Annotated in this window: 111 protein-coding genes and 1 tRNA gene (2 of these 112 only partly in view); 55 read left to right on the top strand and 57 right to left on the bottom strand. The window is 39.3% G+C overall.

The genetic code is table 11. The annotated features are described in order from the left end of the window. The 13 genes from ftsY to HW120_RS08100 all read right to left on the bottom strand — a co-directional run. On the bottom strand, positions 1–719 hold the 5' portion of the coding sequence (ftsY, locus tag HW120_RS08160; RefSeq protein WP_177733045.1) for a signal recognition particle-docking protein FtsY. Its footprint begins 235 nt before the window's first position; only the first 719 of its 954 coding nucleotides appear in the window; it begins with the start codon at positions 717–719; the stop codon falls past the left edge of the window. A 145-nt stretch (positions 720–864) separates the two neighbouring features. Next, positions 865–1,017 carry a DUF4295 domain-containing protein gene (locus HW120_RS08155; protein ID WP_177733043.1) on the bottom strand — a complete coding sequence of 51 codons (153 nt, stop codon included), beginning with the start codon at positions 1,015–1,017 and terminating at the stop codon, positions 865–867. A 9-nt stretch (positions 1,018–1,026) separates the two neighbouring features. After that, the gene (gene rpmG, locus HW120_RS08150) at positions 1,027–1,209 is read right to left on the bottom strand and encodes a 50S ribosomal protein L33 (RefSeq protein ID WP_177733041.1); all 183 of its coding nucleotides are present in this window, start codon (positions 1,207–1,209) and stop codon (positions 1,027–1,029) included. A 25-nt stretch (positions 1,210–1,234) separates the two neighbouring features. After that, positions 1,235–1,471: a 50S ribosomal protein L28 gene (gene rpmB, locus HW120_RS08145; RefSeq protein WP_177733039.1), complete on the bottom strand. Its 237-nt coding sequence runs from the start codon at positions 1,469–1,471 to the stop codon at positions 1,235–1,237. Between the two features lie 79 nt (positions 1,472–1,550). Next, positions 1,551–2,798: a competence/damage-inducible protein A gene (locus HW120_RS08140; protein WP_177733037.1), complete on the bottom strand. Its 1,248-nt coding sequence runs from the start codon at positions 2,796–2,798 to the stop codon at positions 1,551–1,553. A gap of 70 nt (positions 2,799–2,868) precedes the next feature. Further along, positions 2,869–3,213, bottom strand: coding sequence for an Hpt domain-containing protein (locus HW120_RS08135; RefSeq protein WP_177733035.1), 345 nt, complete (start codon positions 3,211–3,213; stop codon positions 2,869–2,871). Next, positions 3,213–3,824 (bottom strand): fumarylacetoacetate hydrolase family protein, encoded by a 612-nt coding sequence (locus HW120_RS08130; protein ID WP_177733033.1) that lies wholly within the window; start codon positions 3,822–3,824, stop codon positions 3,213–3,215. The genes HW120_RS08135 and HW120_RS08130 overlap by 1 nt, the downstream gene beginning before the upstream one ends. Before the next feature lie 19 nt (positions 3,825–3,843). Continuing rightward, positions 3,844–4,620, bottom strand: a complete 777-nt coding sequence (locus tag HW120_RS08125; protein ID WP_177733031.1) for a 3'-5' exonuclease — start codon at positions 4,618–4,620, stop codon at positions 3,844–3,846. 105 nt (positions 4,621–4,725) lie between these two features. After that, positions 4,726–6,147 (bottom strand): RtcB family protein, encoded by a 1,422-nt coding sequence (locus HW120_RS08120; RefSeq protein ID WP_177733029.1) that lies wholly within the window; start codon positions 6,145–6,147, stop codon positions 4,726–4,728. A gap of 111 nt (positions 6,148–6,258) precedes the next feature. Beyond that, positions 6,259–11,337, bottom strand: a complete 5,079-nt coding sequence (locus tag HW120_RS08115) for a DUF4132 domain-containing protein (RefSeq protein ID WP_177733027.1) — start codon at positions 11,335–11,337, stop codon at positions 6,259–6,261. Between the two features lie 21 nt (positions 11,338–11,358). Beyond that, complete coding sequence (locus HW120_RS08110; RefSeq protein ID WP_177733025.1) at positions 11,359–11,793, bottom strand: hypothetical protein; 435 nt, start codon at positions 11,791–11,793, stop codon at positions 11,359–11,361. A gap of 161 nt (positions 11,794–11,954) precedes the next feature. Then, on the bottom strand, positions 11,955–13,025 hold the full coding sequence (locus HW120_RS08105; protein ID WP_177733023.1) for a DNA polymerase beta superfamily protein: 1,071 nt from the start codon (positions 13,023–13,025) through the stop codon (positions 11,955–11,957). Next, entirely contained in the window at positions 12,973–13,779 is an 807-nt protein-coding gene (locus tag HW120_RS08100; RefSeq protein WP_177733021.1) for a nucleotidyltransferase domain-containing protein, read from the bottom strand. Before HW120_RS08100 ends, HW120_RS08105 begins: the two co-directional genes overlap by 53 nt. Before the next feature lie 327 nt (positions 13,780–14,106). Here HW120_RS08100 and HW120_RS08095 point away from each other — a divergent pair, with 327 nt between their 5' ends. Then, a complete protein-coding gene (locus HW120_RS08095; RefSeq protein WP_177733019.1) occupies positions 14,107–15,123 on the top strand; it encodes a helix-turn-helix transcriptional regulator in 1,017 nt (338 codons plus the stop codon). Positions 15,124–15,170: 47 nt separating this feature from the next. Here the strand turns inward: HW120_RS08095 and HW120_RS08090 are convergent, their stop codons facing one another. From HW120_RS08090 to HW120_RS08080, 3 genes are all read right to left on the bottom strand, one after another. After that, positions 15,171–16,475 (bottom strand): dihydrolipoamide acetyltransferase family protein, encoded by a 1,305-nt coding sequence (locus HW120_RS08090; protein ID WP_177733017.1) that lies wholly within the window; start codon positions 16,473–16,475, stop codon positions 15,171–15,173. A gap of 84 nt (positions 16,476–16,559) precedes the next feature. Beyond that, entirely contained in the window at positions 16,560–17,720 is a 1,161-nt protein-coding gene (locus tag HW120_RS08085; protein ID WP_177733015.1) for a glycosyltransferase family 2 protein, read from the bottom strand. A gap of 100 nt (positions 17,721–17,820) precedes the next feature. Continuing rightward, positions 17,821–18,183 (bottom strand): hypothetical protein, encoded by a 363-nt coding sequence (locus tag HW120_RS08080; RefSeq protein WP_177733013.1) that lies wholly within the window; start codon positions 18,181–18,183, stop codon positions 17,821–17,823. 114 nt (positions 18,184–18,297) lie between these two features. On the opposite strand from HW120_RS08080, the gene HW120_RS08075 reads away from it, so the two are divergent. Both HW120_RS08075 and HW120_RS08070 read left to right on the top strand, forming a co-directional pair. Next, positions 18,298–20,160 carry an ABC-F family ATP-binding cassette domain-containing protein gene (locus HW120_RS08075; RefSeq protein WP_177733011.1) on the top strand — a complete coding sequence of 621 codons (1,863 nt, stop codon included), beginning with the start codon at positions 18,298–18,300 and terminating at the stop codon, positions 20,158–20,160. 60 nt (positions 20,161–20,220) lie between these two features. After that, positions 20,221–20,682, top strand: a complete 462-nt coding sequence (locus tag HW120_RS08070) for an FKBP-type peptidyl-prolyl cis-trans isomerase (RefSeq protein ID WP_177733009.1) — start codon at positions 20,221–20,223, stop codon at positions 20,680–20,682. 135 nt (positions 20,683–20,817) lie between these two features. On the opposite strand, the gene HW120_RS08065 is transcribed toward HW120_RS08070, so the two are convergent. Further along, entirely contained in the window at positions 20,818–22,368 is a 1,551-nt protein-coding gene (locus tag HW120_RS08065) for an SDR family NAD(P)-dependent oxidoreductase (protein ID WP_177733007.1), read from the bottom strand. Positions 22,369–22,561: 193 nt separating this feature from the next. Here HW120_RS08065 and HW120_RS08060 point away from each other — a divergent pair, with 193 nt between their 5' ends. The 6 genes from HW120_RS08060 to HW120_RS08035 all read left to right on the top strand — a co-directional run bounded on the left by HW120_RS08060 (position 22,562) and on the right by HW120_RS08035 (position 29,957). Beyond that, positions 22,562–23,341: an O-methyltransferase gene (locus HW120_RS08060; RefSeq protein WP_177733005.1), complete on the top strand. Its 780-nt coding sequence runs from the start codon at positions 22,562–22,564 to the stop codon at positions 23,339–23,341. Positions 23,342–23,449: 108 nt separating this feature from the next. Then, on the top strand, positions 23,450–24,142 hold the full coding sequence (locus HW120_RS08055) for an ABC transporter ATP-binding protein (protein WP_273246807.1): 693 nt from the start codon (positions 23,450–23,452) through the stop codon (positions 24,140–24,142). Between the two features lie 10 nt (positions 24,143–24,152). Beyond that, the gene (locus tag HW120_RS08050; RefSeq protein ID WP_177733003.1) at positions 24,153–24,725 is read left to right on the top strand and encodes a cob(I)yrinic acid a,c-diamide adenosyltransferase; all 573 of its coding nucleotides are present in this window, start codon (positions 24,153–24,155) and stop codon (positions 24,723–24,725) included. 173 nt (positions 24,726–24,898) lie between these two features. Then, the gene (locus tag HW120_RS08045) at positions 24,899–25,120 is read left to right on the top strand and encodes a DUF2795 domain-containing protein (RefSeq protein WP_002986941.1); all 222 of its coding nucleotides are present in this window, start codon (positions 24,899–24,901) and stop codon (positions 25,118–25,120) included. Positions 25,121–25,204: 84 nt separating this feature from the next. Then, on the top strand, positions 25,205–28,561 hold the full coding sequence (gene secA / locus HW120_RS08040; RefSeq protein WP_177733001.1) for a preprotein translocase subunit SecA: 3,357 nt from the start codon (positions 25,205–25,207) through the stop codon (positions 28,559–28,561). Positions 28,562–28,715: 154 nt separating this feature from the next. Further along, positions 28,716–29,957 carry a cation:proton antiporter gene (locus tag HW120_RS08035; RefSeq protein ID WP_177733000.1) on the top strand — a complete coding sequence of 414 codons (1,242 nt, stop codon included), beginning with the start codon at positions 28,716–28,718 and terminating at the stop codon, positions 29,955–29,957. Between the two features lie 43 nt (positions 29,958–30,000). Here the strand turns inward: HW120_RS08035 and HW120_RS08030 are convergent, their stop codons facing one another. Genes HW120_RS08030 through HW120_RS08020 form a run of 3 tightly spaced genes read right to left on the bottom strand, consistent with a single transcriptional unit; the run spans position 30,001 to position 33,887 of the window. Continuing rightward, entirely contained in the window at positions 30,001–31,398 is a 1,398-nt protein-coding gene (locus HW120_RS08030; protein ID WP_177732997.1) for an FAD-binding oxidoreductase, read from the bottom strand. Between the two features lie 27 nt (positions 31,399–31,425). Next, complete coding sequence (locus HW120_RS08025; protein ID WP_177732995.1) at positions 31,426–32,640, bottom strand: MFS transporter; 1,215 nt, start codon at positions 32,638–32,640, stop codon at positions 31,426–31,428. Positions 32,641–32,657: 17 nt separating this feature from the next. Beyond that, entirely contained in the window at positions 32,658–33,887 is a 1,230-nt protein-coding gene (locus tag HW120_RS08020; RefSeq protein ID WP_218618742.1) for a multidrug effflux MFS transporter, read from the bottom strand. Positions 33,888–34,017: 130 nt separating this feature from the next. Between HW120_RS08020 and HW120_RS08015 the strand changes: the two genes are divergently transcribed. The 3 genes from HW120_RS08015 to meaB all read left to right on the top strand — a co-directional run bounded on the left by HW120_RS08015 (position 34,018) and on the right by meaB (position 36,308). After that, the gene (locus HW120_RS08015; protein WP_177732993.1) at positions 34,018–34,425 is read left to right on the top strand and encodes an RrF2 family transcriptional regulator; all 408 of its coding nucleotides are present in this window, start codon (positions 34,018–34,020) and stop codon (positions 34,423–34,425) included. A 56-nt stretch (positions 34,426–34,481) separates the two neighbouring features. Next, positions 34,482–35,129 (top strand): NAD(P)-dependent oxidoreductase, encoded by a 648-nt coding sequence (locus HW120_RS08010; protein WP_177732991.1) that lies wholly within the window; start codon positions 34,482–34,484, stop codon positions 35,127–35,129. Positions 35,130–35,237: 108 nt separating this feature from the next. Next, positions 35,238–36,308 carry a methylmalonyl Co-A mutase-associated GTPase MeaB gene (meaB, locus tag HW120_RS08005; RefSeq protein ID WP_177736251.1) on the top strand — a complete coding sequence of 357 codons (1,071 nt, stop codon included), beginning with the start codon at positions 35,238–35,240 and terminating at the stop codon, positions 36,306–36,308. A gap of 8 nt (positions 36,309–36,316) precedes the next feature. Here meaB and HW120_RS08000 read toward each other — a convergent pair whose 3' ends face one another. Together HW120_RS08000 and HW120_RS07995 are read right to left on the bottom strand one after the other, a co-directional pair. Continuing rightward, a complete protein-coding gene (locus HW120_RS08000; protein WP_177732989.1) occupies positions 36,317–36,544 on the bottom strand; it encodes a hypothetical protein in 228 nt (75 codons plus the stop codon). Between the two features lie 23 nt (positions 36,545–36,567). Continuing rightward, positions 36,568–37,968, bottom strand: coding sequence for an MATE family efflux transporter (locus HW120_RS07995; protein ID WP_177736248.1), 1,401 nt, complete (start codon positions 37,966–37,968; stop codon positions 36,568–36,570). A gap of 228 nt (positions 37,969–38,196) precedes the next feature. Here HW120_RS07995 and HW120_RS07990 point away from each other — a divergent pair, with 228 nt between their 5' ends. From HW120_RS07990 to HW120_RS07980, 3 genes are all read left to right on the top strand, one after another. Further along, entirely contained in the window at positions 38,197–38,688 is a 492-nt protein-coding gene (locus HW120_RS07990) for a hypothetical protein (RefSeq protein ID WP_177732988.1), read from the top strand. A 110-nt stretch (positions 38,689–38,798) separates the two neighbouring features. Then, entirely contained in the window at positions 38,799–39,248 is a 450-nt protein-coding gene (locus tag HW120_RS07985; protein WP_177732986.1) for a copper resistance protein NlpE, read from the top strand. A 5-nt stretch (positions 39,249–39,253) separates the two neighbouring features. Next, positions 39,254–39,679: an META domain-containing protein gene (locus HW120_RS07980; protein ID WP_177732984.1), complete on the top strand. Its 426-nt coding sequence runs from the start codon at positions 39,254–39,256 to the stop codon at positions 39,677–39,679. Positions 39,680–39,717: 38 nt separating this feature from the next. Here the strand turns inward: HW120_RS07980 and HW120_RS07975 are convergent, their stop codons facing one another. Beyond that, a complete protein-coding gene (locus HW120_RS07975) occupies positions 39,718–40,596 on the bottom strand; it encodes a PPK2 family polyphosphate kinase (protein ID WP_177732982.1) in 879 nt (292 codons plus the stop codon). Between the two features lie 130 nt (positions 40,597–40,726). Here HW120_RS07975 and HW120_RS07970 point away from each other — a divergent pair, with 130 nt between their 5' ends. The 5 genes from HW120_RS07970 to HW120_RS07950 all read left to right on the top strand — a co-directional run bounded on the left by HW120_RS07970 (position 40,727) and on the right by HW120_RS07950 (position 45,798). Next, a complete protein-coding gene (locus HW120_RS07970; protein WP_177732979.1) occupies positions 40,727–41,560 on the top strand; it encodes a DUF6929 family protein in 834 nt (277 codons plus the stop codon). A gap of 278 nt (positions 41,561–41,838) precedes the next feature. Next, a complete protein-coding gene (locus HW120_RS07965; protein ID WP_177732977.1) occupies positions 41,839–42,285 on the top strand; it encodes a MarR family winged helix-turn-helix transcriptional regulator in 447 nt (148 codons plus the stop codon). Between the two features lies 1 nt (position 42,286). Continuing rightward, positions 42,287–43,672: a TolC family protein gene (locus tag HW120_RS07960; RefSeq protein ID WP_177732975.1), complete on the top strand. Its 1,386-nt coding sequence runs from the start codon at positions 42,287–42,289 to the stop codon at positions 43,670–43,672. Positions 43,673–43,684: 12 nt separating this feature from the next. After that, a complete protein-coding gene (locus tag HW120_RS07955; RefSeq protein WP_177732973.1) occupies positions 43,685–44,638 on the top strand; it encodes an HlyD family secretion protein in 954 nt (317 codons plus the stop codon). A gap of 2 nt (positions 44,639–44,640) precedes the next feature. After that, the gene (locus HW120_RS07950; protein WP_177732971.1) at positions 44,641–45,798 is read left to right on the top strand and encodes an ABC transporter permease; all 1,158 of its coding nucleotides are present in this window, start codon (positions 44,641–44,643) and stop codon (positions 45,796–45,798) included. Positions 45,799–45,851: 53 nt separating this feature from the next. On the opposite strand, the gene HW120_RS07945 is transcribed toward HW120_RS07950, so the two are convergent. The 9 genes from HW120_RS07945 to HW120_RS07905 form a co-directional block, all read right to left on the bottom strand. Further along, positions 45,852–47,483: an ABC-F family ATP-binding cassette domain-containing protein gene (locus HW120_RS07945; protein WP_177732969.1), complete on the bottom strand. Its 1,632-nt coding sequence runs from the start codon at positions 47,481–47,483 to the stop codon at positions 45,852–45,854. Positions 47,484–47,673: 190 nt separating this feature from the next. Continuing rightward, positions 47,674–47,895 (bottom strand): putative signal transducing protein, encoded by a 222-nt coding sequence (locus HW120_RS07940; RefSeq protein WP_177732967.1) that lies wholly within the window; start codon positions 47,893–47,895, stop codon positions 47,674–47,676. A gap of 2 nt (positions 47,896–47,897) precedes the next feature. Continuing rightward, the gene (locus tag HW120_RS07935; RefSeq protein WP_177732965.1) at positions 47,898–48,545 is read right to left on the bottom strand and encodes a DEAD/DEAH box helicase; all 648 of its coding nucleotides are present in this window, start codon (positions 48,543–48,545) and stop codon (positions 47,898–47,900) included. 59 nt (positions 48,546–48,604) lie between these two features. Next, positions 48,605–49,768 carry a sigma-54-dependent transcriptional regulator gene (locus HW120_RS07930; RefSeq protein WP_177732963.1) on the bottom strand — a complete coding sequence of 388 codons (1,164 nt, stop codon included), beginning with the start codon at positions 49,766–49,768 and terminating at the stop codon, positions 48,605–48,607. Positions 49,769–49,855: 87 nt separating this feature from the next. Next, positions 49,856–50,695 (bottom strand): mechanosensitive ion channel family protein, encoded by an 840-nt coding sequence (locus tag HW120_RS07925; RefSeq protein WP_177732961.1) that lies wholly within the window; start codon positions 50,693–50,695, stop codon positions 49,856–49,858. An 8-nt stretch (positions 50,696–50,703) separates the two neighbouring features. Further along, a complete protein-coding gene (locus tag HW120_RS07920; RefSeq protein ID WP_177732959.1) occupies positions 50,704–52,008 on the bottom strand; it encodes an ABC transporter permease in 1,305 nt (434 codons plus the stop codon). Then, the gene (locus tag HW120_RS07915; RefSeq protein WP_177732957.1) at positions 52,008–52,931 is read right to left on the bottom strand and encodes an ABC transporter ATP-binding protein; all 924 of its coding nucleotides are present in this window, start codon (positions 52,929–52,931) and stop codon (positions 52,008–52,010) included. Before HW120_RS07915 ends, HW120_RS07920 begins: the two co-directional genes overlap by 1 nt. Positions 52,932–53,093: 162 nt before the next feature. Then, a complete protein-coding gene (gene dnaJ, locus HW120_RS07910) occupies positions 53,094–54,221 on the bottom strand; it encodes a molecular chaperone DnaJ (RefSeq protein ID WP_177732956.1) in 1,128 nt (375 codons plus the stop codon). Positions 54,222–54,320: 99 nt separating this feature from the next. Then, positions 54,321–54,863: a nucleotide exchange factor GrpE gene (locus HW120_RS07905; protein WP_394353040.1), complete on the bottom strand. Its 543-nt coding sequence runs from the start codon at positions 54,861–54,863 to the stop codon at positions 54,321–54,323. Positions 54,864–55,182: 319 nt separating this feature from the next. On the opposite strand from HW120_RS07905, the gene HW120_RS07900 reads away from it, so the two are divergent. Beyond that, complete coding sequence (locus HW120_RS07900; RefSeq protein ID WP_177732952.1) at positions 55,183–55,848, top strand: YceI family protein; 666 nt, start codon at positions 55,183–55,185, stop codon at positions 55,846–55,848. 74 nt (positions 55,849–55,922) lie between these two features. Here the strand turns inward: HW120_RS07900 and HW120_RS07895 are convergent, their stop codons facing one another. Together HW120_RS07895 and HW120_RS07890 are read right to left on the bottom strand one after the other, a co-directional pair. Next, positions 55,923–56,825 (bottom strand): TIGR01777 family oxidoreductase, encoded by a 903-nt coding sequence (locus HW120_RS07895; RefSeq protein WP_177732950.1) that lies wholly within the window; start codon positions 56,823–56,825, stop codon positions 55,923–55,925. A 161-nt stretch (positions 56,826–56,986) separates the two neighbouring features. Continuing rightward, positions 56,987–57,439: a DUF4442 domain-containing protein gene (locus tag HW120_RS07890; RefSeq protein WP_177732948.1), complete on the bottom strand. Its 453-nt coding sequence runs from the start codon at positions 57,437–57,439 to the stop codon at positions 56,987–56,989. A 209-nt stretch (positions 57,440–57,648) separates the two neighbouring features. Between HW120_RS07890 and HW120_RS07885 the strand changes: the two genes are divergently transcribed. The 7 genes from HW120_RS07885 to HW120_RS07855 all read left to right on the top strand — a co-directional run bounded on the left by HW120_RS07885 (position 57,649) and on the right by HW120_RS07855 (position 66,680). After that, complete coding sequence (locus HW120_RS07885; protein ID WP_177732946.1) at positions 57,649–58,101, top strand: DUF4870 domain-containing protein; 453 nt, start codon at positions 57,649–57,651, stop codon at positions 58,099–58,101. Positions 58,102–58,170: 69 nt separating this feature from the next. Continuing rightward, positions 58,171–58,500: a PadR family transcriptional regulator gene (locus tag HW120_RS07880; protein ID WP_177732944.1), complete on the top strand. Its 330-nt coding sequence runs from the start codon at positions 58,171–58,173 to the stop codon at positions 58,498–58,500. A gap of 5 nt (positions 58,501–58,505) precedes the next feature. Beyond that, positions 58,506–60,245, top strand: coding sequence for a PspC domain-containing protein (locus HW120_RS07875; protein ID WP_177732942.1), 1,740 nt, complete (start codon positions 58,506–58,508; stop codon positions 60,243–60,245). A gap of 118 nt (positions 60,246–60,363) precedes the next feature. After that, positions 60,364–61,107 carry a head GIN domain-containing protein gene (locus tag HW120_RS07870; RefSeq protein WP_177732940.1) on the top strand — a complete coding sequence of 248 codons (744 nt, stop codon included), beginning with the start codon at positions 60,364–60,366 and terminating at the stop codon, positions 61,105–61,107. 175 nt (positions 61,108–61,282) lie between these two features. Next, positions 61,283–62,155 carry an ABC transporter ATP-binding protein gene (locus HW120_RS07865; protein WP_177732938.1) on the top strand — a complete coding sequence of 291 codons (873 nt, stop codon included), beginning with the start codon at positions 61,283–61,285 and terminating at the stop codon, positions 62,153–62,155. A gap of 29 nt (positions 62,156–62,184) precedes the next feature. Continuing rightward, positions 62,185–65,769, top strand: a complete 3,585-nt coding sequence (locus HW120_RS07860; protein WP_177732935.1) for an ABC transporter permease/M1 family aminopeptidase — start codon at positions 62,185–62,187, stop codon at positions 65,767–65,769. A 77-nt stretch (positions 65,770–65,846) separates the two neighbouring features. After that, a complete protein-coding gene (locus HW120_RS07855) occupies positions 65,847–66,680 on the top strand; it encodes a GIN domain-containing protein (protein WP_177732932.1) in 834 nt (277 codons plus the stop codon). A gap of 49 nt (positions 66,681–66,729) precedes the next feature. Here the strand turns inward: HW120_RS07855 and trxB are convergent, their stop codons facing one another. Then, positions 66,730–67,677, bottom strand: coding sequence for a thioredoxin-disulfide reductase (trxB, locus tag HW120_RS07850; RefSeq protein WP_177732930.1), 948 nt, complete (start codon positions 67,675–67,677; stop codon positions 66,730–66,732). A 168-nt stretch (positions 67,678–67,845) separates the two neighbouring features. Here trxB and HW120_RS07845 point away from each other — a divergent pair. Further along, positions 67,846–67,920 (top strand) — tRNA-Pro (locus tag HW120_RS07845). Positions 67,921–68,000: 80 nt separating this feature from the next. Continuing rightward, positions 68,001–69,226 (top strand): IS3 family transposase gene (locus HW120_RS07840; RefSeq protein ID WP_394353016.1). Its coding sequence is split into 2 segments (ribosomal slippage): positions 68,001–68,349 and positions 68,349–69,226, totalling 1,227 coding nucleotides; the frame shifts between segments, so codons are not numbered across the junction. 62 nt (positions 69,227–69,288) lie between these two features. Here the strand turns inward: HW120_RS07840 and HW120_RS07835 are convergent. Next, a complete protein-coding gene (locus HW120_RS07835; RefSeq protein WP_177732928.1) occupies positions 69,289–69,687 on the bottom strand; it encodes a winged helix-turn-helix transcriptional regulator in 399 nt (132 codons plus the stop codon). A gap of 212 nt (positions 69,688–69,899) precedes the next feature. On the opposite strand from HW120_RS07835, the gene HW120_RS07830 reads away from it, so the two are divergent. Continuing rightward, positions 69,900–70,751 (top strand): SDR family oxidoreductase, encoded by an 852-nt coding sequence (locus HW120_RS07830; protein ID WP_177732926.1) that lies wholly within the window; start codon positions 69,900–69,902, stop codon positions 70,749–70,751. A gap of 371 nt (positions 70,752–71,122) precedes the next feature. Here the strand turns inward: HW120_RS07830 and HW120_RS07825 are convergent, their stop codons facing one another. From HW120_RS07825 to HW120_RS07815, 3 genes are read right to left on the bottom strand one after another with little or no spacing between them, the layout of a single operon-like run. Then, positions 71,123–71,689 (bottom strand): T9SS type A sorting domain-containing protein, encoded by a 567-nt coding sequence (locus HW120_RS07825; protein ID WP_177732924.1) that lies wholly within the window; start codon positions 71,687–71,689, stop codon positions 71,123–71,125. Continuing rightward, the gene (locus HW120_RS07820) at positions 71,686–72,885 is read right to left on the bottom strand and encodes a hypothetical protein (protein ID WP_177732922.1); all 1,200 of its coding nucleotides are present in this window, start codon (positions 72,883–72,885) and stop codon (positions 71,686–71,688) included. Before HW120_RS07820 ends, HW120_RS07825 begins: the two co-directional genes overlap by 4 nt. Positions 72,886–72,897: 12 nt before the next feature. Then, on the bottom strand, positions 72,898–74,817 hold the full coding sequence (locus HW120_RS07815) for a right-handed parallel beta-helix repeat-containing protein (RefSeq protein ID WP_177732920.1): 1,920 nt from the start codon (positions 74,815–74,817) through the stop codon (positions 72,898–72,900). A 355-nt stretch (positions 74,818–75,172) separates the two neighbouring features. On the opposite strand from HW120_RS07815, the gene HW120_RS07810 reads away from it, so the two are divergent. Further along, a complete protein-coding gene (locus HW120_RS07810; protein ID WP_177732918.1) occupies positions 75,173–76,117 on the top strand; it encodes an AraC family transcriptional regulator in 945 nt (314 codons plus the stop codon). 12 nt (positions 76,118–76,129) lie between these two features. Continuing rightward, complete coding sequence (locus HW120_RS07805) at positions 76,130–76,603, top strand: hypothetical protein (protein WP_177732916.1); 474 nt, start codon at positions 76,130–76,132, stop codon at positions 76,601–76,603. A gap of 117 nt (positions 76,604–76,720) precedes the next feature. Here HW120_RS07805 and HW120_RS07800 read toward each other — a convergent pair whose 3' ends face one another. The 5 genes from HW120_RS07800 to HW120_RS07780 all read right to left on the bottom strand — a co-directional run bounded on the left by HW120_RS07800 (position 76,721) and on the right by HW120_RS07780 (position 79,788). Continuing rightward, positions 76,721–77,395: an energy transducer TonB gene (locus HW120_RS07800; RefSeq protein WP_177732914.1), complete on the bottom strand. Its 675-nt coding sequence runs from the start codon at positions 77,393–77,395 to the stop codon at positions 76,721–76,723. Between the two features lie 13 nt (positions 77,396–77,408). Further along, complete coding sequence (locus HW120_RS07795) at positions 77,409–77,690, bottom strand: putative quinol monooxygenase (protein WP_177732912.1); 282 nt, start codon at positions 77,688–77,690, stop codon at positions 77,409–77,411. An 84-nt stretch (positions 77,691–77,774) separates the two neighbouring features. Continuing rightward, positions 77,775–78,740, bottom strand: a complete 966-nt coding sequence (locus HW120_RS07790; protein WP_177732910.1) for a quinone oxidoreductase family protein — start codon at positions 78,738–78,740, stop codon at positions 77,775–77,777. Positions 78,741–78,805: 65 nt separating this feature from the next. After that, on the bottom strand, positions 78,806–79,378 hold the full coding sequence (locus HW120_RS07785) for a Crp/Fnr family transcriptional regulator (protein WP_177732908.1): 573 nt from the start codon (positions 79,376–79,378) through the stop codon (positions 78,806–78,808). Between the two features lie 17 nt (positions 79,379–79,395). Continuing rightward, complete coding sequence (locus tag HW120_RS07780; protein WP_177732906.1) at positions 79,396–79,788, bottom strand: hypothetical protein; 393 nt, start codon at positions 79,786–79,788, stop codon at positions 79,396–79,398. Positions 79,789–79,946: 158 nt separating this feature from the next. On the opposite strand from HW120_RS07780, the gene udk reads away from it, so the two are divergent. The 4 genes from udk to scpA are packed head-to-tail and all read left to right on the top strand — an operon-like array spanning position 79,947 to position 84,466. Continuing rightward, positions 79,947–80,555, top strand: a complete 609-nt coding sequence (udk, locus tag HW120_RS07775) for a uridine kinase (protein ID WP_177732904.1) — start codon at positions 79,947–79,949, stop codon at positions 80,553–80,555. A gap of 22 nt (positions 80,556–80,577) precedes the next feature. After that, a complete protein-coding gene (locus HW120_RS07770) occupies positions 80,578–80,925 on the top strand; it encodes an FtsB family cell division protein (protein ID WP_177732902.1) in 348 nt (115 codons plus the stop codon). Positions 80,926–80,934: 9 nt separating this feature from the next. Continuing rightward, positions 80,935–82,302, top strand: coding sequence for a methylmalonyl-CoA mutase subunit beta (locus HW120_RS07765; protein ID WP_177732900.1), 1,368 nt, complete (start codon positions 80,935–80,937; stop codon positions 82,300–82,302). Between the two features lie 40 nt (positions 82,303–82,342). Continuing rightward, positions 82,343–84,466, top strand: a complete 2,124-nt coding sequence (gene scpA / locus HW120_RS07760; protein WP_177732898.1) for a methylmalonyl-CoA mutase — start codon at positions 82,343–82,345, stop codon at positions 84,464–84,466. Between the two features lie 81 nt (positions 84,467–84,547). Here the strand turns inward: scpA and HW120_RS07755 are convergent, their stop codons facing one another. Next, entirely contained in the window at positions 84,548–85,378 is an 831-nt protein-coding gene (locus HW120_RS07755; RefSeq protein WP_177732895.1) for an energy transducer TonB, read from the bottom strand. A gap of 302 nt (positions 85,379–85,680) precedes the next feature. Between HW120_RS07755 and HW120_RS07750 the strand changes: the two genes are divergently transcribed. From HW120_RS07750 to HW120_RS07730, 5 genes are all read left to right on the top strand, one after another. Beyond that, positions 85,681–86,814: a methionine aminotransferase gene (locus tag HW120_RS07750; RefSeq protein ID WP_177732893.1), complete on the top strand. Its 1,134-nt coding sequence runs from the start codon at positions 85,681–85,683 to the stop codon at positions 86,812–86,814. 103 nt (positions 86,815–86,917) lie between these two features. Next, positions 86,918–87,307 (top strand): HYC_CC_PP family protein, encoded by a 390-nt coding sequence (locus HW120_RS07745; protein WP_177732891.1) that lies wholly within the window; start codon positions 86,918–86,920, stop codon positions 87,305–87,307. An 84-nt stretch (positions 87,308–87,391) separates the two neighbouring features. Further along, a complete protein-coding gene (locus HW120_RS07740; protein ID WP_177732889.1) occupies positions 87,392–88,240 on the top strand; it encodes a DUF3347 domain-containing protein in 849 nt (282 codons plus the stop codon). 7 nt (positions 88,241–88,247) lie between these two features. Then, positions 88,248–90,437, top strand: a complete 2,190-nt coding sequence (locus tag HW120_RS07735; RefSeq protein WP_177732887.1) for a multicopper oxidase domain-containing protein — start codon at positions 88,248–88,250, stop codon at positions 90,435–90,437. Positions 90,438–90,672: 235 nt separating this feature from the next. Continuing rightward, entirely contained in the window at positions 90,673–91,554 is an 882-nt protein-coding gene (locus tag HW120_RS07730; RefSeq protein ID WP_177732885.1) for an SDR family oxidoreductase, read from the top strand. 336 nt (positions 91,555–91,890) lie between these two features. On the opposite strand, the gene gwsS is transcribed toward HW120_RS07730, so the two are convergent. From gwsS to HW120_RS07705, 5 genes are read right to left on the bottom strand one after another with little or no spacing between them, the layout of a single operon-like run. Continuing rightward, positions 91,891–92,901: a grasp-with-spasm system SPASM domain peptide maturase gene (gene gwsS, locus HW120_RS07725; protein ID WP_177732883.1), complete on the bottom strand. Its 1,011-nt coding sequence runs from the start codon at positions 92,899–92,901 to the stop codon at positions 91,891–91,893. Further along, positions 92,888–93,061, bottom strand: coding sequence for a hypothetical protein (locus HW120_RS07720; RefSeq protein WP_177732881.1), 174 nt, complete (start codon positions 93,059–93,061; stop codon positions 92,888–92,890). Before HW120_RS07720 ends, gwsS begins: the two co-directional genes overlap by 14 nt. Next, on the bottom strand, positions 93,054–94,049 hold the full coding sequence (gene gwsG, locus HW120_RS07715) for a grasp-with-spasm system ATP-grasp peptide maturase (protein WP_177732879.1): 996 nt from the start codon (positions 94,047–94,049) through the stop codon (positions 93,054–93,056). Before gwsG ends, HW120_RS07720 begins: the two co-directional genes overlap by 8 nt. Continuing rightward, positions 94,046–94,879, bottom strand: a complete 834-nt coding sequence (locus HW120_RS07710; RefSeq protein WP_177732877.1) for a hypothetical protein — start codon at positions 94,877–94,879, stop codon at positions 94,046–94,048. The genes gwsG and HW120_RS07710 overlap by 4 nt, the downstream gene beginning before the upstream one ends. After that, entirely contained in the window at positions 94,860–95,075 is a 216-nt protein-coding gene (locus tag HW120_RS07705) for a hypothetical protein (RefSeq protein ID WP_177732875.1), read from the bottom strand. The genes HW120_RS07710 and HW120_RS07705 overlap by 20 nt, the downstream gene beginning before the upstream one ends. Positions 95,076–95,365: 290 nt before the next feature. On the opposite strand from HW120_RS07705, the gene HW120_RS07700 reads away from it, so the two are divergent. From HW120_RS07700 to HW120_RS07675, 6 genes are all read left to right on the top strand, one after another. Further along, the gene (locus HW120_RS07700) at positions 95,366–96,133 is read left to right on the top strand and encodes a ParA family protein (protein WP_177732872.1); all 768 of its coding nucleotides are present in this window, start codon (positions 95,366–95,368) and stop codon (positions 96,131–96,133) included. Between the two features lie 6 nt (positions 96,134–96,139). Then, positions 96,140–97,039, top strand: coding sequence for a ParB/RepB/Spo0J family partition protein (locus HW120_RS07695; protein ID WP_177732870.1), 900 nt, complete (start codon positions 96,140–96,142; stop codon positions 97,037–97,039). Next, positions 97,039–97,611 (top strand): DUF5683 domain-containing protein, encoded by a 573-nt coding sequence (locus tag HW120_RS07690; RefSeq protein ID WP_246297051.1) that lies wholly within the window; start codon positions 97,039–97,041, stop codon positions 97,609–97,611. The genes HW120_RS07695 and HW120_RS07690 overlap by 1 nt, the downstream gene beginning before the upstream one ends. 13 nt (positions 97,612–97,624) lie before the next feature. Continuing rightward, on the top strand, positions 97,625–98,326 hold the full coding sequence (gene dapB / locus HW120_RS07685; protein ID WP_177732867.1) for a 4-hydroxy-tetrahydrodipicolinate reductase: 702 nt from the start codon (positions 97,625–97,627) through the stop codon (positions 98,324–98,326). Positions 98,327–98,349: 23 nt separating this feature from the next. After that, positions 98,350–99,900, top strand: coding sequence for a signal peptidase I (lepB, locus tag HW120_RS07680; protein ID WP_177732865.1), 1,551 nt, complete (start codon positions 98,350–98,352; stop codon positions 99,898–99,900). A 164-nt stretch (positions 99,901–100,064) separates the two neighbouring features. Further along, on the top strand, positions 100,065–100,676 hold the full coding sequence (locus HW120_RS07675) for a WbqC family protein (protein WP_177732862.1): 612 nt from the start codon (positions 100,065–100,067) through the stop codon (positions 100,674–100,676). A gap of 2 nt (positions 100,677–100,678) precedes the next feature. Here HW120_RS07675 and HW120_RS07670 read toward each other — a convergent pair whose 3' ends face one another. The 6 genes from HW120_RS07670 to HW120_RS07645 form a co-directional block, all read right to left on the bottom strand. Then, positions 100,679–101,755, bottom strand: coding sequence for an endonuclease/exonuclease/phosphatase family protein (locus HW120_RS07670; protein ID WP_177732860.1), 1,077 nt, complete (start codon positions 101,753–101,755; stop codon positions 100,679–100,681). 52 nt (positions 101,756–101,807) lie between these two features. Next, positions 101,808–102,674: a rhomboid family protein gene (locus tag HW120_RS07665; protein ID WP_177732858.1), complete on the bottom strand. Its 867-nt coding sequence runs from the start codon at positions 102,672–102,674 to the stop codon at positions 101,808–101,810. 55 nt (positions 102,675–102,729) lie between these two features. Further along, positions 102,730–103,479: a rhomboid family intramembrane serine protease gene (locus HW120_RS07660; protein WP_177732856.1), complete on the bottom strand. Its 750-nt coding sequence runs from the start codon at positions 103,477–103,479 to the stop codon at positions 102,730–102,732. Beyond that, positions 103,476–105,398 (bottom strand): DNA mismatch repair endonuclease MutL, encoded by a 1,923-nt coding sequence (gene mutL, locus HW120_RS07655; RefSeq protein ID WP_177732854.1) that lies wholly within the window; start codon positions 105,396–105,398, stop codon positions 103,476–103,478. The genes HW120_RS07660 and mutL overlap by 4 nt, the downstream gene beginning before the upstream one ends. A 179-nt stretch (positions 105,399–105,577) precedes the next feature. Further along, positions 105,578–106,066 (bottom strand): 6,7-dimethyl-8-ribityllumazine synthase, encoded by a 489-nt coding sequence (ribH, locus tag HW120_RS07650; protein ID WP_177732852.1) that lies wholly within the window; start codon positions 106,064–106,066, stop codon positions 105,578–105,580. A 5-nt stretch (positions 106,067–106,071) separates the two neighbouring features. Continuing rightward, the gene (locus tag HW120_RS07645; protein WP_177732850.1) at positions 106,072–106,854 is read right to left on the bottom strand and encodes a tetratricopeptide repeat protein; all 783 of its coding nucleotides are present in this window, start codon (positions 106,852–106,854) and stop codon (positions 106,072–106,074) included. 135 nt (positions 106,855–106,989) lie between these two features. Here HW120_RS07645 and recF point away from each other — a divergent pair, with 135 nt between their 5' ends. The 7 genes from recF to HW120_RS07610 all read left to right on the top strand — a co-directional run bounded on the left by recF (position 106,990) and on the right by HW120_RS07610 (position 114,927). Next, positions 106,990–108,069, top strand: coding sequence for a DNA replication/repair protein RecF (recF, locus tag HW120_RS07640; protein ID WP_177732848.1), 1,080 nt, complete (start codon positions 106,990–106,992; stop codon positions 108,067–108,069). Between the two features lie 236 nt (positions 108,070–108,305). Beyond that, entirely contained in the window at positions 108,306–110,420 is a 2,115-nt protein-coding gene (locus HW120_RS07635) for an ATP-binding response regulator (protein WP_177732846.1), read from the top strand. Positions 110,421–110,551: 131 nt separating this feature from the next. Then, complete coding sequence (gene murB, locus HW120_RS07630) at positions 110,552–111,565, top strand: UDP-N-acetylmuramate dehydrogenase (protein ID WP_177732844.1); 1,014 nt, start codon at positions 110,552–110,554, stop codon at positions 111,563–111,565. Between the two features lie 10 nt (positions 111,566–111,575). Beyond that, the gene (locus HW120_RS07625) at positions 111,576–112,190 is read left to right on the top strand and encodes an FMN-binding negative transcriptional regulator (RefSeq protein WP_177732842.1); all 615 of its coding nucleotides are present in this window, start codon (positions 111,576–111,578) and stop codon (positions 112,188–112,190) included. Between the two features lie 87 nt (positions 112,191–112,277). After that, a complete protein-coding gene (locus HW120_RS07620) occupies positions 112,278–113,384 on the top strand; it encodes a glycosyltransferase (RefSeq protein ID WP_177732840.1) in 1,107 nt (368 codons plus the stop codon). Next, on the top strand, positions 113,375–113,941 hold the full coding sequence (locus HW120_RS07615) for an RNA polymerase sigma factor (RefSeq protein ID WP_177732838.1): 567 nt from the start codon (positions 113,375–113,377) through the stop codon (positions 113,939–113,941). The genes HW120_RS07620 and HW120_RS07615 overlap by 10 nt, the downstream gene beginning before the upstream one ends. Positions 113,942–114,108: 167 nt before the next feature. Then, positions 114,109–114,927: an energy transducer TonB gene (locus HW120_RS07610; protein ID WP_177732836.1), complete on the top strand. Its 819-nt coding sequence runs from the start codon at positions 114,109–114,111 to the stop codon at positions 114,925–114,927. 33 nt (positions 114,928–114,960) lie between these two features. Here HW120_RS07610 and nhaA read toward each other — a convergent pair whose 3' ends face one another. Next, positions 114,961–115,343, bottom strand: the 3' portion of a protein-coding gene (gene nhaA, locus HW120_RS07605; RefSeq protein ID WP_177732834.1) for a Na+/H+ antiporter NhaA. 772 nt of this gene lie beyond the right edge of the window; 383 of the gene's 1,155 nt are visible here — the last part of the coding sequence; its start codon lies beyond the right edge, outside the window; its stop codon occupies positions 114,961–114,963.

Below are 115,343 nucleotides of genomic sequence, written 5' to 3'. Positions count from 1 at the left end.
AGTAAAACATCATGAGGAGCATCGTCCAGTACTTTTTGCATAACGCGTTTCACTTTGGTCAGTTCGTTCATTAATCCTACTTTATTGTGCAAACGACCAGCTGTATCAATAATAACCACATCGGCATTTTGTGAAACCGCCGATTGCAGCGTATCGAAAGCTACCGATGCCGGATCACTTCCCATTTGCTGTCTTACGATGGGCACCCCCACTCTGTCTGCCCAAACCTGTAACTGGTCAATTGCTGCTGCACGGAAGGTATCGGCAGCACCTAAAACCACCTTGTGTCCGGCTTTTTTAAACTGGTAGGCCAGTTTCCCTATAGTCGTTGTTTTTCCAACACCGTTCACACCCACCACCATGATCACATAAGGTTTCTTGTTTGCCGGTATTTCAAATTCACTGGCTTCTCCCGAATTCGTTTCCGATAACAAACCGGCAATTTCTTCTCTAAGAATTCCGTTTAATTCATCTGTTCCTAAATACTTATCGCGGGAAACACGTTCTTCAATTCTTTCTATAATTTTCAGGGTCGTATTTACCCCGACATCCGAAGAAACCAGAATCTCTTCCAGATTATCCAAAACCTCATCATCTACTTTCGATTTTCCTGCTACCGCTTTGGTAAGCTTGGAAAAGAAAGATGTTTTTGTTTTTTCAAGCCCTTTATCTAAGGTCTCTTTTTTTTCTGATGAAAATATTTTTTTAAAAAAATTCATTTAACTAATGCAATTAAATTAGGTGTTCGGAAAGCAGCCTTGCGTTTTAGCAATTATCGCTTCTCATACAATTCTTACGACAAATATAAACATAAAAAAGCTACTTCCATATGAAAGTAGCTTTTCTATAAATTGTATATCGGAATTATTTCTTTTTTAAGAAATTATCCACATCCTCAGGAGACATTACTGACTCAACAAAAGTGTAAGCACCAGTTTTAGGTGATTTTACCATTTTGATAGCCTTAGTTAATCTTTTTGAAGCTGTTTGTAAAGTTGCTACGGTTTTCTTTGCCATGACTTACTATTATTTAATTTCTTTATGAACAGTTACTCTCTTCAAAATTGGATTGAACTTTTTAATCTCTAATCTGTCTGGAGTATTTTTTTTGTTTTTAGTACTAATGTATCTTGAAGTTCCAGGAACCCCAGAAGCTTTGTGTTCAGTACATTCTAAAATTACCTGAATTCTATTACCTTTCTTTGCCATCTTGATGTATATTATTTAGGTGGGATTATTTTACAAATCCGTTAGCTTTAGCTTCTTTCAAAACCGCAGCGATACCATTTTTATTAATTGTTTTTAAAGCAGCAGTAGACACTCGTAAAGTAACCCATCTGTCTTCTTCAGGAATGTAGAAACGTTTCTTAACTAAGTTAACGCTAAATTTTCTTTTGGTTTTATTCATAGCGTGAGAAACATTGTTTCCTACCATCGCTCTTTTACCTGTAAGTTCACAAACTCTTGACATTATACTTATCTTTATATTCGTTATTCAAAATCAGGGTGCAAAGTAACAAAAAAGAAACCTATTACACAAACTATTTTGATTAGTTTTTTAAAATTTCTTTATAAATTTTTTCTAAAGCTTTATTCACCGCCCTGTCTACAACCTTTTCCCGCGGTTGCCCAAAGTTAAATTCTTCAGCATAAACACCTTCAGGAGTCGCTATTCCGATAAAAACCGTACCCACACTGGCATCCGATTCTCCCTTAGCCGGACCGGCATTTCCGGTTGTTGCAATGGCATAATCCACATTCAGAATTTTCTGAGCTCTGGCTGCCATTTCCAACGCGACTGCCTCACTAACCACGGAATGCTTTTCGATAACCTCCGAAGGTATTCCCAGCAGGTTTATTTTTGCTTCTGTTGCATAACTCACGATACCACCTTTAAAATAGGCCGAAGAACCGGCAACCGATGTTAAGGTTGCGGCAACGCTTCCTCCGGTACAGCTTTCTGCCGTGCCAATGGTCAGGTTTCGTTCTGTCAGCAGTTTTCCTAAAACAACTTCCAGTGTTTCCTCATCGTCATAACCGACAATGTCATTTTTTATGATCAGTTCCAGTTTTTCAATCTGGCTCTTGATTTCCCGGTGCAGTAAAAATTCATCCAAACCGGAAGCCGACAGGCGAAGGCGTACACGTCCCGGGCTGGGCAGGTATGCCAGTTTAATAAATTCCGGCAGATTGTCTTCCCAATGCTCGATCCGTTCCGCCAGAAGGCTTTCGCCCACACCATAGGTCAATATGGTTTTATGAACGATATACGGCCTTTTAAAACGCGTTATCAACCTCGGAATCACTTCATTTTCCATCAGGTATTTCATCTCATAAGGCACTCCGGGAAGGGAAATAAAAACGGTTTCATTGCGTTCCATCCACGTACCGGGAGCCGTCCCTACTTTATTGAAAAGCACCGTGCTTTTAGACAGTACCAATGCCTGATCTTTATTGATCTGTGAAGCCGGTCTGTTAAACGCTCTTTCGATGATATCCACTACATGTGCGAGCACATTCTGGTCTACTACCAGTTCATCGCCAAAATATTCACAAAGCGTTTTTTTAGTGATATCGTCTTTTGTTGGTCCTAATCCTCCGGTGATGATTACGATATCCACGTTTTTTTCCAACTGGGAAAGGGTCTGCAGTATATGCTGCCTGTCATCGGAAACCGACTGCATTTCATGTACTTTAACACCTATTTTCTCTAATGCTTTTGCAATAAAGGACGAATTGGTATCGACAACCTGTCCGATCAGGATCTCGTCTCCTATGGTAACAATACTGGCTTTCATTTTGTATCTGTAAATGTAAAAAGGCAAAAATTTCATGTCGAAATTCCTGCCTTTTGTACCGGGCTATTGCCTATAAGTTATAATCTTTTCTAATTTCTTTTAAAGTATTATCAACATGCTCTTTAAGGCTTTTGAATACTTCTTTTATTTCTTTCTTTTTGCCTTGTGATTTTGTCCACTCCATAATCTGAAGGTTTTCGTCATAAGCCAGATCCATTCCCATCAGATCCAAAGTAGGTTTTATTTTATGAGCAGCACTGTATGTTTTCACAAAGTCCTTGTCCTCTATACCTTCTTTGATCAGTTTTACCTCGTTTGGGATTTCTTCTACGAACAGGTGAATGATTTGCTGAGCAAACTCGGCATCATTGTCTGAAATTTCGTAAACTTTAGATAAGTTATAATGTATTGCCATTATTTTACTTGTATTCTAAACATTTGTTTTCCTTCTATAAAGCCTTCCAGTACATCATCTGCCTTTACTTTTGCAACTCCCGCAGGTGTTCCTGTAAAAAGCAGGTCACCCGTTTTCAATGTAAAATATTGCGACGCATAAGCAATGAGTTCGTCAATTTTCCACAACATGTGACTGGTATTTCCTTTTTGTACTGTCTGGCCGTTACTGGTTAATTCAAATGTAATATTTTCCAGTGAATTAAATTCACTTTTTGGCAAAAAATCTCCGACAACCGCCGAACCGTCAAAAGCTTTGGCTTTTTCCCACGGCAATCCTTTTTCTTTCAGTTTTGCCTGCAGATCTCTTGCGGTAAAATCAATTCCCAGTCCGATTTCATTATAATATTTGTGCGCAAATTTGGCATCAATATATTTTCCCACCTTACTGATTTTTACGACAATTTCTACTTCATGGTGTACATCATCGCTAAATTCCGGGATAAAAAAAGGTGCCTGCTTCAACAAAATTGCCGTATCCGGTTTTAAGAAAATAACCGGTTCCGTTGGACGTTCGTTTTGTAATTCCGCTATATGTTCGGTGTAATTTCTTCCGATACAGATGATTTTCATAACGCTAAGCCGGTTTTATTTAACTTAATTTATTGTTTAGTTTTCGCAGTTTTATTCCTGTCAGCACTTTTTTGGTGTACAACGGGAATTCTGCATTCTGGATCCAGCCAAAATAGCCCGGTTCTTTTTCCAGCACGTCTTCCACCAAAGCTCCTTTGTGTTTTCCGAACGTAAAGATTTCCTGTCCTTCCGAATTCAACGCTATAAATCCGGCAAAGTCAACCGATTTTTTTCGCGTTGTAAATTCAGACAGTGTTTTGATATCGTTTTCCAGTTCCGGATAGCGCTCCAATTGTGCTTTTAAGATTTCATAGGTTGCCAGGGTATCGGCTTCTGCACTATGGGCATTTTCAAGACTTCCGCCACAGTAAAATTTATAGGCAGCACTTAGCGTACGTTCTTCCATTTTATGGAAAATTGTCTGCACATCTACCGATACGCGGTTTTTCATATCAAAATCCACCTCAGCACGCAATAATTCTTCTGCCAAAAGCGGAATATCGAAACGATCCGAATTAAAACCGGCCAGGTCGGAGTCTTTAATCATGTTATATATTTGCGCCGAAAGCTGTCTAAACGTGGGTTCATTGGCAACTTTCTCATCAGAAATACCATGTATTGCTGTTGATTGCGGCGGAATTGGCATGCCCGGATTAACCAGCCATGTTTTCCCTTCTTTATTCCCGTTAGGATATACTTTGAATATCGAGATTTCTACTATTCGGTCTTTTGCCACATCAATTCCAGTCGTTTCAAGGTCAAAAAAACAAATAGGTCTGTTTAATTTAAGTTCCATTTTTATAATTTGAATAGCTACAAATATAACTGTTTTGCCGCTACACTAAAAGCATTATCACAAAAAAAGACCTGCTTGAAATAATTCCGGCAGGTCTCTTTTTTTTTAATCTTCATGACTACCGTCATCCGCCATTCGCACCAGTTTGGGTGTAAATTTAGCCACAACATCGATCAGCTCTTTTTGCGCTTCCATGACCACTGTGATATCTTTATATGCCATTGGCGCTTCGTCTCTTCCGGCTCCCACCAGGGTAACACCGTGTTCTTTCAGAACGGCACTCATATCGGCTTTAGTAATATTTTTCACGGCCTGTGTCCGGCTCATTTGACGCCCGGCTCCATGTGAGGCAGAGTTGATGGCACTGGCCTCTCCTTTTCCTCTCACCAGGAATCCCGGTGCCGTCATCGATCCGGGAATGATTCCCATCACTCCTTTTGCTGCCGGTGTGGCTCCTTTTCGATGTACAATCACTTCTTCATTGTTCCAGATTTCTTTCCAGGCAAAATTATGATGGTTTTCCACCTTAGCCAATACCGTTGCTCCAACCGCTTTTTGCATTTTATCATGAATGACTTGATGGCAGGCCGAAGCATAATCACCAGCCAGATTCATCGCCAGCCAATATTCCTGTCCTTCCTGTGAGTTCATATCCAGATAGGCTAAATTGGACGCTTCCTGCGGCAATTTACAGATTTGCTTTGCCAGCCGGGTGTAATGTCCCGCAATTGTCGCTCCCATTCCTCTTGAACCGGAATGCGTTAGTAAGGCCACATAATTTCCTTTTTCAATATTCAGGATTTCGTCTTTTTCCGCAAATTCAATGATCCCGAATTCCACGAAGTGATTACCACCTCCGGAAGTTCCCAATTGGGACCAGGCTTTATCCTGCAAGTTTTTAATAAAAGGCGTCAGGCTGAATTCTTTTCTATCCAAAACATCATGGCTAGATTTATACCGGCCATGATAACCGTGACCGGCACCAAACTTTGTATGGGCAATCAGCTCTCTTTTGTATTTTGCCTCATTTTCATAGAAATGGCTTTCCGGGATATCATAAACAGATAGCGCCATACGGCAACCGATATCGACACCCACACCATACGGAATAATAGCATTTTTTGTAGCCAGAACACCGCCAATAGGTAATCCGTACCCCTGATGAGCATCCGGCATTAAAGCTCCGGCAACCGTAACCGGCAGTTTCATGGCGATATGCATTTGCTTCCGGGCTCCTTCTTCTATATGCTGTTCGCCAAAAATATTATATTCTTTTGCCACTTCATTTAGCGGTATAATTTCCTCTTTTGGCGCATTTGCTTCTTCAATAATCTTTGTTGCAAGATCTTCCAGAATCGGGTCATCCAGATAATTTTCCGGGTTTTCATTTACCTTTTGCAACTGTATTAACAGCGCTTCTTTTCCAATACTTTCCGAATTGGCAGCGGCTATTTTTAAGGCTATTCCTAAAACGGCATTTTGTTTATATCCTACCGAAATTAAATCGGTTCCTGTTATTTTTTCCATATTCTTTTGTTTTAACAGGGCAAAATTGCAACCCATCAACGCAATGGTATTGCGCAGTAAAACTTTTTTTTCAAAAAAAAAGCCTGATATGTGGTATCAGGCCTTAAACTATCAATTACTATACATTTCTATCTGCGATAAAACTGTCGGATCCTGTATTTCTTTATCTCTCGACAGCAGCAATACTTTTGCTATAATTTCGGAAGTTTTCGGGTCTTCATCCAGGAACGGCAGAAACAATCTTCCTCTATGCTGCGAATGCACCGGCAATATAGACAGGTATCTTCCCGGCAGTTGATGCACAATGGCACTTCCCAAATGCAGGCTGTATGTTCCGTATGTTCCGTTTATCATTACATGACTTCCTTTAACCTCAACATTCCCCAGTTTAAACAATCGTATGGATTCTTCCAGGATAACCGCTCTCATTTCAATAGTAGAATGGCTACTTTCCGGATCAACACCTCCCACATGGGCAACGCTGACCACCAAATCAATATCCCTCATCACTTCCGAAAAAATTCGGGGATCGATTTCTGAAAAAGGAATGTTTTTATAGGTCTTCAGATCATGAAATTCAACAGTTTCCAATGTCGGGCTTTCAACATCACTTGGGGTAAACCAATCTGCCATAGCATACAGTTTTACCGTATAACCTTCTTTTCTGTAAAGTTTCTGCAATCCCGTTTCATAATCCACTTTCCAGCCTCTGGATTTCAGGAGTGCTACTGTTTTTTTAGGCTGCACCTGATGTCCTTCATATCTTCCTGAAACACCGCCTACCGCCAGCTCATCTGCCGTTGGCACATAGAGTTCCCTGAAAATCTGTTTAAACGGCTGCACCAATTCTTTTTCAAAACAATAATGCTGAAATTCCCTCCATGTTCCGGAAGCATGCAAGTCGTAACAATGGGCAATGCGTATTGTTTCTTCTTTTTGTATCGGGTACAATTCTCCTGCAAAATCAACCAGATTCCCTTTGTGATAGAATCCGATATGAACAGCACTTTCTCTTTCCAGCACAAAAACGAGTTTTTGAAGATGTCCGGCTATTACAGGATGCTGTATCAATACTTCCATTTCTTCAAAATGGAATTCATCACCCCTGATCATTGCTTCTTCCAATCCTTTTCTCGAACGGCTGAATTGTTCCCTCAAAACTTTCTTATGCTCATTAAGAGCCAGAACCGATTTCTCTTTTTTGTATTTAGCAGGAATCGATTTTAGCATTTTTCCCTCTTTAGATACCTCAACATCTGCTTTACCGTCGCTATCCACAACAAGGTTCAGGACAATATCATCGATTTTAATCTCGGTAGCATCAGAAAGGATTTCCAGCACCTGTTTGGTTTCCATAGCCCAGGTTAAACGAATCGGATCCGGATATCCGGCATTTCTGGCGAGATTCTCCATCGCCACCCGTATCGCAAGTGCTTCACTGGCCTGTCGCTGAGCTCCGAAATCCCTGCTTTCTTTTTTAAACTGTTGCAAATACAGGTAACGTCCTAATACGTCTTTTTCAGAATTTGTTTTACTCAGCGGCACCAATCCATATACTCTTAAATAATCCTGATCTCTTTTATCTTTCACTTTGGCGGTAACTTCGCGAATTTTAAGGTCGCCCAAGATGGTATCGGCATACAATCTTGCCCTGCGGTGCCCGTTTCCTTCACTAATATACCTGGCGGCATTATAAACGAGTTCCCAACGTTTTTTACCCAGTTTTTTGTAAGCGCTGTCAAACCATTCTTTATCAACGGCTCCATCTTTAAAGTCATCTACATCCAATGTTGAATATTTGGCGATCTCACTTTCATCTTCAGCATTGCTTTGCTGATAAGCTGCTGTTTTGGTATGGGCATGCATCCACCATATTGCTTCATCAAGTCCGTTCCATCCCAGATAATTACTTATAAATTGCTGCCATTGCGGTGCATATACTGCTGCTTCTATTAATCTATTTTCCGAAATACCACTATCCCTCATCGCTGCATTAAAAGCGTCCTGGTTATCTGCTGGCAACGGAAAACATTTCTTTAACAAACTGGTGAATAATTGCTGTTTATTCATTTCGGAACCCGACCATGAATAGATATATCCTTTATATAAACTCGCTTTACCAAGTCCGGTCAATAATTCTTTAAAGCGATTAATTCCATAGATTTTTTTAAGGTTTTGTGCAAAAATCGTTACCGGAGTTGCTGAACTCTTCCTTTTTAATTCAATATCAAGCAGATATTCTCTTATTGTTTCAAAAAAAGGCTTTACAAACGGAAAGTCTTTCAACACATCATCTGCATCTCTGTTATTTTTTTTATCTGCCGACAGCCATTGAATCCTGTTTGGTAGCAGCATCGCAGAAATCAGTTCGTCCTTGGTGACCAGATGCTGTTCATAGGCCCTTGAGAAAACATAAAGCGGCGGCACATTTTTACCAATATTTTCAGCAAGTCCCGAATATTGTTTCCACCGGTATAAATTCCAGACTTTTTTGGCAAGCTCATCATCAGGTTTAAGTTCGATGCCATTGAGAAAAACATTAAAACAGCGCTCAGCCTGCCATCCGCTGCCATACTCGTGCTCATCATGACTCCAACTGTAATAGCTCGTTTGTTCCTGGTTTCTTTTATACTTCAATACCGTATCCGGCAATTTGGAATATACCTGAATACAGGCATCCACCAAGTATTTATTTTTCTCTTCAAACGGGTAAATCCCGCCTAAAGCTACTAAAATTTTACTGATCGGATTATTCCATTGATAACGGCTGTTATCAGGATTAGGGATAAAGTCGGCAAAATAGAACACCTCATTTTCCAGTATTTCCCGCCAGGCTTTCCGATCATTTCGTTCTGCAAATGTGAGCAGGAATAAATCTACAGGCTGTAATTTTGAATCCAGATACCATTTTTCCCATAGCTCAAACAACGGATAACATTCGTACTTCTCCCTCAAGGAAAGTCCTTCAAATGAGTACCTCGTTGGTGAGAACCGGTTTCCTAACAGTATTTTCTCTTTTTTTCCGTAATAATCTTCACTGGTATATTCATATTCCTTATTGTTCAAATAAAGCGCACTCAATTGTTCCAAATCAGATTTAATGATGTGCAATGGTTTTGAAAAACCATATTTATTTTCTTTTACCGCTTTTTTATAGTAACTATCTTCTTCTATTACCGGCAAGGCAAAAGGGCTTATTTTTTCCGGATCGTATAAACCATAGCCATTTGCTGCCGAAAGAATCGCTGTTTCGTTATGATCTGAAAGTTGCCGGATTATTTTTTGCTCTTTTTCAGATATTTTTGCTCTTTTATTGAATGCTGCAGTCCAATTTTCAATTTCCGGCAGCAGCCTCGATGCTTCTTTCAATTTTATCATTAGTTCCAAACCAGCCATTCGCTGTTCGCTGTCACCGTTTGTTAACAGATTTGCTATAAAGGCGTTGAGCTGTTCGTCATCCTGCTTTAATATCAGGTCGATCAGGTGCATTCTTAGGGTCGCTCCTTTTCTTTTAAACAGTTCAAAAAAATGGTTTAATTCCTTTTCATTTAATTTAAGAGGCTTTAATGTATTGATGGCTGTTGCCACTATGGCCTCGCCCCTGTCTTTTAATAGCTTAAAGGCAAATTCTCTTTGAAAATCAGAAGGTATATTTTTATTGTTTTTTTCACCATACGAAAACGAATACTGATAGAAGTCTTTCAGGATGTTTCGCGTTAGTGATTCCCTAAGGCTTATAGCCATCCCGGAGAAGTTCTCCATTATCCTGTCCAGTTTTCCCCTGTCCTGCCCTACTAATAAGATCATCGCTTCGTAAATATCATTCCTGTTGAATTTTGCTTTCAGCCAGGAAAATACCTTTCCGTCGAATACTTTTTCTTTCTCGCTTATCTGTCCTAAAAGCGCATCTAATTGGTCAAAAAAAGCAGGGAAATCGTCATTATTAATATAAAACTCCGATTTCGCATTAGCATTTAAAAGGGGATTCATTCCTTTAAAACAAAAGGCCAGAATCTGTAAATTTGGTTCTTTTACAGCCTGATAGTATAAGGGCATTTCTATGGCCGGATGGCATAATTCACTTGCGAATTTTAACGCCAGACATTTTTTTTCAATTGTTCCTTTGTCAAGAAGTTCCTGTAAGTATACTACGGTTTTATCAACATCCTCCACTCCCTGTGCCCAAAGCGCCATATAAACCTCAATATTGTTGGTACTTTTTATTGCCTGGGCTATTTTCTCAGGATGATTTAAAAATTCTTTAGCAAATTGTAAGGTTGTTTTAATTGTGCTTTCCTTTTCGGCCTCCCAGCCTAAACCGGTCCAGACATCAACCGCTCTGACGATTGAAGAAAAGCGGGTTAGTTTATGTTCTAAAATAACGTCTATCATGTATTTCAATGCTTCCACATTGGCTTCATCCAAAGCTTCCACGATAACCTGCCGAAGTCCTTCCTGGCGTTGTGCCGCCAGCAGTAATTTCTCTACCAGCAGCCAGCCGGCTTTGTTCTTAGCGTTAAGCAATGCTAAAATACATTCCCTGGAAACTTTTCCGGTTTCACTTTTATTCTGTATAATCTCTTCTAACAGCCTGAATATTTTTTCGTTATTCAAATCGATGGCAGCCGACCATATATAAAAGTTATCATTGCCATAAAACTCATGAGTATAGGCTATATGCTCCTCCATATTCAGATTGTAATAACTGGTCTTTCCTGTTTTATAATCGTACTTCGATAGCGGCTGTAGTATATTGATCAGAAAATTAACCTGATTGATTATTGCAAAATTTTCATCATTGGGAGCTCTGAACGATCTCCTTAAATAACTGCTCTGGTATATTTTATATGGCATTTGCTCCCAGGCATATTTCACATATACTGCTTTTTCTTCTCCAAAGAAATAAATCAGTAAGTCATAATACTCGCGGATATCCCAGATTTTTTCCGGAATCAGATTTTTGAATACCTCAGCTCTTGACGAGCCAAGAGTAATAGCCGCATTTCCATAATATCCGCTTTTATTCTTCTTTATCAATTCCAATCCTAAAGCGGCCGCTTTTTTAGACAGCTTTTTCTTTTTGAACAGTTTAAAAAATCCGGTTCCCTCAACAATTTGCTGAAGCTCTTCCTTATACTGATCAATAGGATTCTTAATTTCTCTCTGCTTTAAAAAAGTTTCAATCGACATGATTACATAATTTAAATATTACTACCAATAACTTCCCACAAGGAAAGTCAGCCTTATAAATGTTAGTTCTTTTTTTTCGCTTAAATCAATGACCTGATTACTGTCTGACATTTCATCATCTCCATAAAAAACAGCATATAATCCATCTTCATAGGACAATAATGCATTTTCCTGAGCGGCTGCAATATCTACTTTGTTCTCGTTATAGATATTTTGAAATCCTGCTTTTCCGGTTTGTGTTAATGCAGAAAGATATTCTTCCGACGGCGAATGTGTTGTATCGTATTCTTCGGTATCGATAGTTTTATTATTATATTCTTCTGCTTTAATCTGAACGATTTTTAAGATCAGCTCCTTTAAGCTTACCAAAACATCCGAATTGACCAATACAATCTTTTGCCTTTCGATTACCGGACGTTTTTTACCTATTTGTTTAACAACTATATCTAATTCCATTCTATCGTTTTTAAGCATACGAACACACAAAGAGCGTTTCTTTGTACTTTAGTTTTTTCTTTTTTCTGGGGATTGAAAAGATAAGGCGGGAGAATCAAATATAATAATTTTATTTGATTTTCCCGCCCGTTTGGAAACAACATTTTGCTATATAATTGTTACTATTCAGCATACAATTCTTTTCGCATGTTAACCAATATTTCTTTCGCCAGTTTTTCATCCGGCTGATCCTTTAAACAACTCGCTCTGTAAAAGCATTCAATCCGGTTTATATAACTTTCCGCTTTTGCCAGCAATTCTTCATACGCTTTTGCTCCTGATTTTATCGCTAATAACTCCTCTCTATTTTCTCTTTTTACATTTAACCGGCCTGTAACCAAAGCTTCTTCGGCCATTTGCAGCAGCCTTATTGTATGCATCATGTTTTTGGAATCGTACCCTCCTTTATGCTGCTGGTTGGTTTTATATCTTTCTTCATTTCTTTTTTCCACCCATTCCCAATATTCCCTATACTCTTTACAATATGAGGAGTACGCGTCAAAATTGAAAAACAGATACGCTTTTTCGTTTTCATTTTTAGGAACAGAAGAAAGACAAACCTCATTAGACTGATCATTTCTCACGATTCCGCTATATTGAAAGGATTGATCATGATCATAAAACAAGGCATACATCCCTTTTAAATGAGGAAGCTTGATTAATCCGCATTGTTCCTGATTATAGTTTTCCTGCTTTAACCAATTTTTCAGGGCAACCGTTGTATAGCCCTGAACTATAAAGCAAAAATCCATAACATCTTTCCGCGCTATCGGTAATGGGTTCAGTATTTTTTTCTTCAATCCTTTTGCCTTACGCACCTGTGTCATAGCATAACCGGCAAAAGTATCTTTTATCTGTTTAGACAGAAACATCTCTATAGAAAGATTGTTCATGATGGGATGTTTAAACAGAATGCTTTCTTTCGGCGTGGCTAATAGTTCCAATATATTAGGATTGTTTTTTATTAGTAATTCCACAAATCTGCCTAATTCATAATAGACCTCATCATTTGACTCACTATTAACCTGAGCCACATAATCCAACCCGTAAAATTGTTCTTCAGGCAAATAAAACACTCCTTTTATATCGGTATCTGATGCTGCCGTGTCGAGTCCATAGGCTCTGCTACCACTAACACATTCAAACAGTAGCAGTCCTTTCTCTTTTATCTCTTTTATCTCTTTTATTGTCATAACATTCTATTATTTCTTTAAAAAAAGTATCCAGCTGTTCTGTTTGAAAAACATCTTTTCCAAATGCTTTCACCGCTTCCGAAGCTTTTTCAAATTCCTTATTTATAAATACCTGTAACGGTTCTTCTATAACCACTTTAAAATCTTCGACGGCAGTTTCCTTTTGCTTTATCAGAAACATTATCCGTTCAAAAACACTGACTTCCGTTATGGTTTTCATCAGGTTTTCTATTGTCATTGGCGCTATTGTTCCTTTTTCAAGACACCATTTTGCCGCTAATAGCGGACGCAGTATGTAAAACAGTTTTTTGATTTTTATTTCATTGCCCGTTTCTATTGTTGCCGATGCGCTTTTTGCTATTCCCAGATAATGCAAGGTATTGCTTCTTTTGCTGAAAAAATTCTGTGACACTTTCCATAAAGCTTCCCTGAATCCTTCTTCTTCAAAATATATTTCGGGAGATTGCAACCATTCAAAGATTGTCGTATTGGATTTATTCATTAACATCAAAACTTTTTTCAAATCCCATCCATAAACATCCAGTACATCTGTTATTGGAAAACTAAGCTGATCTTTATATTCCCTTACAGACAGATAATCTTCTATATTCCGGACATATACAAACCGAACATCATAATCACTGTCCGGTGATGGAAATCCCCATGCGCGGCTTCCGGATTCGCAGGCAAACAGTATTTTTATATTGTTCGCTTTTTCTATTTCTTTTAACTTTTCTATTATTATTGTTTTCATTTTAATTTCTTTTTTATAACCGGGTAACAGTCAAAAAGAGCAGGAATCAAACCAGGTTCGAAGTAACTCTTTTTTAAAACCAGAACCGTGTTTCATTCTGACATTGCAAAGATGACCGCCTATATGCGCAGCATAAACACGTAGTTGTATAAAATTTTAATATTTTTCACAAAACACTAAAAACAAATCAGTTACAGAAATTAATTTTAATAAAAAAGGAAACATGAACAAAAACTACGCAAATACATTGCGCATGTTTTTATTTTTTAAATATATTTGAAGTGATACATTTGAAGAAATAACGCTTAAACAGCACCTATCTGAATTATGGCAACCAACAAACTGGCCTTAATCCGCTACAAAACCATCGACTATTGCTTAAAAAACCGGTTCCGAAAATGGACTCTGGAAGATTTGATCGAAAAGGTTTCCGATGCCTTATACGAATATGAAGGCATAACTTCCGGAATCAGCAAACGCACCATTCAGGGCGATATCCAGATGATGCGCAGTGACCGTCTGGGTTATAATGCCCCGATAATCGTAACCGACAAGAAGTTCTATACGTATGAAGATCCGGATTTCAGCATTACCAATTCTCCCATCAACACGGCAGACATGGAAAAGATGAAAGAGATCGTTAGTGTTTTAAAACAGTTAAACAGTTTCAGTTATTTTGATGAAATGAGTGATATGATTGCCAAACTGGAAAACAATCTCCACAAATCTTCCGATAAGACCAAGAATTATATACAGTTTGAAAACAACAGGCAGTTAAAAGGAATTGAACATATCAATCCGCTGTATCAGGCTATTTTAAATAAAACACCTTTATTAATAACATACCGTTCGTTCAGGGCAAAAGCATCCAGAAAAGACATGTATCATCCTTATTTATTAAAAGAATACCGGAACCGCTGGTTTTTAATTGCCAAGCCCAAAAAAGGGATTTGTCTTATTACGCTGGCATTAGACCGGATTGAAGAGTTCCACACTTCACCCGGGGATATTTTTATTGACTATGAAGGTGTCGATTTTGACCTTTATTTTGACGATACCTTAGGTGTGACAAAAACGTATAAAGACAGGGCTCAAAAAGTAGTTTTACAATTCGACAGGAATATGGCGCCCTATGTGGTAACCAAGCCGCTGCACCATTCCCAGCAGGTTCTCAGTGATAATGAACAGGGAATACTCATCCGGATCGATGTGGTTTTAAATTTTGAACTGGAGCGCGAAATTTTAGGATTCGGCGAATCCGTAAAAGTGCTAACCCCGAAACATTTAGTCCGGCAGATCCAACGCCGATTAGGAAAAGCCGCCAACCTTTACGAAACAGCATAAAAAAACCCTGAATTAATTCAGGGTTTTTTTTTAGTATTTATCAGATATTATACATCTCTGTTAATATCCCATGCTTCTAAATAATCTGCAACGCGTTTAACGAAACTTCCTCCTAAGGCACCGTCAACAACTCTGTGGTCATAACTGTGCGATAAGAACATTTTCTGACGGATTCCGATAAAGTCACCTTCAGGAGTTTCAATAACAGCCGGTACTTTTCTGATCGCTCCTAAAGCTAAGATACCTACCTGCGGCTGGTTGATGATTGGTGTTCCGAAAACACTGCCAAAAGTTCCCACATTCGTTACCGTATATGTTCCACCCTGAGTATCGTCCGGCTTTAATTTACCGGCTTTAGCGCGGTTTCCAAGATCGTTAACCGCCTTAGCCATTCCAACAAGGTTTAACTGATCTGCATTTTTAATTACCGGAACAATAAGGTTTCCGTTTGGTAATGCAGCAGCCATTCCTAAATTGATATTTTTCTTTTTAATGATATAGTCACCATCTACAGAAATATTCATTCCCGGGAAATCTTTTAAAGCTTTGGCAACTGCTTCCATAAAGATTGGTGTGAATGTTAATTTCTCTCCTTCTCTCTTTTCAAAAGCACTTTTAACTTTATCTCTCCATTTTACGATGTTCGTCACATCCACTTCAATAAACGACTGAACGTGTGCCGAAGTCTGAACAGACTGAACCATATAACCTGAAATCAGCTTACGCATTCTGTCCATTTCCACAATCTCGTCACCGCCGTTAACCGAAACCGGAACCGCTTTTTGAGCTGCAGCTTGTGGCTGAGGAGCCGCCTTAGGCGCTTCCACTGCTTTTGCAGGAGCCGCTACCGGTTGGTTTCCTCTATTTTTAACATACTCTAAAATATCATTTTTAGTAACGCGTCCGTCTTTTCCTGTTCCGTTGATCGCTTCTAATTCTGCTACTGAAACACCTTCTTCTTTAGCGATATTTTTCACTAATGGCGAGAAGAATTTATCAGAATCCGAAAAATCAGCCGGAGCAGCAACCGCAACGGCAGCTTCTACTGTTTTGGCAATTTCTGCAACAGCAGCCGGAGCCGCTTCCTGTTTTGGCGCTTCTACAGCACCACCTTCAGTTTCGATGATAGCAATCGTCTGACCAACCTGTACTACATCGTCAACATTGAAAAGAATTTCAACCAAAGTACCGGAAACTTCCGAAGGTACTTCACTATCTACTTTATCCGTAGCAATTTCCAAAACCGCTTCATCCGCTTCAATGGTTTCTCCTACTTTTTTCAACCAGTTGGTTATCGTTGCTTCCGCAACACTTTCCCCCATTTTGGGTAATTTCAATTCAAACTTTGCCATATCTTTAAACTAAAGTTGTGTTTTCCTATTTGGTTTGCAAAATTACTAATTATTTTAATTTATAATTCCACAAAATGCAATTTTTTACACGATTTCTATTATCTCACCTCTGTCATTACTACTGTTACTTCCTATAGCATAAGAAGTGCCTGCCGGAATGATTTTAAAAGTGAAATTCTTATTTTTATTTTCTTCCAGAAAAGCAATAATCTCTTTAAAACGGACACCGGTATTATCCAATAGTATCTCGATTTGCTTTTTATCGCTAACCGCTTGCGAAAATAACGCATTTTCATTAATATCATTATGTACGGAGAGCTTTTTTTGCAGTTGCTTTTCCAATTTCTTTTTCAGGCTTTCACTGGTAGAAATCAAGGCGTATTCTGCAATATTCCGGACTGTTTTTTTCGATTGGTTTTTTTTAAACGTTGCAAAAGCAAACGTTCCCAGCCGCATAAAAACATCAAAGAAAAGAGACGTTCTAAAGTGTTTTTTGTAAAAGAACTGCATCGCTTCCCGGAAACGCTTCATATAGGTACCATCTTTTACGGTACTTTCTCCTTTATAATGTATAACGGTAGTGTCGTGAAAGTAATAATTGGATTTTCCGGTCTTTAAAACCAGATAAGACAGGTCAATATCATCCGAATACATAAAACAGTCCTCGTCAAATCCGCCCACTTCCAGATACAGCTTCCTTTCTAAAACCATAAAAGCGCCTACCAGTATATCGACTTTCCCGGTTTCATTTTCCGCTATATGCTGGGCATAATATTTATTGAAGTATTTTGATGCCGGAAAGATTTTATACAAGCCGGCAATCTTGGTAAAAGCGACCCAGGGCGTAGGCACACCCCGTTTGCATTCCGGCAGAAAATTTCCGGTTCCATCAATGAGCTTACAGCCGATAATTCCGGAATCGGGTTGTTTTTCAGCAAAAGCCAGTACTTTTTCAAAAGTATCTTCCGCCACTACCGTATCCGGGTTTAAAATACAAACGTATTTTCCTTTGGCTATCGCAACACCAATATTATTCCCTTTCGGAAAACCCAGATTGTCTTTATTCGCGATTAAAGTAACGTCGGGAAAACGCTCCCGCATCATCTGACAGCTGTTATCCGGTGAAGCATTATCGACTACAACAATCTCACCGTCAATATGCTGCAATGCCTTTTGGACACTCAAAACACATTGTTCTAAAAAATAACGGACATTATAATTAAGGATGATAACCGATAACTGCATGCAACAAATATAATTAGTAAATTTTCAAAACGGAAAGAATATATACAACTGCTGCATTTTTTAACCTTTGCTCACAGCAATACCATGAAAAACTTCCGCCTCATACTCCTTCCGGTTTATCATCGCTCAAAATCCATCCCTGTGTTCTGGTTTTATACAGCTTTTTGATATGGATAATCGTATTGGCACAGTTACGCTTTGCCAGTGCTTTAAATTCTGCTAACAATTTCTCCTGTGGAGTATCTTTTGCACCTTCTACCTGTATCAGTCCTATTTTAATATAATCAAAATCTGTTTTTTCTCCTTCAAAATACAACGCTACAGTTTCCGGCAGCTTTTCACAAACCGGAGCAGAGTCCATTAATGGGGTAAACGTTTCTTTTGTATAGGTTCCGTAACTGCAGGAATGCAGCATTAAAGTACTGACTGCCAAAGCCAACACGGCTAAAGACTTCTTTTTCATTATAAATGCTTTTAAAAATGGTGTCAAAAGTAAAAATTTTCCTGCTTTACGATTATCAAAAATTTCCAAAAAGTAAATAACAAATAAAGCTTACTTTTGCAAAAAATATCCATCGTGAATTACCTTTCTGTAGAAAATATATCCAAATCATTTGGCGAACGTGTTTTGTTTGAGAATCTTTCGTTCGGAATCAATAAAGATCAAAAAATTGCTTTCATTGCCAAAAACGGCTCTGGAAAAACAACAATTATGAGTATTATTAATGGTTTGGAAGAACCGGATACCGGCCAGGTAGTTTTAAGAAAAGGAATCCGGATGGCGTTTCTGTCGCAAAATAATAATTTGCAGGAAGAGCTCACGATCGAAGAAAGCATTTTTGCTTCCGATAATGAAACCCTTAAAATAATTGAAGCGTATGAAAAAGCGCTGGAAAATCCGGATGACGAAGAAGCTTATCAGAAAGCTTTTGACGGAATGGATCAGCATAATGCCTGGGATTTCGAAACGCAATACAAACAAATTTTATTCAAATTAAAACTGGAGGATTTTAAACTAAAAGTAAAAAATCTTTCCGGTGGACAGAAAAAACGTCTTTCATTAGCCATCATTCTGATCAACCGCCCGGATTTACTGATTCTGGATGAGCCAACGAACCACCTGGATCTTGAAATGATCGAGTGGCTTGAAAGCTATTTTGCAAAAGAAAACATCACGTTGTTTATGGTAACGCACGACCGTTTCTTTTTAGAACGTGTTTGCAACGAAATCCTTGAATTAGACAACGGAAAACTATACCAGTACAAAGGAAACTATTCCTATTATTTAGAGAAAAAAGAAGAACGGATTGCTTCTGAAAATTCCAGTATTGATAAAGCCAAAAACTTATTCGTAAAAGAATTGGAATGGATGCGCCGTCAGCCAAAAGCGAGAACCACAAAGTCAAAATCCCGTCAGGATGATTTTTATGTTATCAAGGAAAAGGCACAAAGCCGACGTAAAGAAAACCAGGTTGAGCTGGAAATCAACATGGAGCGTATGGGAAGCAAGATCATCGAGCTTCACAAAATTTCCAAAAAATTTAAAGACCACGTTATTCTTGATAATTTCAGTTTTGATTTTCAACGGGGAGAACGTATCGGAATCATCGGTAAAAACGGAACCGGAAAATCAACTTTTTTAAACCTTCTTACAGGGACACTTCCGTTAGATAGCGGTCGTGTTGTAAAAGGGGAAACCATTAAAATTGGTTATTACACCCAAAGCGGAATCAATCCGAAACAAGGTCAGCGTGTTATTGATGTTATCAAGGAATACGGCGAATATATCCCGCTTGCAAAAGGACGTATGATTTCTGCTTCACAATTATTGGAACGTTTTCTTTTTGATCCTAAAAAGCAATATGATTATGTCGAAAAATTAAGCGGTGGTGAATTAAAACGACTGTATTTATGTACCGTTTTGATTCAGAATCCAAACTTTCTAATTCTCGATGAGCCTACAAACGATTTGGATATTGTAACGCTAAACGTTTTGGAAAGCTTCCTTTTAGATTATCCGGGCTGCCTGCTTGTTGTATCGCACGACAGGTATTTTATGGATAAAATTGTGGATCATTTATTCGTTTTCAGAGGAAATGGTGAAATTGAAAACTTCCCCGGAAACTATTCCGATTTCAGAGCTTATGAAGACAGTGCTGATGTTGCACAGAAAGAAGAAAACAAAGCCGAAAAGAAAGATTGGAAGCAAAATAATTCAACCGGAAATTTATCGTTCAACGAACAGAAAGAATATCAAAAACTTGAACGGGAAATCAAGGATTTAGAAATGGATAAAGCTAAAATCGAGCAATTATTCTCCGATGGAAAAGTTGCCGATGACAGCATCGAAAAGAAAGCGAATGAGCTGCAAAACATTATCAATAAAATAGAGGCCAAAGAAGAACGCTGGTTTGAACTTTCAGCAAAACTGGAAGGATAATTTCCGCAACCCTCAAAGGAGAAAACAAATATACTTACACCTTTAAAAAATATTTTTTACATGAAACACCTTTTATCAGCACTATTAGCTTTAACCCTTTTTGTTTCTTGTTCTAAAAACAAAAAAACAGAAATGATTGATTATGTTGCCCAAAACGAACAGGAAATCAGCGATTATATAGCTAAAAATAAATTAGATGCACACAGAAGTGATTCCGGTTTATATTATGTGATCAAAGAACCCGGAACCGGATCACAGCCAATCGCATCCTCTAATGTAACAGTAGCCTATAAAGGCTATTTTACAGACGGGAAAGTATTTGACCAAAGTAGTCCCGACGGGATTTCTTTTGGCCTGGATCAAGTTGTAAAAGGATGGACAGAAGGCATCCCTTATTTTAAAACCGGAGGCAGCGGTATCCTTTTGGTACCTGCTCATTTAGGATATGGAAACAATGACTACAGCTCTATTCCGGGAGGTTCAGTACTTATTTTTGATATTAAATTAATTTCAATAAATTAAATCCATTTTTCACCATATCATTACTTAAGCAATCATATAAAGCCTGAGTAAACCAATAAAATCCGATTTAAGCAAATAAAAACCACAACAGCTATAATACTGTTGTGGTTTTTATTTTTACTGCCTGTAAAAAAACTACCAGGGAATCGGATTATAATCTTTTAAGAATTTCCCACACCAGTGTTTTCCGGTATTGATTCCATCAAATAATGGGTCCATAACTCTTGCAGCACCATCTACAATATCTAATGGCGGCTGAAAATCTTCCAGTTCTTGTTTCTTTTTCGCTAATTCGGCAGGATCTTCATCCGTTACCCAACCGGTATCTACAGCATTCATAAAAATACCATGCTTTGCTAACGTTCCTGATGAAGTATGTGTTAACATGTTCAGAGCCGCTTTTGCCATATTTGTATGTGGATGGCGGTCTTCTTTAAAAAAGCGATGAAATTTACCTTCCATAGCCGAAACATTTATAATGTGTTTTTGCCCCGTATTTTCTTTCTTCATTACTTCCGAAAGGCGATTGCACAACACAAAAGGCGCAACCGAATTTACCAGTTGCACTTCAATCATTTCCGTTGTTTCTATTTGTCCTAATCGCAAACGCCAGCTGTTCGTTTTTCGCAAATCCACTTGTTGTAAATCCGCATCGAGTTCTCCTTCCGGGAAAACTTCATTGGCCACCAAAGCATTATCAAAAGAATAAGGAATCTGAGATAATTTCGCCGAAGCGCGCAGCCCAATTCCGGGTTCAGGTCCATGCCAGGTTACCGGCATATTTTGATTGGGAGAAGCTCCTGAAGTCAATATTTTTAATTCATCCAAACAATTTGTATGATCTTGCAATAAATCCTGCACTTGTTTCGGTAAAGTATTGATTACACGCTCTTCATTTTCCATTAAATGGGTATAAAATCCAGCAGGACGTCTCACGGTTTGTGCAGCGTTGTTGATCAAAATATCCAATCGTTCGTACTTTTGCTCAATAAAATTGCAAAAGATCTCCACACTGGGAATATGTCGCAAATCCAATCCATGGATTTTTAAACGATGCCCCCACTCCATAAAATCTTCTTCTTTAGAAAACCTCAAAGCAGAATCAACGGGAAAACGGGTTGTAGCAATTACAGTCGCTCCACCACGCAAAAGCATCAAAGTAATATGATATCCTATTTTTAAACGAGAACCTGTTATAACAGCTACCTGTCCTTTTACATCTGCCGTTTGGAAACGTTTGGCATAATTAAAATCACCACAATCGCTACACATTGTATCATAAAAGTGGTGCATCTTCGTGAATTTCGTTTTACACACATAACAATTTCTGGGTGTTTCCAACTCTAATTGTTCCTTGTGAGCAAGATCGTTATACGACAATAATTTTGGCGCAACAAATATACTGGCTTCACGGGCATGGCGAATTCCGGTTTCTTTACGTGCCGTTTTATCTTTCTTTTCCTTTTTACGTTTGGCGGCTTCTTTACCACCTTTAATCCGTCTGGAAAACTCGTCTCTATCCGGTCTGGAAAACCTGCCAGCCTCTTTAAGCAAAGCAATTCTTTGCGCTTTAGGAATCTCAAATATCTGATCTGTATCCGTATTTAATTGTGCCAATACAGCAATACAGCGATCAATTTCTTCCGGAGTTATTATAGTATTATCCTCTATTTCTTCCTTCAACATCATAAAATGTGTATTATTTCAAGGTCGCAAATATAATCTTTTAAAGTAGCGATAAAACGTCTTCATCCTTATTGCCTTTTACCCATTGCCTTTTGCCTTTTGCCTCTTGCCTTTTGTCATTTACCTTTTACTAATCGCCTTTCACTATTATCTTTCCTAATTTGTATCTTCGCACTTCTTTGTAAACATTTTTATGCTATTTCAAATACAATCCTATTTAAAATTCCTCCGGAACTCCAAAAATCAGCACGGAGTTCACTCTCCTTTTGTTTTCAGCCTGATAACCAAATGCTTTTATGACAGCAAAGCAAAAGCGGAATACGGGATTTTAAAAAAGTACAGACAAGCCCTTTTAAACAATAAAACGCATATCCGGATAACCGATTTCGGTGCCGGATCAAGAGTCTTCAAATCGGATAACAGGCAGATCGCTCAGATTGCCAAAACTGCTGGCATTACAAAGAAAAGAGCAAAACTATTATACCGGATAGTTCATTATTTCCAACCCGATACCATCCTGGAAATAGGAACATCGGTCGGATTAGCGACATCCGCATTGTCATTAGGCAATAAAAAAGCAGCCATAACCACCCTTGAAGGCTGTCCGGAAACAGCAAAGGTTGCCCGGGAAAATTTCAGCCAATTTAACTTTAATAATATCCATTCCGTTGTATCGGAATTTGACGCCTACTTTAAAGAAAACCTGACCAGCGACACAACATACGATTGTATCTATTTTGACGGCAACCATCAAAAAGAAGCAACACTGCATTATTTTGAATTACTGTTACCCACCATTACCAACGATACGGTCTGGATTTTCGACGACATTCACTGGTCGGAACAAATGGACGAAGCCTGGCAGCACATCAAAAATCATCCTAAAGTAACGGTAACCATCGATACTTTCCAATGGGGATTGGTATTCTTCCGCAGGGAACAGGAAAAAGAACATTTTACAATTCGTGTTTAACAGGATTATTTTGTAACATTTCTAAAGTTTATCCAACTTATAGGATATTACGAAATCCTTTTTAGTAATTTTAAAAACTAAAATTTAAATAACTATTCTTCTATTCCAATGGCTACACCAATTATAGAAATCAAAGGCATCACAAGAGATTTCCCTCTTGGCAATGAAACTGTTTATGTTTTAAAAGGTATTGACTTAACGATTAATAAAGGAGAGTATGTTGCTTTAATGGGCCCTTCCGGTTCCGGAAAATCAACATTAATGAACATATTGGGCTGTTTGGACACACCTACCTCCGGCGGATATATCCTGAACGGAAAAGATGTTAGTAAAATGGAAGATGATGAACTGGCAGAAATCCGGAACAAAGAAATCGGTTTCGTTTTCCAGACGTTCAACCTATTACCCAGAACAACGGCTTTGGATAACGTAGCCCTGCCAATGGTCTATGCCGGTTTTTCCAAAAGCGAAAGGGATGTAAGAGCTACAGAAGTTCTGAAACAGGTAGGTTTGGGTGACCGTATGGACCACAAGCCAAACCAGCTATCCGGAGGACAGCGTCAGCGTGTTGCCGTGGCAAGAGCATTGGTTAACAAACCATCCATTATCCTTGCCGATGAACCAACGGGAAACCTGGACAGTAAAACATCTGTTGAGATCATGAATCTTTTCAATGACATTCATGCAAACGGCAATACTGTTATCCTGGTTACCCACGAAGAAGACATCGCCGCACACGCCCACCGCATTATCCGTTTGAGAGACGGTGTAATAGAAAGTGACAACATGCATAAACAATAACGATAACATCATGAAAGTATATACTAAAACCGGCGACAAAGGAACCACTGCCTTATTTGGCGGTACACGTGTTCCGAAACACCATATCCGGATAGACAGCTACGGCACCGTAGACGAACTGAACTCCCACATCGGACTGATCCGTGACCAGGATATCAATACACTTTATAAAAATGTATTAATTGAAATCCAGGACCGTCTTTTTACCCTGGGGGCTATTTTAGCCACACCACCGGAAAAAGAAGTTTTAAAAAACGGTCAGCAGCGTTTGAACATCAACCGGATTTCTCCGGAAGACATCGAATTCTTAGAAAAAGAAATCGACAATATGGATACTGCCCTGCCTCCTATGACACATTTTGTTTTACCGGGCGGACACACAACCGTGTCATATTGTCATATTGCACGCTGCGTTTGCCGCCGTGCAGAACGATTAGCGACACATTTACATGAACTGGAACCTATTGATACGTTAGTTTTAACCTATCTGAACCGACTTTCTGACTATCTGTTCGTATTGGCACGAAAGTTGTCATTTGACCTGCAGGCCGATGAAGTAAAATGGATTCCACGGAAATCATAGGCATTCGTTTTGTTTCATTATGAAGATTTGTTTTGATCAGATTACTGATGAAAAACCTTTCAAAAATGGGAAACGAAAAAAACGTTCTTAACTTTTTTTAAAATAAACGAAATTTTACTTGACTATTTCAGTAGAAAATTTATTTTTGCATAAAACTATAAATCGATAATAAGATGTATTGGACATTAGAATTAGCATCCTATTTAAGCGATGCGCCGTGGCCAGCCACAAAGGATGAACTTATCGACTATGCTATCAGAACAGGAGCTCCGTTAGAAGTAGTGGAAAACCTGCAATCTATAGAAGACGAAGGAGAAATCTATGAATCAATGGAAGAGATTTGGCCCGACTATCCTACAGACGAAGATTATCTTTGGAATGAGGATGAATATTAAAAAATAAGAAGCAAAGAAAAAGTCTCTCAAAGAGGCTTTTTTTTTGCTTAAATTTGCACACCTTTATTAGAAAACTAAAAAATTATGAGTTTCGTAAACAGCATATTAAAAGCTTTTGTGGGAGACAAATCTCAAAAAGACGTAAAAGCGATTCAACCGATTATTAACAAAATCAAATCATTTGAAGGAGCATTAGCAGCTTTATCAAATGATGACTTAAGAAATAAGACGACCTATTTTAAGGATCAGCTTAAGAAAGCGAGAGCTGAAAAAGACGCTAAAATAGAAGCCTTAAAACAAGAGGTTGAAAAAACGGATGACATTGATGCAAGAGAAGACCTATATGCTTCTATAGACGCTATTGAAAAAGAAGCTTACGATCTTTCTGAAAAGACTTTATTAGAGATCCTGCCGGAAGCCTTTGCTGTTGTAAAAGAAACGGCACGTCGTTTCAAAGAAAATACCCATATTACCGTAACAGCTACATCCAGAGACCGCGAATTGTCGGCTTCAAAACCCTATATCGTTATTGAAGGAGACAACTCCGTTTGGGCAAATACCTGGAATGCTGCCGGAAAAGAAATCACCTGGGATATGATCCACTATGACGTTCAGTTAATTGGTGGTGTTGTATTGCATCAGGGTAAAATTGCCGAGATGCAAACCGGTGAAGGTAAAACGTTGGTTGCAACCTTACCAATCTATTTAAATGCTTTAACCGGAAACGGTGTTCACCTGGTAACCGTGAATGACTACCTTGCCAAACGTGACAGCTCGTGGAAAGCACCTTTATTTGAATTCCACGGCTTAACTGTAGACTGTATTGACAACCACCAGCCCAACTCGGAAGGTCGTAAAAAAGCCTACGAAGCAGACATTACCTACGGAACAAACAATGAATTTGGTTTTGACTACCTGAGAGACAACATGGCGCATTCGCCGGCTGAACTGGTACAAAGAAAACACAACTATGCTATTGTCGATGAGGTTGACTCCGTATTAGTCGATGATGCCCGTACACCGTTAATCATTTCCGGTCCGGTTCCGCAGGGAGATCGTCATGAATTTAACGAACTAAAACCAAAAGTAGAAAACTTATACAGCCTTCAAAGACAATTGGCAAACGGATTCTTAACCGAAGCGAAACGTCTGTTAAAAGAAGGAAATACAAAAGACGGTGGTTTCCAGTTATTAAGAGCGCACCGTGCTTTACCAAAAAATAAAGCTTTAATTAAATTCCTGAGTGAGGAAGGAATGAAACAAATCCTTCAGAAAACAGAGAATCAATACATGGCAGACAACAACCGTGAGATGCCAAAAGTTGACGAAGCTTTATACTTTGTAATCGAAGAGAAAAACAATCAGGTAGAATTAACCGATAACGGAATCAAATTCCTTTCTAAAGATACAGACGAAACGTTCTTTATCTTACCGGATATCGGAACGGAAATCGCTGCGATTGAAAAACTAAAACTTTCAAAAGAAGAAGAAGCCGAAGCAAAAGAAAAACTATTCCAGGATTTCGGTGTAAAAAGCGAGCGTATCCACACGTTAACTCAGCTTTTAAAAGCCTATACCCTATTTGAAAAAGACACGGAATACGTTATCATGGATAACAAAATTCTGATCGTTGACGAGCAAACAGGACGTATCATGGATGGCCGTCGTTATTCTGACGGATTACACCAGGCGATTGAAGCTAAAGAAAATGTAAAAATTGAGGCGGCTACACAAACATTCGCTACGATTACCCTGCAAAACTACTTCAGAATGTACAGCAAACTATCCGGTATGACCGGTACTGCTGTAACGGAAGCAGGTGAGTTCTGGGAAATCTACAAATTAGACGTAGTTGAAATTCCTACAAACAGAGGAATTGCCCGAAAAGATAAAGAAGATCTAATCTACAGAACGGTTCGTGAAAAATTCAACGCGGTAATTGAAGACGTTGTAGAACTTTCACAGGCTGGAAGACCGGTATTGATCGGTACTACTTCGGTAGAGATCTCCGAGTTATTAAGCCGAATGCTGAAAATGCGCGGGGTTAACCACAACGTATTGAATGCGAAATTACACAAACAGGAAGCACAAATTGTTGCCGAAGCCGGTAAACCGGGAGTAGTGACAATTGCTACCAACATGGCTGGTCGTGGAACGGATATTAAATTAACTGAAGAAGTGAAAGCAGCAGGTGGTTTGGCAATTATCGGTACCGAGCGTCACGATTCCCGTCGTGTAGACCGTCAGTTAAGAGGTCGTGCAGGACGTCAGGGAGATCCGGGAAGTTCTCAGTTCTATGTTTCTCTGGAAGATAACTTAATGCGTTTGTTCGGTTCCGAAAGAGTAGCAAAAGTTATGGACAGAATGGGATTAAAAGATGGTGAAGTAATTCAGCACTCCATGATGACCAAGTCTATCGAAAGAGCTCAGAAAAAAGTGGAAGAAAACAACTTCGGTGTTCGTAAACGTTTGTTAGAATATGACGACGTTATGAATGCACAACGTGAAGTAGTTTACAAACGTAGAAAACACGCGTTACACGGAGAGCGTCTGAAAGTGGATTTAGCAAACATGATGTATGACGTTTGCGAACTAATCGTAGAACAAAACAAAGCGGCCGGAGACTATAAAAACTTCGAATTTGAACTAATCCGTTATTTCGCAATCAGTTCTCCTGTTGCAGAAAGCGACTTCGCACGATTAACAGAGCGTGAAGTAATCGGAAAAGTATATAAAGCAGCTTTACAGCATTATACTGATAAATCGGAAAGAAGTGCTAAAGAAGCATATCCGGTAATCAAAAACGTATACGAAAACAACAACGGTCAGTTTGAGCGTATTGTCGTTCCGTTTACAGACGGTATCAAATCCTTGAATGTTTACACAGATTTACAAAAAGCTTACGAAACAGAAGGAAAATCGTTAATTGGTGATTTCGAGAAAAACATCACATTAGCGATTGTGGATGAGGCCTGGAAAAAACACTTACGTAAAATGGACGAATTGAAACAATCCGTTCAGTTAGCCGTTCACGAACAAAAAGACCCGCTACTTATTTATAAGTTCGAAGCGTTCAACCTGTTCAAAAACATGTTAGACAACGTAAACAAAGAAGTAATTTCATTCCTTTTCAAAGGAGATTTACCGTCACAAAACCCAAACAACATCCAGGAAGCCGAAGAAGTACAGGTACAGGAAGAGTACACGATTTCTAAAGAAGAAGTTTTAAACTCGGAAGAAATTGCTGAGAAAAACTACCAGGCTTCACAGGCACAGCAACAACAACCGGTAACGGAAACTATTGTTCGCGATGCGCCGAAAATTAACCGTAATGACAATGTTACCATTAAACATGTCATGACCGGAAAATCAGAAACCATGAAATTCAAAAAAGCGGAGAGCCTGTTGGCTTCCGGCGAATGGGTTATTGTAAACGAATAATCTAATTTTTCGAAATAGTTAAAAAAACCCGATAATCATCGGGTTTTTTTATTTTTATAATAGGCTTAACATCTTTTTTATATTTTTTCCTTACCTTTTTACAGCATAAAATTTATTGCCTATAAAATAATCCTTTAACCCTTAAATTATTAGTATGGAGTTATACTATTCTTTTTCAATTTTACTCGTTTTAGCCTCATTTTTCGCTTATTTAAACATTCGGTTTTTAAAACTGCCTTCCACTATCGGGGTAATGATAATCGCCATGATTACCTCCATTATTTTAGTTGTTTTCGGGCATATTTTCCCCGACACCTTAACCCGGTTTTCCAAACTCATCAGTGAGGTGGATTTTACCGAAGTCCTGATGGGCGCCATGTTAAACTTCCTGTTATTTGCCGGTGCGATCCACATTAACCTCGTGGATTTAAAAGAACAGCGATGGCCCATTATGGTCTTTTCCACATTTAGTGTAATCCTGTCTACGTTACTTGTAGGCGTACTGTTATACAACATATTTCCGTTATTGTCCATCGACATGCCATTCATTTATTGTTTGCTGTTTGGTGCTTTAATCTCCCCTACCGATCCTATTGCCGTTTTGGGAATCCTTAAAAATGCCAACGTTCCAAAATCGCTGGAAACAAAAGTAGCCGGAGAATCCCTTTTTAACGACGGGGTTGCCGTTGTGGTCTTTGCCGTAATTTTGCAACTGGCACAAGGCAGGGCGATTGACCTTTCATTCGGACATATTTCCTGGCTCATTATAAAAGAAGCCCTCGGCGGTTTCCTGTTGGGAATCCTGTTGGGAATCACCGCTTCCAATGCCATGCGTAAAATTGACGATTACAAGGTTTCCGTTTTAATTACCCTATCGGTAGTTATGGGCGGTTATCTTATTGCTCATACCATGCACATTTCCGGACCATTAACAATGGTAGCAGCCGGTTTGATCATTGGAAATTACGGAAAGAAAACAGCCATGTCACCCGTTACCAAAGACTACCTGAATAAATTCTGGGAACTGATCGACGAAATCATGAATGCGATTTTATTCCTTTTCATCGGATTTGAATTGCTATTGATTCCGAACATTCTCGGATATTGGCAAATCGGGTTGATCTGTATTTTACTGGTTTTATTTTCCCGCTTTTTATCCATCTGGATCCCTACGCTGGTCATTCCGTTTAAAGAGAAATTCAACCGCGGCACCATCAAGATTTTAGTCTGGGGTGGTTTAAGAGGCGGTGTTTCCATCGCGCTGGCACTTTCCATAGAAGAAGGTCCGCACAAGCAAATGATACTGGCAATTACCTATTTTGTAGTGGTCTTTTCCATCATCGTGCAGGGACTGACGATCGGAAAACTTGCCAACAGGGTTTTACCGAAAGAATAATAAAAAAAGCGGCTGTAAATACAGCCGCTTTTTTTATGTAACGTTATAGCGAGTCTGGAAATATCTTCCCCGGATTCAGGATGTTATTCGGGTCAAAAACAGCTTTAATGCTCTTCATTAACAGCAGCTGTTGTTTGCTGAACGCAATGTCCATAAAATTCTTTTGTACATAACCAATACCGTGCTCCCCGGATAAAGTTCCTTTTAAGGCAACGGTAAGTTCAAAAATTTCACGGATTCCTTTCGGTACTTCCGTTTTCCAGTTTTCATCCGTCATATCCCCTTTAATGATATTCACATGCAAATTACCGTCACCGGCATGTCCGTAACAAACCGATTTGAATCCGTATTTGTTCCCGATCGTTTTGATCCCTTCCAATAGTCTTGGCAGCTCATATCGCGGCACAACAGTATCTTCTTCTTTATAAACCGAATTGGATTTTACCGCTTCCGCCACACCTCTTCTCATTTTCCACAAAGCATTTTTCTGGTCGTCTGTATCGGCAAAAAGAATTTCATCAATGTCAAACTGCTCCAAAACCTGCATGATTTTTTCGGCTTCGGCAAAAAGTACATCCGGATAATTACCGTCAACTTCAATCAGCAGATGCGCCTGGATATCGGCTTTAACGGCTACATTTAAACCGTCAATAAATTTCAGTGTCCAGTCAATCGCATCCCGCTCCATAAACTCCAGCGCACTCGGAACGATACCGGCTCTGAAAATAGCAGAAACCGCTTCACATGCCTGTCCTGCTTTATAAAAAGGAACCAGCATCAGGACATTGTGATTGTTTTTCGGCAGCAGCCTTAAAACAATTTTGGTAACGATACCCAGAGTCCCTTCACTGCCCACCATGAGCTGTGTCAGGTTATAACCGGTAGAATTTTTTAAAGTATTCGCCCCGGTCCAGATTATTTCACCGGTTGGCAAAACCACTTCCAGATTAAGCACATAATCTTTTGTAACTCCATATTTTACCGCTCTGGCACCACCTGCATTTTCGGCTACATTACCGCCAATAAAACAGCTTCCTCTGCTGCTCGGATCAACCGGGTAAAACAAGCCTTTCTCCAGAACAGTATCCTGTAAAACCTGAGTAATTACAGCCGGTTCGGTGATAACCTGTAAGTTTCTTTCATCAATTTCCAGAATCCTGTTCAATCTTTCGGTTGAAATCGCAATTCCGCCGTGAATACTCAAAGCGCCTCCGCTCAGTCCCGTTCTGCCGCCAATCGGAACAACCGGGATCTTATAGGCATTGGCAACTTTTACAATCGCGGAAATTTCCCGGGCCGAAGCCGGTTTTACCACGACATGGGGCGGAAAAACAAAATCTTCGGTTTCGTCATGTCCGTAGCTATTACGGGTTTCATCATCGGTAAAAACAAAAGAAACACCTGTTATCTCTTGAAGTTTTGCTATTATTTCGGGAGTCATTGTTATCATTTTATACGGTGAAATTACCTATTTCTTCTTAATATTCGGAAGGAAATAAGCAATAAGTCCGATCAAAGGTAAAAACGCACAGATCTGGTAAACATACGTGATACTCGTTTTATCCGCTAAATACCCCAGTATAGCCGAACCTAATCCGCCCATACCGAATGCAAATCCGTAGAATAAACCGGAAACCATGCCCAGTTTTTTAGGCAGTAATTCCTGCGCATATACCAGAATTGCCGGGAAAGCTGACGATAAAATCACCCCGATAACCATCGAAAGCACACCGGTCCAGAATAAATTGGCAAAAGGCAGCATCAGTGTAAAGGGCGCTACACCCAGAACCGAAAACCAGATTACGTATTTTCGTCCGAATTTATCGCCTAACGGTCCGCCCAAAAGGGTTCCGGCCGCTACCGACATCAGGAATAAGAACAAATGGAATTGCGCATCCTGAACCGAAACGTGGAACTTATCCATCAGGTAAAAAGTAAAATAACTGGACATACTCGCCGTATAAAAGAACTTTGAGAAAATCAGCAATAACAGGATAATGATGGAAAAGGTAACCTGGGTCTGCGAAAGATTGTGCAATATTTCAGGCTCCGTTTTTTTCGATTTACGAAGGCTCAGGTGATCGCGGTACCAAAAAGCAATTTTACTTAAAACAAACATGGCAATAATGGCAAAGATCAGGAACCACAAGATGTACAGCTGTCTTTTAGGAACAACGAATATAGCTACCAATAACGGTCCTATTGCTGTTCCGGCATTTCCGCCAATCTGAAAAATCGACTGTGCCAGTCCGCGTTTTCCGCCCGATGCCAGATACGATACCCGTGATGATTCCGGATGAAAAATGGACGACCCGATACCAACCAGTACAACTGCCAGCAAGATCAGGTAGAAATTCGTGGCATAGGATAAAACCACAATTCCGGCGATGGTGAACAACATGCCGTACAACTGCGAAAACGGTTTGGGGTTTTTATCGGTATAGAAGCCTACAAATGGCTGTAAAATCGAAGCAGCCATCTGATATGAGAACGTAATCAGTCCGATCTGTGTGAACGACAAATTGAAATTATCTTTTAAAATCGGATATACCGAAGGGATCACCGCCTGCAGCAAATCGTTCAGTAAATGGGCAAAGCTGATCGAAAATAGTATGGAATAAGCTGTTTTTTGTGCCAGTTCCTTGGATTCAACAGCTGTTATCGTAATATCATTCGTTTTCATATAACGCTATAATTATTTTATTTTTTTAGAGGAATCGCCACCGGAGCCAGTTTTCCTTTTTTGACTTTTGCATTCAGCTGCATGACAATCATAAAGGCTAAAATTCCGGACAAGGCCATTCCGAAAATCATCGGGAACAGGGTTTCATTGTGCAGGGCGCTCACAACTGCCGAGAGTATTGCGCCGCTAACCATTTGTATAAACCCGATTAAAGCAGAGGCGCTTCCCGCATTTTCTGTAAAAGGAGCCAATGCCATAGCAGTACTATTGGGTACCAGTAATCCCAAACAGAACAAAAATGTAAACAGATGGGCTATCAAAACGCCGGTAGTAATCAGCTCACTCTGGAACAATACGATTAAGGATACGGCAACAATGAACAGCGTACAGGAAGACAATGTGATGATCTGCAGGGACGAAAATCGCTTCAACAGCAAACGGTTAAGCTGGCTGCCCAGTATAAAGCCCATCGCATTAGTACCGAAAACCCAGCCGTACTGCGCTTCCGTCAAACCGAAATATTTCATAAAAACAAAAGGCGAACCGCTGATATAAGCAAACATCCCGGCCATGGCAATACTGCCTGAAAAAGCATAGAACAGAAATGTTTTTTCGTTAAAAACCGTTTTATAATCCTGAATCACATTTTTAAAATTCAGCGGTTTATCGTTTGCTTCCTTTTGACTTTCCGGCAAATAAAAATATACTGCCAGCGTCAAAATAAAACCGAATGCCGTTAGAAAATAAAATATCGTCCTCCAGGTCGAAACGGTCAATATCCATCCGCCTATTGAAGGCGCCAGTATGGGCGCTACACCCACTATCAGCATTAAAATCGAGAAAATTTTAGCAATTTCCGCTACCGGAAACAAGTCCCTTACCACGGCACGCCCCACAACCATTCCTACGCAACCACCTAAAGCCAGGATTACCCGCATTGTGATGAGCCACGAAATCGAAGGCGATAAGGCACAGCCAACGGAAGCCAGCATAAAAACACTCAATCCGAAAAGCAGCGGTTTCTTTCTTCCGAATTTATCCGTTATCGGGCCGTAAAAAAGCTGTCCTATACTGATTCCGATAAAATAACTGGTTAAGGACAAGGTTACCTGTGCAATATCGGTTTGCAGTCCTTTTGCGATGGCCGGGAAAGCCGGTAAATACATGTCGATACTAAATGGGGCTAAAGCTGATAAGCCGGCAAGAATAAAGAGAATCGTGTATTTCTGTTTAAAAGTCATCTTCATTTTTAAATTTCAACGTGCAAATTTCGGCAATAGTTCGGAGATTAGCCGTACTAAATTATCTTAAAAAAATGCCAAAATATTTTTTTATTCCGATAGACATCATAAATTTGTAACATATTTTATTACAGTTATGATTAGCGGAAAATTTGCAATTACAACCCATATTTTAACTTTACTGGCGAAATTCCCCGAAGAGTACCTGGCATCCGATTATATTGCCGGAAGCCTGAATATTCATCCGGTTTTGGTACGTAAAGAAATTGCAAATCTTAAAAAGAACCATTTGGTGGAAAGCCGTGAAGGGAAATACGGCGGTACCAAACTGCTCAAATCGCCCGAAGCCATCTCTATGGAAGAGATTTTCAATATCACTTTCGAAAAGGTCAACTTCGGTTTTTCTAAAAATGACCCCAACCCGCTTTGTCCGGTTGGCAAACAAATCAACACTAATCTGACGCATTTATATGACGATATTAACGATTCCATTATCAGCAAATTAAAGACAATTTCGCTGGCAGAATTCAGTGAAAAATTCTGACCGGTTTTTTTTACCCAAAACTGTAACAAATTTTATTATATATTAATTTTATATCTATGAAAATAGCAATCATCGGAGCTACAGGATTTGTAGGCTCAAACATCTTAAAAGAAATAGCAGGCCGTAACCACGAGGTAACCGCCATTGCCCGAAATCCGAAAACTTCGGAAGCACAAAATATCAGCTGGGTAAAAGCGGATATTTTTAATGCCGCAGAACTGGCGTCTGTTTTGGCCGGAAATGATATCGTGATCAGTGCCTACAATTCCGGGTGGACCAACCCGGACCTGTATAATGATTTTATTGCCGGTTCCAGATCCATACAGGAAGCTGTAAAAAAATCAGGCGTAAAACGTTTTATCGTGATTGGCGGTGCCGGAAGCTTATTTGTAGCACCTGGTTTACAGGCTGTTGACACACCCGATTTCCCGAAAGAATATTATGCCGGTGCCTCAGCCGCAAGAGATTACCTGAACATCTTAAAAGAGGAAAAAGAACTGGATTGGGCTTTCTTTAGTCCGGCATTCGAAATGCACCAGGGAATCACCACCGGAAGAACCGGTAAATACCGTTTGGGCTTAGACAATCCGGTTTTTGACGACAACCAGAGAAGTATTCTTTCTGTTGAAGATTTAGCCGTTGTTATTGCCGATGAGGCAGAAACACCGAAACACCACCAGGTACGCTTTACAGCAGCATATTAATTCCTTCTTTTTTTATACTAAAAGTGCACATTGTCAATTTGAGCTTGAACAGTGTGCACTTTTTCTTTAATTTTACCATTCAAATTTATTCCAGTGGCTCAAAAGAAAATGCATCCTTCCGCTTTACACGAAAAAGACGGCATCGAACAACCTGAAATTATCAGTTCGGCTTCCGTTTCCCAGATTCAGCAATTTCGCCGTAAGCAGCCGTCTGCCCAGCAATTGATAGACGGTATCCTGAAAGGAAACAAAATCGCCCTGAGCCGCGCCATTACCCTTGTAGAAAGTACCAGCCCTGCCCATCTGGAAAAGGCAAATGAGGTCATCAAAGCCTGTTTGCCGCATGCCAATCAATCGGTTCGCGTAGGCATTACCGGAGTTCCCGGTGTTGGAAAAAGTACTTTTATTGAAGCTTTTGGTAAATACCTGACCAGTTTAGGAAAAAAAGTAGCGGTTCTTGCTGTCGATCCGAGCAGTTCGCTGTCGCACGGCAGTATTTTAGGCGATAAAACGCGGATGGAAGAACTGGTAAAGGATGAAAATGCCTATATCCGTCCTTCTGCTTCCGGAGAAAGCCTGGGTGGTGTCGCCCGTAAAACAAGGGAAACGATCATTCTTTGTGAAGCCTGCGGATTTGATACCATCCTGATAGAAACCGTTGGTGTGGGCCAGAGCGAAACAGCCGTACACAGTATGGTGGATTTCTTCTTACTGCTCAATTTAGCCGGAGCCGGCGATGAACTGCAGGGAATCAAACGCGGTATTATGGAAATGGCTGATGCGATTGTGATCAATAAAGCCGATGGCGACAACATCAAACGCGCCCGTCTCGCTAAAACGGAATACAATCGTGCCTTACACCTTTTCCCGATGAAAAATTCCGGCTGGTCGCCTAAAGTAACTACTTGCAGCGCACTGACAAATGAAGGCATTGCCGATGTATGGGATACCATAACGGATTATTTCCAGCTAACGCAGGACAATGACTATTTCAGTAAAAAACGTAGGGAACAAAATCAGTACTGGTTACTGGAAACCATCAACGAACAGCTGAAACGCAACTTTTACAATCATCCGGATATCCAGATATTACTGGACGAAAACAAAAAAGCGGTGCAAAACAATGAAATATCACCGTTTGCAGCCGCTCAGTTATTATTGGAAAAGTATTTTAAATAACCGGTTCGTTATTCTTCATAACGTTCCATCTCTCTGTCGTAAAATTCTCCGGCAAGAGTGATTAATTTCTCCATTTCCGCTTCCAGTTCATCTTCCTCTTCTTCATCCAGTTCTTCTAGGAACTCGATTTCATCATCTTTAAGGTTGATCAAAAAACGGGGATATTCCAGGTGAATGATAAAAATATCATCCGGAAAATCAGTGTTATCGGCCAATACAAATTTTGGTAATTCCATGTTCAATACGTATTTATGTCTTTTTAATTAACTATTTCTGCCTGTCTTGCTTTATCTTCCAAAAGCAGTTTGTTCGTCAGGCGGCTAAAACGAAGATACAAAAATATTGCGGCTATCGTTAAACCTGCCAACAATCCGATCCAGATACCCACACCACCCAGTTTGGTGTACAATCCCAGATAAATAGAGATCGGAAAACCAATAACCCAATAGGCTACAAAAGTGATGTACATTGGTATTTTAACATCCTGTATGCCTCGCAAAGCTCCCAGAACCACTACCTGTACACCATCGGAAATCTGGAAAACCGCAGCCACCAATAACAAATGGGAAGCAATCAGGATAACCTCAGCCGTGTCTTTCAGGTGCAGGGCATTTTCCACGTTTACAAACAAACCCGGTAAAACTTTATGCAGTGCAATAAACAACAAGGCAAATACTGTTTCAATCACCACGGCCAGCAGGAATATGGAACGGGCAACGATCTGCAGTTTTTTATAATCCTGCATACCTTTCTGATTACCGACTCTCACCATTCCGGCAACACTCAGTCCGGATGCAAACATAAAGGTCAGGGAAGCCATACTCAACGCAATCTGGTTTGCTGCCTGGCTGGTTGTTCCTAATCGGCCGGAAAGCCATATTGCACCGGTAAACAAGGCTACTTCAAAAAACATCTGCATGGAAGAAGGCAAGCCCAATCCTACAATCTTATTGATCATGGTTTTCCGGATCTCTCCAAAACTGAAGTTTTCAAAATATGGTTTGAATTTTTCTTTTGCTTTCAAAGCATAATGCATGTAAATGAGCATCACAAACCGGGAGGAAACAGTACCTACCGCTGCGCCTACAATTCCCATTTTGGGGAAAATCCAGATCCCGTAAATCAGGAAATAATTGATAATCAAGTGTACCACATTACACAAAATGGTGGCCCACATGGCATATTTGGTTTCCGATTTCCCATCGGCAAATTGTTTGTATCCCTGGAAGATGATTAACGGGATCAATGAAAAAGCGACGATATCTAAAAACGGTTTCGCCATTTCAACAACCTCGGCAGGCTGTCCCATATAACTGATGATCGGTTTGGAAAAATAGATCAGGGCAAACAGCGAAATTCCCAGAATAGTACACAGGAACAAACCGTGATGGAATACACTTCTCCCCTTTTCAATACTCTTTTCACCATCGGCTTCTGCAATTAACGGTGTAATCGCTGTAGAAAAACCGATTCCCAGAGACATGGCGATAAAAACAAAACTATTTCCTAAAGAAACGGCAGCCAATTCGGTTGGTCCTAATTTACCAACCATAATGTTATCCACGATTCCTACAAGTGTGTGCCCAAGCATTCCTAGAATAATAGGATAGGCTAATTTTAAATTATATCTGAACTCTTTTGTGTATACCGACAATCTCATTTTCTCCACATTTCCGGCAAAGGTAAGAACTTGCTTCTCCATAAAATAAACAAAAAACTTAATTTTTTAGCCTTTCCAAAAAACATTACAAAAACCTAACAACCAAACAGATAACATTATTTATGATGTATTTTTATATTAATTTAACATAAAATTATCTTTTGAGGCAAAACAAAATGGCGCAATTATTGTTTGAATAGCAAATATTAAACATTAAACGTATTCATTATGAAAAATGTAAAAAAGCTTTTAGGACTGACTGCGATAGCTGCAGCACTATTCTTTTCCACAGATTCCCAGGCACAGACTCAGGGGTATGAAAAAGGATGGCGACTTGGGTTTGGGTTAAACGGAGGTATTCCAATTAACAGCGCGTATGATTTCAGTTTGGGGGCTGATGCAAGGCTGCAATACGATTTGACGCAAAAAACTTCATTGGCAGCAACTACGGGGTACACCCATTTGTTCAATAAAGAAAAAGATGCGGGCTTTATTCCTGCAAAATTAGGATTCAAATCCTTTTTAGGGGACCAGATTTATGTTTTGGGTGAAGTGGGTGCCGGAATCGGGGTGAACGACGGCATGGGTACTTCCTTTTTATGGGCTCCCGGTGTTGGTATCGCCACCAAAAACATCGATATCAGCTTACGATACGAAGATTATAACCATTTCAATACAGGACAGCTTTCGCTTCGACTGGCCTATGGTTTTAAATTATAATAGGAAAAAGGTGATGTTTTTTTAACTGATTTTTAAAAAATGTTAAAAAAATATCACTACCTTTAAAGTGTATTTCTTGAAAAATAGTCATAAACTTTAAATCAATTCCCATGAAAAAAGTAATCCTTGCCGTTGCATGTATAGCATTGACAATGACATCCTGTAAAAAGGAAAACAAAGCGGAAAGTACTGGCGCAGAGACAGAAATGAAAGGAACGACAGTACCGGAAAAAAGCAGTGAGAATTTATTGGACTGGAGCGGAACCTATATAGGCGTTACTCCTTGTGCCGATTGTGAAGGTATTGAAACATCCATTACAGTAAATGAAGACAAAACTTTTGCGATGTCCACAAAATACCTGGGTAAGGGCAATGATATTTTTCAGATAACAGGTACTTTTTCATGGAGCAGTGATGGCAGCACCATCAAGTTAGACAATATCAAAAACGGTCCGAGCCAGTTCCTTGTCAGTGCCAATCAATTGATCATGCTGGATATGAACGGTAACAAAATTACGGGAGCATTAGCTAAAAAATATGTTCTCAACAAACAAATGTAACAGATATGAAAAAAATAGTAGTAGCCTTAGTAACCTTCGCTTTTATCACTGTAGGATGTAATTCTTATAAAAAAGCCGATACAGCCGTTGCCTTAGAAGGCACGAAATGGAAACTGACCGAATTAATGGGTAAACCCGTAACCACAACAAAAAACGGTAAAGACATTTACCTGCAACTGAACAAAGAGGATCATCGTGTTTCCGGATTCAGCGGATGTAATGGCTTTGGCGGAACCTATGAATTGAAAGAAGGAAGCCGTATCTCGCTTTCCCATTTAATGGGTACGCTTATGGCTTGTGAAGACATGACAACAGAAAGTGAATTTTTAAAAGCCTTACAAACGGTAGACAACTACAATCATAACGGTAAAACCCTGCAGCTCAACCGTGCCCGAATGGCACCGCTGGCGAAGTTTGAAGCCGTAAAATAAATAAAAAAAACGCCTTATAAGTAAGGCGTTTTTTTTATTTATTCTTTTCCCAGCTGTTCAATATAAACGGCTATATTCTTTTTAATTTCAGGATCCAGCTCCGGTTCTTTGATATCGGTATATTTCTCCATTTCATCCAATATTGTTTTGGCAACGATATAACGGCAGGTTTCTTTATTATCTGCTGGAACGACATACCAGGGCGCATGCTTTTTGGAAGTATTATTGATAACTTCTTCATAATATTCCTGATATTGCTCCCACAAAGCCCTTTCTTTTAAATCTCCGGGGGAAAATTTCCAATTGTGGTCTTCAATATTCAGGCGTCTTAACAATCGCAGGCGCTGTTCTTCCTTACTCAGATGCAGGTAGAATTTCAGGACAATAATCCCGTTCCGGGTAATATGCTTTTCAAAATTATTGATCTGCTCATAGCGGTCTTCCCAAAAATCTTCCGGGATGTCTTCCACCCTTTCAATACCCGGTAAATTTTCATTGAGTATGTATTCAGGATGCACTCTTGTGACCAGTACATTCTCATAATGCGTTCTGTTAAAAACCGAAAACTTGCCTTTTTCCGGAAGTGCTAAATAATGGCGCCATAAATAGTCGTGTTCCAGTTCTGTGGAATTTGGCGTTTTAAAACTATGCACCACTACACCGCGGGAATTAAATTCCTTAAAAACCTCACGGATCAGGCTGTCTTTTCCCGAAGTATCCATTCCCTGCAGACAGATCAGCACACCATAACGGTTATGGGCATACATTTTATCCTGGAGCCTGCTTAGCTTTTCCCTTGTTTTTTCCAATGCTTTCGACTTCTTTTTCTCTGAAGTATCAACATTGTACACCGTGGGTATATCGGATAATTTTATTTTTTTATCCACTCTAAAATCATCACATTTAATATTCTTCATAGCACTGGACTTTTACATTTCTATAAAAATAAGAATATTTTTAATCCGACTGCTGTAATTTCAGGCGACTTTTTTCCTTATTCTGGAAATATTGCAGTACTTTGAACACAGCAAATTCAACAGCAAAATCATGAATAGATTCACATTGGAATTACTCTTTCAAATTATCGGAGTAGGTTCGGCATCCGGTTTGTTTTTTAAGGACAATACGTTAAACATCATCAGCGACAACAGTTCTTATTTATATGAATACCAACTGAAATCTTCCGAGCTGAAACGCCATCCGTTAGCGGATAATCCGGCTGAGAACATTGCTAAAAAAATCAAACCAGATTTTGAAGCAATAACGTCCTATGCGGACACGCTTTATCTTTTTGGTTCCGGTTCGACACAAAACCGAAACAAAATGGTAAAAGTTAATGCTAAAACAAAGGAAGTCATTTCCGAAACCGATCTTTCCGATCTGTATCTGGCCATGCAAAGTTTTGCCGCCATCAGTCCGGAAAATTTCAATATTGAAGGAGTTGCCTATACCGGGGAAAGCTGGTACTTTTTTAACCGCGGCAACGGAAGTTCCGGGAAAAATATCGTTTTTACCATCCAGGGCAAAAACCTTATCGATGATTTCAGCATTATTTTCAGCGAATTGAAATTACCTAAAATTAAAGGTGTCCGTACCGGATTTACCGATGCTGTACACGTGAATGATAAGCTATACTTTTTGGCAGCCGCCGAAAACACGACCTCAACCTATAATGACGGTGCCGTTTTGGGAAGCGTTATCGGCTGTATTGATATTGAAAAGATGAAAGTTGATTTTACCCGAAAAATCACCGACACGCATAAGTTTGAAGGTTTAACCGTTTACCGCCAGTCGGCTGATGATATTACCTTCCTGTTATGTGAAGACAATGACACCGACAAACTACAGGCAGACATTTACCAATTAAGCCTGAAAAAATAAATTCCGGCACACCCGCAAAATCAAAAAAAGGCATGGAGGATAACTTCATGCCTTTTTTAATCCGCTGTTACAGTCAGCATCTTCACAACAACACCATTCAAAATGCGATTAAATCTGTGATTATTAACCAAAAAATCACAATTCAGGAATCGTTTTTAGAAAAATATATCTTACATTTATAGGAACATATTTCTTATAAAAAAATGTTAATAACAAGAAAAATAAGGAATTAGCCGGTAAAAGTCGCTACTTTTGTAGTTGTTTAAACAACTATTGTCATGGAAACTATTTTTACAACTGAAAATTTATACAATATATTATCCGGAAGAATACAGTCGGCTTTTAACCGGGCTTTGCTGAATAATTTCAAGGCTAACAATATTGGTTTAACAAAAGAGAAATGGTCCATACTGGCAGTACTCTGGAAAAATGACGGTTGTTCCCAGCAGGTACTTGCCGATGAAACCTATAGGGATAAACCAAGCATTACCCGTTTAGTGGACAATCTTGAAAAAGAAGGATTGGTGACCCGCAAACCGGACGCCAAAGACCGTCGCCTGAACCTGATTTTCCTGACCGACAAAGGGAAATCTATTGAAAATACGGTTATGAAAGTAGTCGATGCTACCGTGAATGAAGCGGTAAAGGGCATCGATCCGGATGAACTCCGCATTGTCCGGGAGACTTTCTTAAAAATATACGATAACCTCGAAATAAAGAAATAAGATGAAAAAAAACATACTCCTTTCCTTCGTTTCGCTATTCCTGTTTTTCCAGGCTCATGCCCAGATTGAAGTGTCTACTTCACTGGAGGATGCCATTACCAAAGCCATTGAAAAAAGCAGTTCGCTAAAAAATAAAAATCTTGAAGTTGAAAAGCTGAATCTTCAGAAAAAAAGTGTCTGGAACAAATACATTCCCACCGTTGAAGCCACAGCACTTTATATGTACTTTGACAACCGGCTGACGGTTGATTTTCCAACCGTGAATGTACCCATTGTCAATTATCCGTTGCTGGAAGGCAAAACTTCCTTTGACAATTATGGCAATATTTTCCACGGCGGTATCATGGCAAAAACGGTTTTGTTCAGTGGCTTTCAAATTCCGAACGGCGCCAAAGCCATCGAACAGAAAGCCATCGGGACTGCCTACCTGACAGAGTCTGAAAAAGACGGCATCATCAAAGACGTAATCAATACTTTCGACCAGCTGGCACTTTTAAACGAAGTGGAACGGCTGATCAACGACAGCGAGAAAAGACTCAATACCGAAACGCTGCGCGTTAGCAGAGCAATCGAACAGGGACTTGCCATTCCGTATGACCGGGATAAAATCAAGCTGGCCACACTGGAACTGAGTTCCAAAAAGATAGAACTGGAAGGAAAACGAAAAGTTGTCTATAAAAAGATCAATTACCTTACCGGCTATTCCGATAGTGAGATCAAAAACGTTCAGTACAATCTGGTTCCCTATCTCATCCAGGATGAAAACCTGAGCACCGAAAACAAACAGGAAATCAAAGCGTTGCAATCGTTCAAATCGGCTTATGAGTATGCGCTGAAAAAAGAAAAAGGGACCTATTTACCCACTTTGGGTGCTTTTGGCGGGATGACCTATTCCAGTTTATTTGATGCCAATGCAACCACACCGCCGCTTCCGTTGCTGAACCAGCCGCTGAATCTGGGTTTAAATGAGCTGACCATCAGCCAGAACTGGATTATCGGTGCTGCCTTAAAATGGGAATTATTCAGCGGGTTTGAACGAAAACACAAAGTACACGAAGCCAAGATCAATATTGAACAGGTACAGAACCAGATAGACGATACCAAAGAAAAACTGCAACTGCTTCTGGAAAACAATTTCGTCAATTATACGGTACTGAATCAGAAAACAGCAATTGCCAGCCAGCAGGAAAAGGTAGCCGGCAACAACCTGAATCTGGCTGTCAAACAGTATAAAGAAGGCTTAATCAATATTTCAGAACGCCTGGAAGCCGAGAACGATTTGTACAAAGCTTCTTTAAACAAAGTAAACACTTTAATCGAGCAGCGTTTAGCCGCCATCGAAACCATAATAGCAACCGGGGAACTAACCAAACAGTTATCCAAATAAAATCAGGAACCTATGAGACAATTAATCACTTTACTGACACTAACCTCCTTAATCATTGGATGTGGTCAATCAAAAAATGATGGAAAAATCCAGGGCAAAGTCGAAAAAGAACAAATTGCCGTGGTGAGCAAGATTCCTGGAAAAATACTAAAGGTCTTCGTTAAAGAAGGCGATCTGGTCAAAAAAGGCGATACGCTGGCATTGTTGGATATTCCGGAAGTAGACGCTAAAAAAAATCAGGCGGAAGGTGCTGTGGTTTCTGCCAAAGCACAATATAAAATGGCGGTAAAAGGCGCTACCGACAACCAGATCAAACAGCTGGAAGCCAAACAAAAAGCCTTAAAGGAACAATATGATTTTGCACAAAAATCCATCCGCCGGTTGAGTAATATGCTCAAAGACTCATTGGTGTCGCAGCAAACCTATGACGAGGCTTTTGCCAAATATCAGGGTGCGCAATCGCAGTATATTGCCGTTCAGGCAGAACTTGACGATGCCCGAAGAGGGGCGCGAATTGAACAGCAAACAATGGCTTTAGGCCAACAGGACCGCGCACTTGGCGCGTTGCAGGAAGTGGAAACAGCCGACAAGGAACGCTATATCATCGCCCCGCAGGATATGAGCATTGAAACCATTACACTCAATGTAGGTGAATTAGCCTTACCGGGTTATACCCTGTTTAACGGCTATCTGGACAATACTACTTATTTCCGTTTTACCTTACCGGAAAGCCAGCTGGATAAAGTTAAAAAAGGTCAGGAGCTGTCCGTATATGTCCCGTATAAAAAGAAAGAAATGAAAGGCAGGGTTTCCACCATAAAACAATTGGGAGCCTACGGTAATATCGCTACCGCCTATCCGGATTATGAAATGCAGGAAAGTCTGTTTGAAATCAGGATTACGCCTGTAGACATTAACGCGTCAAAAGAGCTGATTACCAAAACCACAGTAACCTTATCCTTATAATTATGGAAAACTTTTGGTCCCTTTTTAAAAGAGAGTTCCGGTTCTTCTGGCAAAATAAGGTCCTTCGGTTATTGTTTATCGGAGCACCGCTTTTATACGGTATCTTATTGGGTTATGTTTACGGTAAAGGTAAGGTAACCGACCTGCCGATTGTAGTGGTAGATGAAGACCGCAGCGAGATGAGTGCGAAAGTCATTCAGATGTTTGAAGACAATGAGGTCCTGAATGTTGCCGCAACGCTGTATGATCAGAACAATTTATCAAAAGTCACCATCGACAAAGAAGCTGCCTGTGTGGTCATGATCCCGAAAGGGTTTGAAAAGAAGGTACTCACTAAAAAGTATCCGGAAATCATTACGATCGTCAACACTTCAAATGTGCTGACGGCCAATTATGCTTCTTCGGCTTTACAGGTCTGCCTGGGTACTTTAAAAGCCGGTGTGCAGATTGAAACCCTGCGCAAGCAAGGTACTCCCGAAAACCTCGTCATGACGCAATACGAACCGTTCAGAACGACTTTTATCAAAAAGTACAACCGCAGTACGAATTATATGTATTTCCTCTGGCCGGGCGTACTGGCAACCGTTTTACAGCAGGTTTTACTGTTAGGGCTTGCGTTATCGTTTGCCTCCGAGTATGAAAACGGAACATTCCGGGAACTGGTTCAGAAATGTCCGTCCCTGTTAAAGCTGATGGCTGTTAAAATCATTCCGTATCTGCTTATGAGTTTCGGATTATGGATCCTGTACTGGCTGTTTACATTATGGTTCCGGATTCCGTTTTTTGACAACCTGTTACCGCTTACTTTTGTGGCCGGCATCTTTGTGATTTCCGTCTGCTTTATCGGCGTACTAGTTAGCATACTGGTTCCGAACCAGCTTAAAGCAACCGAAATTTTAATGGTAATTGCCACACCCAGTTTTATTTTGAGTGGTTTTACGTGGCCGTTAAGCCAGATGCCGTTTTGGGTGCAATGTGTTGCCGATGTGATTCCGCTAACACATTTCCTGAAGGCTTTCCGGATACTGATTATCGAAAACGGGGAGTTATCCCAAACGGTTAGTGCGCTGCGCAACATGATTATCATCGGGCTCGTTTGCGGGATTGCTTCCTATATTGCCTTATACTACAAACGAAAAAGCATTTTGAAAAACGAATAAAAAAAGGGCGGTTATTAGATTAACCGCCCTTTTTATTATATTCCCTGAATAGCTTATTTTTCAATCTCTCTCAGGCTTTCCATTTTCTTTAATTCCAGGAATCCTTTAATATCTTCAAAGTGTTCTTTAACTCTTTTGTTTCCGAATTCGAATACTTTTGTCGCCAGTCCGTCCAGGAAGTCACGGTCGTGCGATACCAGGATCAGCGTTCCGTCGAAATCTTTTAGCGCATCTTTGATGATATCCTTGGTTTTCATATCCAGATGGTTCGTAGGCTCATCCAGAATCAGGACATTAACCGGCTCCAGCAACAGTTTGATCATCGCCAGACGGGTTTTTTCTCCTCCGGACAATACTTTTACTTTTTTAGTGGTGTTGTCACCGCTAAACATAAACGCTCCTAACAAATCCTTGATCTTGGTACGGATGTCACCCACAGCAATATGATCGATTGTTTCAAAAACAGTTACGTTCTCGTCCAATAATGACGCCTGGTTCTGTGCGAAGTATCCGATCTTAACATTGTGTCCCACTTCCAGTTTTCCTTCAAAGTTAATTTCGTTCATGATCGCTTTGATCATGGTCGATTTTCCTTCTCCGTTTTTCCCTACAAAGGCTACTTTCTCACCTCTTTCAATAACCATATTGGCATCGTTAAAAACCACATGGTTGTCATAGGCTTTGGACAATCCTTCCACAACTACCGGATATTGCCCGGAACGCGGTGAGGGCGGGAATTTTAAGCGCAGTGCCGAAGTATCCACTTCGTCTACCTCTACAATTTCCAATTTTTCCAGCATCTTCACACGGGATTGTACCTGTAAGGTTTTGGAATAGGTTCCTTTAAAACGGTCAATAAATTCCTGTGTTTCCGCGATCATTTTTTGCTGCTCATCGTATGCTTTTTGCTGGTGCACGCGACGGTCTTTACGCAATTCCAGATAATCGGAATATTTGGCTTTATAATCATAGATACGTCCCATTGTTACTTCAATAGTACGATTGGTAATGTTATCAACAAAAGCACGGTCGTGGGAAATTACCATTACTGCTTTGGCAGAATTGATCAGGAAGTCTTCCAGCCACTGGATACTTTCAATATCCATGTGGTTCGTTGGCTCATCCAGTAAAATCAAATCGGGTTTTTGCAATAAGATTTTTGCCAGCTCGATTCTCATTCTCCATCCACCACTGAACTCCGAAGTAGGTCTTGTAAAATCTTCTCTTACAAATCCCAAACCTTTCAGTACTTTTTCGATTTCCGCTTCGTAGTTTACTTCTTCAATCGAATAGAATTTCTCACTTAACTCGGAAACTCTTTCAATTAATTTCATGTACTCGTCACTTTCATAATCCGTACGAACGGTTAACTGTTCGTTAATGGCATCAATTTCATTTTTCATTTCGAAAATGGTGGCAAATGCTTTGGAAGTTTCTTCAAAAACGGTCGCATCATCTTTCGTTAATAAATGCTGTGGCAAATAGGCTATTACGGCTTCTTTGGGTGCAGAAATATTTCCTGTTGAAGGTTTGTTCACACCTGCAATAATTTTAAGTAAAGTAGATTTTCCAGCTCCGTTTTTACCCATTAAAGCTATCTTATCATTTTCATTGATGGCGAAAGTCACATCACTGAATAATGTGGTTCCTCCAAATTGTACCGAAATATCGTTAACTGTAATCATTGTATGGTTTTATGAATGTGTTATGCTTTTTATTTTTAAAGGCGCAAAGATAGTTTTTTATTGAACAGTTATTCAGTTTCTTAACAGCAGAGTTTACAGCTTTTTTATTCTTTACTGAAATTTCCGGTTGTTTGAAAAACAAAAGCCGGCTTTATCGACCGGCTTTTGTTGTAATACTCTATTCTCCTGGCTATCCAAGACTCATCCTGAAGGCTTCAATAACGGGATTTGCTTTTGCAAAATAAGCTTCATTGATAAACACTTCAACCGCCAGGCCTTTTGCTCCGGCACCGCTCACTTTTGCCGTTTGAACATTGTTTTTAACAATGGTATCCACGCCGGCTTCTTCCAGTTTTGTTTGCAAAGTGAGTGCTAAAGTTTCACTCCCTGAAAACACTTTCATCATTCCCATAATTATATGTATAAATTTTCGTCTTCATCCTCTTCATAATCGTCTACACCGAACAGATACGGTTCGATCATGATTTTATCAGCCAGCACTTCTACTCTTTCGGTCAGGTTTTCCGAGAAGAACAAACGCTGTGTTTTTTCAATACTGCTCGACAGGCGCAATACGACGGCATCCATACGCAGTTTGAAAAGTTCATCGGAATCATCGATCACAAACATCTTAATCGTGTTCATGTTGAATCCTGCCGAAGAGAACATGGCATTGATTTTTGTCGGTGTCCCGATAAGAACATCAATTCCCAGTGAAATGTGGTTTTTATCATAATCGATATCCCCTTTATCATGTGTTCCAAAAACACGAAGGTCATGGTAATTGCCAAACTTTTTAAACAGTTCAACCATTTTCAGCACTTCTTCCTTGTCTTTCACCATGATCAGGGCTCTGGTCGATTCGCCTTCGGCTTTTTCCAGTTTCTGGATAACGGTATAAACAATTGTGGTGGTTTTACCTCCTTTTGACGGCATGATAACTACCGCATCGGCTCCGCTTTTAAGGGTTCCGAAGCAGTCTTTCTGTATTTCATTAGGCGTTTGAATCCCGTTTTCTGACAAGGCTAATGCCAGTTTTTCATTTATCTTTTTTAATTTCATCTGTATAAAGAAAGGAACAGAAGCTTGCGCTGCTGTCTTTTATTTTTTACTACTTATTGCTATTTGCTCGCGAACATTTTCACGTCATTCTCCGATATTTCCGCTCCGCCTAAAATGATTAACCGTTCAATCACATTGCGCAGTTCCCGGATATTTCCGGTCCAGTCGTATTCCTGTAACAGTTTTACTGCGGCAGCCGAAAATTTCTTTGCCGTATTTCCCTGTTCGGAAGCAATTTTTTCGGCAAAGTGTTTTACCAGCAACGGGATATCGTCTCTTCTGTCGTTAAGCGCCGGTACTTTAATTAAGATTACCGCCAGACGGTGGTATAAATCTTCTCTAAAGCGTCCTTCTTCAATTTCTTTTTTAAGGTCTTTATTGGTTGCTGCCACAATACGGACATCTACTTTTATGTCTTTATCCGCCCCTACACGGGTAATCATGTTTTCCTGTAAAGCTCTCAGTACTTTTGCCTGGGCTGGAAGGCTCATATCGCCTATTTCATCCAGGAAGATGGTTCCCTTATCGGCCGCTTCAAACTTTCCGGCACGATCCTTTACAGCCGAAGTAAAAGCTCCTTTTACGTGACCAAATAATTCACTTTCGATCAATTCGGACGGAATCGCAGCACAGTTCACTTCTATCAAGGGTGCCGCAGCCCGTTCGCTTTTTTCATGCAGCTGGTGGGCAACAAGTTCTTTTCCGGTTCCGTTAGGTCCGGTTATCAGTACCCGCGCTTCTGTGGGCGCTACTTTGTCAATAATCTCCTTGATATGGTTAATAGGCTCGCTATTCCCGATCATCTCGTAGTTTTTACTGACTTTTTTCTTTAGTATTTTATTTTCAACAACGAGTTGTTTTCTGTCTAAGGCATTGCGGACCGTATTTAGCAAACGGTTTAAATCGGGCGGTTTGGAAATATAGTCAAATGCTCCCAAACGCATGGTATTAACCGCTGTTTCAAGATCGCCGTGTCCGGAGATCATCACCATCGGAATTTCCGGTTTTATCTTTTTTACCGCTTCCAGCACTTCTTCTCCATCCATCTTGGGCATCTTGATATCACAAAGTACCAGATCGTAATCTTCATTTTTAATCTTTTCCAATCCCTTAAGTCCGTCTTCCGCTTCTTCAACGATATAGGTATCATTCTCCTCAGACAGTATTTTTGTCAATACTCTCCGGATAGCTGCTTCGTCTTCTATTATTAATATCTTAGGCATTTTATGATTCGTTTTTGAATATTTATCTCTTGCTAAAATAGCAAAAAGCAAAATAAAGTTTGTGAAGTTTATGCTAAACTGCTTTCATCAGGCTTTATTTTGCCGGTTTATAATGGTAACCTCACTCTGCGGAAAAGGAATCGAAATTTTATGTTGTCGAAAAGCCTCTTCTATTTTAAAGCGGATCTCACTCTGAACCCTCGGTGTTCTCATTCCGTTGCCCACATAAAAGAAAACGGAAAAACTGAGGGCAGAATCTCCGAAATCTTCAAAGATCGCAATCACCTCTTTGTCTGTTAAAACGCCTTCGGTTTCTCTCACACAGTCTTCCAGTAATTTTTTAACCAGCCGCACATCACTTCCGTAAGCCACTCCCACCGATACCTGATCCCGGTTTGTACTGTTGTTCTGTGTCCAGTTAAACAGGGTTTCACTCATAAACTTATGATTCGGGATGATCATCACCCTGTCGTTACGGGTTACGGCTCTTGTTGTTCGCAACCGGATTTCCGTTACCTGTCCCACTTTTCCGTCTACTTCAATAATATCGCCAATGTGCAACGACTGGTCCAGGATCATCAGTATTCCGGAAATAATATCCTGGAAAAAGGTTTGCAATGCCAGTCCGATCCCTACAAAAAGCGCCGCCGAAGCGGTTAAAAAGACATTCATGTTCACTCCGGATGAATGGAGTGTAAACATGACTACGAACAGGTAAACGATGTATTTAAAAAACTGGAATACGCTTACAAATTTGTTTTTGTCTTCTGCCGGTATCTTCCGGGTAATTACTTTCAGGATGAATTTTAAAATGACTCCCGTCATCATTAAAGCCACCACCAGGACAATTAAATTCACTACCGAAAAATCGATATTTCTGGTGTCTATTAATTTAAATCCGAGTATGTCTTTTAATTCATCCAACATTCCTTAGTTTAATATTTTAACCATTTGAATAATTCTTTCCAGGTTGGTTTTTTACCGTACATCAGGATTCCGACTCTGTAGATTTTTGATGCAAACCACACCACTAACAGGAATGTTCCGAACAGCAATGCTATGGAAAGTACCAATTGCCACCAAGGCACGCCAAACGGAATCCGCATCAGCATAACTATTGGTGAGGTTAACGGTATAATGGAGAAAACCGTTGCAACGGTTCCGTGCGGATCGTTCATCACCGTGAAAAAACCAACATAAACCCCTAACATCATCGGCATCAGAATAGGCAGTAAAAATTGCTGCGAATCGGTTTCGCTATCTACTGCAGCGCCGATTGCCGCATAAAGGGAGCTGTATAAAAAGTAACCGCCAATAAAGTAGATTACAAAACAGCTTACCAGTGTTCCCAAAGGAAGGTTGAAAATTTCTCTGATATATGCCTGGATCGTTCCACCCATTTCCTGTTGTGCTGCATTCAGCATTTCCGGATCCACAGTTGCCTGCGTACCGGTCTGGATGCCAAAGAATGAGGAAACCCCAACCAGCAGGATCACTCCCACTATCGCCCATATTGCAAACTGCAGAATACCGGCCAGCGAGTTCCCGATGATTTTACCCATCATCAGCTGGAAAGGTTTTACAGACGATATAATAATTTCGATAATACGGTTTGTCTTTTCTTCAATAACGCTGCGCATTACAAAGTTTCCGTAGATGATAATGAACATCATAATCAGGTAACCAAAAGCACCGCCAATAACAACTTTCATGATATTCAGCCATTTAAAACGCTCTTCTCCATTAAAGCTGGTTAAATGGATGTTGGCATTTGTTTTGGCTTTTTCAATTTTATCATAGTCAAAACCCAGCGCTTTCAGGTTTCCTCTTGTCAGCTGATTATCGATAACCTTTTCTACCTCGACAATGAAATCCATATTCGGACTGTCGTCGGAAATGTATTCTACTTTGTTCAGCAATTCTTTCGGATCGGCCACTTTCGGAACGTAGATCATTCCTTCATAATTTTTACTGGCGGTATCCTTAGCGGTTTTCAGCGGCATAGCCGACAGGTCAACGTAGGTTATTTTTTTGGTATTCTTAAAATCCTGTTTTAAAATTCCGGCTTCATCATGAATGGCGATTTTTTTCACTTCATCATCATTCATACTCGCCAGATAGCCGATTAAGAATGACATCCCGACAATTAATAACGGACTCAGGAACGTCATTACAATGAATGACTTATTACGCACTTTGGCGATAAATTCTCTCTTTATAATTAAGGCTAAAACACTCATTATTTCTGACTTACTGTTTGAATAAAAATATCGTTCACACTTGGAATTTTTTCCACAAAATGGGTTACCTGCCCGTTTTGCGTCAGTATGTTTAAAAGCGCATTAGGCGTCTGATTTCCGATTTGCACTTCCAGTTTCAACTCGTCGTTTAACGATTTAAAGTTTGTTTGCTGCAGCGTAAACTGCTGCGTTAGCTCATACATTAAGCGTTCTACATTGTCTGACAATACGCCCACTTCGAAAGAATTGGTTCTGTGTTCTTTTTTAACATCCACCAGTTTGCCTTCAATCAGTTTGTTGGATTTGTGGATCAGCGCAATATCGTCACACATTTCTTCCACGCTTTCCATACGGTGGGTCGAAAAGATAATGGTAGCCCCTTTTTTCTTTAATTCTAATATTTCGTCTTTGATAAGGTTGGCATTTACCGGGTCAAATCCCGAAAACGGTTCATCAAAAATCAACAGTTTTGGCTGGTGCAATACCGTTACCACAAACTGGATTTTTTGTGCCATCCCTTTAGAAAGTTCCTGGATTTTCTTATTCCACCATCCCTGGATCTCTAATTTTTCAAACCAGTATTGCAGCTGTTTTTTCGCTTCTTCTTTTGACAATCCTTTCAATTGCGCCAGGTACAAGGCCTGTTCTCCCACTTTCATGGTTTTATACAGTCCTCTTTCTTCCGGCATATAGCCGATATGCTGTACGTGATGCGGCGACAGTTTTTCACCGTCAAGGATCACCTCTCCGCTATCCGGCAGTGTAATCTGGTTTATAATACGAATCAGGGATGTTTTTCCGGCTCCGTTAGGGCCTAAAAGTCCGTAGATACTTCCTTTGGGTACTTGTAAGGAAACATTATTTAATGCAGTATAATCACCATATTGTTTTACTACATTTTTAACCTCTAAGATTGAACTCATTTGTTAGAATAGATTTTTGTAAAAGTAATAAATTAGACACGCACTGGCTCCAATTGTTACAAAAAACCCACCCTCGATTTTCGCAAGGATGGGAAAAATTGCTATGAAAAAGAATTCACCAGCCTTAACTAGTGATTCTCAAAAGTATAACTTTTATAATCATTATGAAAACATGTCTTTAACTTTTTCAAAAAATGATTTGTCTGATTTCTCAGGATTTGGAATAAAATTCTCGTCATCCACCATCTTTTCAAAGAACTGTTTTTGTTCTTTGTTTAGTGTTTTTGGCGTCCATACGTTAACGTGAACCAGTAAGTCACCACTTCCGTAGCTGTTTAGACTTGGTATTCCTTTTCCTTTGAGACGTAATATTTTTCCGGACTGAATTCCTTCTTCCAGTTTGATACGAACTTTACCGTTTACGGCTTCTATATCTTTGGAAGTCCCTAAGGCTGCTTCCGCAAAACTGATATACAGGTCATAATGTAAATTTTCGCCTTCACGCTTTAGTTTTTCGTGCTCTACTTCTTCAATGGCAACAATTAAATCACCCGGTACGCTGTTTGCTCCCGGAGCATCGTTCCCTTTTCCGGCTACTTTTAACTGCATGCCATCCACAACACCTGCCGGGATTTTGATTGATACGGTTTCGTCTTCCAAAATCATTCCCTGAGCATCTGCCTGCGAAGGTTTGCTGTCAATAATCTGACCGGTACCGCTACAGGTATGACACGGAGAAGCAGTTTGCATTCTTCCTAAAATCGTATTGGTAATTTTGGTTACCTGACCCGATCCGTGACAGGTTGGACAGGTTTTATAAGTAACGCCCTGAGCCTGAACTTTTCTTTTTACTTTTACTTTTTTCTCAACACCGTTCGCAATTTCTTCCAAAGTTAATTTTACTTTAATACGCAAATTGCTTCCTTTCATACGACGCTGACCACCGCCACCGCCGAATCCGCCACCGAATCCACTGAATCCGCCGCCAAAAGCGCTTCCGAAAATATCTCCGAACTGGCTGAAAATATCATCCATATTCATGTGGCCGCCGCCAAATCCTCCTGCACCGTCAAAGGCTGCATGACCATACTGGTCATAACGTGCTTTTTTGTCAGGATCACTCAGCACTTCATAAGCTTCGGCTGCTACTTTGAATTTTTCTTCCGCTTCTTTATCTCCCGGATTCTTATCAGGATGATATTCAATAGCTTTTTTACGGTAAGCTTTTTTGATCTGCTCTGCCGTAGCGCTTTTATCTATTCCTAATATTTCGTAAAAATCTTTTTTCATAAACTGATTACGTTCGTAAATATCAAATCACAAAAAGCAAATCGCTGTCGGTAGTCCCTCTTTCGGCTTGCTTTTTGTAATTCTATTGCTATTCTTTTATTATTGTCCTACCACTACTTTAGGGAATCGGATAATCTTATCCCCAAGTTTATACCCTTTTTCAATTACATCCACTATTTTACCTTTCAGGTCTTCTGAAGGTGCCGGGATTAATGTAATTGCCTCAGCGAAGTCTGCATTAAAAGCATCACCTGCTTTTACTGCTACTTCCTCAAGTCCTTTAGCTACTAAAGTGGATTTTAATTTTTCATAAATCAAACTCACGCCTTTCATCAGGTTTTCATCACCCAATGTTTTTGCAATTTCCGGCAAGGCTCTGTCAAAATCGTCCACTACCGGCAGCATTGCCTGCAATACTTCCTGATTGGCCGTTTTAAACAATTCCAAACGTTCTTTTGAAGTACGCTTTTTATAATTTTCAAATTCCGCAAACAATCTCAGGAATTTGTCTTTTTCTTTGGCTACTTCTTCCTGTAACTGCTCCTCAACGGTAAGTTCCGGCTGAGGAATTGCTTGGTTTTCTGAAACATTATCTCCTTGTAATTGCTCTTTTTCTATGTTTTCAGTATTTTCCTGGCTCATATTTTTAAATATTTTCTTGAACATTATGCTATAATCGTGTCATTTTCGGATTGCAAAAGTATTGCCAAATATTTAAAAATGTCAATTTGTCACCTACTATTTTCATTTTCCATTGTTTAAGGCAGTATAAGTGGCCGTTTTTTCAGGCCGGATCTGGCGTAATTCCTGCTTCCGGCAGCCTTTATAAAAAATGTAAAAGCGACTCAAAAACGATAAAAAAGTATGCTTTCATAGTATTTTATAAAAGAAATTTAATATAATTTTAAGAAGTTTTCAATTTGATTTCGATAAGTTTGTGGAAACTAAAAAATTAATTTCTATGAAAAAAGGCATTTTAAGTTTATTGGTTTTGGCAACATTATCTGTTGTTTCCTGTAAAAAAGACAAGGCTAATGAAGCAGAAATAAAAGAAACTGTTGAGGCACCGGTAACTTCAAACGAAGCCGTAAAGTTTAATGTTGACGCGAAAGCTTCTACTATAAACTGGGTAGCAACCAAACCAACAGGAAAGCACACCGGAACCATCGCTTTGAAAAATGGTGAATTGTATGCCAAAGACGGCGTTATCGAAACCGGTAAGTTTTTCATCGACATGACTTCCATTACTGTAACCGATTTAAAAGGTGATGACAAAGCATCACTGGAAGGACATTTAAAAGGTCTTGGAAAAGAAAGCGATGTTGATCATTTCTTCAATACAAAAAAATACCCTGAAGGTGTTTTCGAGATTACAAAAGTAACCGACGAAGCCGGCAAGAAAATGATAGAAGGTAACTTAACCTTAAAAGATATTACCAAAAGCGTTAAGTTCCCTGCAACCGTTACGGTTGACGATAAAGGCATCAGTATTGACAGTGATTCTTTTACCATTAACAGAACATTATGGAATGTAAATTATGGCTCTAAATCTGTTTTTGACAATTTAGGTGACAAATTTATCAATGACGATATCGAACTAAAAGTTAGCGTAAAAGCAACAAAATAATTTATTACTTCATCTTACTTACGATTATAATTCCACTAAAGTGCTGAAAATTTCAGCACTTTTTTTGTTTCCGGCTATAACAGATTGTCCAGTGCCTTATCCAGATTTTTGTATTTGAACTGAAAGCCGTTATCCAAAACTTTCTGTGCACTCACCTTTTGGCTTTCAAACAGCAAAAGATGCATTTCACCCAGCAGCAGTTTCATTAACAAACGCGGCGTATTGGGCAGCACGATATCTTTTTGAAGGGCTTTTGCTATCGCCTTCATCAATTCGTTATTGGTAACCGGATTGGGCGCCACAGCATTATACACACCGCTCCAGTTGTTCTGAACCGCGAAATAGATCATGTCTGCCAGATCGTGTATATGTATCCAGGAAAAATATTGTTTGCCGGAGCCGAAACCGGAACCGATTCCCATTTTTACCGGCCTTACCATACTGGGTAAAGCACCACCCTGGCCGGACAATACCAGACCGAAACGCAGCTTACAGACCGCAATATCCAGTCTTTTGAATTGTTCTGCCGCTTCTTCCCATTTCAGGACCACATTACCCAGAAAAGTATCGCTCACCGCTTTTTCCTCTTCGCCATATACCGCCGTTAGACTATCCGGGTATATCCCGACAGCCGAAGCACTGATGATCTGTTTAACCTGATTGGGATTGTTTTTAAGTGCCTTATACAGCACATTAGCCGATAGGATCCGGCTTTCGATAATTTCTTCTTTATAGGAACTTGTCCAGCGTTTGGATATCGAGGCTCCAGCCAGATGGATAATGACATCCACACCCAGCAGGCAGTTTTCATCGATTAGCCCCTGTTCCGGGTTCCAGAAAAACCCCTGATACAACGCTTCTCCTTCAATTTTCTTTTTGGAAGTGGTAAGATAATGAATCGCTACACCGTTTTGTAACAGCAACGAAACCAATTCTTTCCCTACTAAACCGGTAGCTCCTGTAATTAAAACTTTCATATTTCCTCTTTCTTTTTACTGATTATAAAATGATTCGAGCCCGCTTTCAAAACTGCTTCATCCATTTCATTTTCAGCTTTTTATTACAAATTTATATGCAATAAGAATAATATGAAAGCTATTTAAGTTAGGTTTAACTTTATAAAATCAGCAGCAGAATCCTACTTGATTCTCACACTCCATTCAAAATCCATTTCAGAAACCTGATCCCCTTTTTCATCGGTTCCGATCGATTTCATCCAGAAGGTCTGCCCTTCACCGGTAGCAACCGTTTGCTTAATCGCTTCTTCAATTAAATGACCGTCATTGCACACAAAAGTTATTCTCCCTTTTGCCTTTTTGGAAAAGTTCCCTTTATTATTCGCCACCAGCATGGATATTTTTTTGCCGCTTTGCTGTATCTGGTACATCACCAATGCACCTGTTGTCAATTCGGCCGCCATGGCCTGAACCGCAAAATACATCGAGTTAAAAGGATTCTGGTTAATCCAGCGATGCTTTACCGAAACCAGACAGGAAGCAGCCGAGATCTTTTTAACCCTGACACCACTCCAAAATGCCGATGGTAATTTAAAGAATAAAAAGGTATTTAATTTTGACGGGGTAAATTCCATAGCTGTTGTTTTTTCTATAAAAATACAAAAAATACTATGCAATCATACAAAATTTAAAAATGTTAAATAAAAGTTAAATTAATGTACTATGCATTGCAAGATACTTTCTTTTAGCCATATATTTGCATAAGAAAATAATAGCTAATCAATAGTATTATTTGAAATCATCATCAATCAATCATCCATCATCAATCAAAAAACGAACTATTATGACAACAACTAATGAAAAGAACACCGCTACAATATTACACTTGAGTACTTTAACTCAGTATTTTATTCCGTTTGGCAATTATTTCTTCCCTATTTTAATATGGGCCTTAAAAAAAGACAAATCGGATTTTGTAGACTATAATGGAAAACAAACATTGAATTTCCAATTGAGCATGTTATTATATTCACTGGTTTTATTATTAATTGCTGTTCCGATACTTATTTATGTAGTATTTAAAAATGTATCCTTCAGCAGCTTTGAAAACGGTGACTTTATAATGGATCACATTTCAACCGGGAACATAACCGGGATCGTTATCATCGCAGTAGCAGCGGCGATTTTATTCGGGGTATTAAAAGTAGTGGAATTTTTCCTTGTCATTTATGCCGCTGTAAAAAGCAGCAACGGACAACGCTACCACTACCCGTTAGCCATTAATTTTTTAAAATAAAAATACAATCATCAATCACATCAATCATCAATCAAAAAATGAACAGTTTAATCCAAAAAAAGAAATTCTATGAACATTGAGAACACCAAAGCTCAGATGCGTAAAGGAATTCTGGAGTTTTGCATCCTTTCGGTAATAAAAGAAAAAGATGCCTATACTTCTGAAATTCTGGACACTCTAAAAAACGCAAAACTCTTAGTAGTTGAAGGAACAGTATATCCGTTGCTGACACGATTAAAAAATGACGGTCTTCTTAATTATCGTTGGGAAGAATCCACTTCCGGTCCGCCGAGAAAGTATTACAGTCTGACAGAGGAAGGACAAGAATTTTTAAAAGAATTGAATAATACCTGGACAGAATTATCTGATGCAGTAAACATTATAACTAGCCAAAACTAATAGTCATGAACAAAACAGTAAGTATAAATTTAGGAGGTTTTTTCTTTTATATGGATGAAGACGCCTATCAGAAATTAAACCGCTACTTCGATGCTATTAAGCGCTCGCTTTCTCCGGATGGCAGAGATGAAATCATGAATGACATTGAAAGTAGAGTTGCCGAACTTTTATCTGAAAAACTTTCAAGTGAGAAACAGGTTGTAGGCTTAACCGAAATTGATCAGGTAATCACTGTAATGGGACAACCTGAGGATTACAGAATTGAAGATGACGCTAACGAATCCAATACAACTTATACGGCCTATAACAGTACGTCCGGTTCCAAAAAACTATACCGTGACAAAGAAAAAGGATTATTAGGTGGTGTAGCGGCAGGTTTTGGCCACTATTTGGGAATTGATCCGCTTTGGCTGCGAATCCTGTTAATCGTATTGGTTTTCGCCGGATTCGGAACCGGTATCGTTGCCTATATCATTCTATGGATTTTAATCCCGGAAGCCAAAACAACTTCTGAGAAATTAGAAATGACCGGTGAACCGATCACAATCTCAAATATCGAAAAGAAGGTTCGTGAAGGTTTTGGCGAGATTTCCGAAAAAATCAACAATCTGGATCATCAGAAAATAGCCGATAATGCCAAAACCGGAGCCACGAAAGTAGCAACAACCATTGAAGATGTTTTCATGACGATCTTTAGAGTTTTTGCCAAAGCCATTGGCGCTTTCATTGTGCTTTTCTCATTCATGAGTTTAATCGGGGTTGCTATTGCTTCCATAATGATGATCTTTACGGCAACAATGCCGGATACACCCTGGTTTAGTTATATGAACGCTTCAAACTATACCGATCTGCCGATGTGGTTTTTAGGCATCCTGATGCTGCTGGCTATTGGTATACCGCTTTTCTTCTTCTTCTTATTGGGATTAAAGATTTTAGTGAACAATTTGAAATCCATCGGAAGTATTGCGAAATTTACCTTGCTAGGTGTTTGGATCATCTCGATAGTGGTGTTCATCTATGTAGGAATCCGTCAGGCAACCGAAGTGGGCTTTGAAGGTAAAGTTGTTCAAAAAGAAAACTTAGCTATTGCTGCAAACGATACCTTAAATATCAAAATGCGTTTTAATGATTATTTCTCTAAAACAGCCGACAGTAATACCGACTTCCGTTTTGTACAGGATTCTGCTCAGAATGATGTGATCTATTCGAACAACATTGAGATCCATATCTTAAAGACTTCGGAAGAACCGTATATGCAGATTGAAAAAATATCGGAAGGAAAATCACTTTCTGATGCCAGACAAAGAGCTGAAAAAATAAAATATAATTTTGAAAATCAAGGAAATACTTTAATTTTAGATAATTATTTATTAACCGGTATGGCTAATAAATACCGTCACCAGAAAGTCCTTATTTATCTTTATCTTCCGGAAGGTGCCATTATCCACCCTTCAGAAAATGTAGACAATTATCTGGAAAACCATTATTCAAACTATTATTTAAACGAGGACAGTGACCAGTATTATTACAGAATAGAAAAAGAAGAATTAAAATGCCTGAACTGCCCGCCGGAAGAAAACAGCGAGGAATCAGATGAAGAAAACCCGGACAGCACTTCTACCTCAACGACGGTAACCATTAACGGAAAAGGCGTTCAGATCAAAGAAGCTTCTAAAAAAGAAGTGACCAAAAGTGTTGAAGGTGTTGAGATTAAAGACAACAAAATAATTATCAATACAAAATAACGAATAACTACCTGAAAGGACAGCTATCCCGAAATGCAATTGCTGCGGATAGCTTTCTTTTCACAAAACAAATCAGGAATACCGGAATGAATCATTAATCAATCAAAAAACAAATGTCATGGTCAAATTAGTCATTCACATCACCAAAGTAATCGTAGCAGCCATAGTTGCTTTACTTTTCAGTTCCTGTAACAACTTCTCCATCAGCGGACTTAACAAAGTTGAAGGCAATGGTAATGTCGTTACTAAAACAAGAAATGTTCCGTCCAATTTCACTGCCATATCTGCCAGCCGCGGATTAGAAGTGATCCTTGAACAGAGTCCGGATACAAAAGTTACGGTAGAAGCTGATGAAAACCTGCAAAGCCACATTAAAACAGAAGTTGTAAACGGCGAATTACGAATAACTTCCGATGCCAATATCAAAAATGAAAAAGCGAAAAAAGTATATGTAAGCCTTCCGAAATTAGATTCTTTTGAAGCTTCAAGCGGTTCTTCCGTGAGCAGTAAAAATGTACTGAAAAATAATGCGATGGCTTTTTCTTCCAGCAGCGGCAGCCGGATTGTCATTAAAGTGGAAGCCGAAACCGTTAGCTGTGAAAGCAGTAGCGGCAGCAGTATCAAAATCAGCGGAAAAGCCTCCCGTTTAGACTCTGACTCTTCCAGCGGAAGCAGTATCGATGCCAAAGCACTGGCTGTAAAAGATGCCGTAGCCGAATCCTCAAGCGGCAGCAGCATTACGTTAAATACCTCACAGAGTTTAACGGCAGAAGCATCCAGCGGAAGTTCTGTAAACTATATCGGAACCCCAAACAACCTTATTAAAAAATTAAGTTCAGGAGGCAGTATTTCCCAGGAATAAGCCACATCCTAAATAGCTAAAGACATCTCTGCTTCAGGGATGTTTTTTTTTACCCTTTCCTCAGAATAATTACATTTTCTAAATAAAAAAATACATATTAACTTACATAAGTGTAACAAAAAAGTTAAAATCAAGTCCTATCCTTATACACTCAATCAAAAAACAATATATCATTATGGAATTAGTTATTAAAGATTTAGACAAAAAATACAGCAATGGTGTACATGCCTTAAATAATGTTTCATTAACCATCAAAAAAGGAATGTTCGGATTACTGGGCCCTAACGGTGCCGGGAAATCTTCCTTAATGCGAACACTCGCTACTTTACAGGATGTCGACAGCGGTTCGGTTACCTTAGGCGACATCGACGTACTGAACGACAAACAATCGGTTCGTAAAGTATTGGGCTACCTGCCGCAGGAGTTTGGCGTTTATCCCAGAACTTCCGCTGTAGAATTATTAGATCACCTTGCCCTATTGAAGGGCTTTAGCAATAAATCCGACCGTAAGGAAATCGTTGAACAATTATTAGTGAACGTAAACCTTTGGGATCACCGCAAAAATGCCGTGAGCAGCTATAGCGGCGGTATGCGCCAGCGTTTTGGAATCGCACAGTGCCTGATCGGTAATCCGCAGCTGGTTATTGTTGACGAACCAACAGCCGGACTGGATCCGGGAGAAAGAAACCGTTTTTACAACATCCTGAGTGAAATTGGAGAAAACACCATCGTTATCCTTTCCACACACATTGTACAGGACGTACGGGAATTGTGTACCCAGATGGCGATCATGAACAAAGGCCAGGTGCTGTTTAGCGGTGATACCGATGATGCCTTATTGGAGATCAGAGGAAAAGTATGGGAACGCAAAATCGCCAAACATACGTTACAGGATTATCAGAATGAGTACAAAGTAATCTCGAACAAATTAGTGGGCGGTCAGCCCCTTATCCACATATTTTCCGAAACAACACCGGGTGACGGTTTTGTTGCAGCCGAAGAGAATCTTGAAGATGTATTTTTTGCAAAATTAAACGAGCTTGTCTAACTGCCTAACCGAAACTAAACAGTAAAATTATGTGGAAATTTATACGATACGAATTAAAATACTGGCTTAAATCGCCAATGACCTGGATCTTTCTTTTTATCAATACACTATTGGTATTTTTTGCCATTGCATCAGACAATGTCAGTATTGGCGGCGGTGTAGGGAATGTTTTAAAGAATTCTCCTTTTGTTATCCAGAACTATTATGCGGTAATGTCTACCATCTGTTTACTAATGACAACAGCCTTTATGAATGCCACTGCAAACAGGGATTTTCAATACGGCATGCACCAGTTTGTTTTCTCTTCTCCGATTCAGAAAAGGGATTATTATTTTGGAAAATTCATCGGGGCAACCCTTGTTTCCCTTATTCCGATGCTTGGAGTTTCCATCGGGGCTTTATTGGCTCCGCCACTGGCACAGGTATTCGACATGAGTCCGCCGGAACGTTTCGGTGCCATTATCTGGGACGGACACCTTCAGGGCTTATTAGTCTTCGGAATTCCGAATGTTATCATCTCCGGAGTATTGCTATACGGACTGGCTATTATTTTCAGAAGCAATATCATTTCTTTTATAGGCGCCATGCTGATCCTGGTGTTCTACGGGGTTTCACAAGGTTATACCAGAGATATTCAAAAAGAATGGCTGGCAAACATCCTGGATCCGTTTGGTACGCAGCCTTTTGGCATCATGACCAAATACATGACCGTTGCCGAGAAAAACCTTCATGCCATAGGACTTGAAGGCGATGTTTTAATAAACCGTTTGATCTGGCTGGGAATAAGTCTTGCGATACTGTTTGTTATCTATTTCCGTTTTTCATTCAATACCAAAAAGGAAAAACCTAAAAAAGAAAAGGAAAAAACAGCTAATGAGCTGTCAAAATTAAATCCGAGTTTTATTCTTAAAACACCGGAAACATTCCGGTTTTCAATGGGCAGCTTCTGGAAACTGACGGTATTCGAGTTAAAAGCGATCATTAAAAACCCGACTTTTATCATCATTGTTGTAATTGGTCTTGCGAACCTGGTAGCAGGTCTGACGAGCTTTACAAGCCTGTATGGGGTAAAACAATACCCGGTGACCTATGATGTGGTTGATACTATTTCCGGTTCATTCGATATTTTTGTTATCGGTTTTATTACGTTCTATACCGGCGTTTTGGTGTGGAAAGAACGCGATGCCAAAATTAACGAAATACAGGATGCTACTCCTGTAAAAACGGGTTTCCTGTTTTCTTCAAAACTGTTAGCCATCACTCTTTCGCTTGCGCTGGTGCTGTGCTGTACTATTGTTATCGGGATCATTGCCCAAACCTTCCAGGGGTATTACAAATACGAACCGGGTGTATATATCAAGTCTTTATTAGTCCTGAAATTATCCCGTTTTACCTTTATGATTGTACTGTCTCTTTTCTTCCACTACCTGATTAACAACCGTTATATTGCTTATTTTGCTTTTGTGGCTTTTGTAGTCGTAAACAGTTTTATCTGGGGCCTACTGGAGATTGACAGCAACATGTTATCGTTTGGGGCAACACCGGATATTAAATACTCTGACATGAATGGCTACGGACCTTTTATTCCTTCTATAACATGGTTTCGTATTTACTGGACATTGTTCTGCCTTATTTTATGCTTTGTCATTACTGCTTTTTACATTCGCGGCAAAGAATCACAATTCAAATACCGCTGGAAAAAGGCCAAAGTTTCTTTTAGCGAAAGCAAACTGCCGCTTTCACTAAGCATACTCGCGTTCCTGCTTTGCGGTGGTTTTGTGTATTACAACACCCAGGTCCTGAACACTTACGATTCTTCCAAACAAATGGAAAACAAACAGGTGGCCTACGAAAAGAAATACAAAAAATTCGAACACCTTATCCAGCCGCGTTTTTACAAATTTGATTACAACATCGACCTTATGCCGAAAGAACGCAGCATGTCGGCAAAAGTAGAAGCCTGGGCCAAAAACAAATCGAATATACCAATTAAAGAACTGCATTTTACAATGCCGGAACTAACGGACAGCATTACCATAAGCATTCCGGGAGCGAAATTAAAAGTAAAGGATACCGATTTGAGCTACCGGATTTATACGCTGGAAAAACCATTGGCTCCGAATGATTCGATAAAAATCAGTATTGCGTTGTCTAAAATCACCAAAGGTTTTGAAAACGAAGTGAGCTTTACCCAGCTAACGCAAAACGGAACGTTCTTTAACAACAGCGATTTCATGCCTACTTTCGGCTACAATAACGGTTATGAGATTTCCGATAAAAACAAACGTGTCAAACTGAAACTTCCGAAACGCAACAGAATGCCGAAACTAAACGAATCGGATCTGGTGGCCAGAGGCAATACATACATCAGCAACGATTCGGACTGGGTTGAAGTAACCACTACTTTAAGCACCGAACCGGATCAGATTGCCATTGCACCGGGTACCTTATTAAAAAGCTGGGACGCAAACGGCAGAAAATATTTCCGTTACAAACTGGACAAACAGTCTTTAAATTTCTATTCCTTTATTTCTGCCCGATACCAGGTGGCCCGCGAAAAATGGAACGGTATCGATTTAGAAGTTTACTATGACAAGCAACATGCCTATAATGTTCCGAACATGATGAAGAGCATGAAAAAATCACTGGAATACTACACGCAAAACTTTGGTCCGTATTACCACAAACAATGCCGCATCATTGAATTCCCGCGATATGCCAGTTTTGCACAGGCATTTCCGGGTACGATGCCTTATAGTGAAGGAATTGGTTTTATTGTTGACCTTAGAGAAGTTACCAAAGACGACATTGACCAGGTATTCTATGTAGTTGCACACGAAATGGGACACCAATACTGGGCACACCAGGTTTGTGGAGCTAACATGCAGGGAAGCGAAATGATGAGCGAAGGATTCTCGCAGTATTCGGCTTTAATGGTGATGGAAAAAGAATATGGAAAAGACAAAATGAAGAAATTCCTGAAATATGAAATGGACCGTTATTTAAGCGGCAGAAGTTCCGAATTTGAAGCAGAACGTCCTTTGATGAAAACAGAAAGCCAGCAGTATATTCATTACAACAAAGCCAGTGTGGTGATGTACTACCTAAAGGAAATGGTGGGTGAGCAAAATGTAAATACAGCTTTAGCCAACCTGATTAAATCCTATGCCTATAAAAATCCGCCTTACCCGACTTCCATCAATGCGGTTAACGAATTCCGGAAAGTAACACCGGACAGTTTAAAATACCTGATTCGTGATATGTTTGAAAACATTACTTTATTTTCAAATAGGGTGACCGAAGCTAAGTATAAAAAACTGGGCGCAGAATATGAAGTGACCTTTAAAACGTCTTCCGAAAAATTCCGTTCGGATTCCTTAGGTATTGAAACAAAAATGCCGATAGCCGATTATATCGACGTGGCTGTTTTTGCCAAACCGGAAGGAGAAGCCACCACCGGAAAAGTGCTGGCCTACAAACGCTATAAGATTACCAAAAAAGATAACACCTTCACATTCAAAACAAAAGAAATACCTGCACAGGCCGGTATTGATCCTTACAATTATCTGATAGACCGTATACCGGATGATAATATCAAATCAGTAACCGAATAACTTCCGAATATCCGTTTCAAAACATTTAGAAACGGATATTTTTTTGCCTAAATTTGCGCTTCAAATATTTATAGTTCATGAAAAAAACGATTTTATTATTTGCCCTACTGCTTACTACTGCCTTTTCTTTTGCTCAGAAAAAAGAAAAACTAAAAGGTTCTAAAATTGTAACGGTTACCCAAAAAGACGTTGATAAATTTGAAAGCCTGGAATTCGAAGACAATCTTGAAGTATTCCTTGTAAAAGGCGACAAACAGGCTTTGGAAATTGAAGCCGATGACAACCTGCACGAAGCGATTAAAGCCGAAATGTACGGCAGTACTTTACGGGTATATACCGATAAAGACATCACCAATGCTAAAAAACTAAGCGTTCGCGTTACCTATACCGACAATCTTAAAATGATTTCTGCTAAAAATGAAACCAAGTTAAATGCCCTGGCAGATTTGCAGCTGGATAATGTGACCGTTAAGAATTTTGATTATTCCAAGTCATACCTGAATGTAAAGTCTTCTGTTTTTGCGCTGATCATGAATGACAAAAGTAAAGCAGAGCTAAACATTAAAGCAGAATCGGCAACGATTGAATTAAGCAAAAATGCCGAATTAAAAGCTTTAATTGCCGCAGCAGAATCTAAAATTGACCTGTACCAGAAAGCTACCGCCACATTGGAAGGTGATTCCGGTATCTCTAAAATAAGACTGGACAATAATGCTGTTTTAAATGCTAAAAAATTCGCTGTTACCGATATGGAGCTAATCAGTGAATCGTATACCAGCAGTTATGTAAATGCTTTAAAAACGATCAGTATTTTTGCCACAGGAAAATCGGAAATACAACTATTCGGAACGCCTAAGGTAGACATGAAAAACTTTGCCGATAACGCGACATTATACAAGAAATTACAATAACAAAAAAGCCTCGGAAATCCGGGGCTTTTTTATGCTTTATTGGGAGTATTTACTCTTGAGAAGCCAAATATCTTTCGGCATCAAGTGCCGCCATACAACCTGTTCCGGCAGCAGTGATTGCCTGACGGTACACGTGATCAGCAGCATCACCGGCAACAAAAACTCCCGGTACGCTGGTTTTGGACGTTCCCGGCTCGTTGATGATGTAACCCGTTTCGTCCAACTGGATATATTCTTTAAAGATTTCCGTGTTCGGCTGATGACCAATCGCTACGAAGAACCCTGTAACCGGAATTTCTTTTAATTCTCCGGTTGTTCTGTTTTTAACACGAACAGCCGTTACCACCTGTCCGTCTCCGATTACCTCATCCGTTTCCGTATTCAACAGGATTTCGATATTTTCCGTTTTACGAACCCTGTCTTCCATGATTTTGGAAGCTCTGAATTTCTCGCTTCTCACTAACATGGTCACTTTTTTACATAACTTGGAAAGATAGTGTGCTTCTTCACAGGCACTGTCACCTGCTCCAACGATAATTACTTCCTGGTTTCTGTAGAAGAATCCGTCGCAAACAGCGCAGGCAGAAACACCGCCTCCTAATTGTAAATATTTTTGTTCTGATGGCAATCCTAAATATTTTGCAGAAGCTCCGGTACTGATAATTACCGTTTCACAGTGAATTTCTTTGGTATCGTTAATCCACACTTTGTGAACAGGTCCGGAAAAATCAACTTTGGTAGCCCAGCCGTCACGAACATCTGTTCCAAAACGTTTTGCCTGCTCCTGTAACTGCACCATCATTTCCGGTCCGGTTACTCCATCCGGATAGCCCGGAAAGTTTTCTACTTCATTCGTTGTTGTTAATTGTCCGCCGGGTTGTGTCCCTTGGTATAAAACAGGATTCATGTTTGCTCTGGCTGCATAAATAGCTGCAGTATATCCTGCAGGTCCCGAACCGATAATCAAACATTTTACTCTTTCGATGGTATCTGACATAATTCTTTGCTTTATTTTTTTTAGATAGCAAATGTAAGTTTTAATTAAAAAAGTTTTACACAAAACAGATTAGTTTTAACTATTCTAAAATAAAAATGATTTATTTCAAAAAAAGATTTTGGAAATTAAAATTAAGTTCTATATTTGCACCCACAATTACAGAACACACGGGGTGTAGCGTAGCCCGGTCATCGCGCCTGGTTTGGGACCAGGAGGTCGCAGGTTCGAATCCTGCCACCCCGACGAAAAGCTCTAACGAAAGTTAGGGCTTTTTTTTGTTTACTGTCCCGTCCTGAAATAAGTTGACACAAAATCGACTTATTATGAAAGACACAACAACAACGCGAGTTAAGCGTACTCAAAAGGATTATAATATGGCTTTTAAATTAGCTGTAGTTTCCCGAGTTGAACAAGGCGAAATGACCTATAAACAGGCTCAAACTGTTTACGGTATCCAAGGCAGAAGTACTGTTTTGGTTTGGCTGCGAAAATATGGTAACTTAGACTGGAGTAAACCAAATCTGTTATTTATGTCTAAATCTAAAGAAACCCCGGCTCAGATTATTAAACGATTAGAGAAAGAACTGGCAGGTGAGAAACTTCGAAATAAGATTCTCAATACGATGATCGACATTTCTGATAGTCAGTACGGAACCCAGATCCGAAAAAAGTTTTCTCCCAAACCATCTTCCGACTCCGGGAAGGAGCAGGAATAAGTTTGTCCAAAAGTTGCCGATTGTTTGGGATAAGTAGGCAAGCTATATATCAGGAACAAAAAAGAATCCTCGATCGGGAATCTGAGTTACTCAAAGTAAAGCATCTGGTTCTTTCTTTGCGATTGGAAATGCCACGTATAGGGACACGTAAACTATATTACCTACTTTCGAAGCAATTTGATCAACAGGGTGTAAAGATAGGTCGTGATGCCTTATTTGGTTATCTAAGAAGGGAGAAGTTACTTGTTAAACCAATGAAGAGTTACACTAAAACTACCTATTCTAAACATTGGCTACACAAGTACGAAAATCTTTTGAAAGAGTGTGAGATTAAACGTCCTGAACAGGTATATGTAAGCGACATCACTTATGTCAAATCATCCCGGAAAACCCATTATCTGTCTTTAGTTACTGATGCTTATAGCAGAAAAATAATGGGGTATAAGCTGAGTGATGATATGAGTTCTGAAAATGTGGTACAGGCATTAAAAATGGCTATACAGAATAGGAAATCAACATTACCCCTGATACATCACTCCGATAGAGGATTACAATATTGTTCTAAAATTTATCAGGAAGTATTAGCTAAAAACGGTATTACACCCTCTATGACTGACGGATATGATTGTTATCAAAATGCTTTAGCTGAAAGAATAAACGGAATTTTAAAAAACGAATTCTTGTTTTATAAATGCAAAGATGGTCAGACTTTAGGAAAGCTTATAAAAACAGCGATAGAAACGTATAATGCTAAAAGACCTCATTTGAGTTTAATGATGAAAACGCCTAATTTTATACATGAAAAAACCAGCCAGGTAAACCTGACTGGTTAATATATTTTTATTCTAAAATCTGTCAACCTATTTTAGGACGACTCATACAGAAAAAATTCCTTCTAATCAGCCGGTAAACACTCCGGTGCCGCTCCTAAATCCTCCATTACATATCCTTTATCAAAAAGTTTTTTACGGTGGTTCAGTCCCCAGTCCTTTAAAGCGAAGATAATCGGATTCAGGGTAGCCGCATAAGGTTCCGGCCGGTAAACAATCTTCACCGGATAATCGTCTATTACGGTCCTTTTGATCAGCTGATGCTGTTCGAGTTCTTTAAGTTCTTTAGCCAGGACTTTGGGTGTAATTCCCGGAATACTGTCCTGTATATCCGTAAAGCGTTCATTACCCACCGCTACCGATATGATGATCGACAATTTCCATTTACCATTTAAAACCTCCAGTGCGTCCCGAACGGGTTTTACCGTTTCCAGACAGCTCGAATGTACTTTTTTTACCGCCATTTTTTTGTGTACTATTACTTCACTTTCCTTTGGGAAAGGACTATACAAAGGAAAGTAAAACTATCTTAATTTGCAACCGCATTTCAAATGCTGCTTTCAGGCATCTGAACGATGTTATGCACAGACAGTAATTTGATTTTAAACACAAAAAGGATTCCGGCCGGTCATCCTGAAACAGTAAAAAATGAATTAAGGACAACAAAAAAAGCAAAATGAAAAAAGTAATTGTAATTACAGGCTCCAGTACCGGCTTCGGTGCCTTAATGGTGCGTACTTTCGATAAAGAGGGTCATACCGTAATCGCTACGATGCGCAATGTCACGGGCAGCAATGCGGAACATGCCAAAACATTGGGAGCTTTACCCAACACAACCGTGATCGATATGGATGTAACGGATGATACCGCTGTGAACCGTGCCATCGCTGCAATATATGCCCAACATAACCGGATCGATGTACTGATCAACAATGCGGGAATCTATGGCGGCGGTGTGCTGGAATCCTATTCGGTACCACAGGTCCAAAAACTATTTGACGTGAACGTCTGGGGAGTGCTCAGGGTAAACAATGCGGTACTGCCTGCTATGCGTGCGGCAAAGGATGGCCTTATCATCACCGTTTCCAGTCAGGTTGGCCGTATTTCGCTTCCGTTGCAGTCTGCCTATAACGCCAGTAAATTTGCATTGGAAGGGTTTATAGAAGGTGCCTATACGGAGTTAATCGGACAGGGAGTAGAAGCTGTACTCCTGGAACCCGGAGGTTTCCTGACCGAAATTATCAGTAAGGTACATGTAAACGGGGACCGTGAAGGTATTCAGGAATCATACGGACCCGCACTAACGGAGGTACAGCAAAATATCCGGCAGGCATTTGGAAAACTTTTCACCGAATTCGCACCAAACCCGCAACTCATCGCAGATGCCGCGCTGCGCCTTGTTAACACCGAAAAAGGAAAAAGACCACTACGCACCCCTGTTGATCCTCTTTCAAAAGGCATAGATGTTGAATACAACCACATAACCGAAGAAATTAAAAAAAGGTGGATGCATGCCTATGGTATCTAAATAATCATCCTATTCCCTTGCTGATATCAACCGTAAAGATTCAAAGAACAGCCCCTGATGTTTACATTATTAAGACGCTTTCCTTAACAACATTCCGGAGGCTCTAAAAATCCTACAGAAAACAATTCAAAACTGGTCCCAACAGGACAACAAAAGCCGCTGAAAATTCAGCGGCTTTTGCTTTTCAGGTATTTTTGACAACATTTAAATCCAATTCTCTATTAACTGATACTTCCTTCCGGTTTCAACCCATTAACTTCCAGACTATAAAATAGTTACATTCACCATCAATATTACAATTACCATAATTTCCTTTCAATTCTACCGTTATTGTAATAATTGTTGCTTCAAAGATATTATTTGTACAATCACTATTGTCTTTTTATTATTCGCCCTTCCTTAATAGTAGTACCAGATTTTAATTTATAGATATAAACATTAGACTGCAGAGCGGTAAGATCAATTAAACAATTTTTCTCATTCGATTTAATCCTTTTTTCTAAAATTAATTTTCCATTGATATCAAAAATTTGAAAATCATACAACAAATCATTAAGACTATTAAACGAGATATTAACCTTATCAATTGTAGGATTAGGATAAAGTGATATATTTAAATCTGAAAAAGCATTATTAATAACACTATCCTCTAAATTATTCTTACTAGGTATCAAAACACCACACCCGTCTAAAGCTTGTGCTATAAATTCTCCATCTAGAGCAGGAAAGGCTATAAACCCGGGATTCATTTCTACATATCCATTATTTGGATTTGCATCTAATTTAACTTTTATAGCAGAAGCTACTGAAGAATTTATTTTGATATACGTTGATGATTCGGTCAATACAGTACTGTAATTTGAGGTCGAAATATTAACATTTGTAAGACATTGCGAAAACACTGAATTACAAAACAATAAGATTATTATCTTTTTCATCTGGATTCTTTTAGCTCTTTATTTTCTTTTTTCAACAATTCTATTTCCTTTTTCATCGCTATCAAATACAACGTCAGTTCTTCTATTTTTTCCATTTGCTTAGCCTGCATCTCACTTAAATCAATCCCTCCATCTTTTACTAACTGCTCTGCTGACGGAATATTAGGTAAGTGTTTATTAACCTTTATAAACTCCTCAACTTCTTCTAATGGTTTTAATTCATAAGTATCATCAAAAACATAATCAGACCACTGTGATGTCGTTTTAATTGCTGCCTTAAATTTTTCAGACAAAACTCCATCTGCTACATAAAGCCTATAGTTACCTGGTGATGAAATTCCTGTTCGTGTATCCATACCAATAATCACTTTACCATCTGAGTTAATCTGCATTCTGGGTAATGGATTATCTGTAGTTCCTTCATCATTTGTATAAAACTGCAAATATGTGCCCATGCTTCCTCCTCTATAAGCACCTAGCATAGCTGTACCAGCATCTTTAAAATCAAATGCCAAATACCGGATACTTCCAATTCCTAAAGGCTGATTTGGTCCCTGCAAGATCATTTTTTTACCAACAGAATTGTCTATCAATAAATCGTTATTATTATTAATACTCCATTTTGAATAATTATTGTTATTTAAGGAATTAATTCTAAAATTACCTTTAACATCTAATATCTCCATCGGTTCTTCTGTCCCTATACCAACTCTCCCGTTTTCATTTATATGCATTCTAACAATAGGATTCTCAATATCATTACTATTAGCTGGATTAGTTAAAAACTGTAGGTAAGTATCAGACCCTCCTCCTCGATATGCTCTAATTTTAGATTTTCCAGCATCTTCAAAATCAAATGAAATATCTCTTTTACCATTTTTATTTAATGGCTTATTAGCGCCCTTAATAATCAGGCTACTAAATGAATTATCCGTTTTATCTCCAATTTGCAAGCTCCCATTCTTTAGGAATGTAAATAAATCTGAATTTTGATTGTTCCCATTTAAAATGAATTTTAAATCTCCATTTAAATTTTCCAGACAAATATCATTAGAAGGTGCCGGAGTTCCTTCTAAACAAATTTTGGATCCATTACTTGAATTAACAGGAAATACTATTGGACATTGTGAATACATATTAAAAACGGATATAATATTAACCATTAATATTATAATTATGTTCAGCTGCTTTTTCATTAGTTATATATTTTAATTACAATTATAATTTATTATTTGACCAGAATTTATAACAATATTGTTTTGATTATGATTGCCAAATCCATTAAAAGGGATATTATTTTCAACCACATTACCTACACAAGGTCCAACAATACAACCTTGATTTGGCAAACTAGGATTTGGTGGAGACAGATACCTACTATTATAATAATTATCTTTCAAAAGATTATTACTAGAAACATACCAATATTCTATTGATCTCACACCTTCCTGAACACAATCAACACTACTCACTATAGATTGATTATCAAAAATATCAATAACATTATTCTTAATTTCGATATTGCATGATGCCTGATCCAAATATATGGCTCCTCTATAAAATTTCTGATTGGTAATATAGTTATTCGTAATCTGCGATTTTGAATTTACTGTTCCTTGTGAACTAAGCGTATATATAGCTCCTCCATCCGGAAGAATCTGACTCGAACAATCAATTTTATTATTACTAATAATATTAACTCCTAAATTATGATTAACATTCCATCCCCAACCTATTGATATACCAGTATAAGGAAAATGAGATATTGTATTATTTTTTATTGTTGTATTCTTAGCATAGGGAATAAATATTCCAACTGATCCAAAATATTCATTAGCAATATTATCAATAAAATTATTGCTTATACTATTACCGCTTATATTATCAACTTTACTTTGACTAAACTGAGGATTAGAATCTCCAGTATCACCTAAAATTTCACCAACCCGGATTGCACTTGCCGATATATCATTAAAAGTATTATTGCAAATATTATTATTTGTAGAATTCTCACCAAAAACTACTGCCGTTCCTCCAATATGTCTAAATTCATTGTTGACTATTTTCAGGTTTTTTGCTTCAATAAAAGTCATAGCACCAATAATTGGTGATGACTTCATATAATGATTATAAAAATTTGGGTCACCTATTTCTACATTTGCATCCGCTTGTGATGGCCAATATCCATTATTGGATGTAGCCATATAATTATTAACTTCTGAAGGTTTTTTCCATGTAGAATACTTAAAAATAATTCCATCAAAATTTAAATTAGAAACATTGTTTCCATCAATCATTTTTTCTAATTTAGGAATAATTACATCTAAATTATTTAATTGAGATACTGAATTAATAGCATTAACAGGCTTATAATATAACGTTTGTGTTATTCTATCAATATACCACTCATTTTCTTTATCAATTAATTTATAATGATTTTCAAGCCAATAAGCCGGAGCTGTTTTAAAATCAGTATTACCATCACTATGAACCAAATATTTCCAAAAAAGGGGGTTAACAACAAGTTGACTATTACAAACCGACTCTACAGGAATTTTTTGTGCTCTCCAGCGAATCATAGAAACAACTTCCATATCCTTTATATTATTCCATGTTGAAAAGTCATAACAAGTCGAAAGATATCCTGTCTTCGTTTCTATTATGTCCCTAGTTGTTTCACTTCTTGATCTGGTCATCTTAACCCCGTTAACATAAAGCTGTCTTGCATATTTATTACCTATATTGACTTTCCAAATATTTTTAACAGGATCATCCAAAACCCATCCGGTCACTCTTTCACCACCACTAATAACAGGTTTATTGTTCGAGTCATACGCTTTATAAATTATTCTTTTACCATTTGTTCCACTATCCAAATTATCAAACAGTAAAGTAGTATTCAAAAGATACTCCCCAGGAAATATATTTACTTCAATATTTTGTGTCATACTGGAGTTGATTGTCCTAACATACTCTTTTGCTTTTTGAAGGGTTAGAAAGGGTTTAGCTAAAGTACCATTGCCCGTAATATCATTACCTAATGGCAGTGGAGACACATACACTTGTACCTGAGAATAAACTTCATTTATCATGAAAAAAATCAAATAAAATAAAAACTTATATTTCATATATTATCAATGATTAATCATTTAAAAAAAAATTAAAGAATCAGCATAAAGATAAAAATTATAGACACATTTAACACATACATCATATATTTTCTCATCAAACAATAAACAACTCAACCATATTATTTTTTCACTAAAAACAAAAGACTACTAAAACAAGAAAGCGAAACAATGCGGAATCAAAACCCGCCCTATTTACCATGTAACAAGGCCTTTTTCTAAAATTCGTCAACTATCTCACAAGGAGTTCGTAAGCAAGCTAAAGCAAAACACCTCATAATCATTTTATTATCAGCAAGATTCGTATAAAATACAACACCATCATTATGTAACTTTATATCGAAAAATTGACAACATGAATCTGAAACAACTTAGCAGACAAGAGTACACAACCCGGATAAACCGGGTGATGGACTACATAAGGCTCCATTTAGATAAATCATTCGATCTTGCCACATTGGCTGGTGTTGCTTCTTTTTCTCCATATCATTTTCACCGGATATTTACAGCAATGGTGGGTGAAACCCCGAATAACTTTGTGTCCCGTATTAAATTAGAAAAAGCAGCGCAATTATTGCATAATAACCCTAAGGCATCGGTAAGCGATGTTGCATTCCTTTGCGGATTCGTTAATATATCCTCTTTCAGCAGGGCATTTAAAAGTCATTTTAATATGACCACCACAGAATTTCGCAATCAGGACAAGCCGATTTACATTAAAAACGGGATCAGATATAGCAAGGATTGCAAAGCAGTCAGCAAGATTGGCAAAAATTACCAGCAGATTAATGCACAATTTTATAGTGTCGAATTGAATACATTAATCATTATGGACACAAAAATTGAAATCAGACAAATGCCGCAACTGAATCTGATCTATTGTCGCCACACAGGTGCATTTAACAAGATCGGACAGGCTTACGAAAAGCTTTTCAAGTGGGCTATTCCCCGTGGATTGGTGAACCCAGGCACCAGAACCGTAACCGTTTATCAGGATGACCCTGCTGTGACAAGTATCGATAAAGTACGCCAGGATGCCAGTATTATTGTAGATGGTAATATAAAAGTTGACGGCGAAATTGGCAAATTAAATATTCCATCAGGTAAGTATGCTGTCGGTCGTTTTAAAATTAAAGAAACTGAATTTGAAGAAGCCTGGAACACGATGTGTGCGTGGCTGACAGAAAGTGGCTGCCAGCCTGCTGATAGTCCTACTTATGAATACTATCATAACGATTACAGTGAAAATCCTGAACACAGGTTTATCGCAGATATCTGTATTCCTATAAAACCCTTATAATCTTTTTGAAATATGAAACTTACCAAAACAGAGAAAACAGCAGGAATTATTTTAGCAGTATTGTTGTTTCTTATCACCCTGAGCAGCACATTCTTTTTCTTGGTAAAATTGAACGTTAGCTGGATACAATGGATTTCATTTAATTCCTGTGCTCCAACCAGTTTCTTATATTTACTCTTATTCCTTGCGTTTCTGATAAGGAAAAAGGCTGCTTACCTGATTATAACATTTCTGCCGATCTATTTTCTTGGAACGATGGCAATGTTTGTATTGTCATGGAATGCCATAAATCTGATCGCACATTTAGGACATATTATAATGACACTCAATTTAATATGGGTCGTTTTCATAATCATCAGGCATGAGGAATATAAGGCGTTAGGAATCGGTTTACTGATTAGCATACTGCTTTTCGTTCCTTATATCGCTTATGTACTGTCTTATAATCAGGCACATGCAGAAGAACTGTCAAAATTATTTCTGTAAAAAGAAATAGCCTATATTGTCATGTAAGCTCTTTTGAATTTGCTGACTCTTGCCTCCAGTAAGTGCCTTTTGTAAATAAAAAAGCCGCTTTAACAAGCGGCTTAACTTTAAAAACTTTTACATATCATTAAACGATATTGTTGTATTTAATCTGGTCTGATAAAACTTTCCTTTGGAAAAACTCGGTTGCCATCTCGGCATGCTTTCAATAATACGAATGGCGTCTTCGTTTAAAACCGGATCATCGGTTTTCATCACTTTAGCATCTTTTACCGATCCGTTTTTATCAATCATCCACACTATTTTTACCTTCCCGGAATGATCCCATTCTTTTTTATTCAACTCATTATTAAGAAAATTGGGCAGCGCACCGGTCTCGCCATAAAACATCGCTTCTACCATCATGATATTAAAAAAGGAATCTCTTGTTCCTTTATCCATCTCTTCCCCGTTATCTTTTACCATGCTGACCTTGTCATTTTCCCTTACCTCTTTAACGGAAACGGGTTTCGAATCAATATAAAAAATATACGTATCATTATTGTCTTTATCCTGCGTCACCATTAACTTTCCTTTCTGATAGTAATCGATATTGGAAACAAAAACATCATCCTTCATTTTTCCGACAATCGTAATATCCCTTGCTTTATCGAATAATTTCCAGATTCCGGTTTTCTTTCCGTCCTTATCGATCCGGTTGATTTCCTGTCCTTCATGCTTAACACTACTTTGGGAAAAGGCAACAAAGGAAGTGAAGCAGCATAAAAACGCCAGCAGTTTTGTTTTTGACATTCTAAAATTATTTTTATAAAGGTTTATAAAGATTGATCTCACTTTTTTCAAGCCATTCGGCAGCATTTTTTTGGAAACCCACGAAATGTTCCGTTTGAGTATGCTTATCTATAGCTTCCTTGTCTTCCCATAATTCATAGAACAGGAATTCCAAAGGATTATTAATTGCGGTATGCAAACGGTATTCGTGACATCCATCTTCCTGTAAAGATGCTTCCACCAGTTTTTGAAGTGCGGTTGCAACTTCTTCCCTGTAGTGCTCTTTTGCTTTAAGCGTTGCTACTATTGCTATCATTTTTTTTATGTATTATTTTATTTACAAACATCGGAAATTTTCTTTAAGATTCCGGGTAGCAAACTTATTTTTAGCATTTTCTGGCTACATACAAATCACCAGTCTTTTTCCCGGATCTATATTAGCATTCCAAACTTCATGAACGGCGTCCAATGGTGCGGTTACCGTTTCAATGACAAGCTTTCCCGTTGCTGCCAGCTGAAATGTTTCCGGCAGGATTTCCGTGATAAACTTTTTCATTTCCAATTCGGAAAGACTGCCGATCCCGGAACCCAGAATTTCAATCGCAGAACTCCTTAACACATCAGAACGCAGCTCAATTTCTTCTCCGGAAATACTTCCCACGGTAACGATACGCACCGGATGGGTATAACCGCCGGCTCCTTTCAGTGCTTTTAACAACAGTTCCACCGAATGTCCCCACAGGTAATCAATAACAATATCTACAGGTGTTGCCTGCTGAACAGCCTTTAATTCCTCAACAATGGTTTCATCCGCTGCTTTTAAAGAAACAACTGTATCGGCTCCAAGAGATGTTAACTTTGCTAAAGACTGCTCGTTTCTGCCGGTCGCGATCACTTTGGAAGCGCCATAATGTTTGGCCAGCTGTACCGCTACCTGACCGGTCACCCCGGTAGCCCCGTTGATCAGTACAACATTTCCTTTTTGAATTTTAGCGCGAAACTGCAATGCCATTGCCGAACCGATAACCGCATTGGGAAGTGCCGCTGCCGTTACATCATCGATTTTCTCCGGCAGGACAATATATTTATGATTGGGAATCAGGGCTCTTTCGGCTATCATACCGCTTATACCCTGTGCATATACCCGGGTTCCGTCTTCCAGAATACCCACACCGTCAAAGCCTACAACAGCAGGAAGCTGTTTGTAACTGGCATAATGCCTGCCGCTCACCCGCAGTTTGTCCAGGTTTTTAACCGACGCTGCCGTAACGTTAATCAGAATTTCATTTTCATTTTGAGGAATAGGATCCGGAAAATTTTCACAAACCGGAACATCGCCCAATTGTTTTATAATCGCTGCTTTCATAAGTTATTTTTTTGGCAAAGTTCCGCCAGACTCCTTCTGCCAAACGATAACAATTGTTAAGAAAATCAGGATTGTTTCGCCGTTTTATTCCGGATACGGCTTAACGATACCGCTGTTATTCCCAAATAGGTAGCGATATAATGCTGCGGAATCCGTTGGAAGATTGTCGGATTCTTTTTAAGCAGATTGACATAGCGGTCTTCGGGTTTATCTTTTAAAAACGATAACAGATGTTTGGAATAATAGATAAACCGGTTTAAAATATAACGGTCAAACCATTCTTTAAATTCGGCATCTTCTTTCCATAAAACCTCAAATTGGTCTTTCTCCAAAACATACAACGTACATTTTTCTAATGTTTCAAGGTAAAAATCACTCGGCTGATTCGTGATCACACTTTCCAAAGAAGCCACCAGACTTCCTTCAAAAAAGAACTGATTCGTGATCTCTTTTCCGTTACTGTTCATCCACAGCCGCAGGCAGCCTTCTTTTACAAAATAGATCCGCAATGCCTTCTCCCCTTCTTTTAAAAGAGTTTTTTTGGCATCAACTTTAATCTCTTCCAGAGCATATTTACCGGCAAGATAAAGCATAAAGCGCTTTACCTCTTCTTCATCGTTAATCGTTGTATTTTTCATATTGGTACTCTTGTAACTTAAGTCTGCATCATTTTCATTTCATACTGCCCGATAAAAGGTTCCAGCCCATGAGCCGTCAAAAAGCGGCTGACCTGTGCTGTCGTTTTATCAATATTCGTCACCACTAATGGCTTATCATTATGGGCGCGGGCTTCCGCGAGCACACTGGTTCCGGCATTATAAGCTGTTTTTATACCGCCAACAACATTCATTCCGTGCAGCATAAACCCAACGAGTTTATCACCATCGAAGCAGCCTACCGAAACCTTCCTGTCGATACTTTCCGAATACAATTTGAGCTGTAAACTGTTCCAATCAAAAAACAGCGGGATAAAATAATCCGAAAAAGCAGCATTAAAGGCTTCCAGGATAATCGTATCGCTGATGTTTTCCAATGTTTTAAAGTCCATTCCTGCTTATTTTTACGTTCTTCTTTTGCAAAGAACAATTTATACCTATTCTTAATTACTTTCCAAAAAGAATTGCAACCTCATAAAACTAAAAAAAATAAACCCTACATCCTATTAATTATTATTTTTGCCGAGATTAAAAATAATAAAAACGCTTTATGCTAATAATTGGTATTGCCGGAGGAACAGGCAGTGGAAAAACGACAGTAGTCCATCAGATAATGAATGAATTACCCGAAACAGAAGTAGGGATTATTTCACAGGACTCCTATTATAAGGCTACTCACAACCTAAGCTTTGATGAAAGAGCTCTTATTAATTTTGACCATCCCAGAGCCATCGACTTTGAATTACTGGTGGCACACCTGAAGGATTTAAAAGCGGAAAAAACAATCGAACAGCCGGTATATTCTTTTGTAACACACAACAGAACAGACGATACCATTGTGACCCATCCCAGAAAGGTAATGATTGTGGAAGGAATCCTGATCCTTACCAATCCGGAATTACGCGATATGTTCGATGTTAAAATATTTGTTCATGCTGATTCTGACGAGCGTTTAATCCGACGATTAAAACGGGATATCGCCGAACGCGGCCGTGACATGGAAGAAGTTTTAAGCCGTTATCAGTCTACTTTAAAGCCGATGCACGAACAATTCATCGAGCCGTCAAAAGCCTATGCGGACATTATTATTCCAAATGACAAATACAACACGGTAGCCATCGATGTGGTTCGTGCCGTAATCAATCAGAGAATATCATAATTTATAATTACCTTTATAACCCATGAAAAAAGCATTCGAAAAACTTGTAACCAAATATCCATTTCTGAGAATACTCGGGAACCGGTATGTTTTGGTGCTGCTGTTTTTTGCTGTTTGGATGCTTTTTCTGGACAACTATTCTTATTTGGAACACCGCGTTTTAAATAAGGAAATCGACGAACTCGAAGACAATAAAAAATACTATCAGGAAGAGATCAAAAAGGACAGCGAGAATATCAAAAAACTTAAAAATCCCGACCAGGTAGAAAAATATGCACGTGAAAAATATTATATGAAACGTGATAAAGAAGATATTTATATCATCGAGTTTGAAGAAGATGTGCCTGAAGAAGACACAAAATCACTTTAATTTTGCATTATGAGTAACAAACTGTTTACTGATTTTGAACCAGTGTCGTCCAAACAATGGAAAACACAAATTCAATATGAACTGAAAGGAGCCGATTATAACGAAACTTTAGTTTGGGAAAGTCCCGAAGGAATTAAGGTTCGTCCGTTTTATCATATCGATGAAGCCGAAAAACCTTTAAGAGTTACTACCGAAGCTTCTAATTTTAAGATTGTACAGAACATTTTTGTTCACGACCTTGATAAATCCATCGCAAGAGCTAAAGAAACAGTAGCCCGCGGTGCAGAAAGTTTGCGATTCACACTTGAAAATGAAAAAGTCGATATTGAAAAACTGTTATCCGCCCTTCCGCTGGAAACGGTTCCGGTATATCTGAACTTCGATTTCCTGGATTTGCCGTTCCTTGAAAAGATAAATGCCATTGCCAAAAAACACCAGACTACCGTTTTTGTTCATATTGACCCTATCGGCCAGCTGGCAAAAGAAGGTAACTGGCACAGCAATCTGGATACCGATTTCAACACGCTGAATGACATTTCCCTAAAATGCCCGAACATTCATTTCCTGAGCATTAACAGTACATTATATCAAAATGCCGGTGCCAATATTGTACAGCAGATCGCTTACACTTTAGCCCATGCAAACGAATATTTTAACCGCATAGCCACCATCGGTACTCCGGTAACGATCCAGGTAGCTGTAGGAACCAATTATTTCTTTGAAATAGCCAAACTACGTGCAATACGCCTGCTGTTTGGCTTACTGGCAAAAGAATACGACCATAAATCTGACTGTCATATCATTGCCATTCCTACCAAACGAAACAAAACACTTTACGATTACAACGTCAACATGCTTCGTACCACAACCGAATGCATGAGTGCTATTTTAGGAGGCGCCAATGCCGTGTCCAATCTGGCTTATGACGCGCTTTATCATAAAGACAACGAGTTTGGCGACAGAATTTCAAGAAACCAGCTTTTGGTTTTAAAACATGAAAGCTATTTCGACATCGTTAACAATCCGGCTGACGGTGCCTATTATATTGAAAACCTGACAGATCAGTTAGCCGAAAAAGCACTGAATCTGTTTAAAGATATCGAAACAAACGGCGGATTCATCACACAATTAATCGAAGGAACCATCCAGCGAAAAATCAGTGAAAGCGCTAAAAAAGAACAGGAATTATTCGACAATGGAAAAGAAATCTTATTGGGAACCAACAAATACCCTAATAAAGAAGACCGAATGAGCCATGATTTAGAATTATATCCTTTTGTAAAAGTCAACCCGAGAAAAACATTAATCACACCGATCATCGAAAAACGATTGGCTGAAAAATTAGAACAGGAACGACTGGAAACGGAAAAGCAATAAGAGCTTCTTAACGCTAATCAGGATAATAATCAGATTTGAAATGAGAAAGAACATTCAACATATAACCTTAGAAAATTCCCGAACACAATCGGATGCCGTTAATGCGGAAACCATTGTGAATGCAGAAGGAATTGAAATCAAACAAACCTATTCCGAAGCAGCTTTACAGGATTTGGAGCACCTTCACTTCGGAGCGGGATTTGCACCCAACCTGCGCGGTCCGTATGCAACCATGTACGTTCGCCGTCCGTGGACCATCCGCCAGTATGCCGGATTCTCTACCGCAGAAGAAAGTAATGCCTTTTACCGCAGGAATCTTGCTGCCGGACAGAAAGGACTTTCCGTTGCGTTTGACTTAGCGACACACCGTGGTTATGACAGCGATCATGAACGGGTAGTGGGTGATGTTGGAAAAGCCGGCGTAGCGATTGACAGTGTGGAAGACATGAAAATTTTATTCGACCAGATTCCGTTGCATGAAATGTCGGTTTCCATGACCATGAACGGAGCGGTATTGCCCATCATGGCGTTCTATATCGTCGCTGCCGAAGAACAGGGCGTAGAAGCAAAATTACTGTCCGGAACCATTCAGAACGACATTCTGAAAGAGTTTATGGTACGTAATACCTACATCTACCCGCCTACACCATCGATGAAAATCATTGCTGATATTTTTGATTATACCAGTAAAAAAATGCCCAAATTCAACTCGATCTCCATTTCCGGTTATCACATGCAGGAAGCCGGAGCAACCGCAGATATTGAATTGGCTTATACCCTGGCAGACGGATTGGAATACATCCGTACCGGACTGGCTGCCGGAATGAAAATTGATGAATTCGCCCCGCGTTTGTCCTTCTTTTGGGCTATCGGGATGAACCACTTTATGGAAATTGCCAAAATGCGTGCCGGAAGAATGCTTTGGGCAAAACTATTGAAGCAATTCGAACCTAAAGACGATAAATCATTAGCATTGCGAACGCACTGCCAGACATCCGGATGGAGCCTGACCGAACAGGATCCTTTTAACAATGTTGCCCGTACGGCTATTGAAGCCGCAGCCGCAGCATTTGGAGGAACCCAGTCCCTGCACACCAATGCCCTGGATGAAGCGATCGCTTTACCAACCGATTTCTCGGCGCGTATTGCCCGTAATACCCAGATCTTTTTACAGGAAGAAACCAAAATCTGCAAAACGGTTGATCCGTGGGCAGGAAGTTATTATGTAGAAAGCCTGACGCATGAAATTGCACAGAAAGCCTGGGCACTCATTGAAGAAGTAGAAGAATTAGGCGGTATGACAAAAGCCATCGAAGCCGGAATTCCCAAACTGAGAATTGAAGAAGCTGCCGCCCGTAAACAGGCGCGTATCGACAGCGGACAGGATATTATTGTAGGCGTAAACAAATACCGTCTTGAAAAAGAAGACCCGTTACACATCCTTGAAGTAGACAACCAGACCGTTCGTAAACAACAGCTCGAACGATTAGCACATATTAAAGCAACCCGAAACACCGAAAAAGTACAGGAATGCCTGGCAGCACTGACAGCCTGTGCACAATCCGGAAACGGGAACTTATTGGAATTAGCCGTAGATGCAGCACGCAACAGAGCCACTTTAGGCGAAATCAGCGATGCTATGGAATCGGTTTTCGGAAGATACAAAGCACAAATTAAATCCTTTAGTGGCGTGTACAGTAAAGAAATTAAAAACGATGAAAGTTTTGAAAAAGCAAAACAACTGGCCGATGCTTTTGCAAAATCCGAAGGACGTCGTCCGCGTATCATGATTGCCAAAATGGGTCAGGACGGACACGACCGCGGGGCAAAAGTAGTAGCGACCGGTTATGCCGATGTTGGTTTTGACGTAGACATCGGTCCGCTATTCCAAACGCCGGCAGAAGCTGCCAAACAGGCCGTTGAAAATGACGTGCATATTTTAGGTGTTTCTTCCTTAGCTGCCGGACACAAAACATTGGTGCCGCAGGTTATCGAAGAACTTAAAAAATACGGCCGTGAAGATATTATGGTGATTGTTGGCGGAGTAATTCCGGCGCAGGATTACCAATACCTGTTCGATAGTGGTGCCGTAGCCGTTTTCGGTCCCGGAACAAAAATCAGTGAAGCCGCTATTAAGATTCTGGATATTTTAATGGAAGCGTAACTACTTTCATAAAAAAACACTATAAAAAGCCAGCCTTAAGGTTGGCTTTTGCATTTGTAAATCTTCCAAAAGGTATTAATTTTAGTCGGAAGGGAATTTCTTAAAATCGATTCCTTTCACGATCACCTCAGTTATTCTTTCCATAAAACAATCCTTAAGAGTTTTTATCTGATCTTCCGGAACCATATAAAAATCTTTTGCCGTATTGCCCGGTCTTCCTTTTGCTTTTTCAAGTAAACCGGCAATCTCCGTTTCCGTATAATCATATCGGTATCCCTGCTCATACAGCTCCTGATATGCTCCCTTACCTTCATTAAACACCTTTTTCCAGAAAACATCCGAAACCCCTTTATGCTTTTTTTTCAAAGCGTTGAGTACCGGCGTAAATTCTTTAGCACCCTGTTTTTCTACTTTAAGCACTTCTAAAAGCGAACTGATCAGCGCCTCTTTTTCATCACTTCTCGGCTCATCGACAACAAAACTGACCGGAAGTATTAACTTCTGTCGAACCGGAATGCCATTTTTTTGTGCCGGAAGCCATTTATACGTTACAAGACTGCTTATAGTACGCAATACCTCTGCATTAGCCGAAGCATTACTTCCCGTTACACTGATATTTTCCATATCGCCGTTTTCGGTAATAACAAAATTCACAGTACATCTGATTATTGTTTCGGCACCTCTATTACTCTTATCGTAAACCATATTAATTACTCCAAGTTTAATCTTTTTATGAAACAGGGAATGATAAATTCGTAGTCCGCCGGGAAAAGTGGCAGAAGTAGTATCATTTTTAAAAAACGGTAAGACAGCGGATTCTTTCTGCCGGACAACGCTTTTTCCGTTCGCAGCCGGTAACAGTGCGAAAAAAAATATGGCCATAATACTAACAGCCCAAAAACGGTTTTGCATAACAATGGTATTTCTGTTTTTCAAATGTATAAAGCCCGGCATGAACGAATAGAAAAATGATAAAAACTTAGCATGTCACATTGTAAAAATCATCACAAACAACACAACACCCTGTATTACAACACTTAAAACCTCTCCTAAACCGGAACACATAATGCCCTTCACTCAAAAATCCGTAACAGTGAAGGCACAATACACCTGTTTTCCGGCAGCCGCCAAACCATCCCTCCTGCTAAGATTACCTTTCCAACAAATATTTTTATACATTTATACACCGGTACATCCACTATAAAAACAAAAAAATGTCCAAACTCCCGCATATCACCACCAGTATTTTTACCGTAATGTCCCAAATGGCAAACGAGCACCAGGCCATTAACCTGTCGCAGGGATTTCCGAATTTTCCGGTAGACGAACGATTGACCACCATTACAGCAAAACTCGCTACAGAAAATGTACACCAGTATACGCCAATGGCCGGACATCCGGGACTGATGAGCAAAATTGCGGCATTAACCTCAGCGTCCTATCATCGTGCGGTTAATCCGGCTACGGAAATGTTAGTGACCGCAGGCGCTACCGAAGCTATTTTTGCCACCATACAGGCATTGGTAAACAAAAACGAAGAAGTGATCATTCTCGACCCAAGCTACGACTGTTATGAAGCCCCCATCCTGCTCAGTTATGCCAAACCGGTCCGGGTGGCGCTAAATGACGATTACACTCCAGACTGGGAAGCCATTGCGGCTAAGATGAATACTCAAACGAGAATGCTCATCATCAACAATCCGCATAATCCAACCGGTAAAATATGGACCGCTGCCGATTTCCTGCAGCTTGAAAAATTACTGACCCTGTATCCGGATGTACTGCTGTTATCGGATGAGGTTTACGAATACATTACCTACGAACAACCCCATATATCGGTTAACACCAATGAAAAACTCCGCGACCGCAGTATTGTGATTTCTTCATTTGGAAAATCACTGCACATCACCGGATGGAAAATCGGGTATGCCATTGCGCCCGAACACCTGATGAAAGAGATCAAAAAAGTCCATCAGTTTTTAGTATTCAGTGTCAACAGTATTTCACAGGCCGCCATTAGCGACTATCTGGATATTGTGGACTTTAAAGAAATTGCCTCGATGTACCGTAAAAAAAGAGATTACTTTAAAGCACTGCTCTCCCAAACTCCTTTTGAGATACTCCCTTGTGAAGGCTCCTATTTCCAGGTGGCTTCCTACGCCTCTTTTTCGAATGAAAACGATATCGACTTTACGAAAAGGCTCATCACCGACTATGGTGTGGCGACCATCCCGATATCCACTTTTTATGCCGATGGCAAAGACCTTAAACTAATCCGCTTTTGCTTTGCCAAAGACGACAACACTTTGTTACAGGCAACGGAACGCCTGCGAAAGATCACCCGATAAAAACCTTATCCCGGTTAGCCGCCAAGCCCTTAAAAAACTTTTTAACACATTATTAATGACAAAATCCCATTAATTCGATAATTTTGAAGATTGATTCTTATTCATGAAAAAGTTTTTCGCAACCATATTAATGCTCTTATACTTAATCCCCGCAGTCGGGGTTAATGTATCGGCGCATTTTTGCGGAGAAGAACTGGCCTCACTGAGTCATACTGCTGCCAACGAAACAAAATGCTTTTGCGGTATTAAGGCAACCAAAAAACCGTGCTGCGAAGACAAACAGGTCAAAATCAAAATTGACGACAACCAGCAGAAAGCAGAATTGCTGACCCAAAAATTCAGCAATCCGTTTCATATACAGTTTACAATACCGGCCGTACTTGAAATACCCTATATTTTTAAAAGTACCGAGTCCTTTAATTATTCCTATTACAACCCACCCAACCGCTACAAGCAGCCCATATACCTGCTTAACAGAGTATTTCGAATTTGATTATTAGAATATGATTACACCTGTACCCCAAACAGTACGGGTTATTGTTATTTACATCATTCCTTAATTCAAAAATTCAATACAATGAAAACCTTAAGAAATATAGCCATGGCTGTTGCTATGGCATTCGTCTTTACAAGCTGTGAAGCACAGATAAAAAACCCGAAAACGGAAACCGTAAAAGTGTATGGCAACTGCGAGATGTGTAAGAAAACCATTGAAAAAGCAGCAAATGAAAAAGGTATCGTAAAAGCCGACTGGAATGTCGATACCGATATGCTGACCCTTACCTACGATCAGACCAAAACCAATACCGATGCCATCCTTAAAAAAGTAGCCTATGCCGGTTATGACAGCGAGACATTCCGCGCACCGGATGAAGCCTATAAAAACCTGCCGGAATGCTGCCAGTATGACCGACCGGCAAAAGTGAGCGCAATCGCAGAAAACCATGATTCTCATAAAGGACATGATATGCCGGCAGCGGAAACCACTCAGAACAGTCCGCTTTTTAACCCGGTATATACGGCCTATTTTTCCATCAAAGATGCGCTGATTAAATCAGACGGAAAAACGGCTTCCGCCAAAGCTTCCGAACTGGTAAAAGCCATTGCTGCTGCGCCAATGGACAAAATGAAAACCGAACAGCACACCCTGTGGATGAAAATCCAGAGCAGTTTAAAAACCGATGCCGGACATATAGCAGAAACAACAGATGTGAAACACCAGCGCGATCATTTTGCCTCCCTTTCGGAAAACCTGTATGCTTTAGCCAAAACAACAACTAACGACGCTCCGTATTACTATCAGAAGTGTCCGATGTATGATAACGGTAAGGGCGCCCATTGGTTAAGTAAAGAAAATACCATCAAAAACCCTTATTACGGCTCTGCCATGCTGAGCTGCGGCAGTACTGTGGAAACTTTAAAATAACAGTAGCATGAAACATTGTTATCAACTGCTGCTGCTGTTTGCAGCCCTTAGCGGCTATGCGCAAAACAGTAAGGAATATGACCTCTATGTCACGGACACTGTGGTGAACTATACCGGCAAAAAAGTAAAAGCCATTGCCATAAACGGCAGCATTCCGGCGCCTACACTTCATTTTACCGAAGGAGATACTGCTGTGATCCGCGTACACAATAAAATGCACCACGAAACATCCATTCACTGGCACGGACTGCTCCTACCGAATGAACAGGACGGGGTTCCATACCTGACAACTGCCCCGATAAAAGGCATGTCTACACACACCTATAAGTTCCCGATTAAACAAAGCGGAACCTACTGGTATCATTCCCATACCATGCTGCAGGAACAAATCGGGATGTACGGTGCTTTTATCATCCATAAAAAGCAGGAACCGGAACTACCGGAATATACCATGCTGCTGAGTGACTGGACCGATGCCAATCCGCATGAAATCGAACGTTCGCTGCACAAAGCAAACGACTGGTATGCCATTAAAAAAGGTGCCACACAAAATTATGCCGAGGCGATTGGAAAAGGCCATTTCCTGACCAAGTTTACCAACGAATGGAAACGCATGCATGCTATGGATGTGAGCGATGTTTATTACGAGCGCTTCTTTGTAAACGGCAAACAGGAAGATCATGCCCCTCAATTCAAACCCGGCGAAAAAGTACGGGTACGCATTATTAACGGCAGTGCCTCCACTTACTTCTGGCTCAACTATGCCGGAGGAAAAATAACGGTTGTCGCCAGCGATGGTATGGATGTACAACCGGTAGCGGTCGACCGTTTTATTGTAGGCGTATCCGAAACCTATGATGTTATCGTTACGATACCGGATAAAGACACCGCCTTTGAACTGGTCGCTACGGCAGAAGACCGTACCGGGCAGGCTTCCCTTTGGTTAGGCAACGGCGTCAAACAGCTGCAGCAGCCTTTACCAAAATTGAAATATTTTGAAGGGATGAAAATGATGAACGACATGATGACCGTGGGCGGCAACATGAAAGATATGGGCATGAACATGAGCCTGCAGCAAATGGACATGAACACTGTTATGTATCCCGAAATAACCGGAAAGGAAAAGGACAAAAAAACTGCCGGCATGGCTATGGAAGGTCACCAACATCAGGAAACCGGCAATACCGATATTGTTACCCTGAATTATGCCATGCTGAAATCGCCGGTAAAAACAAACCTTCCCGATGGTCCGGTCCGGACGCTGCATTTTGAGCTCACCGGAAACATGAACCGTTATGTATGGACCCTGAACAATAAAACCATATCCGAATCGGATAAAGTACTGATCAAAAAAGGAGAAAACATTCGTATTGTAGTCACGAACAATTCAATGATGCGGCACCCGATGCATTTACACGGGCATTTTTTCCGTATCCTGAACGGACAAGGGGATTATGCTCCGTTAAAAAATGTACTGGACATCATGCCGATGGAAACCGACACGATCGAATTCCATGCTTCGGAGGAATATGGCGACTGGTATTTCCACTGCCACATTCTGTACCACATGATGGCCGGAATGGGTCGAATCTTCACTTATGAAAACTCACCGCCTAACCCGCAGATTCCGGATCCGGAAATGGCTTTGAAAATGGTTTATAACGACGACAGACGTTATTATTTCTCTGCTGAGGTTGGCCTGGAAAGCAACGGAAGCGATGGCGAAATGCGCCTGGAAAACACCCGTAATTTCTTTGATGTGGAATGGCGCCTGGGCTTTAACAAAAATACCGGATATGAAACCGAAGCTCATTTCGGACGCTATCTGGATAAAAACCAATACCTGTCTGTATATACCGGATTTGATTTCCGTTACCACAACAGCCTTGAGCGGGAAGAAAACCTGTTCGGGCAGGCAAGTACCCAAAACCAAAGGGCTGTAGCCTGTATCGGGTTGATCTACCAGCTGCCCTGGCTTATCAATGCCGATGTCCGCTTGGATCATGAAGGCAAAGCCCGTTTGCAGTTTGTCCGCAAAGACATTCCGGTAACCGACAGGGTCCGGCTTTGGGGTTCCTGGAATACCGATTTTGAATACAGTGTCGGTTCCCGGTATATCCTCACCAAATACTGGTCGCTCTCGGCTCATTACGACAGCGATATGGGTATGGGAGGCGGAATCGTCCTGACCTATTAAATCCAATAACCAAAAGGGATAACAGCAGTTGTTATCCCTTTTGCTTTTACCGCAGCAGCACCCGCAATCCTTCTGATTCCGGGCAACCGGCTGCTTTTACATAGGTTTAAAAACCTGTTTTACCTAAATTTGTTTCCCGTTTCAACGGTATCAAAACCTTTCACATGCTTTCTTTTTTATTATGCATGCATAATAAAAAAATTTCCTATATTTACGTTTCCAAAAAATAAAACTTATGAATTTTACAGCAAAAATGCTTCGTGATAATGCGCTGGAAGACAAAGTAATTGTCGTAACCGGTGGCGGAAGTGGCTTGGGAAAAGCCATGACAAAATATTTCCTGGAATTAGGCGCAAAAGTAGCGATAACTTCCCGTGACCTGGACAAACTGCAAAATACTGCAAAAGAATTGGAACAGGAAACCGGAGGAAAATGCCTTGCCGTTCCATGTGATGTCCGCCATTATGAGCAGGTAGAAGCCATGCTTCAGGAAGTACTGAACGCTTTTGGAAAAGTAGATGTTTTACTAAACAATGCCGCCGGAAACTTTATCTCTCCTACCGAGCGTCTTTCGGCAAATGCCTTCGACACGATTATTGATATCGTATTAAAAGGCTCTAAAAACTGTACGCTTGCTTTTGGTAAGCACTGGATAGATACCAAACAGACCAATACCACTATTTTAAATATCGTCACCACTTATGCCTGGACCGGTTCGGCTTATGTAGTCCCGTCGGCCACAGCAAAAGCAGGTGTTTTAGCCATGACCCGCAGTTTGGCCGTAGAATGGGCGAAATACGGCATCCGTACCAACGCCATTGCACCGGGACCTTTTCCTACCAAAGGTGCCTGGGACCGTTTGTTACCGGGTGACTTAAAGGACAAGTTCGATTTAGCTAAAAAAGTACCGTTAAAACGTGTAGGTGACCACCAGGAACTGGCTAATTTAGCTGCCTATCTGGTTTCTGATTTTTCGGCTTACGTTAACGGTGAAGTCATTACCATCGATGGTGGCGAATGGCTGCAGGGCGCAGGACAATTTAACCTGCTGGAAGCCATTCCAAAAGAAATGTGGGACATGCTGGAAGCCATGATCAAACAAAAAGGAAACAAATAAAATATCAAAAGACCGGGCAATTACCGGTCTTTTTTATTCCGGTAAATCAGTTTGTTTAAAATCAATGGCAGGACAGCAACAAACAACTGCAACACCTCAACAATATCATGCATTGCAATGCTTAAACAATCTAGTACACAACCTGCATAAACGAATGCATTGCTGTTATTTTCTATTGCTTTTTACGGATACAACGAGTAGTATTACTACTGCTGATTATATAATCCTAAAAATCCTGCAAAACCATTTCGGCTCCGGTATTGCTACTGCAAATAATTGTAATTTGCTAATTCCCTCACTGTTTTAACTTTATCACATTGTTAACAAATAACATTTTCATAAACCATAATATTCTATTAACATCTTTTTAGAATGATCTGAATTCCATTCACTCCATTTATTAGTATAGGGATTATACCCACATTTTAAAGGCTTTGAAAACTTATTGTTTGGTTCTTCAATATAAGCTCTGCAATCTGTACAAATATGTCTAAACTCACAATTTTTGCACACATCGATTACATCTTTTTTAATAATCCAATAATCTTTAAAACAAGAATTATCAACGACATCTATTAACTTAGTATCCTTAATGTTTCCATAACTTTCTTTCATGGACGGACAATTCTTTATATTTCCATCATTATCAATGGCAATTTTTTTATTCAGGCAGGTATTAAAATGATTCGATTCTGTAAATGTTTTTATGTTAATCGAAAAATAGTCTTGAGAGATCTGACCACAATGAACAGATGCGTTAATAATTTGATTTGTAATGTATATTCTCGGATTATCATTAATTATTTCCTCATTACAGGAATGAAGAACAATACTTAATATAATATTACTTTTCGCTAATAACCCTTGAATACATTCCATATCATTAGAGTCATATTTAGCGTAAATCACGATACCTGAAACGCTCCCTTTATGTAAGTCTATTAGTATTTGTTCAAATAATGAAATATTTATATTTGAATAAAATCTGAATTCAATATACCTGCAACTTAAATCGTTTAATTGATTAATAAGGTCTATAAGCGCTGTTTCATTTAAATTATCTGCTTCTATAATGGCATTATTTATCGTTTCCGGGCTATCCCATTCCAAACTTAAATTTGGATAATAATCCGGATATTTTGTAAAAAAACCTAATTCTTCTTTCACAAATAAATCAATCCATTGTTTTAAATTGTCATCTACATCAATCGTAGCATTCCCTCTTAACAAAAAGTCGGCTACAAAATTTGGAATGATATAATTTTTATTTCTTTCTAAATCTGATATTGAACTTCGTTTAAAACCTTTTACAATTATACAAGCGGCAAATAATTTAAAGTACTTCATCTTTTAACATTTTTGAAATAGGTTTTTGTGGCCCTGAACACATAGATAATTTTGTTTTATATTTACCTATATGATCAAAAAACAATTCCTGCATTTCAGTTTCTTTCTGCTTTTCAACTTTTTCCAACAATGAGTATATGGCGGGTAATTTATTATTCATAAACGTCTACAATTAAAGATTTGGCTATTTCTTTTTCTAAGTAATAATTACATGGATATGAGGTCATCCCAAATTGACCTATAGGGTTCACTTCTAAAAAAACAAAATCATTATCAGGAGTTAGTATAATATCAACAGATCCTGTATTAAGATTCAAAACAGACATCAAATTATCTATCCTTTTTTCAACTTCTTCAGGTAATTTAAAAGGTGTATTTCGATTAGGATGCAAATCATTATAATTTCTAAAATCTACGGAAGTCATTTTATCTAATTGAGAAAAAATTGCCATTGAATAAAACTTACCTTCTAAAAAAAAGCTTCTAATTTCAATTTCCTTTTCTATATACTTCTGAAATAGTGAAGGAAAAAATCTTTCTTCAATTTGCTCAAGAAAACACTCCTCAATTATAACCGTTTTATTTAGATAACTATGTGATTTCCCGGAAAAACTCATTGCTTCTCCTAAAGGCTTCGTTATAATTTTCTGATGATTATCGTAAAATCTCAATAAGTCATTTTTATTATTACAAATAATACTTTCAGGTATTTTCAATCCAACACCGGCAGCGGCTTTTAGAACTGTTAATTTATCTATAGCTATTGAATTAAAAAAGGGTAACGATTTAATATTTTTGGTTTGTAAAAAATCGAAAAGCAGTTTGTATGACTTCCTCATTTCGATTATTACATTATTCTTAATATTTGCTAAAACTCCGATATCAACATCTTCAAACTTTTCCAATTCATCATTAAATGAAAAATTATACGGAATCCATCTTCTATTCCAAACAGCTGTAAGATTGTTTAACAAGATATTTCCAAGACTTAATTCAATACCGTTATCTGAAAGAATTACTTTATAATTCAGTTCAGAATTCAAGTATGATTCACCATCAATTCTAACAAAAGATGCTTTGTAATGACAGAGCCAATCTATAACATCATTTGTACTTTGATCAAAATAAGCACTTAAGATTAAAATCATTTTACCTCTATCAAATCTACAATTATTTTCCTCCCTCTATAGTTAATATCTAACTTTACAAAACCGAATTTTTCATTAAAATAGTACTTACAAAATGAAATTCTTTTTTCACCAGCCAAAGATTCACAATTAATAACATAGCAATCGACCAATCCTGTTTTCCTCATCCTAACAACTTCTTTTCCAATGACTTTATATTTCTTATAAATATTAGACTCATTTATTTTAAGACCCTTTTTCATCTCTTCCGAAATATATAAATTACTCTCCCATTCTTTATTTAACGCTAAAGGCAGATTAATAACAGGAAAAGGAAGTACTTCGAAAAAAGAAAAACCGGAAGGAGTCCTGGGTGGATGCAAAAAAATCATTTTTTCATCTTCAATTATACCGGACAATTCCGAAAGAGCTCCAATAGGACAATCATCATTATAATAATCGTATTTTATTATTGTTTGATCTTCTAATACTGACTTACAAACACCTTTAAAAACTGTAAGAATAAATTTATTTATTAATACAGCATCATCATCAACATCTTTCTTCTGAACTAAAACAGGCTCCTCTCTTAAATTTTTTAATTCTAAAAAATATTCTTTTTCACCTTTAAAAAAGCGTATGGAGTGAATAAACTTCAATCCGCTTTTATAAATTTTATTGTCTAAATTATTAATGTTTGGCTTCCCGTTATCAATAAACATCTTATCTTCATGACAACTCTTTTCTTTAAAATTTTTACACGACACACAAAGAGCTCCTAAAAAAAATAAAAAGCAGATCTTTTTAAAAAAAGATCTGCTAAAAAAAAGGTTAACAGGTTCCTTCATCATTCCAATCGCCCGCAGTATCTGTCTGAGTACCGTAATCGTTTCCGTAAATCCATTCGAGAATTGAGCTCATGGCTGTATGGGTTTTGTACACTTTAGTAGTTTGCGTTCCTGTAAGCAACCCACCATTAACCAACTCTTTTTTTGTAATTACATTCTTTTGAGTAATTACATTTTTTTCAAAATCATCTAGGCTCATAATATAAAATTTTGTGTTAATAATATAGCAATATAATAAAATTAAACAACACTTCGTGTTAAAATCACAAAAAAAGCATTCTTACAAAGACCATTTGTAACAAAATCTCAATTAAAACATTAAATCTTTCATGCTGTTTTTTAATAGAAAGATCTAACAAAAACTAAAGTCCTAAACACAATACACATAGCATTCACACGGACTTTTAACTTTATCACATTGTTAACAAATAACATTTTCATAAACCATAATAAATTGTATTTTTACGGTTCAAAATTTTTAAAGACAAAATGGGTAAAATCATTGCTATTGCCAATCAAAAAGGTGGCGTTGGAAAAACTACAACTTCAGTAAATTTAGCCGCCGCATTAGGCGTATTGGAAAAAAAAGTTTTATTGATTGATGCAGATCCACAGGCTAATGCCAGTTCCGGATTGGGTATTGACGTAGAAAGTGTAGAAATAGGAACCTACCAGATATTAGAGCATAGCAATACTCCGGACGAAGCAACCTTATCGTGTACGGCACCGAATGTTTCGCTGATTCCGGCTCATATTGACCTGGTAGCTATCGAAATCGAACTGGTTGATAAAGAAAACCGTGAATATATGCTAAAACAAGCTTTGGCCAGTGTTAAGGAAAAATATGATTATATCATTATTGACTGTGCACCGTCATTAGGCTTGTTAACGCTAAATGCGCTAACGGCAGCCGACTCGGTTGTTATTCCGATTCAGTGTGAATATTTCGCACTGGAAGGTTTGGGTAAATTACTGAACACGATTAAAAGCGTGCAGAAAATCCACAACCCGCAGCTGGATATCGAAGGTTTATTGCTAACCATGTATGATTCCCGTTTGCGTTTATCGAATCAGGTAGTGGAAGAAGTACAGAAGCACTTTAACGATATGGTTTTTGAAACCGTTATTCAGCGTAACGTAAAATTAAGTGAAGCACCAAGTTTTGGTGAAAGCATCATTAACTATGATGCAACCAGCAAAGGCGCAACCAATTATATTCATTTAGCAGAAGAAATTATTAAAAAAAATAGTAACTAAGGTTTTATGACGAAGGCAATTAAAAAACAAGCATTAGGAAGAGGCTTATCCGCATTATTAAAAGATCCTGAAAACGATATCAAATCGGTTGAGGATAAAAATGCCGATAAGGTTGTTGGGAATATTATTGAGCTTGACTTAGATGCTATTGAAATAAACCCTTTTCAGCCGCGTACTAATTTCAACGAGGAATCCTTACAGGAATTAGCGTCTTCCATCAGGGAACTGGGTTTAATCCAACCGATTACCGTTCGTAAATTAGATTTCAACAAATACCAGCTGATCTCGGGTGAGCGCCGTTTGCGTGCTTCCAGATTAGTAGGATTAACAACTGTTCCGGCTTATATCCGTCTGGCTAACGATAACGAATCGTTAGTAATGGCATTGGTAGAAAACATTCAGCGTCACGATTTAGACCCTATCGAGATCGCGTTATCCTACCAGCGTTTAATTGACGAGATTCAGTTAACACAAGAACAAATGAGTGAGCGTGTTGGTAAAAAACGTTCTACTATTGCCAATTATCTTCGTTTATTAAAACTGGATCCGATTATCCAGACCGGAATCCGTGACGGTTTTATCACTATGGGTCATGGCCGTGCCATCATCAACATTGAAGATCTTGACGTTCAAACCGATATTTACCAGAAAATTGTAAGCCAGAATCTTTCTGTCCGCGAAACGGAAGCTTTGGTAAAAGCATATCAGGACAGTTTAAAACCGGCGGCACCAAAAGCACCAAAAGGTACCTCTTTTAATGTTGCTGAAGAAAACAAAAAAGCCATTACTGAATTTTTCGGGGCTAAGGTTGATGTAAAAGTTGCCGGCAATGGTAAAGGGAAGATCACCATTCCTTTCCATTCTGAAGAAGATTTTAAAAGAATTATTAAGCTAATAGAAGGTTAGTGAGTCGCTGCAATTCCATACTGATTATCACACTGCTTCTAATAAGTCAGTTTGTTTTTTCTCAAAATAAAAAAGACGACGCCATATTAAAAGCACTTGACTCTGTCAAACCCGTCAGAATTAATCCGCTTGCCCCCTCTAAAGCAGCCTTTTATTCTGCCGTAGTACCCGGATTAGGACAGATATACAATAAAAAATACTGGAAGGTTCCTTTAGTCTATATCGGACTGGGAACCGGTTTGTATTTTTACACCACAAACAATAACAAGTATCACGATTTCCGCAGCGAATACAAAAAACGTCTGAACGGAACATCTGATCCGAACGATCCTTATTTTGGCGGCCTGGATAACAACCGACTGGTAGAAGCCCAGAAATTCTATCAGCGAAACCGTGACCTTTCCATGCTGATTACCGTAGGGATTTACATTTTAAACATCGTAGATGCCAATGTAGATGCCCACTTAATGCAGTTTAACGTAAACGATAATCTTTCCGTTCGTCCTGACATTTATCAAAACGATATGAATTATAAACACAGTTTAGGATTAACACTGAATTATAATTTTTAATACTACACACCAAATGAAAATTGCTCTTTTAGGATATGGTAAAATGGGTAAAGTAATTGAACGAATTGCTTTAGAAAGAGGTCATGAAATTGTACTTCGAAAATCCAGTGCCGATTCTTATGACGGACTTGAAAAAGCCGATGTTGCCATAGACTTTAGCGTTCCCGACAGTGCCGTTAGTAACATTTCCGCCTGTTTTGCTACTAATATACCAGTAGTATCCGGAACAACGGGATGGCTGGAACAATACAACGACATGGTACAATTGTGCCAGGAGAAAAACGGAGCCTTTATTTATGGTTCCAATTTCAGTCTGGGTGTTAATATTTTCTTTGAACTGAACAATTATCTGGCAAAGATGATGGCGAATGTAAAAGAATATAACGTTTCGATGGAAGAAATCCACCATACGCAAAAACTGGATGCGCCAAGCGGTACGGCGATTACCCTGGCAAAAGGAATTATCGAAAATTCCGGCTACAACAGCTGGACGATGGGTGCTCCCAAAGCCGGTGAAATACAGATTGATGCCAAGCGTATTGAAAACGTACCGGGCACACACACGGTGACCTATAATTCTGATGTGGATTTTATAGAGATCAAACACGTTGCCCACAACCGGGAAGGATTCGCTCTTGGAGCCGTAATTGCTGCCGAATGGATCGCCGGAAAAAAGGGTGTTTTCACAATGAAAGACGTATTAAATCTGATTTAATAATATACTAAACAAACAAAGACATGACACTTATTCAATGGTTTATATTCTTCCTGGTTATACAGCTTGTACACTATATAGGAACATGGAAATTATACGAAAAGGCCGGTAGAAAATCCTGGGAAGCCGCTATTCCGGTTTACAATGCGATTGTATTGATGAAAATTATCGACCGCCCGAAATGGTGGACCATCCTACTGTTCATCCCTATCGTGAACCTGATCATGTTCCCGGTTATCTGGGTGGAAACCCTGAGAAGCTTTGGTAAGAATACGCCGGTTGACACCATCTTAGGTGTGGTGACTTTAGGTTTGTATATCTATTATATCAACTATACCCAGAATGTAACTTATATCCCGAATAAGAATGAAGTTAAAAAGGACAACACCTTAAGTTCGCTGTTGTTTGCCGTAGTAGTGGCAACATTAGTACACACCTATGTGATGCAGCCGTACACCATTCCTTCTTCTTCATTGGAAAAATCCTTATTGATTGGTGACTTCCTTTTTGTAAGCAAATTTCACTATGGCGCCAGAACGCCAAAAACAGCCGTGGCAATGCCGATGGTTCACGATACCATTCCGCTTATCAATACCAAATCCTACCTGAGCTGGCCGCAATTCCCGTCGTTCCGCTTACCGGGAATCCAAAAAATCGAACGTAACGACATCGTTGTTTTCAACTGGCCGGTAGACACCGTTAGAACCATGTTTGGCGACAATTCCGGACAATATACCTATAAGCCTGTTGACAAAAAAACCAACTATGTAAAACGCTGCGTTGGTATTCCGGGCGATAGTCTTTCCATTAAAGACGGGGTAGTGATGATTAACGGGAAACCGCTTGAATTACACGACCGACAAAAAATACAGTTCTCTTACCAGGTTATCACAGACGGTAATGCTTTTGACTACAACTACCTGATTAATGACCTGAAATTAAATCCGAGCGAAGTTCACTATGTTCAGGATAAAAACCTGTTCTACTTTCAGTGTTTAACGGATGAAGCAGCAGAACGCATCAAAAACAATCCGATTGTAAAATCGATCACAAAAAATATTTCCAAAGAACGCGAACAAGGCATATTCCCGGGTACACAAAGCTGGTCACAGGATAACTTTGGTCCTATTTACATTCCGGAAGAAGGCAAAACTGTTGTTTTAAACAAAGAAACCCTTCCTTTCTACAAGCAGATCATTACCGAATATGAAAACAACGATTTAAAAGTGAATGGCGACGAAATCCGTATTAACGGTAAAGTAGCGACCTCTTATACTTTTAAACAAAACTATTACTGGATGATGGGTGACAACCGTCACAACTCACAGGACAGCCGTTACTGGGGTTATGTACCTTTCGAAAACGTAGTGGGAAAACCGGTATTCATCTGGATGAGTCTGGATCAGAATATTCCCTGGGCTAAAGCCATCGACAAAATACGTTGGGAAAGACTATTCACAACAGTTGGCGGAAGCGGGAAACCAGTATCGTATTTTATCTACTTCGTAGTTGTTTTGGCAGCATGGTTAGGATATGACTTCTACAAGAAAAGAAAAGCGAAAAGAAACTCGTAATTAATTTATGACATAAGCTGTCTGCTTTACGATGTAGTATGCAGGCGTCATAAACAGGATGAGAAGTAAAATTAAAAGTTGTCATAAACCACAGCAATTATTTTTACTTCTCATTCTTCATAAATCAAACCTCATATATCGTACATCAAAAACCACACATCAAAATGAACATCCTTATACATCCTACCTACTTTCCTTCCATCAGTCATTTTACAGCGATGGTACAAACAGATACGATTACGTTTGAAACGGAAGACAACTTCCAGAAGCAAACCAATCGCAACAGAATGTATATTTACAGCCCTAACGGGATGCAGATGCTGAATATTCCGGTAAAGCACAGTCCGGTGTTACACCAGAAATTTAAGGATGTAAAGATTGAAAATGCCTTTAACTGGCAGAAACAGCACTGGAAATCACTGGAAGCAGCCTACAGAACATCGCCTTTCTTTGAGTATTTTGAAGACGACATCCGTCCGGTATTTGAAAAAGAGCATACTTTTATGATGGACCTGAATTTTGAGGTCATGGAAATCGTTACCGATTGTCTGGGCATGGATTTCTCCTACTCCAAAACAACTGAATATTTCGCCGAACCGGCAGATAAAGTCGATTTCCGTTCTTTAGTAAACGGTAAAAAAGACACTTCCGTTTTTGAACCGTACACACAGGTATTTGAAGAAAAACACAGGTTTATTAACAACCTGAGCATCCTGGACGTACTTTTTAACGAAGGGCGTTATGCCATGGAATACCTGAAAAACCAGTCTTTATAAAACTACTTTTTCTTTTCCGTTGTTTCTTTAGTATTGGTCGTTGGTGCCTCATCCCGTAAAGTCAGGCGGGTGGTAATAGGAAAATGGTCGGAATTGATAAAATTATCGTGGTTCACAAAATTTTTCACTTCAATGCGTTTGTCCACAAACACATAATCGATCCGTGCCGGATAATAGTCGTAGTCATACGTTTTCCCGAAACCTTTACCGGCTTCTTCAAACGCGTCTTTCATGTTCCCTTTAATGTTTCGGTACACATAGGAAAAGGCACTGTTGTTCAGATCGCCGCAGATGATCAGCGGGTAATGACATTCGGCTTTGTGCTGCTTGATCAGCTCCGACTGTAATTGCTGTACGGCAAAAGCCTCACTGATACGTCTGAATATCTTTTTAGACTTCACCTCATCGATTTTCTCGTGTATATCGGGGCTTATCTTGATAGACTGCAAATGCATGCTGTACACGCGAAGGGTGTCCCTTCCTTTTTTAATATCGGCGAAAATCACATTGTTATTCGAATTCGGAAACTTAATATTACCGCCATTTACAATAGGGAACTTTGAAAAAATAGCCTGACCGGTTTTTACCTTATCGCCCTGCATATAAATAAACTGGTGCTTATAGCCGTCAAACTGCACCGGCTGCGTATTCGAATATTCCTGCAGGCATAGAATATCCGGATTTTGCGACAGTACAAAAGCCTGGATCTTGTCGATCACATTGTCCTGCTTGATCCATTCAAACACGTTGAACAAACGCACATTATAGCTCATCACAACAAAATCATCATCTTCTGCAATTAAATCTTTAGCCGAGAATTTATAAAACTTATTAAAGAATGTAATCCCGATAAGGAATACAAAAACCGAAAGCAGCACCTGTTTTTTCAGCTGGATCAGCCAGTAAAACAGGAACAGTAAATTCAGAATCAGCATCAGCGGCAGCACCAGCGTCAGTACCGAAAGGAACGGGAACAGCTTGGGCGCCAGGAACGGCAGTACATAGGCAATAAAGCTCAATACAGTCAACACTATATTGAAAAAGAAAGCCACTTTATTAAACCATGATAAGTTCTTCATACTGTTTCGTCCAAAGACTAAATTTGCGGATAAGGCGTGTGCCTGAAATTATTTATTTGCCAACTTTAAACAAGAATTCTTTCTCGTCCTTTGTAAGGCTGTCATACCCGGATTTACTGATTTTATCCAGGATATCGTCAATTTGCTTCTGGGTAACATCTTTATTGGATATTCCGGAATTGCCGGTCGATTTTGTCTGCTGACGGGTATTTCGGTGTACTGTTTTAAACGGTGTTGTTTTTTTAGGGCTGAATAAACCTGCTACCGTATCCAGAAAAGCAGAAACTCCTTTTGTCAGGTCGGTTCCGTTTTTCAGCAATTTTATATATAAAAACCCGAAGAAAGCACCACCCAAATGGGCAATATGTCCGCCGGTATTGCTCACCGGAATCTGAATCAGGTCTAAAACAACCAGTACCAGGGCAATGTGCCACAGCTTTACGTTGCCAACCAGCAACAGGCGGATTTCGGTTAAAGGCGAATAGGCCGCCGCACCAATCAAAACCGCCATGATGGCTCCCGATGCGCCTACTAATATGGTATTGTTATGAAAAATAAAATCGGTTGCAACAAACAACACTCCTGCAAAAATCGCTCCAAGCAGGTACAAACCGAATAGTTGTTTTTGTGTAAAATAGGTTGTAAACAAGCGGCTGGCAAAATTGAGCACGATCATGTTAAACAACAAATGGAAGAAATCGGCATGCAGAAAAGCATACGTCAGCAGCGTCCACGGTCGGGTTACCGCCGTCATCACAACGGATGAAAGACTGGTCCAGGCCAATACTGTTTCAAAAAGAGCAGGAGCAAATGCTCTTAAAAGAAAGAACGGGATAGCAATACCTACATTCCAGAAAATAAGCTTTTGTGCTATTCCCCCTATTTTATATTGCATTTTAAAATCCTCAATGATGTTCATTCTCGTCTTTATGTTTTACAGTTATTCTACTCCTAATTTATAATTTATTTCCGAATTATCGGTCCCAACGGTTATTATCGAACTGATTCTTTTTCCAGAACCACATCATCAGGAAACCAACAACGGCTCCGCCAATGTGGGCAAAGTGGGCAATACCGCTCGCGCCTCCAAAAATAGATCTTCCGTAAAGTCCTGAAATCAAATCGATGATTAACAATCCCGGTACAAAATATTTTGCTTTTACCGGAACCGGAATAAACATCAGCGCCAGTTCTGCATTTGGGAACATAAACGCAAAGGCAACCAGCAGACCATAAATGGCTCCGGATGCTCCAACAGCAGGAACGCTAAACGCTTCCATAAAGCTGTTAAACTGGTTTACCGATAAAACTTCCTGCCATTTTGTATTGTATTTTCCCTCTGCCAGAATCTGGAGAATTTCCGATTTCGGAATACCGCTTTCCACTAAAGTATTCAGTCCGTCGTGGAATAAGTAAAAATTTACCCCCGAATGCAGTAAGGCTGCTCCCAATCCGCAGGAAATATAAAAGAATAAAAACTTCTTTGCCCCCCAGAAATGTTCCAAAGCCGACCCGAAAGAATACAGCGCAAACATATTGAAGAAAATGTGCATCCATCCGCCATGCATAAACATGTGTGTTAACGGCTGCCAGATACCGAAATTAGGATTTTCTAAATACCATAATGCCAAATAAGTATTTGCCGCAGGAACAAACATTGCGCCCAGGAAAAAGATAACGTTAATTATAATTAACTGTTTAACGGTTTCGGTTATATTCATCATATTGCAAATCGTTTATCTAAGTCTTCCACACGCATCGTGATGAAAGTGGGTTTATGAAAAGGGGAAACATTCGGTTCTTTACAGGCAAACAAGGCATTCACCATTGTTTCCTGTTCGCGTTCCGTTAAATAGGTTCCGGTTTTTACTGCCAGGCTTCTTGCCATCGATTTGGCAATGCGGTCACACTGACTGAAACTGCTGTCCGGAAGCTCGCCCTGTAAATCACCAACCAATTCCTCCAGTAAAATAGACACTTCACTTTCGGCTACGTTAACCGGCAAACCGGAAATGGTAACACTTTCTTCAGCTAGGGATTCAAAAACAAATCCGGTGCTTTCCAGTGAATGCTGCAATTCTTTAATCAGGATTAACTCTGCTTTGGTAAAATACAGTTCTAACGGAAAAAGCAGCTGCTGACTGGCAGCCTGCTGTACGGTAATATTTGTCAGGAACTGTTCGTACAAAATACGCTGGTGTGCTCTTTTTTGGTCAACGATCAGCATACCCGATTTGATCGGGCTAACAATGTATTTTTTATGGATCTGATAGGTTCTGTTATTCGACACTTCTTCTATCGCGCTGTCATCAAAAAGAGAACCGGTTACTTCCTCGCTCTCAAATTGAATTTCGGCCACATCCACTTCTTCTGTAGCCTGTTTTAAGCCTACATACAAACTCTCCCAGCTCTGACCGGATTCCTGTTTTTTATAACTTGCGGAGAAAGAGGGATTCGAACCCGGAGACTTTGTAGAATTTCCTGCCGAAGCAGAAAAGGAAGCCGTAAACGCCTGCGACGTTTTAGGGGTTTCCTCTAAAAAAGGGTTAAAATTTGCATCCACCTGGATTAAAGGTGTTTCCGCTTCTTTACCCGAATATTCATAAGGCGTGTCTAATGTGGCATCCCGTTCAAAATCAAGAACCGGCGACACGTTAAATTGCCCTAGGCTATGTTTAATTGACGAGCGTAAAATGGCATACAAAGCCTGTTCGTCATCAAATTTAATTTCTGTTTTGGTCGGATGGATATTGATATCGATCGTATGTGGCGGTACATCCAGGTATAAAAAATAACTGGGCTGGCTGGCATCTTTCAGCAGACCGTCGTAGGCTGCCATAACCGCATGATGCAGGTAGGCACTTTTAATAAAACGGTCGTTCACAAAAAAGAACTGCTCTCCCCTGCTTTTCTTGGCAAATTCCGGTTTCCCGACAAATCCCTGTATGCCCACAATTTCGGTACTTTCCTTAACCGGAACCAGTTTTTCATTTGTTTTCCCGCCAAAGACATTCACGATACGCTGGCGGAAATTAGAAGCCGGAAGGTTAAACATTTCACTTCCGTTATGAAACAAGACAAAATGAATATTGGCATGTGCCAAAGCCACCCGTTCAAATTCATCCACGATGTGGCGGAACTCAACCGTATCCGATTTTAAAAAGTTGCGTCGCGCCGGAATATTAAAAAACAGGTTCTTTACCGAAAAGGACGTCCCTTTTGGCAATACGGCCACATCCTGCGAAACGAATTTACTTCCTTCAATAATAAGATGGGTTCCTAATTCTTCCTGGTCCTGCTTGGTTTTTAGTTCCACATGGGCAATAGCTGCAATGGAAGCCAGTGCTTCCCCGCGGAAACCTTTCGTATGCAGGGCGAACAAATCTTCGGCATGGCGTATTTTTGAAGTTGCATGGCGTTCAAAACACAAACGCGCATCGGTCACGCTCATGCCTTTACCGTTGTCGATGACCTGAATAAGTGTTTTACCCGCATCTTTCACGATAAGCTTGATTTCGGTTGCTCCGGCATCTACTGCATTTTCAATCAATTCTTTAACTACTGAGGCTGGTCTTTGCACCACCTCACCAGCAGCAATCTGGTTCGCAACGTGATCGGGAAGTAATTGGATAATACTCGACATTCGTATATTTTGAAGCTGTTTAAATTAAAAGTTTTTTCTTTCCGAATCACCAAATTTAAAGAAAATGGCAGACATTAACGAATGAAGCCTCTCAATTTTTTGTTAATACGGGATTCCCTGAAAACAAAAACCTGTAACGTTTTGCGTTACAGGTTTCACAGGTATAGTGTTGGTAAAAATTACGCCTTTTTTCTCAGGTCGGCCATTTTTATCGCTGCAATAGCAGCTTCTGTTCCTTTATTTCCGTGAGCGCCTCCGCTTCTGTCAATGGACTGCTGTTCGTTATTATCGGTCAGTAAACAAAAAATAACCGGTACATCCGTTTGAACATTCAGGTCTTTGATTCCCTGCGTTACTCCTTCACAAACAAATTCAAAATGCATGGTTTCGCCTTTAATCACACAACCAATGGTGATGACTACATCTACATTTTGCGTTGCTATCATTTTTTTAGCACCGTATACCAGCTCAAAGCTTCCCGGTACATTCCAACGGACGATATTGCTTTCCAAAGCACCGCAATCCAATAAGGCTGCTTCCGCTCCGGAATATAATCCTTCCGTTATTTTGTCGTTCCATTCTGAAACAACAATCCCAAACCGAAAATCTTTCGCGCTTGGGATTGTGTTTTTATCGTAATTGGATAAGTTTTTATTTGCAGTAGCCATATTTATTATTCTGTCATTGCGATCAATGCATCAATATTTGCAGCTTCAGCAGCACTTTCGTATTTTTCTTTAATTTGTGTAAAGAATTTAGAAGCTTCTGCTTTTTTATTCAAGGCCAAAGCAGTTTCACCGGCTTTAAACAGGAATCTTGGTGTTGTAAATTCGTTATCGTTTGCTTCTGCCGCTTTTTTGTAGTACGTTAAAGCATCTTCTTTTTTATCTAATTCAGAAAAAGCATCACCGATACCACCTAAAGCTAACGCTTTTAACATCATATCGTCAGAAGAGAATTGCTCTAACTGTTGTACAGCTTCTTTGTATTTTGCAGTGTTCAAATAAGCCATACCTGCATAATAATGCGATAGGTTAGCCGCTTTGGTTCCGGAGTAGTTTTCAGTAATCCCTAAGAATCCTAATTTTCCTTCACCACCTTTTAACGATAAAGCGAATAAAGAATCCGAAGCCTGTCCGTCTACTGCCTGTTGGAAATATTGTTGTGCCTGGAACATTTCATTTGCAGCATCTTCCTCTTTTGGTCCTACTACAAATTTATTATACAAAAGGTACCCGGCAGCAGCTATGGCAATAGCTCCTACAAATCCGAAAATATATTTCTGATTTTTAGCTACCCATTCTTCCGTTCTGGAAGCACCTTCGTCTAATTTATTAAAAACTTCCGCAGTAGCACTATTTTTATCCTGAATATCTTCTACTTGGTCAAATTCGTTTTCAACAGCTTCGTCCTTTGGTTTTGGGGCTTTGTATCCTCTTTTGTTATATGTTGCCATTTATTTTAAATTTATTGAGCTGCAAAAATATACTTTTTATTGAAACTTAAAAGACCTTTTTATCGATATTTTTCAATAATTTGCACCCACTTTTGAAAAATGGACAGAAAAATTCAGAAATAATCCCTTCGCTACGTGTATTTAAAGAAGCTTTCCTTATTTAATTATAAAAATATATCCGAAGCCACTTACGACTTTGACAGCAAAATCAATTGTTTTGTGGGTAAAAACGGCATTGGTAAAACCAATGTCCTGGATGCGATATACCACCTGGCTTACGGGAAGAGTTATTTTAATCCGTTAGCAATACAAAACATAAAACACGGCGAAGAATTCTTTGTAGTCGACGGCAGTTTCGAAAAAGAAGAACGCCCGGAACAGATTGTGTGCAGCCTGAAAAAGGGACAAAAGAAAATCCTGAAACGCAACGGCAAACCTTATGATAAGTTTTCCGACCATATCGGCTTTATTCCGCTGGTGATCATCTCCCCTTCCGATCAGGATTTAATTATAGAAGGAAGCGAAACACGCCGGAAGTTTATAGACAGCGTTATTTCGCAGTCAGACAGCTACTACCTGCAGCAGCTAATCCAGTACCAGAAAATAACCGCACAGCGCAATGCTCTTTTAAAGTATTTTGCCCTGAACCACACTTTCGAAAAAGACACCCTTGCCGTTTATAACGAGCAGTTAGCCGTGCTGGGGCATGCCATATTCGAAAAACGAAAAAACTTTATAGCGGAATTTATCCCGATATTTAATGAGCACCACCGGGCAATAACCAATGCTGCCGAAACGGTTCAGATTGTTTATGACAGCCAGCTGTTTGAAAAAAACATGGCAGAATTATTCGAGGACAATCTGGCAAAGGACCGCGCATTGCAATATACCAGCGTGGGTGTTCACAAAGACGATCTGTCTTTTGAAATTGACAGCCATCCGATTAAAAAATTCGGTTCCCAGGGACAGCAAAAGTCATTTCTTATCGCCTTAAAACTGGCACAGTTTGAGTTTATCAAAAAACTAAACGGGGTTGCTCCGATACTTTTATTTGATGATATTTTCGACAAACTGGACGAAACACGCGTCAGCAAAATCATTGAAATGGTTAACGATGAGACATTCGGTCAGTTATTCATTTCCGACACTCATCCGGAACGTACAGAAGCCATTGTAAAGTCTACTTTACAGAGTTACAGGATTTTTCAGCTTTAATTTTCAGGGTATTTTTTTACTTAAAATGTAAAGAACTACCTCATCGCTATTCTTTTTCCACATCAAAAACTCTTTTTATTTGGAATTTAAATAAATATTAAGGATATTTATTTTTTTGATTACCAAACATTTAAAATCCCAAAGAGACTTTTCTATTTTTACTGCCCCCAATATTGCTACCTGCCCCTTCCTGCCTAATGCTGTTCTAACATAGTAAAAACTAATAAAAATAGCTGATGAAGATCCCGTTGCAACAAAGAAAAAAAGTTCATATTGCCCTTTTTATTTCCATCATTATTATTCAATTATTATTTTTTTGGATCTGGTACAAACAAGGCAAAGAATACAACAATCTTTCCGAATCCGTTCAAAATGCGAGTAAGCCCAACCGCGCCCTGTTTTTTTCAGACAAAGCAACCAGTAGTTTCCTGGATGCCCAGAATGCTTTTAACGATTACCTGCTCAATCATAAAAAGTCTTCCTTAAACAAATACGAGAGTTCTATTAAAGAGATGACCGTATACCTGGACAGCCTGGACAACCTGACCAGTGTGAATAAGGATTTCTTTAATGTGATCAAATCCAAAGAAACCACAGAAAGGGAGATCTACAAAATCAAGAAGCAACTGGATTCCCTGATGCTGCGCGGCATCATACCGCTAATGGATACGGTCGTACCGTTAAACTTCAATGTTAAAAAGTACAATTACATCCGGACGTTAAATTCCATTACCTACGATACGATTTTAACTTCCAACCAGGATTCCAAAAAAGGTTTTTTTACGAGAATCGGAAAAGCCATTTCCGGCAAAAGCGACATCCTGAAAGAGCAGCTTCAGGTGCGCATTAAAATGATGTATGGCAATACGGAAAAGATCGGTTCTTTTGAAGACCAGCTAAAAAACACTTTTCACAGTATTGACAAATACTACACTCACGAATTCCAGCGCCTGAACAATACCTATAATAATTTAAGGAGTAAGGACAAGGAACTTTTGGAGATCAACAAAACCATTCTTCATAAAAGTAAGGAGATCTTAGAGCTGTATTCCGAATCGGCCCAGGAAATGGACAAGATAAAATACACCAAAGCGATCACCAATATTGAAAGCCAGAAAACACTCATATTAACACTGCTGGGCATCATGGCGGTTATCACACTGATATTGCTTGCCTATACCTTATTTGCCTATATGTATGAACGGAATTTATCGAATGCCAAGATGGAAGCCGAAAAAAACCTGGAATTCAAAAACCGTATTATTGGTATGCTCAGCCATGAAATGCGGGCGCCGTTAAATATCATTTCGAATTTTTCAAAAAAATTAAAAGCCTCCGGTTTACCCAAAGAGCAAACGCCAACGGTTAACTCGCTTATTTTTACTTCCAATTCCTTACAGATCACTGTAAACCAGATTTTGGATTTCTTTAAAAACAAAAGCAGCAAACTGGCGGTTTATAATTCCAATTTTAATTTAAAAGAGGAAATCCTTTCCGTTTTGGAATCACTGCGTTCTTTAGCCGAAATCAAAAAAATCGACCTGATCATGCAACTGGACCAGAATCTGGATACTGCGGTTTGGGCTGACAATGTGAAGATCCACCAATTGTTTTACAACATAATCGGCAATGCGATAAAATTCACCACTAAAGGGAACATTACCGTTACCGCTAAACTATTGGATACTACCGATACAAAATACCGACTGAATGTTACCATAAAAGATACCGGTTCCGGTATTCCGGCAGAAGATCTGGAAAACATCTTTAACGAACACTACCAGAGTAAATTCCATTCCGAGCAGTTTAAATTTGGTGCCGGACTGGGTTTAAACCTCTGCAAAGAAATCGTAGAACTTTTCCATGGCGCCATCAGCATCAATAGTGTGCAGCAAAAAGGAACGGAAGTGAGCTTCCACCTGATACTGGACAAACCACAGACCATCAAAACCAGCCAGGAAAAACTTATGGCAATCACGGAACTCAAAAAAACAACCATTGCCGTTGTGGATGACGATATGATAACCCTGGCAACCGTAAAAAAACTGATCACCTCCGTTAAAGCTGAAGCCATCGGTTTCTCTTCGGCGGCAGAGATCCGGACCTATCTGCAAACAAATCCGGTTGACCTGTTCATTACCGATTTACAGCTTGACAGTGTTTCCGGAATACAGCTTGCCCGGGATATCAAACAGCAAAATGAGATAAACGCCGATATTCCGATCCTGGCGATTACCGGCGATGACTATATGACTTCCCATGATATCGCCACCACTCCTTTTGACGACATTATACTCAAACCGATAAATAAAGAGGAATTTTACACTAAAATTCTAAAAGTTTTATCATAACCTCCGCACGGACACCTTTACAGTTCCTTTCTTTTTCATCGCCTTTGTTTTTTACAATTATCGCGATGAAAAGGAAAGGAATTAAAAACGGTTTGACTATTTTTACAGCATTCTAAAATTATTTTTTTACCATGAAGATTTCCACTGATTTTTCCCTTAAAAACTATAATACTTTTGGTATTGAAGCGAAGGCAAAAGCTTTTGTTGCTGTTGAAAATCAAACCGAACTGGCCCAAATTTTAAAAGAACACCAATCGGAGAAATTATTTGTTTTAGGCGGTGGAAGCAATATGCTTTTAACACAGGATATTGACGCTCTGGTTATTCATGTCGATCTGAAAGGAAAAAAGGTAATTTCCGAAAATGACGATTATGCTTTGGTTCAGGCACAGGCCGGTGAAAACTGGCACGAATTTGTAATTTGGTGTATCGATCAGAATCTGGGCGGATTGGAAAACTTATCGCTTATTCCCGGGAATGTGGGCACTACACCTATTCAGAATATCGGGGCTTATGGCGTGGAAATCAAAGACGCATTTGTTTCCTGCGAAGCCATGCATATTAAAACACAGGAAATAACCACTTTCAACAGGGAGCAATGCCGTTTTGGCTATCGGGAAAGTATCTTTAAAAACGAAGCCAAAGACCAGTATATCATTACTTCCGTAACGTTTCAGCTAACCAGACAAAACCACAAGACGAACACTTCTTATGGTGCGATTGAAGCGGAACTTACCAAAGAAAACATCAGCAATCCGACAATTAAAGACATCAGCAATGCGGTTATTGCGATTCGCGAAAGTAAATTACCGAATCCTAAAGAATTAGGAAACAGCGGTAGTTTCTTTAAAAACCCGATTATCAGCAAAGCCGATTTTGATAAAATCCACCTGCAATTTCCGGACATGCCGCATTATGTCGTTTCCGATACGCTGGTTAAAGTTCCGGCCGGATGGCTTATCGAACAGGCCGGTTTTAAAGGAAAGCGTTTTGGTGATGCCGGCATACACAAAAACCAGGCTTTGGTTCTGGTAAACTACGGCAATGCAACCGGACAGGAAATCCTGAACGTTTCCAGAAACATTCAAAAAACCATAGTGGATACTTTTGGCATCGCTATCGAAGCCGAAGTAAACATTATTTAAACCGGTCCTTATGTATATTGACGACAGCAATAAAAACGAGGATTCAGACGCTATCAAAACGTTTATCAGACAAAACAGTTTTGGCATCCTCATCAACCAGACACAGGGAAAGCCGTGGGGAACCCATATTCCGCTGGAACTGGAAACCAACAAAGCCGGAGAAGAAGTCCTTTTCGGTCATATTGCCAAAGCCAATCCGCAGTGGAAAGATTTTGAAAACAACAATACGGTACTGGCAATTTTCCAGGGACCGCATTCGTACATTTCCTCTTCGTGGTACGATCATGAAAACGTCCCTACCTGGAATTATATCGCTGTACATGTTTATGGAAAAATAAAAATCCTGGAAGGCGATGATGTGCTGTATTTGCTGAAAAAGCTGGTTGATAAATATGAAGCCGGTTCGGAGAATCCGGTGCGCATTGAAGAACTTTCCAAAAAAACCATGCGCCAGGTAAACGGACTTGTCGCTTTTGAAATTGCCATTGAAGACATTCAGGCTGTACATAAATTATCACAAAATCGTGACGATAAAAACTACAATGCCATCATTTCCAAATTAGAAAGCAAAAAAGATGCTAATTCGGCAATGATTGCTCAAGAAATGAGAAAATTAAGGGAATAGCCCTGTCAGTAATTTGTTGAATTCGACTTGAAATTTAACATTTGATTTGTACCTTTGTCCAACATTTAACTCTGTCATGAATTGCATATGTTAACAATTCTACTCTACATTTTTATTGGAATTATAGCCCTTCAGATTTTTTATTATTTGATTGTTTTCAGCAAATTTGCGTTTGCAAAACCTCAAAAAATAACGCCTAAACGCATTCCCGTTTCTGTAATTGTCTGCGCTAAAAATGAAGCCGAAAACGTTACGAAATTCATTCCACTTTTAGCCGAGCAGAATTATCCGGATTATGAAATTGTTTTAATTGACGATGCTTCCAGCGATGACACGCTTGAAATTTTTGAAGCTTTCGAAAAACAGTATTCCAATGTTCGCCTGGTTAAGGTTCAAAACAACGAAGCCTTCTGGGGAAATAAAAAATTCGCACTGACCTTGGGTATCAAGGCCGCTAAAAAAGAATACCTGCTATTCACCGATGCCGATTGTTATCCTACTTCGAAAGACTGGATCATGAACATGACCTCGCAATTCACACTGCACAAAACCATTATCCTGGGGTATGGTGCTTATGAAAAGATCAAAGGTTCATTCTTAAATAAAATCATTCGTTTTGAAACAGTACTCACCGCAGTACAATATTTTTCATGGGCAAAAATGGGCAGACCTTATATGGGTGTTGGCCGTAATCTGGCCTATAAAAGAGAAGAATTCTTCAAGGTGAACGGTTTTATGGATCACATGAAAATCCGTTCCGGCGATGACGATCTGTTTATCAATCAGGCATCCAACAGTAAAAACACAACCATTTGCTATGCTCCGGAAAGTTTTACCGTATCGGCACCAAAAACCACTTACAGCGAGTGGTTCAAACAAAAACGCCGCCATGTTTCCACCGCTTCATTCTATAAAGGGTTTGACAAGTTCCAATTGGGATTATTCTACTTTTCGCAACTTTTCTTTTTCCTTCTGGCAATAATCCTGTTAGCTTTTCAGTTTCAATGGATGATCGTGTGCGGGTTAATTGTTTTCCGTTATATTTTCACATGGATCACACTGGGATATGCTTCCGGCAGACTCAAAGAGAAAGATGTCATGTATTGGTTCCCTATTATCGAATTAATACTTATCTTCACGCAATTGAACGTTTATTTTACAAACTCTATTTCAAAACCGGTACATTGGAAATAAATTCAGAGATAATTCAAAAGAACATTGAAAAGGCAAAATCCGGAGATCAGGTAGCCTTTACATTTTTGCTGGATTTTTTCTGGAATGAGATTTACGGCTTTATGCTGAAACGTACCGAAAACGAAACGGACACCGAAGATATTGCCATTGAAACGTTTGCAAAAGCTTTTGACAAAATAACTACCTACAATCCGGAATTCGGATTCAATACCTGGCTGATTACCATTGCCAAGAACGTCCATATTGATATGCTGCGTAAAAAGAAATCGGCATTGTTTCTGGACATCAATGACGAAGAAAACCAACAGGCATACAATGTTATCGACTCCTCACCCACCATTGAAGACGAGATCATTAAAGAGCAAAACCTTGCCCGTTTATTACTGTACATCAAGGAATTAAAACCGGCCTACCAGGAAGTTATCCAGCTGCGTTATTTCCAGGAAATGAGTTATCAGGAAATTGCCGATCAGCTTGAAGAGCCGCTAAACAATGTAAAAATCAAACTGTTGCGTGCCAAAAAGCTTTTATTTGAAATTATTCAACAAAAAAGGTAATTCACTTCAACATTCCACACAAAACACCTTATACATATATCATTCTTTAACAAAAGAATAAATCAATTGTTTTTATTTCAAAAAATTAACAATTCAAACACTAAAAAACTGACCTCTTACGTTATTTAAAGTAATACCACTATTTATTAACCTTAAACTACGTTATTATGTCAAAACTAAACATCTATGACACCCGGTGGCTGGACATTGTTTTCGAAGGCCGAAACAAGGAATACGGCGCCTATCAGCTACGTGCCGAAAATCCAAAAACAACAATCAAAGCTTTATTTTCAGGTATTTTCTTATTGGGAAGCGCTATCGCTATTCCGATCGTACTGAATAGTACCCATAAAAAAGATGATGTTGCCATTTGCAACCTGCCGCTAACCGAGCCGTTAACATTAGTAGAAGTAAAACTGAACGAACAGCTAAGAGAAGCGGCTGCGCCAAAGCAGGAAACAGAAACTCCGGCCGGAAAACAAATTAAGTACACCAAACTTGTTCCGGTAACAAAAGTAAATGCAGCTACAGATATTCCCACAAACAGGGAAGTCGAAAATGCGATAATCAGCACCGTAACAACCGAAGGGGAAGGAACCACATCAAATACAAGCATTACCACGACTGCTCCATCTAACGGTACAGGAACCGGTACCGACGACGGAAACACGATCCGCAACACCGTAGAACTGGAAGCCTTACCGGAATTTCCGGGCGGTATGGGCGAATTCTTAAATGCCGTGGGCAAACGATTCAAAACACCGGAACTGGAAGAACTGAAAACATTGAAAGTACTGGTATTTTTTGTTATTGAAAAAGACGGTACTCTATCAAACATCCGGGTTACCAGAGATCCCGGCTACGGACTAGGTAAAGAAGCCATCCGTGTTTTAAACTCCATTAAAACAAAATGGACACCAGGCTACAAAAACGGTCAGCCTGTCAGAACCGCCTATAACCTTCCGATAACCGTGAACATAAATTAAAAAGGGCTGAACAAATGTTCAGCCCTTTTTAATTTATGTCATCGTATCCGTTTGCTTCTTTAAAGAAATCTTTAAAAAGATAAAACCGATAATACCGGCAACCAGCGACGAAATCAATATGGATATTTTAGAAACGGTAATATCGTCCGGCTGCGATTTAAACGCCAGTAAGGTTATAAATATCGACATGGTAAAACCGATACCGGCCAAAAAACCGGTCGCAAAAATCTGCTTCCATTGCAAATCCTGCGGCAGTTTACAAATTCCGATCGCAACCGCTGCAAAACTAAACAGGAACACACCCAGTGGTTTTCCTAAAACAAGTCCCAGGAAAATCCCAATGCTGTTTTCATGTGTCAGCCCTTCTACCCAGTCATTCCCGATAATGATTGCCGTATTCGCCAAGGCAAACAAAG

Origin of the sequence: Flavobacterium inviolabile (assembly GCF_013389455.1) — a bacterium.
Taxonomy (GTDB): Bacteria; Bacteroidota; Bacteroidia; order Flavobacteriales; family Flavobacteriaceae; genus Flavobacterium; species Flavobacterium inviolabile.
The sequence above is the reverse complement of the archived record's forward strand: the minus strand, read 5'-3'. Positions and strand labels throughout refer to the sequence as shown.

Coding starts and splice junctions, on each gene's coding strand:
- HW120_RS08155 (WP_177733043.1), bottom strand. CDS start 1,017: ATGGCAAAGAAAACCGTAGCAACTTTACAAACAGCTTCAAAAAGATTA.
- rpmG (WP_177733041.1), bottom strand. CDS start 1,209: ATGGCAAAGAAAGGTAATAGAATTCAGGTAATTTTAGAATGTACTGAA.
- rpmB (WP_177733039.1), bottom strand. CDS start 1,471: ATGTCAAGAGTTTGTGAACTTACAGGTAAAAGAGCGATGGTAGGAAAC.
- HW120_RS08140 (WP_177733037.1), bottom strand. CDS start 2,798: ATGAAAGCCAGTATTGTTACCATAGGAGACGAGATCCTGATCGGACAG.
- HW120_RS08135 (WP_177733035.1), bottom strand. CDS start 3,213: ATGGCAATACATTATAACTTATCTAAAGTTTACGAAATTTCAGACAAT.
- HW120_RS08130 (WP_177733033.1), bottom strand. CDS start 3,824: ATGAAAATCATCTGTATCGGAAGAAATTACACCGAACATATAGCGGAA.
- HW120_RS08125 (WP_177733031.1), bottom strand. CDS start 4,620: ATGGAACTTAAATTAAACAGACCTATTTGTTTTTTTGACCTTGAAACG.
- HW120_RS08120 (WP_177733029.1), bottom strand. CDS start 6,147: ATGGAAAAAATAACAGGAACCGATTTAATTTCGGTAGGATATAAACAA.
- HW120_RS08115 (WP_177733027.1), bottom strand. CDS start 11,337: ATGTCGATTGAAACTTTTTTAAAGCAGAGAGAAATTAAGAATCCTATT.
- HW120_RS08110 (WP_177733025.1), bottom strand. CDS start 11,793: ATGGAATTAGATATAGTTGTTAAACAAATAGGTAAAAAACGTCCGGTA.
- HW120_RS08105 (WP_177733023.1), bottom strand. CDS start 13,025: ATGACAATAAAAGAGATAAAAGAGATAAAAGAGAAAGGACTGCTACTG.
- HW120_RS08100 (WP_177733021.1), bottom strand. CDS start 13,779: ATGAAAACAATAATAATAGAAAAGTTAAAAGAAATAGAAAAAGCGAAC.
- HW120_RS08095 (WP_177733019.1), top strand. CDS start 14,107: ATGGCAACCAACAAACTGGCCTTAATCCGCTACAAAACCATCGACTAT.
- HW120_RS08090 (WP_177733017.1), bottom strand. CDS start 16,475: ATGGCAAAGTTTGAATTGAAATTACCCAAAATGGGGGAAAGTGTTGCG.
- HW120_RS08085 (WP_177733015.1), bottom strand. CDS start 17,720: ATGCAGTTATCGGTTATCATCCTTAATTATAATGTCCGTTATTTTTTA.
- HW120_RS08080 (WP_177733013.1), bottom strand. CDS start 18,183: ATGAAAAAGAAGTCTTTAGCCGTGTTGGCTTTGGCAGTCAGTACTTTA.
- HW120_RS08070 (WP_177733009.1), top strand. CDS start 20,221: ATGAAACACCTTTTATCAGCACTATTAGCTTTAACCCTTTTTGTTTCT.
- HW120_RS08065 (WP_177733007.1), bottom strand. CDS start 22,368: ATGTTGAAGGAAGAAATAGAGGATAATACTATAATAACTCCGGAAGAA.
- HW120_RS08060 (WP_177733005.1), top strand. CDS start 22,562: ATGCTATTTCAAATACAATCCTATTTAAAATTCCTCCGGAACTCCAAA.
- HW120_RS08055 (WP_273246807.1), top strand. CDS start 23,450: ATGGCTACACCAATTATAGAAATCAAAGGCATCACAAGAGATTTCCCT.
- HW120_RS08050 (WP_177733003.1), top strand. CDS start 24,153: ATGAAAGTATATACTAAAACCGGCGACAAAGGAACCACTGCCTTATTT.
- HW120_RS08045 (WP_002986941.1), top strand. CDS start 24,899: ATGTATTGGACATTAGAATTAGCATCCTATTTAAGCGATGCGCCGTGG.
- secA (WP_177733001.1), top strand. CDS start 25,205: ATGAGTTTCGTAAACAGCATATTAAAAGCTTTTGTGGGAGACAAATCT.
- HW120_RS08035 (WP_177733000.1), top strand. CDS start 28,716: ATGGAGTTATACTATTCTTTTTCAATTTTACTCGTTTTAGCCTCATTT.
- HW120_RS08030 (WP_177732997.1), bottom strand. CDS start 31,398: ATGACTCCCGAAATAATAGCAAAACTTCAAGAGATAACAGGTGTTTCT.
- HW120_RS08025 (WP_177732995.1), bottom strand. CDS start 32,640: ATGAAAACGAATGATATTACGATAACAGCTGTTGAATCCAAGGAACTG.
- HW120_RS08020 (WP_218618742.1), bottom strand. CDS start 33,887: ATGAAGATGACTTTTAAACAGAAATACACGATTCTCTTTATTCTTGCC.
- HW120_RS08015 (WP_177732993.1), top strand. CDS start 34,018: ATGATTAGCGGAAAATTTGCAATTACAACCCATATTTTAACTTTACTG.
- HW120_RS08010 (WP_177732991.1), top strand. CDS start 34,482: ATGAAAATAGCAATCATCGGAGCTACAGGATTTGTAGGCTCAAACATC.
- meaB (WP_177736251.1), top strand. CDS start 35,238: ATGCATCCTTCCGCTTTACACGAAAAAGACGGCATCGAACAACCTGAA.
- HW120_RS08000 (WP_177732989.1), bottom strand. CDS start 36,544: ATGGAATTACCAAAATTTGTATTGGCCGATAACACTGATTTTCCGGAT.
- HW120_RS07995 (WP_177736248.1), bottom strand. CDS start 37,968: ATGAGATTGTCGGTATACACAAAAGAGTTCAGATATAATTTAAAATTA.
- HW120_RS07990 (WP_177732988.1), top strand. CDS start 38,197: ATGAAAAATGTAAAAAAGCTTTTAGGACTGACTGCGATAGCTGCAGCA.
- HW120_RS07985 (WP_177732986.1), top strand. CDS start 38,799: ATGAAAAAAGTAATCCTTGCCGTTGCATGTATAGCATTGACAATGACA.
- HW120_RS07980 (WP_177732984.1), top strand. CDS start 39,254: ATGAAAAAAATAGTAGTAGCCTTAGTAACCTTCGCTTTTATCACTGTA.
- HW120_RS07975 (WP_177732982.1), bottom strand. CDS start 40,596: ATGAAGAATATTAAATGTGATGATTTTAGAGTGGATAAAAAAATAAAA.
- HW120_RS07970 (WP_177732979.1), top strand. CDS start 40,727: ATGAATAGATTCACATTGGAATTACTCTTTCAAATTATCGGAGTAGGT.
- HW120_RS07965 (WP_177732977.1), top strand. CDS start 41,839: ATGGAAACTATTTTTACAACTGAAAATTTATACAATATATTATCCGGA.
- HW120_RS07960 (WP_177732975.1), top strand. CDS start 42,287: ATGAAAAAAAACATACTCCTTTCCTTCGTTTCGCTATTCCTGTTTTTC.
- HW120_RS07955 (WP_177732973.1), top strand. CDS start 43,685: ATGAGACAATTAATCACTTTACTGACACTAACCTCCTTAATCATTGGA.
- HW120_RS07950 (WP_177732971.1), top strand. CDS start 44,641: ATGGAAAACTTTTGGTCCCTTTTTAAAAGAGAGTTCCGGTTCTTCTGG.
- HW120_RS07945 (WP_177732969.1), bottom strand. CDS start 47,483: ATGATTACAGTTAACGATATTTCGGTACAATTTGGAGGAACCACATTA.
- HW120_RS07940 (WP_177732967.1), bottom strand. CDS start 47,895: ATGGGAATGATGAAAGTGTTTTCAGGGAGTGAAACTTTAGCACTCACT.
- HW120_RS07935 (WP_177732965.1), bottom strand. CDS start 48,545: ATGAAATTAAAAAAGATAAATGAAAAACTGGCATTAGCCTTGTCAGAA.
- HW120_RS07930 (WP_177732963.1), bottom strand. CDS start 49,768: ATGCCTAAGATATTAATAATAGAAGACGAAGCAGCTATCCGGAGAGTA.
- HW120_RS07925 (WP_177732961.1), bottom strand. CDS start 50,695: ATGTTGGATGAATTAAAAGACATACTCGGATTTAAATTAATAGACACC.
- HW120_RS07920 (WP_177732959.1), bottom strand. CDS start 52,008: ATGAGTGTTTTAGCCTTAATTATAAAGAGAGAATTTATCGCCAAAGTG.
- HW120_RS07915 (WP_177732957.1), bottom strand. CDS start 52,931: ATGAGTTCAATCTTAGAGGTTAAAAATGTAGTAAAACAATATGGTGAT.
- dnaJ (WP_177732956.1), bottom strand. CDS start 54,221: ATGAAAAAAGATTTTTACGAAATATTAGGAATAGATAAAAGCGCTACG.
- HW120_RS07905 (WP_394353040.1), bottom strand. CDS start 54,863: ATGAGCCAGGAAAATACTGAAAACATAGAAAAAGAGCAATTACAAGGA.
- HW120_RS07900 (WP_177732952.1), top strand. CDS start 55,183: ATGAAAAAAGGCATTTTAAGTTTATTGGTTTTGGCAACATTATCTGTT.
- HW120_RS07895 (WP_177732950.1), bottom strand. CDS start 56,825: ATGAAAGTTTTAATTACAGGAGCTACCGGTTTAGTAGGGAAAGAATTG.
- HW120_RS07890 (WP_177732948.1), bottom strand. CDS start 57,439: ATGGAATTTACCCCGTCAAAATTAAATACCTTTTTATTCTTTAAATTA.
- HW120_RS07885 (WP_177732946.1), top strand. CDS start 57,649: ATGACAACAACTAATGAAAAGAACACCGCTACAATATTACACTTGAGT.
- HW120_RS07880 (WP_177732944.1), top strand. CDS start 58,171: ATGAACATTGAGAACACCAAAGCTCAGATGCGTAAAGGAATTCTGGAG.
- HW120_RS07875 (WP_177732942.1), top strand. CDS start 58,506: ATGAACAAAACAGTAAGTATAAATTTAGGAGGTTTTTTCTTTTATATG.
- HW120_RS07870 (WP_177732940.1), top strand. CDS start 60,364: ATGGTCAAATTAGTCATTCACATCACCAAAGTAATCGTAGCAGCCATA.
- HW120_RS07865 (WP_177732938.1), top strand. CDS start 61,283: ATGGAATTAGTTATTAAAGATTTAGACAAAAAATACAGCAATGGTGTA.
- HW120_RS07860 (WP_177732935.1), top strand. CDS start 62,185: ATGTGGAAATTTATACGATACGAATTAAAATACTGGCTTAAATCGCCA.
- HW120_RS07855 (WP_177732932.1), top strand. CDS start 65,847: ATGAAAAAAACGATTTTATTATTTGCCCTACTGCTTACTACTGCCTTT.
- trxB (WP_177732930.1), bottom strand. CDS start 67,677: ATGTCAGATACCATCGAAAGAGTAAAATGTTTGATTATCGGTTCGGGA.
- HW120_RS07835 (WP_177732928.1), bottom strand. CDS start 69,687: ATGGCGGTAAAAAAAGTACATTCGAGCTGTCTGGAAACGGTAAAACCC.
- HW120_RS07830 (WP_177732926.1), top strand. CDS start 69,900: ATGAAAAAAGTAATTGTAATTACAGGCTCCAGTACCGGCTTCGGTGCC.
- HW120_RS07825 (WP_177732924.1), bottom strand. CDS start 71,689: ATGAAAAAGATAATAATCTTATTGTTTTGTAATTCAGTGTTTTCGCAA.
- HW120_RS07820 (WP_177732922.1), bottom strand. CDS start 72,885: ATGAAAAAGCAGCTGAACATAATTATAATATTAATGGTTAATATTATA.
- HW120_RS07815 (WP_177732920.1), bottom strand. CDS start 74,817: ATGAAATATAAGTTTTTATTTTATTTGATTTTTTTCATGATAAATGAA.
- HW120_RS07810 (WP_177732918.1), top strand. CDS start 75,173: ATGAATCTGAAACAACTTAGCAGACAAGAGTACACAACCCGGATAAAC.
- HW120_RS07805 (WP_177732916.1), top strand. CDS start 76,130: ATGAAACTTACCAAAACAGAGAAAACAGCAGGAATTATTTTAGCAGTA.
- HW120_RS07800 (WP_177732914.1), bottom strand. CDS start 77,395: ATGTCAAAAACAAAACTGCTGGCGTTTTTATGCTGCTTCACTTCCTTT.
- HW120_RS07795 (WP_177732912.1), bottom strand. CDS start 77,690: ATGATAGCAATAGTAGCAACGCTTAAAGCAAAAGAGCACTACAGGGAA.
- HW120_RS07790 (WP_177732910.1), bottom strand. CDS start 78,740: ATGAAAGCAGCGATTATAAAACAATTGGGCGATGTTCCGGTTTGTGAA.
- HW120_RS07785 (WP_177732908.1), bottom strand. CDS start 79,378: ATGAAAAATACAACGATTAACGATGAAGAAGAGGTAAAGCGCTTTATG.
- HW120_RS07780 (WP_177732906.1), bottom strand. CDS start 79,788: ATGGACTTTAAAACATTGGAAAACATCAGCGATACGATTATCCTGGAA.
- udk (WP_177732904.1), top strand. CDS start 79,947: ATGCTAATAATTGGTATTGCCGGAGGAACAGGCAGTGGAAAAACGACA.
- HW120_RS07770 (WP_177732902.1), top strand. CDS start 80,578: ATGAAAAAAGCATTCGAAAAACTTGTAACCAAATATCCATTTCTGAGA.
- HW120_RS07765 (WP_177732900.1), top strand. CDS start 80,935: ATGAGTAACAAACTGTTTACTGATTTTGAACCAGTGTCGTCCAAACAA.
- scpA (WP_177732898.1), top strand. CDS start 82,343: ATGAGAAAGAACATTCAACATATAACCTTAGAAAATTCCCGAACACAA.
- HW120_RS07755 (WP_177732895.1), bottom strand. CDS start 85,378: ATGCAAAACCGTTTTTGGGCTGTTAGTATTATGGCCATATTTTTTTTC.
- HW120_RS07750 (WP_177732893.1), top strand. CDS start 85,681: ATGTCCAAACTCCCGCATATCACCACCAGTATTTTTACCGTAATGTCC.
- HW120_RS07745 (WP_177732891.1), top strand. CDS start 86,918: ATGAAAAAGTTTTTCGCAACCATATTAATGCTCTTATACTTAATCCCC.
- HW120_RS07740 (WP_177732889.1), top strand. CDS start 87,392: ATGAAAACCTTAAGAAATATAGCCATGGCTGTTGCTATGGCATTCGTC.
- HW120_RS07735 (WP_177732887.1), top strand. CDS start 88,248: ATGAAACATTGTTATCAACTGCTGCTGCTGTTTGCAGCCCTTAGCGGC.
- HW120_RS07730 (WP_177732885.1), top strand. CDS start 90,673: ATGAATTTTACAGCAAAAATGCTTCGTGATAATGCGCTGGAAGACAAA.
- gwsS (WP_177732883.1), bottom strand. CDS start 92,901: ATGAAGTACTTTAAATTATTTGCCGCTTGTATAATTGTAAAAGGTTTT.
- HW120_RS07720 (WP_177732881.1), bottom strand. CDS start 93,061: ATGAATAATAAATTACCCGCCATATACTCATTGTTGGAAAAAGTTGAA.
- gwsG (WP_177732879.1), bottom strand. CDS start 94,049: ATGATTTTAATCTTAAGTGCTTATTTTGATCAAAGTACAAATGATGTT.
- HW120_RS07710 (WP_177732877.1), bottom strand. CDS start 94,879: ATGATGAAGGAACCTGTTAACCTTTTTTTTAGCAGATCTTTTTTTAAA.
- HW120_RS07705 (WP_177732875.1), bottom strand. CDS start 95,075: ATGAGCCTAGATGATTTTGAAAAAAATGTAATTACTCAAAAGAATGTA.
- HW120_RS07700 (WP_177732872.1), top strand. CDS start 95,366: ATGGGTAAAATCATTGCTATTGCCAATCAAAAAGGTGGCGTTGGAAAA.
- HW120_RS07695 (WP_177732870.1), top strand. CDS start 96,140: ATGACGAAGGCAATTAAAAAACAAGCATTAGGAAGAGGCTTATCCGCA.
- dapB (WP_177732867.1), top strand. CDS start 97,625: ATGAAAATTGCTCTTTTAGGATATGGTAAAATGGGTAAAGTAATTGAA.
- lepB (WP_177732865.1), top strand. CDS start 98,350: ATGACACTTATTCAATGGTTTATATTCTTCCTGGTTATACAGCTTGTA.
- HW120_RS07675 (WP_177732862.1), top strand. CDS start 100,065: ATGAACATCCTTATACATCCTACCTACTTTCCTTCCATCAGTCATTTT.
- HW120_RS07670 (WP_177732860.1), bottom strand. CDS start 101,755: ATGAAGAACTTATCATGGTTTAATAAAGTGGCTTTCTTTTTCAATATA.
- HW120_RS07665 (WP_177732858.1), bottom strand. CDS start 102,674: ATGAACATCATTGAGGATTTTAAAATGCAATATAAAATAGGGGGAATA.
- HW120_RS07660 (WP_177732856.1), bottom strand. CDS start 103,479: ATGATGAATATAACCGAAACCGTTAAACAGTTAATTATAATTAACGTT.
- mutL (WP_177732854.1), bottom strand. CDS start 105,398: ATGTCGAGTATTATCCAATTACTTCCCGATCACGTTGCGAACCAGATT.
- ribH (WP_177732852.1), bottom strand. CDS start 106,066: ATGGCTACTGCAAATAAAAACTTATCCAATTACGATAAAAACACAATC.
- HW120_RS07645 (WP_177732850.1), bottom strand. CDS start 106,854: ATGGCAACATATAACAAAAGAGGATACAAAGCCCCAAAACCAAAGGAC.
- HW120_RS07635 (WP_177732846.1), top strand. CDS start 108,306: ATGAAGATCCCGTTGCAACAAAGAAAAAAAGTTCATATTGCCCTTTTT.
- murB (WP_177732844.1), top strand. CDS start 110,552: ATGAAGATTTCCACTGATTTTTCCCTTAAAAACTATAATACTTTTGGT.
- HW120_RS07625 (WP_177732842.1), top strand. CDS start 111,576: ATGTATATTGACGACAGCAATAAAAACGAGGATTCAGACGCTATCAAA.
- HW120_RS07620 (WP_177732840.1), top strand. CDS start 112,278: ATGTTAACAATTCTACTCTACATTTTTATTGGAATTATAGCCCTTCAG.
- HW120_RS07610 (WP_177732836.1), top strand. CDS start 114,109: ATGTCAAAACTAAACATCTATGACACCCGGTGGCTGGACATTGTTTTC.